This is a genomic window from Niabella sp. ZPM-14 (assembly GCF_055693045.2).
Map to the genome: position 1 here is coordinate 859,850 of NZ_CM181148.1, position 115,343 is coordinate 975,192.

110 protein-coding genes and 1 riboswitch (2 of these 111 running past the window's edge) are annotated in these 115,343 nt (G+C 46.5%); of the genes, 45 read left to right on the top strand and 65 right to left on the bottom strand.

The window, feature by feature from the left end; all coding sequences use genetic code 11:
• From ACU37H_RS03540 to ACU37H_RS03555, 4 genes are all read right to left on the bottom strand, one after another.
• Positions 1-1,343 carry the 5' portion of a sulfatase family protein gene (locus tag ACU37H_RS03540; RefSeq protein WP_472702985.1) on the bottom strand. The gene continues 70 nt to the left of window position 1, outside the view, so 1,343 of the gene's 1,413 nt are visible here — the first part of the coding sequence; it begins with the start codon at positions 1,341-1,343; its stop codon lies beyond the left edge, outside the window.
• A gap of 23 nt (positions 1,344-1,366) precedes the next feature.
• Positions 1,367-2,512, bottom strand: coding sequence for a family 43 glycosylhydrolase (locus ACU37H_RS03545; RefSeq protein WP_472702986.1), 1,146 nt, complete (start codon positions 2,510-2,512; stop codon positions 1,367-1,369).
• A 98-nt stretch (positions 2,513-2,610) separates the two neighbouring features.
• Complete coding sequence (locus ACU37H_RS03550; RefSeq protein WP_472702987.1) at positions 2,611-4,491, bottom strand: sulfatase family protein; 1,881 nt, start codon at positions 4,489-4,491, stop codon at positions 2,611-2,613.
• Positions 4,492-4,854: 363 nt separating this feature from the next.
• Positions 4,855-7,716, bottom strand: a complete 2,862-nt coding sequence (locus tag ACU37H_RS03555; RefSeq protein ID WP_472702988.1) for a DEAD/DEAH box helicase — start codon at positions 7,714-7,716, stop codon at positions 4,855-4,857.
• A gap of 337 nt (positions 7,717-8,053) precedes the next feature.
• Here ACU37H_RS03555 and ACU37H_RS03560 point away from each other — a divergent pair, with 337 nt between their 5' ends.
• Complete coding sequence (locus ACU37H_RS03560; protein WP_472702989.1) at positions 8,054-8,857, top strand: META domain-containing protein; 804 nt, start codon at positions 8,054-8,056, stop codon at positions 8,855-8,857.
• Positions 8,858-9,180: 323 nt separating this feature from the next.
• The gene (locus tag ACU37H_RS03565) at positions 9,181-10,794 is read left to right on the top strand and encodes a glycoside hydrolase family 28 protein (protein WP_472702990.1); all 1,614 of its coding nucleotides are present in this window, start codon (positions 9,181-9,183) and stop codon (positions 10,792-10,794) included.
• Positions 10,795-10,958: 164 nt separating this feature from the next.
• Here ACU37H_RS03565 and ACU37H_RS03570 read toward each other — a convergent pair whose 3' ends face one another.
• Positions 10,959-11,429: a universal stress protein gene (locus tag ACU37H_RS03570; protein ID WP_472702991.1), complete on the bottom strand. Its 471-nt coding sequence runs from the start codon at positions 11,427-11,429 to the stop codon at positions 10,959-10,961.
• Positions 11,430-11,499: 70 nt separating this feature from the next.
• Here ACU37H_RS03570 and ACU37H_RS03575 point away from each other — a divergent pair, with 70 nt between their 5' ends.
• Positions 11,500-12,012: a DinB family protein gene (locus ACU37H_RS03575; protein ID WP_472702992.1), complete on the top strand. Its 513-nt coding sequence runs from the start codon at positions 11,500-11,502 to the stop codon at positions 12,010-12,012.
• Between the two features lie 10 nt (positions 12,013-12,022).
• Here the strand turns inward: ACU37H_RS03575 and ACU37H_RS03580 are convergent, their stop codons facing one another.
• From ACU37H_RS03580 to ACU37H_RS03590, 3 genes are all read right to left on the bottom strand, one after another.
• Positions 12,023-12,784: a TIGR03915 family putative DNA repair protein gene (locus tag ACU37H_RS03580; protein ID WP_472702993.1), complete on the bottom strand. Its 762-nt coding sequence runs from the start codon at positions 12,782-12,784 to the stop codon at positions 12,023-12,025.
• Between the two features lie 9 nt (positions 12,785-12,793).
• Positions 12,794-14,047 carry a putative DNA modification/repair radical SAM protein gene (locus ACU37H_RS03585; protein ID WP_472702994.1) on the bottom strand — a complete coding sequence of 418 codons (1,254 nt, stop codon included), beginning with the start codon at positions 14,045-14,047 and terminating at the stop codon, positions 12,794-12,796.
• Between the two features lie 63 nt (positions 14,048-14,110).
• Entirely contained in the window at positions 14,111-14,620 is a 510-nt protein-coding gene (locus ACU37H_RS03590) for a pyridoxamine 5'-phosphate oxidase family protein (protein ID WP_472702995.1), read from the bottom strand.
• A gap of 640 nt (positions 14,621-15,260) precedes the next feature.
• Here ACU37H_RS03590 and ACU37H_RS03595 point away from each other — a divergent pair.
• Both ACU37H_RS03595 and nfi read left to right on the top strand, forming a co-directional pair.
• Positions 15,261-15,800, top strand: a complete 540-nt coding sequence (locus tag ACU37H_RS03595; protein ID WP_472702996.1) for a lipocalin family protein — start codon at positions 15,261-15,263, stop codon at positions 15,798-15,800.
• An 8-nt stretch (positions 15,801-15,808) separates the two neighbouring features.
• Entirely contained in the window at positions 15,809-16,516 is a 708-nt protein-coding gene (gene nfi / locus ACU37H_RS03600) for a deoxyribonuclease V (protein ID WP_472702997.1), read from the top strand.
• 95 nt (positions 16,517-16,611) lie between these two features.
• Here the strand turns inward: nfi and ACU37H_RS03605 are convergent, their stop codons facing one another.
• The 24 genes from ACU37H_RS03605 to rpsJ all read right to left on the bottom strand — a co-directional run bounded on the left by ACU37H_RS03605 (position 16,612) and on the right by rpsJ (position 31,055).
• Complete coding sequence (locus ACU37H_RS03605) at positions 16,612-17,769, bottom strand: BaiN/RdsA family NAD(P)/FAD-dependent oxidoreductase (RefSeq protein WP_494407584.1); 1,158 nt, start codon at positions 17,767-17,769, stop codon at positions 16,612-16,614.
• A gap of 134 nt (positions 17,770-17,903) precedes the next feature.
• Complete coding sequence (gene map, locus ACU37H_RS03610; RefSeq protein ID WP_472702998.1) at positions 17,904-18,704, bottom strand: type I methionyl aminopeptidase; 801 nt, start codon at positions 18,702-18,704, stop codon at positions 17,904-17,906.
• A gap of 67 nt (positions 18,705-18,771) precedes the next feature.
• A complete protein-coding gene (gene secY / locus ACU37H_RS03615) occupies positions 18,772-20,112 on the bottom strand; it encodes a preprotein translocase subunit SecY (protein ID WP_472702999.1) in 1,341 nt (446 codons plus the stop codon).
• A 200-nt stretch (positions 20,113-20,312) separates the two neighbouring features.
• Positions 20,313-20,762 (bottom strand): 50S ribosomal protein L15, encoded by a 450-nt coding sequence (gene rplO, locus ACU37H_RS03620; protein ID WP_472703000.1) that lies wholly within the window; start codon positions 20,760-20,762, stop codon positions 20,313-20,315.
• Positions 20,763-20,887: 125 nt separating this feature from the next.
• Complete coding sequence (gene rpmD / locus ACU37H_RS03625; RefSeq protein WP_472703001.1) at positions 20,888-21,067, bottom strand: 50S ribosomal protein L30; 180 nt, start codon at positions 21,065-21,067, stop codon at positions 20,888-20,890.
• 84 nt (positions 21,068-21,151) lie between these two features.
• Positions 21,152-21,670: a 30S ribosomal protein S5 gene (gene rpsE / locus ACU37H_RS03630; RefSeq protein ID WP_472703002.1), complete on the bottom strand. Its 519-nt coding sequence runs from the start codon at positions 21,668-21,670 to the stop codon at positions 21,152-21,154.
• Between the two features lie 27 nt (positions 21,671-21,697).
• On the bottom strand, positions 21,698-22,054 hold the full coding sequence (gene rplR / locus ACU37H_RS03635; RefSeq protein WP_472703003.1) for a 50S ribosomal protein L18: 357 nt from the start codon (positions 22,052-22,054) through the stop codon (positions 21,698-21,700).
• Between the two features lie 79 nt (positions 22,055-22,133).
• Positions 22,134-22,688: a 50S ribosomal protein L6 gene (gene rplF, locus ACU37H_RS03640; RefSeq protein ID WP_472703004.1), complete on the bottom strand. Its 555-nt coding sequence runs from the start codon at positions 22,686-22,688 to the stop codon at positions 22,134-22,136.
• Positions 22,689-22,787: 99 nt separating this feature from the next.
• The gene (gene rpsH, locus ACU37H_RS03645) at positions 22,788-23,186 is read right to left on the bottom strand and encodes a 30S ribosomal protein S8 (RefSeq protein WP_472703005.1); all 399 of its coding nucleotides are present in this window, start codon (positions 23,184-23,186) and stop codon (positions 22,788-22,790) included.
• Between the two features lie 116 nt (positions 23,187-23,302).
• Positions 23,303-23,572 carry a 30S ribosomal protein S14 gene (rpsN, locus tag ACU37H_RS03650; protein ID WP_346238789.1) on the bottom strand — a complete coding sequence of 90 codons (270 nt, stop codon included), beginning with the start codon at positions 23,570-23,572 and terminating at the stop codon, positions 23,303-23,305.
• 23 nt (positions 23,573-23,595) lie between these two features.
• Complete coding sequence (rplE, locus tag ACU37H_RS03655; RefSeq protein WP_472703006.1) at positions 23,596-24,171, bottom strand: 50S ribosomal protein L5; 576 nt, start codon at positions 24,169-24,171, stop codon at positions 23,596-23,598.
• Positions 24,172-24,201: 30 nt separating this feature from the next.
• Entirely contained in the window at positions 24,202-24,537 is a 336-nt protein-coding gene (gene rplX, locus ACU37H_RS03660; protein WP_472703007.1) for a 50S ribosomal protein L24, read from the bottom strand.
• 84 nt (positions 24,538-24,621) lie between these two features.
• A complete protein-coding gene (gene rplN / locus ACU37H_RS03665; protein WP_346238786.1) occupies positions 24,622-24,990 on the bottom strand; it encodes a 50S ribosomal protein L14 in 369 nt (122 codons plus the stop codon).
• Between the two features lie 146 nt (positions 24,991-25,136).
• Positions 25,137-25,394, bottom strand: coding sequence for a 30S ribosomal protein S17 (rpsQ, locus tag ACU37H_RS03670; protein ID WP_114790699.1), 258 nt, complete (start codon positions 25,392-25,394; stop codon positions 25,137-25,139).
• Between the two features lie 55 nt (positions 25,395-25,449).
• On the bottom strand, positions 25,450-25,665 hold the full coding sequence (gene rpmC / locus ACU37H_RS03675) for a 50S ribosomal protein L29 (RefSeq protein ID WP_472703008.1): 216 nt from the start codon (positions 25,663-25,665) through the stop codon (positions 25,450-25,452).
• Between the two features lie 24 nt (positions 25,666-25,689).
• On the bottom strand, positions 25,690-26,112 hold the full coding sequence (rplP, locus tag ACU37H_RS03680) for a 50S ribosomal protein L16 (RefSeq protein WP_114790697.1): 423 nt from the start codon (positions 26,110-26,112) through the stop codon (positions 25,690-25,692).
• 88 nt (positions 26,113-26,200) lie between these two features.
• Positions 26,201-26,956 (bottom strand): 30S ribosomal protein S3, encoded by a 756-nt coding sequence (gene rpsC, locus ACU37H_RS03685; RefSeq protein WP_472703009.1) that lies wholly within the window; start codon positions 26,954-26,956, stop codon positions 26,201-26,203.
• Positions 26,957-26,965: 9 nt separating this feature from the next.
• A complete protein-coding gene (rplV, locus tag ACU37H_RS03690) occupies positions 26,966-27,382 on the bottom strand; it encodes a 50S ribosomal protein L22 (RefSeq protein WP_472703010.1) in 417 nt (138 codons plus the stop codon).
• 85 nt (positions 27,383-27,467) lie between these two features.
• Entirely contained in the window at positions 27,468-27,734 is a 267-nt protein-coding gene (gene rpsS / locus ACU37H_RS03695; protein ID WP_346238781.1) for a 30S ribosomal protein S19, read from the bottom strand.
• Between the two features lie 94 nt (positions 27,735-27,828).
• Positions 27,829-28,668: a 50S ribosomal protein L2 gene (gene rplB, locus ACU37H_RS03700; RefSeq protein WP_472703011.1), complete on the bottom strand. Its 840-nt coding sequence runs from the start codon at positions 28,666-28,668 to the stop codon at positions 27,829-27,831.
• A 109-nt stretch (positions 28,669-28,777) separates the two neighbouring features.
• On the bottom strand, positions 28,778-29,077 hold the full coding sequence (gene rplW, locus ACU37H_RS03705; RefSeq protein WP_472703012.1) for a 50S ribosomal protein L23: 300 nt from the start codon (positions 29,075-29,077) through the stop codon (positions 28,778-28,780).
• Positions 29,078-29,153: 76 nt separating this feature from the next.
• The gene (rplD, locus tag ACU37H_RS03710; protein ID WP_472703013.1) at positions 29,154-29,795 is read right to left on the bottom strand and encodes a 50S ribosomal protein L4; all 642 of its coding nucleotides are present in this window, start codon (positions 29,793-29,795) and stop codon (positions 29,154-29,156) included.
• A gap of 35 nt (positions 29,796-29,830) precedes the next feature.
• Positions 29,831-30,448, bottom strand: a complete 618-nt coding sequence (gene rplC / locus ACU37H_RS03715; RefSeq protein WP_472703014.1) for a 50S ribosomal protein L3 — start codon at positions 30,446-30,448, stop codon at positions 29,831-29,833.
• Between the two features lie 301 nt (positions 30,449-30,749).
• On the bottom strand, positions 30,750-31,055 hold the full coding sequence (gene rpsJ / locus ACU37H_RS03720) for a 30S ribosomal protein S10 (protein ID WP_008584585.1): 306 nt from the start codon (positions 31,053-31,055) through the stop codon (positions 30,750-30,752).
• A gap of 401 nt (positions 31,056-31,456) precedes the next feature.
• On the opposite strand from rpsJ, the gene ACU37H_RS03725 reads away from it, so the two are divergent.
• From ACU37H_RS03725 to ACU37H_RS03735, 3 genes are all read left to right on the top strand, one after another.
• On the top strand, positions 31,457-31,840 hold the full coding sequence (locus tag ACU37H_RS03725) for a hypothetical protein (protein ID WP_472703015.1): 384 nt from the start codon (positions 31,457-31,459) through the stop codon (positions 31,838-31,840).
• Between the two features lie 272 nt (positions 31,841-32,112).
• Positions 32,113-33,741 (top strand): alkaline phosphatase PafA, encoded by a 1,629-nt coding sequence (pafA, locus tag ACU37H_RS03730; RefSeq protein ID WP_472703016.1) that lies wholly within the window; start codon positions 32,113-32,115, stop codon positions 33,739-33,741.
• A gap of 120 nt (positions 33,742-33,861) precedes the next feature.
• A complete protein-coding gene (locus ACU37H_RS03735) occupies positions 33,862-34,125 on the top strand; it encodes an acyl-CoA-binding protein (RefSeq protein WP_472703017.1) in 264 nt (87 codons plus the stop codon).
• 12 nt (positions 34,126-34,137) lie between these two features.
• On the opposite strand, the gene ACU37H_RS03740 is transcribed toward ACU37H_RS03735, so the two are convergent.
• From ACU37H_RS03740 to ACU37H_RS03755, 4 genes are all read right to left on the bottom strand, one after another.
• Positions 34,138-34,665 carry a TlpA family protein disulfide reductase gene (locus ACU37H_RS03740; RefSeq protein WP_472703018.1) on the bottom strand — a complete coding sequence of 176 codons (528 nt, stop codon included), beginning with the start codon at positions 34,663-34,665 and terminating at the stop codon, positions 34,138-34,140.
• Between the two features lie 176 nt (positions 34,666-34,841).
• Positions 34,842-35,309: a 30S ribosomal protein S7 gene (rpsG, locus tag ACU37H_RS03745; RefSeq protein ID WP_472703019.1), complete on the bottom strand. Its 468-nt coding sequence runs from the start codon at positions 35,307-35,309 to the stop codon at positions 34,842-34,844.
• Between the two features lie 69 nt (positions 35,310-35,378).
• Positions 35,379-35,753, bottom strand: a complete 375-nt coding sequence (gene rpsL, locus ACU37H_RS03750; protein ID WP_114790683.1) for a 30S ribosomal protein S12 — start codon at positions 35,751-35,753, stop codon at positions 35,379-35,381.
• A gap of 165 nt (positions 35,754-35,918) precedes the next feature.
• Complete coding sequence (locus ACU37H_RS03755) at positions 35,919-36,983, bottom strand: branched-chain amino acid aminotransferase (RefSeq protein WP_472703020.1); 1,065 nt, start codon at positions 36,981-36,983, stop codon at positions 35,919-35,921.
• 67 nt (positions 36,984-37,050) lie between these two features.
• On the opposite strand from ACU37H_RS03755, the gene ACU37H_RS03760 reads away from it, so the two are divergent.
• The 9 genes from ACU37H_RS03760 to ACU37H_RS03800 all read left to right on the top strand — a co-directional run bounded on the left by ACU37H_RS03760 (position 37,051) and on the right by ACU37H_RS03800 (position 49,269).
• Entirely contained in the window at positions 37,051-37,575 is a 525-nt protein-coding gene (locus ACU37H_RS03760) for a hypothetical protein (RefSeq protein WP_472703021.1), read from the top strand.
• Entirely contained in the window at positions 37,572-38,159 is a 588-nt protein-coding gene (gene rdgB, locus ACU37H_RS03765; RefSeq protein WP_472703022.1) for an RdgB/HAM1 family non-canonical purine NTP pyrophosphatase, read from the top strand. Before ACU37H_RS03760 ends, rdgB begins: the two co-directional genes overlap by 4 nt.
• A gap of 142 nt (positions 38,160-38,301) precedes the next feature.
• Positions 38,302-38,865, top strand: a complete 564-nt coding sequence (locus ACU37H_RS03770; protein ID WP_472703023.1) for an RNA polymerase sigma factor — start codon at positions 38,302-38,304, stop codon at positions 38,863-38,865.
• A gap of 7 nt (positions 38,866-38,872) precedes the next feature.
• Positions 38,873-39,847 (top strand): hypothetical protein, encoded by a 975-nt coding sequence (locus ACU37H_RS03775; RefSeq protein WP_472703024.1) that lies wholly within the window; start codon positions 38,873-38,875, stop codon positions 39,845-39,847.
• A 229-nt stretch (positions 39,848-40,076) separates the two neighbouring features.
• Entirely contained in the window at positions 40,077-40,790 is a 714-nt protein-coding gene (locus ACU37H_RS03780; RefSeq protein WP_472703025.1) for a DUF2490 domain-containing protein, read from the top strand.
• A 242-nt stretch (positions 40,791-41,032) separates the two neighbouring features.
• Positions 41,033-44,173, top strand: a complete 3,141-nt coding sequence (locus ACU37H_RS03785) for a SusC/RagA family TonB-linked outer membrane protein (RefSeq protein ID WP_472703026.1) — start codon at positions 41,033-41,035, stop codon at positions 44,171-44,173.
• A gap of 12 nt (positions 44,174-44,185) precedes the next feature.
• Entirely contained in the window at positions 44,186-46,144 is a 1,959-nt protein-coding gene (locus tag ACU37H_RS03790) for a RagB/SusD family nutrient uptake outer membrane protein (protein ID WP_472703027.1), read from the top strand.
• A gap of 180 nt (positions 46,145-46,324) precedes the next feature.
• Entirely contained in the window at positions 46,325-47,590 is a 1,266-nt protein-coding gene (locus ACU37H_RS03795; protein ID WP_472703028.1) for a DUF4959 domain-containing protein, read from the top strand.
• 23 nt (positions 47,591-47,613) lie between these two features.
• A complete protein-coding gene (locus ACU37H_RS03800; protein WP_472703029.1) occupies positions 47,614-49,269 on the top strand; it encodes a DUF4998 domain-containing protein in 1,656 nt (551 codons plus the stop codon).
• Positions 49,270-49,331: 62 nt separating this feature from the next.
• Here ACU37H_RS03800 and ACU37H_RS03805 read toward each other — a convergent pair whose 3' ends face one another.
• Positions 49,332-49,622, bottom strand: a complete 291-nt coding sequence (locus ACU37H_RS03805) for a hypothetical protein (protein WP_494407585.1) — start codon at positions 49,620-49,622, stop codon at positions 49,332-49,334.
• Between the two features lie 103 nt (positions 49,623-49,725).
• Positions 49,726-50,379: a YggS family pyridoxal phosphate-dependent enzyme gene (locus ACU37H_RS03810; RefSeq protein WP_472703031.1), complete on the bottom strand. Its 654-nt coding sequence runs from the start codon at positions 50,377-50,379 to the stop codon at positions 49,726-49,728.
• 91 nt (positions 50,380-50,470) lie between these two features.
• Between ACU37H_RS03810 and ACU37H_RS03815 the strand changes: the two genes are divergently transcribed.
• The gene (locus ACU37H_RS03815) at positions 50,471-52,213 is read left to right on the top strand and encodes a S41 family peptidase (RefSeq protein WP_472703032.1); all 1,743 of its coding nucleotides are present in this window, start codon (positions 50,471-50,473) and stop codon (positions 52,211-52,213) included.
• Between the two features lie 47 nt (positions 52,214-52,260).
• On the opposite strand, the gene ACU37H_RS03820 is transcribed toward ACU37H_RS03815, so the two are convergent.
• From ACU37H_RS03820 to ACU37H_RS03850, 7 genes are all read right to left on the bottom strand, one after another.
• A complete protein-coding gene (locus ACU37H_RS03820; RefSeq protein WP_472703033.1) occupies positions 52,261-53,850 on the bottom strand; it encodes a M60 family metallopeptidase in 1,590 nt (529 codons plus the stop codon).
• Between the two features lie 341 nt (positions 53,851-54,191).
• A complete protein-coding gene (locus ACU37H_RS03825) occupies positions 54,192-54,827 on the bottom strand; it encodes an HAD family hydrolase (RefSeq protein ID WP_472703034.1) in 636 nt (211 codons plus the stop codon).
• Between the two features lie 39 nt (positions 54,828-54,866).
• The gene (locus ACU37H_RS03830; protein ID WP_472703035.1) at positions 54,867-56,528 is read right to left on the bottom strand and encodes a hypothetical protein; all 1,662 of its coding nucleotides are present in this window, start codon (positions 56,526-56,528) and stop codon (positions 54,867-54,869) included.
• 4 nt (positions 56,529-56,532) lie between these two features.
• Positions 56,533-57,306 (bottom strand): ABC transporter ATP-binding protein, encoded by a 774-nt coding sequence (locus ACU37H_RS03835; protein ID WP_472703036.1) that lies wholly within the window; start codon positions 57,304-57,306, stop codon positions 56,533-56,535.
• Positions 57,307-57,647: 341 nt separating this feature from the next.
• Positions 57,648-58,802 carry an acyl-CoA dehydrogenase family protein gene (locus ACU37H_RS03840; protein WP_472703037.1) on the bottom strand — a complete coding sequence of 385 codons (1,155 nt, stop codon included), beginning with the start codon at positions 58,800-58,802 and terminating at the stop codon, positions 57,648-57,650.
• 411 nt (positions 58,803-59,213) lie between these two features.
• Positions 59,214-60,854: a DEAD/DEAH box helicase gene (locus ACU37H_RS03845; protein ID WP_472703038.1), complete on the bottom strand. Its 1,641-nt coding sequence runs from the start codon at positions 60,852-60,854 to the stop codon at positions 59,214-59,216.
• Positions 60,855-60,890: 36 nt separating this feature from the next.
• Positions 60,891-61,184 carry a hypothetical protein gene (locus ACU37H_RS03850; RefSeq protein WP_494407586.1) on the bottom strand — a complete coding sequence of 98 codons (294 nt, stop codon included), beginning with the start codon at positions 61,182-61,184 and terminating at the stop codon, positions 60,891-60,893.
• Positions 61,185-61,307: 123 nt separating this feature from the next.
• Between ACU37H_RS03850 and ACU37H_RS03855 the strand changes: the two genes are divergently transcribed.
• From ACU37H_RS03855 to ACU37H_RS03880, 6 genes are all read left to right on the top strand, one after another.
• On the top strand, positions 61,308-63,674 hold the full coding sequence (locus tag ACU37H_RS03855) for a PSD1 and planctomycete cytochrome C domain-containing protein (RefSeq protein WP_472703040.1): 2,367 nt from the start codon (positions 61,308-61,310) through the stop codon (positions 63,672-63,674).
• Between the two features lie 80 nt (positions 63,675-63,754).
• Positions 63,755-65,203, top strand: a complete 1,449-nt coding sequence (locus ACU37H_RS03860; protein WP_472703041.1) for a DUF1501 domain-containing protein — start codon at positions 63,755-63,757, stop codon at positions 65,201-65,203.
• A gap of 244 nt (positions 65,204-65,447) precedes the next feature.
• Positions 65,448-66,473: a 6-bladed beta-propeller gene (locus tag ACU37H_RS03865; protein ID WP_472703042.1), complete on the top strand. Its 1,026-nt coding sequence runs from the start codon at positions 65,448-65,450 to the stop codon at positions 66,471-66,473.
• Between the two features lie 25 nt (positions 66,474-66,498).
• Positions 66,499-67,281 carry an FN3 associated domain-containing protein gene (locus ACU37H_RS03870; protein WP_472703043.1) on the top strand — a complete coding sequence of 261 codons (783 nt, stop codon included), beginning with the start codon at positions 66,499-66,501 and terminating at the stop codon, positions 67,279-67,281.
• A 4-nt stretch (positions 67,282-67,285) separates the two neighbouring features.
• A complete protein-coding gene (locus ACU37H_RS03875) occupies positions 67,286-69,445 on the top strand; it encodes a DUF2231 domain-containing protein (RefSeq protein WP_472703044.1) in 2,160 nt (719 codons plus the stop codon).
• Positions 69,446-69,631: 186 nt separating this feature from the next.
• Positions 69,632-71,365, top strand: a complete 1,734-nt coding sequence (locus ACU37H_RS03880) for an alpha-L-fucosidase (RefSeq protein WP_472703045.1) — start codon at positions 69,632-69,634, stop codon at positions 71,363-71,365.
• A gap of 78 nt (positions 71,366-71,443) precedes the next feature.
• On the opposite strand, the gene ACU37H_RS03885 is transcribed toward ACU37H_RS03880, so the two are convergent.
• Positions 71,444-71,656: a hypothetical protein gene (locus ACU37H_RS03885; RefSeq protein ID WP_472703046.1), complete on the bottom strand. Its 213-nt coding sequence runs from the start codon at positions 71,654-71,656 to the stop codon at positions 71,444-71,446.
• Positions 71,657-71,783: 127 nt separating this feature from the next.
• Between ACU37H_RS03885 and ACU37H_RS03890 the strand changes: the two genes are divergently transcribed.
• Both ACU37H_RS03890 and ACU37H_RS03895 read left to right on the top strand, forming a co-directional pair.
• On the top strand, positions 71,784-72,356 hold the full coding sequence (locus ACU37H_RS03890; RefSeq protein WP_472703047.1) for an RNA polymerase sigma factor: 573 nt from the start codon (positions 71,784-71,786) through the stop codon (positions 72,354-72,356).
• 6 nt (positions 72,357-72,362) lie between these two features.
• Positions 72,363-73,490: a S1C family serine protease gene (locus ACU37H_RS03895; RefSeq protein ID WP_472703048.1), complete on the top strand. Its 1,128-nt coding sequence runs from the start codon at positions 72,363-72,365 to the stop codon at positions 73,488-73,490.
• Between the two features lie 133 nt (positions 73,491-73,623).
• On the opposite strand, the gene ACU37H_RS03900 is transcribed toward ACU37H_RS03895, so the two are convergent.
• Positions 73,624-74,523 (bottom strand): sugar phosphate nucleotidyltransferase, encoded by a 900-nt coding sequence (locus ACU37H_RS03900; RefSeq protein ID WP_472703049.1) that lies wholly within the window; start codon positions 74,521-74,523, stop codon positions 73,624-73,626.
• Between the two features lie 103 nt (positions 74,524-74,626).
• Here ACU37H_RS03900 and ACU37H_RS03905 point away from each other — a divergent pair, with 103 nt between their 5' ends.
• Positions 74,627-75,505, top strand: a complete 879-nt coding sequence (locus ACU37H_RS03905; protein ID WP_472703050.1) for a 1-aminocyclopropane-1-carboxylate deaminase/D-cysteine desulfhydrase — start codon at positions 74,627-74,629, stop codon at positions 75,503-75,505.
• Between the two features lie 52 nt (positions 75,506-75,557).
• Positions 75,558-76,232 (top strand): hypothetical protein, encoded by a 675-nt coding sequence (locus tag ACU37H_RS03910; RefSeq protein ID WP_472703051.1) that lies wholly within the window; start codon positions 75,558-75,560, stop codon positions 76,230-76,232.
• Positions 76,233-76,321: 89 nt separating this feature from the next.
• On the opposite strand, the gene lipB is transcribed toward ACU37H_RS03910, so the two are convergent.
• On the bottom strand, positions 76,322-77,044 hold the full coding sequence (lipB, locus tag ACU37H_RS03915; protein ID WP_472703052.1) for a lipoyl(octanoyl) transferase LipB: 723 nt from the start codon (positions 77,042-77,044) through the stop codon (positions 76,322-76,324).
• Between the two features lie 133 nt (positions 77,045-77,177).
• Between lipB and ACU37H_RS03920 the strand changes: the two genes are divergently transcribed.
• Together ACU37H_RS03920 and ACU37H_RS03925 are read left to right on the top strand one after the other, a co-directional pair.
• A complete protein-coding gene (locus ACU37H_RS03920) occupies positions 77,178-78,233 on the top strand; it encodes an RluA family pseudouridine synthase (RefSeq protein WP_472703053.1) in 1,056 nt (351 codons plus the stop codon).
• Positions 78,234-78,345: 112 nt separating this feature from the next.
• Complete coding sequence (locus ACU37H_RS03925; protein WP_472703054.1) at positions 78,346-79,563, top strand: NAD(P)-dependent oxidoreductase; 1,218 nt, start codon at positions 78,346-78,348, stop codon at positions 79,561-79,563.
• Positions 79,564-79,616: 53 nt separating this feature from the next.
• On the opposite strand, the gene ACU37H_RS03930 is transcribed toward ACU37H_RS03925, so the two are convergent.
• Positions 79,617-81,806 (bottom strand): glutamine synthetase III family protein, encoded by a 2,190-nt coding sequence (locus ACU37H_RS03930; protein ID WP_472703055.1) that lies wholly within the window; start codon positions 81,804-81,806, stop codon positions 79,617-79,619.
• A 304-nt stretch (positions 81,807-82,110) separates the two neighbouring features.
• Between ACU37H_RS03930 and ACU37H_RS03935 the strand changes: the two genes are divergently transcribed.
• On the top strand, positions 82,111-84,066 hold the full coding sequence (locus ACU37H_RS03935; RefSeq protein ID WP_472703056.1) for a sulfatase family protein: 1,956 nt from the start codon (positions 82,111-82,113) through the stop codon (positions 84,064-84,066).
• Between the two features lie 395 nt (positions 84,067-84,461).
• Here ACU37H_RS03935 and ACU37H_RS03940 read toward each other — a convergent pair whose 3' ends face one another.
• Together ACU37H_RS03940 and serC are read right to left on the bottom strand one after the other, a co-directional pair.
• Positions 84,462-85,616, bottom strand: a complete 1,155-nt coding sequence (locus ACU37H_RS03940; RefSeq protein WP_472703057.1) for a phosphoglycerate dehydrogenase — start codon at positions 85,614-85,616, stop codon at positions 84,462-84,464.
• A 77-nt stretch (positions 85,617-85,693) separates the two neighbouring features.
• Positions 85,694-86,776: a 3-phosphoserine/phosphohydroxythreonine transaminase gene (gene serC / locus ACU37H_RS03945; protein WP_472703058.1), complete on the bottom strand. Its 1,083-nt coding sequence runs from the start codon at positions 86,774-86,776 to the stop codon at positions 85,694-85,696.
• 331 nt (positions 86,777-87,107) lie between these two features.
• On the opposite strand from serC, the gene ACU37H_RS03950 reads away from it, so the two are divergent.
• From ACU37H_RS03950 to ACU37H_RS03960, 3 genes are all read left to right on the top strand, one after another.
• Positions 87,108-87,479 (top strand): co-chaperone GroES, encoded by a 372-nt coding sequence (locus ACU37H_RS03950; protein WP_472703059.1) that lies wholly within the window; start codon positions 87,108-87,110, stop codon positions 87,477-87,479.
• A 151-nt stretch (positions 87,480-87,630) separates the two neighbouring features.
• Positions 87,631-88,026: a cupin domain-containing protein gene (locus ACU37H_RS03955; RefSeq protein WP_472703060.1), complete on the top strand. Its 396-nt coding sequence runs from the start codon at positions 87,631-87,633 to the stop codon at positions 88,024-88,026.
• A 182-nt stretch (positions 88,027-88,208) separates the two neighbouring features.
• On the top strand, positions 88,209-88,718 hold the full coding sequence (locus ACU37H_RS03960) for a M15 family metallopeptidase (protein WP_494407623.1): 510 nt from the start codon (positions 88,209-88,211) through the stop codon (positions 88,716-88,718).
• Between the two features lie 20 nt (positions 88,719-88,738).
• Here the strand turns inward: ACU37H_RS03960 and ACU37H_RS03965 are convergent, their stop codons facing one another.
• From ACU37H_RS03965 to ACU37H_RS03990, 6 genes are all read right to left on the bottom strand, one after another.
• A complete protein-coding gene (locus tag ACU37H_RS03965) occupies positions 88,739-90,439 on the bottom strand; it encodes a sodium:solute symporter family protein (RefSeq protein ID WP_472703061.1) in 1,701 nt (566 codons plus the stop codon).
• Positions 90,436-90,564: a hypothetical protein gene (locus ACU37H_RS03970; RefSeq protein ID WP_472703062.1), complete on the bottom strand. Its 129-nt coding sequence runs from the start codon at positions 90,562-90,564 to the stop codon at positions 90,436-90,438. Before ACU37H_RS03970 ends, ACU37H_RS03965 begins: the two co-directional genes overlap by 4 nt.
• On the bottom strand, positions 90,561-90,743 hold the full coding sequence (locus tag ACU37H_RS03975) for a hypothetical protein (RefSeq protein WP_472703063.1): 183 nt from the start codon (positions 90,741-90,743) through the stop codon (positions 90,561-90,563). Before ACU37H_RS03975 ends, ACU37H_RS03970 begins: the two co-directional genes overlap by 4 nt.
• A gap of 71 nt (positions 90,744-90,814) precedes the next feature.
• Positions 90,815-93,298, bottom strand: a complete 2,484-nt coding sequence (locus tag ACU37H_RS03980) for a PIG-L family deacetylase (RefSeq protein WP_472703064.1) — start codon at positions 93,296-93,298, stop codon at positions 90,815-90,817.
• 96 nt (positions 93,299-93,394) lie between these two features.
• Positions 93,395-95,716 (bottom strand): 5-methyltetrahydropteroyltriglutamate--homocysteine S-methyltransferase, encoded by a 2,322-nt coding sequence (gene metE, locus ACU37H_RS03985; RefSeq protein ID WP_472703065.1) that lies wholly within the window; start codon positions 95,714-95,716, stop codon positions 93,395-93,397.
• A gap of 168 nt (positions 95,717-95,884) precedes the next feature.
• Positions 95,885-96,075: riboswitch (cobalamin riboswitch) on the bottom strand.
• A 144-nt stretch (positions 96,076-96,219) separates the two neighbouring features.
• The gene (locus ACU37H_RS03990) at positions 96,220-96,777 is read right to left on the bottom strand and encodes an LOG family protein (RefSeq protein ID WP_472703066.1); all 558 of its coding nucleotides are present in this window, start codon (positions 96,775-96,777) and stop codon (positions 96,220-96,222) included.
• A gap of 89 nt (positions 96,778-96,866) precedes the next feature.
• Between ACU37H_RS03990 and ACU37H_RS03995 the strand changes: the two genes are divergently transcribed.
• The 7 genes from ACU37H_RS03995 to ACU37H_RS04025 all read left to right on the top strand — a co-directional run bounded on the left by ACU37H_RS03995 (position 96,867) and on the right by ACU37H_RS04025 (position 103,111).
• The gene (locus ACU37H_RS03995; protein WP_472703067.1) at positions 96,867-98,342 is read left to right on the top strand and encodes a sodium:solute symporter; all 1,476 of its coding nucleotides are present in this window, start codon (positions 96,867-96,869) and stop codon (positions 98,340-98,342) included.
• A 110-nt stretch (positions 98,343-98,452) separates the two neighbouring features.
• On the top strand, positions 98,453-99,085 hold the full coding sequence (locus tag ACU37H_RS04000) for an O-methyltransferase (RefSeq protein WP_472703068.1): 633 nt from the start codon (positions 98,453-98,455) through the stop codon (positions 99,083-99,085).
• A gap of 65 nt (positions 99,086-99,150) precedes the next feature.
• On the top strand, positions 99,151-100,125 hold the full coding sequence (locus tag ACU37H_RS04005; RefSeq protein WP_472703069.1) for a glucosaminidase domain-containing protein: 975 nt from the start codon (positions 99,151-99,153) through the stop codon (positions 100,123-100,125).
• 16 nt (positions 100,126-100,141) lie between these two features.
• Positions 100,142-100,678, top strand: a complete 537-nt coding sequence (gene hpt, locus ACU37H_RS04010; RefSeq protein ID WP_472703070.1) for a hypoxanthine phosphoribosyltransferase — start codon at positions 100,142-100,144, stop codon at positions 100,676-100,678.
• An 89-nt stretch (positions 100,679-100,767) separates the two neighbouring features.
• A complete protein-coding gene (locus tag ACU37H_RS04015) occupies positions 100,768-102,027 on the top strand; it encodes a cation:proton antiporter (protein ID WP_472703071.1) in 1,260 nt (419 codons plus the stop codon).
• 101 nt (positions 102,028-102,128) lie between these two features.
• Positions 102,129-102,632 (top strand): hypothetical protein, encoded by a 504-nt coding sequence (locus ACU37H_RS04020; protein ID WP_472703072.1) that lies wholly within the window; start codon positions 102,129-102,131, stop codon positions 102,630-102,632.
• A 14-nt stretch (positions 102,633-102,646) separates the two neighbouring features.
• Positions 102,647-103,111, top strand: a complete 465-nt coding sequence (locus ACU37H_RS04025) for a cytochrome d ubiquinol oxidase subunit II (RefSeq protein WP_472703073.1) — start codon at positions 102,647-102,649, stop codon at positions 103,109-103,111.
• A gap of 72 nt (positions 103,112-103,183) precedes the next feature.
• Here ACU37H_RS04025 and ACU37H_RS04030 read toward each other — a convergent pair whose 3' ends face one another.
• Together ACU37H_RS04030 and ACU37H_RS04035 are read right to left on the bottom strand one after the other, a co-directional pair.
• Complete coding sequence (locus ACU37H_RS04030; protein WP_472703074.1) at positions 103,184-105,325, bottom strand: M56 family metallopeptidase; 2,142 nt, start codon at positions 105,323-105,325, stop codon at positions 103,184-103,186.
• A 93-nt stretch (positions 105,326-105,418) separates the two neighbouring features.
• A complete protein-coding gene (locus ACU37H_RS04035) occupies positions 105,419-105,781 on the bottom strand; it encodes a BlaI/MecI/CopY family transcriptional regulator (RefSeq protein WP_472703075.1) in 363 nt (120 codons plus the stop codon).
• A 327-nt stretch (positions 105,782-106,108) separates the two neighbouring features.
• On the opposite strand from ACU37H_RS04035, the gene ACU37H_RS04040 reads away from it, so the two are divergent.
• Positions 106,109-106,600, top strand: a complete 492-nt coding sequence (locus ACU37H_RS04040; protein WP_472703076.1) for a TlpA family protein disulfide reductase — start codon at positions 106,109-106,111, stop codon at positions 106,598-106,600.
• A gap of 17 nt (positions 106,601-106,617) precedes the next feature.
• Here ACU37H_RS04040 and ACU37H_RS04045 read toward each other — a convergent pair whose 3' ends face one another.
• The 6 genes from ACU37H_RS04045 to dnaK form a co-directional block, all read right to left on the bottom strand.
• Positions 106,618-107,457: a transglutaminase-like domain-containing protein gene (locus ACU37H_RS04045; RefSeq protein ID WP_472703077.1), complete on the bottom strand. Its 840-nt coding sequence runs from the start codon at positions 107,455-107,457 to the stop codon at positions 106,618-106,620.
• A gap of 85 nt (positions 107,458-107,542) precedes the next feature.
• Complete coding sequence (locus tag ACU37H_RS04050; RefSeq protein WP_472703078.1) at positions 107,543-108,256, bottom strand: proteasome-type protease; 714 nt, start codon at positions 108,254-108,256, stop codon at positions 107,543-107,545.
• A 143-nt stretch (positions 108,257-108,399) separates the two neighbouring features.
• Entirely contained in the window at positions 108,400-109,824 is a 1,425-nt protein-coding gene (locus tag ACU37H_RS04055; RefSeq protein ID WP_472703079.1) for an MATE family efflux transporter, read from the bottom strand.
• Positions 109,825-110,015: 191 nt separating this feature from the next.
• Positions 110,016-110,177: a type II toxin-antitoxin system RelE/ParE family toxin gene (locus tag ACU37H_RS04060; protein WP_494407587.1), complete on the bottom strand. Its 162-nt coding sequence runs from the start codon at positions 110,175-110,177 to the stop codon at positions 110,016-110,018.
• Between the two features lie 149 nt (positions 110,178-110,326).
• Positions 110,327-110,533, bottom strand: coding sequence for a hypothetical protein (locus ACU37H_RS04065; protein ID WP_472703080.1), 207 nt, complete (start codon positions 110,531-110,533; stop codon positions 110,327-110,329).
• A 151-nt stretch (positions 110,534-110,684) separates the two neighbouring features.
• On the bottom strand, positions 110,685-112,607 hold the full coding sequence (gene dnaK / locus ACU37H_RS04070; protein ID WP_472703081.1) for a molecular chaperone DnaK: 1,923 nt from the start codon (positions 112,605-112,607) through the stop codon (positions 110,685-110,687).
• Between the two features lie 210 nt (positions 112,608-112,817).
• Here dnaK and ACU37H_RS04075 point away from each other — a divergent pair, with 210 nt between their 5' ends.
• From ACU37H_RS04075 to ACU37H_RS04085, 3 genes are all read left to right on the top strand, one after another.
• Positions 112,818-113,540 carry a DUF4397 domain-containing protein gene (locus tag ACU37H_RS04075; protein ID WP_472703082.1) on the top strand — a complete coding sequence of 241 codons (723 nt, stop codon included), beginning with the start codon at positions 112,818-112,820 and terminating at the stop codon, positions 113,538-113,540.
• 251 nt (positions 113,541-113,791) lie between these two features.
• Positions 113,792-114,358, top strand: coding sequence for an RNA polymerase sigma factor (locus ACU37H_RS04080; protein ID WP_472703083.1), 567 nt, complete (start codon positions 113,792-113,794; stop codon positions 114,356-114,358).
• A protein-coding gene (locus ACU37H_RS04085; RefSeq protein ID WP_472703084.1) for a hypothetical protein crosses the window boundary here: on the top strand, positions 114,355-115,343 show its 5' portion. Its footprint extends 418 nt past the window's final position; the window shows 989 of its 1,407 coding nt (coding positions 1-989); the start codon lies at positions 114,355-114,357; the stop codon falls past the right edge of the window. Before ACU37H_RS04080 ends, ACU37H_RS04085 begins: the two co-directional genes overlap by 4 nt.

Consider the following 115,343-nt stretch of genomic DNA (forward strand, 5'->3'; position numbering starts at 1 on the left):
TGTTGCTTCATAAACGCCGCAAGCTTCGCTGACAAATCCTGTTTCACCTGCTGATACGCCGCCTGAGCAGCCAGGTTGTTGAGCTGCCAGGGGTCCTTCACCACGTCATACAGCTCTTCTTCAGGCCTTGTGACATACAACTTAGCCCTAGAAGCATTTGCCTTTGTCCATTGCTTAAATAAGGCTGAGGAAGTCACCACATTCGAGAATGCGTTTTCGAAATTCAGGTTATGGATGTACAGATATTGACCATTCCTGATGGAGCGGTTGGCATAGGCTTCACTGCCATTGATAATACCTCGGGTGGTGTTGACGCCAAACACGTATTGACGCATGTCCTTTCTTTTGCCCGTCAGCACTTCCCTGAAGCTTGCTCCGTCAAAGCCCGTGCGCCCCAAACCATCTGTAGAGCCGGTGTTGACCGAGGCAGGTTGTCCACCGGCAATATCGATCAGCGTTGGTAGTATATCGGTGTATTGCACCATTGCCTTGTTTCTCGTATCCGGCTGTACCTTTCCCGGCCAGCGTACGATGAATCCTGAGCGCAACCCCTGGTCATACAAGGTCCATTTGGAAAAAGGAAATGAGTTGCCCTGTTCAGAGGCAAACATAATAATAGTATTTTCTTTCTTACCGGACCGCTCGATGATGTCCAGGCAATATCCCACGAGACTATCGAGATAAGTGATCTCTGCAAAATAATCGGCCATATCTTCCCGGGTCATCTTCGTATCGATCATGTTAGGTGCTAGTTTGATCTTTGCCGGATCATAGAGGCTGCGGTTGCCGCGGTTCCAGGGAGCATGTGGCTGGTTGCTGGTAAACATCAGGAAGAAGGGTTGATCCCCGGATGCGCGTATGTAGTCTTCTGCTTTGCTGAGATCGACGTCTTGTCCTTTACCGTTATCATGATCGCGGCCTCCCAAAAATTCGAAGGGATAAGCAGGCAACGGACCAAAATGTTTTTTCCCGATCAGAGCCGTGCGGTAGCCAAGATCCTGCAGATAAACCGGCAAGGTCTTAATGCCATCGTAGATGATACTGTGGTTCGGATAGGCGCCGTTACGCACCGGGCCGAGACCTGTTAACAATGTCTGCCGCGTGGGTGCGCAAATAGGCACCACGTTGAACATGTTGTCAAAGCACATTCCTTCCTTGGCCAGTCGCGCCAGGTTAGGCGTGCGCACCTGGGTGCTTCCATAAGGCTCCAGGTCGCGCATCGTAAGATCGTCGCCCATAATGAATACAATATTGGGCTGCTTTTGATCTGCCTGCGCGGATGCCGGTTGATTCATGATCAGAGCAAACGTAGCAACAATAACTATTTTCAGACACCTTTTCATAACAGCGATTACTTTTAATCCATTTAAAATTGTTGTATCTCATCCGGCCCGGGCCTGGCATAATCTTCGTCCAGTGCCTTTATCTCCACATCGCCGTCCTGGCTGATGTTGACGCTCAACGGCACTAATGTGACGCCTTGCTTATTGATGGTGTAGGCATTATCGCTTAAGTCTTTTGAGCGAATGCCATCCGTTTTCAATGGAGGCACATTCGCATTGTAAAAGGCCGTGCACCACCAGCGACCTTCTTTGTCCCGGAAAGGCGTGCCGTGTCCTAAGAATCTGCCAACAAACTTCCTGGGTCCATAAGGGCCTTTGACCTGATCGGCCACAGCGTAGTATAAATTGTAACTGCCTTTTCTTCCTTTGTTGGTTGACCATCCCGTTCCGAACAATACGTATTTGTTACCGACTTTCAGGATCGTGCATCCTTCGTGACCGATACCTTCTTTCATATTTCCACCGGGCATTTTGCGCAAGGTAGAAGGATGAATGGCCTGAGGTGCTCCTGCAAAGCCCGACATGTCCGGCTTCAGTTCAGCAATCATCGTGTTGGACCAGATCAGGTACAGTTTACCATCCGTATCTCTGAACAGGGAAGGATCGTGTAATCCTTTGGAAAGATCTTTCAGCGGAAAATCAAAGGGACCTTTAAACGATGCCGTCCTGCTCACTGCAAGATTCGATCCTTCTTTCACCGGGGATGGCGTCGTATGGAGCATCACCCATCTGTTATTGATGAAATGCAGTTCGGGCGCCCATAGATGCCACCTGGTTTTGGGCGTATTCTTAAAAGCCGCTGCATTTTCTTGGGCCCAATATCCGTCTTCCAGGCTAAAAGGTTCACCGCCGTATGTCCAGTTGACCAGGTCCTTACTCTTCCAGATCCTCACCTGCCAACCTACCCGGCTCGAGTCGCCCAGACCCACATTATACTTCGCCTCGTTGTTGAGTTCTTTAGAGGGGATCTGTGTTGTACCAGTAAGATAGTACCAACCGTCCGGGCCTAACGTAATGTATGGATCCCGGATCCAGATATTGTCCTTGATCAACACAGCCTTACTGTGCGCTTTAAGATCCGCCAACAGTTGCTGCCGGCCTACCTGTGCTTGCAGGAACAAGCCAATGGAACAGGCCATGATCAACAGCGTGAAAGATTTTTGTTTCATCCTTTTGTACTTAAAATTTCTATGAAGAAAAACATGCAGCAATGGCTAGAACTTTGATAGCATCTGCCTGCAAAGGTTTAACCAGCCATTTGAATTAATTATGGCTTCCTGGAAAGCTCATTCATCGTAAATCGGAGATCATAGATCTTTCCCTGATAACGCTGAAGCGGACCGGATAACTCGCGGCCTTGCAGGCGGCCGCAGGTCACATAGCCTCCTTTAATTTTAGTAAGATCTTTGGATAGTTGTTGCGAGAGTATCTTTTGATGATTGAACTCAATGGACAGCGCGCCGTTTGCGGCCACTCGCATGAGCAGTTGCCCCTCCGTGGCAGGAAGCACATCGCTCTTTATGATTTTGTCGCCGGACAGCTCCAAACCGATCTGTCCCTCGTAAGCGAAGAGTTTAAAATTGTTGAAATAGTCGCAGACCAGTCCGCCTTTATTGATGTCCGTCAGGTAAGCCGTCACATACAAGACATCGGGATTCCAAAGCTTTTTATTAAAAGACAGATCGGCTGCACTTTTGTTTTGGTCAATGATATAGCTCTGATCGAAAAACCTTGGTAGGTTGCCATCAAGGATCATCGCATCTGTTTCGCCCTGCCTGTTCAATTCCTTTTTCAACATCGAACGCATTCTATCTAACTGGTCCTGGTATGTTGCCTGGTCGACCAGGTTTTTAAATTCAGAAGTATCTGTGTTCAGGTCAAATAATTCTTCCGGCGGCCGGTAGCTGTAACGATCCAGCAGAAACTTTGTGCGTAGGTTGCTTGCTGCATGTTGTACCCATGAATCGAAATAGAATTCATTGCGTTCCACCTGATCGATATGGGTAATAAAGCGCGAACCGGGATGATAGTTTTTGATATAGTGCATGCCCTTGTCTGTGATGATCGATCGGGCTGGCGTGTAATTGTACCAAAAATGAGGTTCGACAGAAGTCTCTGCAAAGACGAATTCATGATGAGTCGCTTTCTTCTGTAACATTACACTTTTGATAGACTGGCCGTCGAGCCCGGTGATTGGCTGACCACCGGAAAGATCTACCAGGGTGGGCGTCAGATCTGCCAGCGACACTAATGCATCAGAAACCGCACCCGCCTTGACTTTTCCGGGCCAGCGAATGATCAACGGCACCCGCAAACCCCGGTCATACACCGTCCATTTTGCGGAGGGAAACTGCGCTCCCTGGTCGGAAGTAAACATCATCACTGTTTCATTTTTCTTCCCGGCTTTGTCCAGCGCCTGCATTACTTCCCCTACCATTTTATCTGCCTCCCCGATGCTCTGGTAATAAGCAGCTAACGCTTGTCGCGTCTCTTTGGTATCTGCTAAATAATCCGGCAGCGTCAGCTTTTCAGGATCGAAATCCCGATTGGGAAACCAGGGCACATGAGGCACCCAGGGCGCGACGATCAGACAAATAGGTTGCTGAGGTCGTGTTTTAAAATGTTCGTCAATCATGCGGACCGTTTCTTTTTTGCGATCCAGCCGGTTTTCTATCGGCGCATACTGACCAAACTCCTGGCCTATTCTTTCGAACGGGAAATTGTCTAACGGACTCACATCGATCTTTCCGGAGATAATAACCCTGTAGCCTTGTTCTTGCAGGAACCGGGGCAGGTTGGCCGTTCCGGCACGCACGGTGAAATGGTTCATCTGTGAACCGTTTCTGAAAGGATAGAGTCCGGTGAAGATCACGCTACGGGAAGGCGAGCACATGGAAGACGCTGCATAGGCTTTGTTGAAACGCATCCCTTCACGCGCCAGTTGATCCAGGTACGGCGTTCGCACGTCCACGTTGCCATAACACCCCACGTCCTGCTGGTTGAGATCATCCGCTATGAACAATACTATATTCGGGCGGCTTTGCGCACTGACACCAATGCTGCACCAACAGATCGCTATAATGATTTTTATAAAAATGGCGAGCGGTACCCACCTGGTCTCCGGGAATTTAATCAATCTTTTACTCATACGGGTTTGATATTAGATGAGGGCCTGGATGCATCGGTTGAGTTGATGGCTTTATGACCTGCACCGGCATCAATCAAAGCTAAGACTTCAAATGGCGAAGCCAAATTACTACAATCTCCGGTATGAACCTGTTCAAAACTTAGCCGGTTTGTCTCATAAGATAATTACCAGATAAATTAATATTTGAAAAACACATGAAGACCACACTTGCTTTTTACCACAGAGACCTCAAAGACAATACACGTGTATTATCATCTGTTCATAACAGTAACAATCATTTTATCGCAACCTATTTGATGACGAGGCTTGAAAAGCGAGAAGAGAAAGAAGAAAGATGTTAAATACCTTTCACCGAAAAGGTTTTTATTCCAGCAGGAATTCGATGTCTTCGATGGTCAGCCCTTTCATGATATTTTCTTCTGCGGTTATGAGATCGTCTGCCAGTTTTTTCTTGCGTCCGGCCAGCCTGATGATCTTCTCTTCAATACTGTCGCGACAGATCATGCGGTAGGCAAACACGTGCTGCTGTTGCCCGATCCGATGGGTACGATCTATGGCCTGGCTTTCCACTGCTGTATTCCACCAGGGGTCGAATAAAAATACATAATCGGCTTTGGTGAGTGTCAGTCCTGTGTTTCCGGCCTTCAGGCTGATCAGGAATACCGAAACATCTGAATCGTCTGACTGGAACTCAGTTACCAGTTCCTGCCTCTTTTTCACATCAGTCTGCCCGTCTAGTCGCAAACTGCGGATACCTGCTTTGTTCAGATCTCTTTCGAGCAAATCAAGCATTGACGTGAACTGACTGAACACCAGCGCACGATGTTGAGGGATAATGCATTTGAGCTCATTGATCAATATCTTGGTCTTCACGCTGTCATAAGTAAAGATATCTTCATCTTTGACCAGCTCGCCGCTATTACAGACCTGCCTTAGCTTGGTGAGCCCCGCGAGCACACTGAGCTTGCCTTTATTCAACCCGCTGCTTTTGATCTCGGTGAAGATATTAGCCCGTACTTCTTCTTTGATACTTTCATAGGCTGCGCGCTGGTCCATATCCATCTCACACCAAAGTATAGATTCCGTGCGCTCCGGCAGATCTTTTGCCACCTGCTCTTTCGTACGTCTTAATATAAACGGCCTGATGAGCCTTTGTAATGCAGCCGCCTTTTCTTCGTTCCCCTGCTGCTCGATCGGAAGGGCATATTCTTTTTTGAAAAACTCTGGCGTGCCTAACAAACCCGGCATTAGGAAATGAACCTGGCTGTGCAGATCGCTGGTATTGTTCATGACCGGCGTGCCGCTGATCGCGATCTTCGTGCGCCCCGTCAATTCCCAGACGGCCCTGGTGGTTTGTGCCGCCGGATTTTTGATATGATGGCTTTCATCGAGAACAATCGTTTCCCAGGCCACATCCATCAACACATGCAGATCCTGTCGCATCGTCCCATAACTGGTAATGTAAACGTCTGCATCTCCATCTTTTATGAGGCTGGTATCTCTTCCGGATCCGTGAAGTACTACAGCCTTTACATCCGGTGCAAACTTCTCCAATTCTTTGAGCCAGTTGTACAAAAGGCTGGCTGGTGCAATGACCAGGTGCTTACTTTGAGGATAGGCTTCCATTTTATACAACAAAAAACTCACCGTTTGCAGGGTCTTTCCCAGCCCCATATCATCGGCGAGGCAGCCACTGGCGCCAATTTCACCCAATAAGCGTAACCATTCGTATCCGCGGCGCTGGTAGGGACGCAACTCTTTGACGCGCAGTCCGCGGGGCAAAGGATATAACACATTGGTTTGTTCTTCCCATTGTCGCCAACGGGAAAGCCACTCCTTGCCAATGCCGGTTTTAAGCATGGGTGTCTCTCCATCAGCGATCTCCGTCATTTCGCCCAGCATCAACCATTTAGCTACCAGAACGGTGGAATCTTTGATGCGCCCATGACGTAGCAGCAGGCCATATTTGCTGGTCCACTCATCCCCCAGCACACCGAGGCTGCCATCTTTAAGCATGACGGCCTTTTGATTGTTGAGCAATGCCTTTTGCAGCGTATGTAGGGAAAGCGCCTCCTTGCCAAACTTTACGGACAGTTGAATGCGGGCAAAGTCCCCTTCATCCTCCTGCTGTTGAAATGTTGTAACCGCTTTATGAGGTGAATACCGAAAATGTCTTAACAAATCGATACCCAGCAGATCGATATCTTTTTCAAGTAATGTATGATAGGCCTTAAGGAACCATCCTTTTTTCTGCGCTTCTGCAAAGGTGAGATAGAAGAAACCATTGTGTTGTTTACTAAACTTCTCATGCATCGACTGCAATAATCCCATGAGTTCCTTTTCCTTCTCTTCATTCCTGCTGATCTGAAGCACTTTGCCGCCCGCCTCAACGCTGGTAACGGTTTCATAGGGCCCTTCAACCACGATGCCATCATACACAAACTGTGGTTCGAGCTTGAGAAAGGTATTGCTCAATTCACTTAACAATACCTGCACCTGCGGGATGACAGCTACGGTTTCCACATCGTAAAACTCACTCCGATCCACCTTTACCTGGCAATCGCTCAGCTTTTGTACGACGAGCTCAAGCTCGTCAGCCTTATCCGCCGGCCATTCCAGCGTTGGATGATCGAGTCCTTCCAGCGCGTCTACGCTCTTGGGCGACAGCTGGTAATAACAATGATCTCTTTCCAGCAAGAACCCATAACGTTTGAATGCCCGGAGGGGCACCTGCTCCTTCCCTATTTCAACGGTTTGTTCCAGCACAAAGCCCGGCTCCTGCCGCTTCACCGAAAAGTTCAGTTCCACCGGGTAGTGATAAAAATGGCATTTCATATTTTGCACCCGCTTGTCCTCTGTTTTAACCGAATGATACCAGCAGTCTAACGGCTGCCTTCTTAACGAGCTTACCAGGCTGTGAAGGTGCCGGTTATAGGCTTTTTTTACAGCGGCCAATTGTTCCGTTTTTCCGGAGATATAGGAAGTTTGCTGATGCAATGCGGCACTCACTTTTTGCAGCTCAGCCGGGGCAAAAGACAGCAACATCTTTAAGGACTCCTCACTGATGCCTTTTAAATGCACCCGCAGCTGAGGCCGCGTCAGGGGTTGTTCGCCGGTGGTCATTCCCTCGGGTGTTTTGATCAGCTGCCGCAACGAGATAGCGGGCTTTCCGGAAAATAGCTGTGCTGGTTGAAAAAGAAGAAAGGTTTTAGTATTCGCTGCCATAAATCACTTATCTGGCGCGCAAATATAATCAGCTGCGCGGTCTTTGCGGGCGGTGGAGGGATCTTTTTCGGAAGGAACGCTAAGTGATTCCTGTGAATCAATCTATCCCATATAGTCGTACATTTGATAGAGAGCTAAAGGATTATAAAATAAAATCCCCCTGAACCGATGAAATTTTTACGTAAAAATGCTGCGAATACAAAGTGCGCAACGTTTATTACAGCAACCTTGTGTCTTTGTTTTGTTTGTGATGATTACCGGAAACAATGCGGGGACAAGCTTTAAGGAAACTTTTAACAAACCACACCTATCAATTAAAAACCTAAAAAATATACGGATGAAACAGCCCTTCTACCTATCTGCACTGGCCGCTATCGCGCTGTTATTACAGGCATGTACCCCAGCTAAAAACACATCATCAGACACTCCACCCAATATGGAATTATCAGCACTGACCGCTAACAAGTGGAAACTGATCGAAATCGGCGGGCAACCCGTTGCAGACAAGATCAATGATAAAGAGCCATTTATTTCCTTCAGCAACGACGCTGAAAAACGGTACACCGCATCGGGCGGATGTAATGGCCTTGGCGGCACCTACACCCTGTCCGCTCATGGAAAAATACAATTTAAACAAGGCATGTCCACGATGATGGCCTGCGAAGATATGAGCATTGAAAACCAGTTAAAGACAGTGTTCGGCACGGTGGATCATTATATGATCAAAGATAATATCCTGGTCCTGAGCAAGGCCCGGATGACGCCATTAGCAAGGTTCCAGGCGATCACAACCGGCAGCGAATCCACCGCACTTAACGGAACCTGGGAACTGGATTATATTTCCGGTCCCCGTATCGCGTTCGATGGATTATATCCCAACAAAAAACCGACCATCACTTTCAATCTTCCCGATACGGTAGCCTCTGGCAACAGCAGCTGTAACAACTTCCGGATCTCCTTCAAGAGCGATGGATCTACCATCCGGTTTGCCGGACCGATGAGTACGAAAATGGCGTGCCCGGGCGCAGGCGAAAGCACTTTCTTTAAAACCCTGCAAACGATCAATACCTTCAGTGTAACCGGTAATACGCTCAACCTGATCATGGGAGATATCGCCGTGATGAGATTTCAAAAGAAATAATCTTCCGACATATCGCTTATACAAAGGCTGCTCTGATCGGGCAGCCTTTTCTTTTGCAGGCAAGAACTGATATGTTCATCGCTAAGACAGGATTGTACAGGACGTTTCGCCGGGTCTGAACTATTACATTTGTTCAACATCGCAAGATAGGTTCATATGAAATAGCCATCACACGGTTTCCGCTCTTGCTTAACCGCGTTAAGCCGGGCGGAAAAAGAAGGGTGACTGGCTTGCTATTTCCTGCCCCGTTCATACCGTTGGGTGGGACGGACATCTGACCATTAAAACGAAGAAGAAAAAAATAAAATCACGACGATTATCATATGATCTATTCTTTTGTTCATCTGCTGGCTCCTTTATTTATGGCATGCTGGAGCAACATAGCTATTACTGATATTCGGTCCATGCACCCGGTGACCGACAGTATCCCGGTGGCGGAACAGGTGGGCGTGGCTGCTATCACAAAAGATATCGCTCCGATCCGCGCACCGTTTAATATGCCGCAGCTACAAAGGCCCGTGTTCCCTGATTTAACGGTAAACATTGAATCGATGGGCGCCCGGGAGGGCCAAAAAGTGACCCGTCAAATACAACAGGCGATTGACCAGGTTCATCAAAAAGGTGGCGGGAAAGTAATTATTCCCAAAGGACAATGGCATTCAGGAAGGATCAGCCTTAAAAGCAATGTCAACCTGGAGATTGCCGAAGGCGCTGCACTTTTTTTCAGCGGCGAAGTGGAAGACTATCGCCCCGCTGTTTTTACCAGAAATGAAGGCATTGAGATCATGTCCCTGGGCGCATGCATTTATGCCAACGGACAACGCAATATAGCCGTTACCGGCAAAGGGAAACTGATCGGTCCGGCTACAGGCGGCTCGGTGCGTAAACAGATCATGACCAAAGAGGTAATTGAAAATGTAGTATCTCACACAACACCTGTAGCTGAGCGGATTTATGAAGGACATAACGGCGATTTCATTTTTCCGCCTATGTTCATTTCTCCGATCAACTGCAGTAACGTGCTGATCGAAGGTGTGTCATTGGAAAACACTGCCTTCTGGAACGTCGTGCCGGTTTACTGCGACAGTGTCATCATAAGAGGCGTGACCGTTCACTCCGTGGGCATTCCGCGCGGAGATGGAATTGATATTGAATCCTCCCGAAATGTGTTGATTGAGTATTGCACGCTGAGCTGCGGCGACGATTGTTTTACGATCAAAGCCGGGAGGGGTTATGACGGCCTGCGCGTGAACCGCCCGACCGAAAACGTGGTAGTCCGCTACAACCTCGCCCTTGAGGGTCATGGTGGTATAACGTGTGGAAGTGAAACGGCATCGATGATCCGCAACCTGTATGTGCATGACTGTGTTTTTAATAATACCCGCTCAGCGATACGGTTTAAAACCCGGCGGCCACGTGGCGGTGGCGGCGAACAACTGTACTACGAAAACATCAGGATCAAAGGCGCTAAATATGCCTTTGAATGGGACATGCTCGGCAGTGCGCAACATGTAGGCGACATGGCTTCGCGTTACCCGCCCCGCGAAAAAAACGAACTGACACCAGCATTCAGAAATATCCATGCCAGTAATTTCATCATCGAAAGCGCTAATCAGTTGATTAAAGCCACGGCTATTCCGGAAAGTCCTTTGGAGCATGTAATATTGGAGAATATACAGGGCACTACTGAAAACCTGATCGCCGCCACGGATGTCATTGATTTTCACATTAATCAAACAAAGCTCTTTGTGGCAAACCCTGAAATTACGTTGCTGGACGTACGAAATATGAGCTTCCGGAAAGTACAGTTGATTTCAAACAGGAAGCTTGTCACTGATGTATCCGGCCCGTTATCTGAAAACATTCGATTTATTAAAACCCTACCGAAAACACCGCAGGGTTGGAAAAGCAGTTCATGGAAGAGAAAACGGCGATGATCATGCCCCTGTCATTTCGATCATTCGTTGGCCTTGTCATTGCCGGATTGTGAACACTATTGTTGCGATGGACAATGAACGACAGGCAATACCAATATGCGACTGGCAACAATGCATTCGTTCTCATCTTGTTAATAGCCCATGGCCATCGTTTATGGACCTATTCAATCTTTATTTTCCGGCGTGGGAATAACCAGGATTGGAATTTGAGCTTCATGCAAAATCCGTACAGAAGTCTCGCCGCTGAACAAACGCGCTAAACCACTACGTTGGTGAGATCCGACAACGATCATACCGGCGCCGGTTTCCCGCGCATAATTGATCACCTCCTCCTCTACCGACCCGAGCAGGATCCTGGATATTACCCGTCCTTCAGGAAATCCGGAAGTAATCTTATTGATCTGTTCCTGCGCAATATTTTTATGAGATTCAATCAGCTCTAATTCATTGGGCAATACGGCAGATTCAATACCCGAGATAGGATCTACGATGTTGGTCGCGATATAAGAACCTACAGGCGCTACAACGTGCACCAGATGCAGCGTTGCGCCAAATTTATCTGCCATTTCCTTTGCCTTGCCTGCCACGAGTTCCGTGTGATCCTGCAAGTCCAAAGCTGCTATAATCGTTTCCATGGTATTAATGTTTTTTTTAAAAGAGCAAATGTTTATTTTACATAAGATTATTGATCATAAAGCTACTATTTTGAAACAAGAAAAAGAAGTTTGGTTGCGCGGAAAAAACATAGAGGGTGTTCCACCGCTTTTGCAACCTGTTGCTCATGCCCTTTTACAAGCCGGAGAAGAATTGACAGACTTAATGCAGGACTTTAACGACCAAATGCTTTGGGCGCAACCCGCCGGCTGTGCTGCGCCGGGCTTTCACCTGCTACATATGCGCGGTGTGTTGGACCGGCTGCTGACCTATGCCGAAGGGCGGGCCCTGGATGATGCCCAATTAAAATACCTGGGAGCGGAAACGCAGATCCAAGCTGATTCTTCCCGGACGCTTGTAGCAGGTTGCAAGGAACAAATCGAAACCACACTTGAACGGCTCCGGCAATTCGAGAACGATGAACTGTTGCGCGTGAGAACGGTCGGCCGCGCGCAGCTGCCCTCGACGGTGATCGGCCTCTGCACGCATGCCGCGGAACATACCATGCGGCATATTGGTCAATTACTGGTAACAGTAAAAGTACTTCAACAATCACAAGCCTGACAGACCCGCATCAGACCTGCTTTTCGGTCAGGTATTTCCAATATCTTTTCGGAACATGGCGGATATGAAGCCGGGTATTTTTCCGCGCTGCGATATTCGTGCTTTTGAAATAATCTTTCCACAGTTCGCTGAATTGCGCTTCCGTTGCGTCTAAAGTTATGAATTGGGTTACCGCTGATGACTGTTCGGCTGCGATGCTCAATTCTACCTCACTTACGGCGTGCTGATCGTAAAACAGGCCGTATCCTCTTTTTTTATCGTAGATCAGCCATTGCTGATCCGCATATCGGTCCCTGAAAAATCCGGAGATCAGCGGGAGTACATTGAAGTCCGGTTCGATGGTGGCGTTGTAAATTCCGTCGCTGGTTTTTTGAAAGCGGATAAAAGCTTTCATCCGGTGCTTTTCGCGGTCCACTTTCTTAGCCAGTTGGCTGATAAATAAAATATCCGGATCTCCATAATTTTTCAGGATGCTTCCGCCTTCCCGGAATATACGAACCAATACCCTGAACAGCTTTTCATACAATTCATCTGATTCAGATAAAAAGGATACATACAGCATCCTGGCTTCACTGGCTGACAACCGGGACAATAAACCTTTCCACACCCGGGCTGCGGCAGCCTCGTCTGTATACACCTGGTGAATGATTCCGAAAATGGTGTTCTGATGTACGGACTTTTCAAACAACCGTGCCTGGAAATCCTTTCTTTCAAAACAATCGAAAACAGCCGTGAGCAATCCCTTAAATGTTCCGTCGAATATATAATCCATACAGCTCCATTAAAAGATCGTTAATTGATTCCCGTGTAAGGCCTTGTATTTACTATGACCAGCGTGAAGTATTGCCGACCGGATATCAGCTTGTTGCAAGGAACCTAACCCGCGTGGTGTATCGGCACAAACAATAAAATGTTGCGCACGATTGAAAGCAACACCGATTTTCTTTAATTGATGAACATGCAGCTTACCAAACTTCCGCGCCTCGACGATTTTCCTGGCACTTTGGCGACCAATGCCCGGCACCCGGATGATCATAAAATAATCTGCGGTGTTGACATCTACCGGAAATAAGTGCAGGTTGCGTAAAGCCCAGCTGAGCTTCGGGTCGATATCTGTATCAAGGTTGGGGTGCTGATGATTTACCAGCTCATCCACTTTGAAGCCATAAAACCGGAGCAGCCAGTCACTTTGATATAAGCGGTTTTCGCGCAGCAAAGGTGGTGCTGTACCAAAAGCAGGTAACAGGGAGGCCGCATTTGGTATCGGAATGAAACCGCTGTAATAAACTCTTTTTAGTGAAAAGTTTTTATAGTAAGCAGCCGCCGTATGCATGATCTGCAAATCTGTTTCGGGCGTGGCGCCTACCACCATCTGGGTACTTTGGCCGGCCGGTACAAATGAAGGCACTTTCCTGATCAGGCGTTTGTCTTCCTTGTATTGACTGATCTGGGTATTGATGAAATGAAGTGGCTTTTTAACATCTTCATGGCTCTTATCAGGAGCTACCAACTGAAGTCCTTCTTCTGTGGGCATTTCCAGGTTGATGCTCATGCGGTCGACGTAAAGACCGGCTTCTTTGATCAGATCATCACTTGCTTTAGGAATGGTTTTGAGGTGGATGTAACCATGGTATTTTTCTTCTAAGCGCAACTTCTTTACAATGCGCAGCAAACGCTCCATCGTATAATCTGCATTCTTAAAGATCCCGGAACTAAGGAACAGCCCTTCAATATAATTTCGGCGATAGAAGTTCATTGTGAGCTGCACGACTTCGTCTACCGTAAACGCAGCCCTTTTTATATCATTACTTTTCCGGGAAACACAGAAGGCGCAATCATAAATACAATGATTGGTTAGCAATATTTTTAATAAGGAAACACAACGGCCGTCTTCGGTGTAGGTATGGCAAATGCCATTGGAGGCATTACCAATACCTTGTTCATTTTTTCGTTTGCTACCACTGCTGCTACAGCTAACATCATATTTAGCGGCGTCTGCAAGGATGTTTAACTTTTCACGTAATCGATTATTCATGCTTCAATCAAGTTTAGAATATAAACCGGCTCAGCAAACAGATGACGTGAAAAGAAAACTTATCTATACATCCAATTTCCCTTCCACGCCATCGCTGTTGTCTGTCGTCTTGCCGGTAATGGCCGACCATGCAAAGGTGGCGAGCGATACGATCTTTCCGGCCTTTGTATCCCAGTAGTAAGTATCACCCGGAGCAACTCTGATGATGGTTACTTTAGGATCATACTTCCCTTCTTCGAACCAGGCTTTGGCCATGGGAGACCATTTGTCTTCGATCGTTTCCTGGTCGGTATAGATGTAGGCATCGCCAAATACGGAAAGATACTCATGGTCGCTGTTGTTCATAAAAAAGAGCTGCACTCTTTTGTCTTCGCCGATTTCAAAGTTTTTGTTACTGTCGGCACTGCTGATAAACCAAAGATTTCCTTCTTCGTCGCATTCCTGCAAGCTCATCGGACGTGCTGCCAGCGGCAGTTCATCCACCTGAGTACAGAACATACATATGCGGGCTTTCTCAGATAATTCTTTTAATTTTTTTGCGGCTTCCTGTTGGGTTAGATTTTCTGTTGACATACCTTTTTATTTTTCTTCCTCACGTAAATGCATAAAGCGCGCCAAATATCCTGGCTCAACAAAATCCTTACGATAAAACCTTTCGCAATTTACAATATAATACTAATTTTTTTAGTAAAATATTTGGAAACCTTTTTCAGAACTGAATATCAATTCACTAAACATATCCTATCGTTATGCTAAGACCATACGATTAGTTTAACGGCGTTATTAGCTTGTATCCATCGACCCTCCTCGATAGATAATACTCTTTGCATCGGTGGCGTCACAAGTTTCACGTCCACCGCGGCACTTGTTAAAGACTAAAAACTTTTCTTTATCTTTAAAGAACCGGACCATTTTTTAACCTATAAAATGTTTGCATGATTTCGCTACCATTCCATGCCGGAGGTCACCAGGAGCACCGAACGTTATTGAAGAAAAAACATCGGTGGCTCGTCAGGAAGATCAATAGTAATTCAAGCCTGGATGCCCGGCAGAAAGCCGCGGCTAGATATGAAGCGCTCCGATCATTAATAGTCGAAACGCGAAACAGTTACTACAACTGTTATTAATACCTCATTATAGTGTGTAAGCGCATTGCCCAACAAATAACTTCGGCTCAAATCTTGCATTAGTTTTTACGTATAATCACAGACCCATGAAGAAGAAATATTTACTCATCGGCGCCGGCGTAGTAGCTGCAACGGCCATCGCGCTCTACGCGAATGCGAAAAGAACTATTCCTAAAGGCGTAACGGCTATCAATAATTTTCAAAAGGAACGATACCTGGGAAGATGGTATGAGATCGGACGTTTCGATTTCAGATTTGAAAAAAACCTCAGTCGTGTCACGGCGGAATATTCATTGAATGAAGATGGTACCATCAAGGTCACCAACAGGGGATATGATTACAAAAAGTATAAACAAAAGCAGTCGGTAGGCAAAGCAAAATTTGTAGGACCCGAAAATATCGCCATGCTTAAGGTGTCCTTCTTTGGACCGTTTTATGCAGGCTACAATGTGATCGCGATTGATGACAACTATCAATATGCTTTAGTATGCGGTAAGAACAGAGATTACCTTTGGCTGTTGTCGCGCGATAAATCCATGCCGGAATCGGTTAAGAATAACTATTTAAGAATCGCAAAGAAAGCAGGATTCAACGTATCAGAATTGGTGTGGACTGAACAAAATTAATCGTTACAATGGATGCGAAAATAGCGCCTGATGCATATGATCAATTGAGCCCTTCTGAAGCTGTTTTATTGCAAAAAGAACTCAGGCAGCAGATCAACCTCACCCCGTTTGATCAGCCGGTCCGGTTGGTGGGTGGCGCTGATATCTCGTTTAATAAATTTGAAGAAACAGTGTATGCGGGCATTATCATTTTGAAATACCCGGAAATGGTTCCTGTGGAAACCGTTTCGGTAATTGCTCAGACCCGCTTCCCTTATATATCCGGACTGTTAGCCTTCCGCGAGATTCCGGCTTTGTTACAAGCGTGGAAAAAAATTCAAACCCGGCCGGACGTGATGATCCTGGATGGTCAGGGCATTGCTCATAAAAGGCGATTAGGCATTGCGGCGCACTTTGGCTTGCTCACAGATATGCCATCGATAGGATGTGCTAAATCGAGGCTGACCGGCACTTTCACCGATCCGCCCAATGACCCTTATTCAGAAAGCCCGTTGATGGACAAAGATGAACAACTTGGTGTCGTATTCCGATCGAAACGCAATTGTAAGCCGTTGTTTATCTCGCCCGGGCACAGGGTCAGTATTCCTCAAAGCGTTGAGATCATTAAAAATTGTCTGCGTACCTATCGTATGCCTGAGCCTACGCGGATGGCCCACAACCTGGTGAATGAAACGCGGATTGCAGCAAAGACCGGCGGCAATCGAAAACTATTGTAGTTGGTTCAATCTTTCTCCAAGGTACTGTGAAGAAGACTATAGATGGTGTCTTCCAAAGATTTTAATTAAGATAAAACCCGGTGTGATAAGGTGTTTTAACTGGAAGCACTGATAGATCGGGCAGCGATCCACCCCGTGGTCCAGGCATTTTGAAAATTATAACCGCCCGTTATACCATCCACATCCATGATCTCACCGGCGAAGAATAGTCCGGGTACTTTTTTACTCATCATGGTATTTACATCAATCTCATTCAGGGTTATTCCGCCTGCCGTAACGAACTCTTCTTTAAACGTGGTCTTTCCTTTTACAGAGAACGGATATGCGGTTAATTTCTTTACCAATTCGTTTTGAGGCTTTGCCTGCAGATCTGCGCGGCGGCAGGTTTCGGGCACTTCACATTCTTTGAGAAAAAACTCCCACAGCCGTTGAGGAAGGCCAAAGGGGTTTTTGTGATAGAGCAGTTGACCTCCGCTCTCGTTGCGCAAGTGCAGGAATTGCTCTTTCAGGCGCTGCTCGTTATAGTCCGGCAGCCAATTGACCAATATATCAAACTGCCAGTTCTTGTCGGCTAATTCCCGCGCAGCATATGCACTTAACTTTAATGTAGCCGGACCGCTCAGTCCCCAATGCGTAATCAGCACCGGCCCTTGTTGCTGCAGTTTGGTACCTGTAATTTTTATAAGTGCATCAGATACACTTACACCCATCAACTGGGTAATAGAATGTTTGGGCAGGTTGAAGGTGAACAGGGAGGGCACCGGTGTCGCGATGGTATGTCCGGTATCCCGCAGCCAATCGAACATAGAGGCTTTGGGAAAGCCTCCCGTGGCTACACATACATAATCTGCTTTCAGTGTTTCACCGGTTGTGAGATGTATCAGGAAGCCGTCACCTGCCTTTTCCAGACCTTTGACGGTGCGCTGCATTCTGATCTGCACATTATGTTTGTCAGCTTCCCGCAGCAGGCAGTCAATAATCGTTTGTGAGCTGTTGGTTTCCGGGAACATGCGGCCGTCAGCCTCGGTCTTCAAGGCGACGCCTCTTTCTCTGAACCATTCGATGGTATCGCTGGTAAAGAACTGATGAAATGCTTTCTTGACAAAATTGCTTCCGCGTGGGTACCTTTTACTCATCTCCACAATATCGAAACACGCGTGCGTGACATTGCAGCGCCCCCCGCCACTTACTTTCACTTTTGAAAGCAGCTTATCGGAGCGCTCGACCACAGTGACCTTTAACGAGGGGGTCATCCTCGCTGCGTTGATAGCGCAAAAAAAGCCAGCTGCACCGCCGCCAACTATTATGAGAGATTTTTGAGTGATGTTGAGAAGTTTAATGACAAAATTGAGAAGCTCAGGCTTTGATTGAAACTGAAAATTTCCCGCTATCGGCAAACAAAAAGGTTCGCATTTTCCTCTTCTGCCTGCTCGATGGCTGAATAGTTCGATAATATATCGGCCTTTCCTCTTCTCACGCAGACATCATGTTCAAAATGAACGGATGGCTTGCCGTCTTTGGTGCGAACGGTCCAGCCGTCAGATTCGGTAAACACCTCTTTTTTGCCCATGTTGATCATCGGCTCGATAGCTAACACCATCCGCTCTTTGAGCATCGTCCCTGTGCCTCGACGGCCGTAATTAGGCACCTGCGGGTCTTCGTGCAGGCTCTGTCCGAGCCCATGTCCCACCAATTCTCGTACGACTCCGTAACCATGCCTCTTTTCGGTGTGCTCCTGGATGGCAAAGGCCAGGTCGCCCATCCTGTTACCGCTGACTGCCTTTTCTATGCCTTTATACAGCGACTCTTTGGTCACCCGGATCAACTGCTGCACATCGGATGGAATTTCACCGATAGCAAATGTGTAGGCGTGGTCTCCATGCCATTTATTAAGGATCAGGCCTACGTCAATTGATACGATGTCTCCTTCCTTTAATTCTTTCTTGTTGGGAAAACCGTGCACTACGACATCATTGACAGAAATGCACGAATTGAAAGGATAGCCGTGATAGTTCAGGAACGACGGTACGGCGTTGCGGTCCCGGATATAAGACCCGATAAATTCATCAAGGAATAGGGTTGTGATACCTGGTTTAAGGATTTTAGCTACTTCGCTTAGTGTCTCACTTACCAGCAAGGCACTTTTACGCATCAGCTCTACCTGCTCTTCAGTCTTAATTATGATCATAACCTGCAAATTTCACAAAAAAACCCGGTATTTGCTACCGGGTTTTCGATGTCAATAATAATATATTCTAGATCTGTACCGCAGAGGCCGTCTGTCTGCCCTGGATACGACCGCTTTTCATGAGACCATCGTACTGGCGCATCATCAATTGCGTTTCGATCTGTTGTAAAGTGTCGAGAATTACACCTACCATGATCAGCAGTGAAGTACCTCCGAAGAACATAGCGAAGCTTTGTGTCATGCCGAAGATCAATTGGATGATACCAGGCAGGATACCTACGAAGGCCAACATAACGGCTCCGGGGAAAGTGATCCTGTCCATGATCGTACCGATATAATCAGTTGTAGGCTGACCAGGTTTTACACCGGGAATAAAGCCATTGTTCTGTTTCAGATTGTCTGAGATCTGCTTGGGATTAAAGATCAGGGCGGTATATAAGAAGGTAAATCCTATCACCACCACCGAATAGATCAGCATGTACCAACCGCTGGTATGATCTGTAAAAATGCGACTTAGGTTTCCGCCATTGCTACCTAAGGTGAACAAGGTGGGTACAAACAGGATCGCCTGTGCAAAGATGATTGGCATTACACCGGCACTGTTTACTTTTAAAGGTAAAAACTGTCTTGCACCGCCAAACTGCCGGTTGCCGACAATTTGTTTTGCATAGTTTACCGGTACTTTCCTTACGGCCTGGATCAACAGGATACAACCCATATTGATAGCGATATATAAGGCAATCTCGATAATGAAGATCAAAATAGTACCGCTACGCTCTGAACGGAAAGCCAGCTCTTGCGCAACGGACTGAGGCAAACGAGCAAGGATACCGATCATGATCAACAACGATACACCATTACCCAGACCTTTATCGGTGATCTTTTCACCCAGCCACATTACAAACATGGTTCCGGCTGTTAACACGATCACAGTCGTTAATGTAAAGTAGGTAGCTCCGTAGCCCGGAACGATTGCCGGACCGGAAGTCTGGCGCAGGTAGGCAACATAAGCAAAAGCCTGAACGAAGGTTACTACGATCGTGATGTAACGGGTGATCTGGTTGATCTTTTTACGGCCGCTTTCTCCTTCTTTCTGCATCTTCTGGAAAGAAGGCACCAACACAGTCATCAGCTGTACAAAGATCGAAGCAGTAATGTAGGGCATGATCCCTAACGCGAAAATAGAAGCCATGTTAAACGCTCCGCCGGCAAACGTGTTGATCAGATCAAGGATACCGTTTTGCGTTTGGGATTTGCTTAACTGTTCTAAAGCAATAGGATTGATACCTGGAAGGGTGATATGAGCACCGATCCGGTATACGGCTACAAGCATTAAAGTAAAAAGGATCTTGCTCCTCAACTCTTCAATGCTCCAGATATTCTTTAATGTTTTAATAAATTTTTTCACCTGATTTTCTCTTGAATTTTTAGTGATATTGGTCAAGAGCCCGCGGCTGATTTCCCTTCAGAACTATTCATCCGGGTCGACCCGCCAGAACGTCTTCGTCGGCTGGCATTCGGACCGGGAACTTAGAGACGTCTCCTCTTAATCAAACAATCGTCAAAGCTAAATGACGCACCCGTAGTGCGTCAAATAACTTATACTAATTAATTTAAAATTTCAACAGTTCCGCCAGCCCCTTCTATAAGAGATTTTGCTTTCTCGCTTATAGCGTGAACTTTGAAGTTGAATTTACCTTTCAACTCTCCGTTTCCCAGGATCTTAACCTTGTCAGTTTTGGCTACAGCTCCGATCTCATAAAGGCTGTCGAAAGTAAATTCAGTCAGACCATATACTTCTGCATAGTGATCGAACTGGCCCACGTTGAATACTTTATAAGTAATCTTACCCGGGTTTTTGAAGCCTCTTTTGGGAACACGGCGCTGGATAGGCATCTGGCCACCTTCGTGTGCCATCTTACTTTTGTAACCTGCACGGCTTTGACCACCTTTGTTACCTTTGGTAGACGTTCCACCGTATCCGCTACCTTCACCACGACCAATTCTTTTTTCTTTGTGTGTAGAACCTTTTGCAGGTTTCAGTTCATGTAATTTCATCTTGTTGCTTTTGTTTTACTTACGCCTCAAAGCGGAGGCTCGCTTTTATAAAAAAATAAATGTAGAACTAAAGTTTGCAAATGTATAACACTTACACCTCAAATTCTACATTCGTAATCAAAAAATTAAATTTCTTCTACTTTCAACATGTGCTCTACCTTGCGGATCATACCGAGCACCTGTGGAGTAGCTTCAACTTCTTTGCTGCTGTTGGTTTTGTTTAAGCCTAAAGCCTGCAAAGTCAGTTTTTGTCTCTGCGGACGATCGATCGGGCTTTTTACCAATGTTATCTTTACTTTTTTCATGTCGAATTTGTTTAAGGTTTAAAGTTTAGTGTTTAAAGTTGTGCCTATGCATTGATTTTAAACATCAAACTTGAAACAGCCTTTTTATCCCTGAAATACTTTCTTTAAACCTAAGTTGCGTGTTTTAGCAATGGTTACCGGCTCGCGCAACATAGCTAACGCTTTAAATGTTGCTTTTACCACGTTGTGAGGATTAGCAGAACCCATAGACTTTGCTAATACATCGTGTACACCAGCTGCCTCTAAAACCGCACGCATAGAACCTCCCGCGATAACACCGGTACCGGGCGTTGCAGGCAGTATCATCACTTTAGCAGCGCCTTCTTTGCACCACTGATCGTGAGGGATAGTACCTTTTAAGATAGGAACTTTGATCAGGTTCTTCTTTGCATCTTCGATACCTTTTGTAATAGCTTCCTGAACCTCTTTTGCTTTGCCTAATCCATGGCCTACAACACCATTACCATCGCCTACTACTACTAAAGCTGAAAAACTAAAAGCACGGCCACCTTTTGTGGTTTTTACCACACGGTTTATAGCTACCACCTTGTCTTTTAACTCAAGATCGTTTGCTTTTACTTTGTTGTACGTAACTGTTGACATTATTTCTATTTAGAATTATAGTATTTATTAAAATTGGAGACCGCCTTCTCTTGCACCGTCTGCAACGGCTTTAACACGTCCATGATACAGGTAACCACCGCGATCGAATACCACTTCTTTAACATTAAGTTCACCTGCTTTGCGTGCGATAGCTGCGCCTACCAATTTGCTTTTATCGCTTTTTGTACCGCTTTGAGCCTGAATATCTTTATCTTTTGAAGACGCCGCAGCAATAGTTACTCCTTTGCTGTCATCGATCAACTGCGCATAAATATCAGTGTTGCTGCGAAATATCGCCAACCTTGGCTTCTGCGTAGTACCGCTGATCTTTCTGCGGATTGTGTGGCGGATCTTGAGTCTTCTTAATGATTTTACGTTTGACATCTTGTATATAGTTGATATGTTGATACGTTGACAGGCTTTGCAGACCTTGTTAACTTTTCAACTTGTTAACTTAAAACTTTTATTTACCTGCCGACTTACCAGCTTTTTTCCTTACGATTTCACCTACAAAACGTACACCTTTTCCTTTGTAAGGCTCTGGTTTGCGGAGGCTGCGAATTTTCGCACATACAGCACCTACCAATTGCTTGTCGCTACCGGAAATAGTGATGATGGGGTTTTGTCCTTTAAGTTGCTCAGTCGCCACAGTCAGTTCTTTGGGAACTTCAACAATGATATTGTGAGAATATCCTAAAGACAGATCCAGCAGATTGCCCTGGTTAGTAGCTTTGTAACCTACCCCTACCAGCTCCATTTTCTTTTCGAATCCGTCAGTTACGCCTTGAACCAGGTTGGCCAGCAATGCACGGTATAAACCGTGTTGTGCCCGGTGGTGAATCTGATCCGTTGGACGGCTCAATGTCACCTGACCATCTTTAACTTCTACTTTGATTTCAGGATTGATGGCTTGTTTCAGTTCGCCTTTCTTTCCTTTTACGGTAACAACGTTGTCGTTTGCTACCTGAACTGTTACTCCATCGGGAACAGTAATGATTTTTTTACCTATACGAGACATTTGATTGTCGTTTAAAGATTTTCGATTTATTATTACCTTCTGCCAACCGATCAGCCTACATAGGCCCGGCTTAATGTATTGGCAGCTGCTTTATACTTCTTAGTAGATATAACACAGCACTTCACCACCCACATTCTGAGCTTTGGCTTCTTTGTCTGTCAATACACCTTTTGAGGTGGACAGGATCGCAACACCCAGACCGTTTTTCACCCTGCGGATATCAGCAGGTTTTGCGTATTGGCGAAGACCGGGACGGCTTACTCTTTCCAGGCTCTGGATAGCAGGCTGCTTAGTATCAGCATTGTATTTCAAAGCTATTTTAATAACGCCTTGTTTGTTGTCATCCTCGAATTTATACTTCAGTATGTAACCTTGCTTGTACAAGATCTCAGTCATACGCTTTTTCAGGTTGGATGCAGGAATGTCAACTACACGGTGACCCGCCATTTGTGCGTTACGTATTCTTGTTAAGAAATCTGCTATAGGATCTGTTACCATAATCTTATTTAAGATTGAATATTGTTAATTTAATATTGGATACCTGATGCCTGTGTCTGATGCCCGATTTTGAAAATTTAATAAATCCGGGATCACGCATCCAGCATCTCACTTAATTACCAGCTGGCTTTTTTAAGTCCCGGAATTTTACCGTTCAACGCCATGTCTCTCAATGCTACCCTGGAGATACCAAAGTAACGAACATAGCCTTTAGGACGACCTGTAAGCTGGCAACGGTTTTTTAAGCGAACTTTAGATGAGTTCTTAGGAAGCTTATCTAAAGCGGCATAATCACCGGCTTTTTTCAACTCTTCTCTTTTAGCCGCATATTGCTCAACTAATTTTTCTCTTTTTAGCTGACGGGCTTTTATTGAAGTTTTTGCCATTTTATTTTATTCAGTTTTATTAATTACTCAGCGGTTCTTTTAATATTTTTGAAAGGCATACCCAGCTCTTTCAACAATTCGTAAGCTTCCTCATCTGTTTGAGCAGTGGTTACGAAAGTGATGTCCATACCGGTGATCTTGTTTACCTTGTCGATATCGATCTCAGGGAAAATGATCTGCTCGGTTACACCCATGGTATAGTTACCACGACCGTCGAAAGATTTTTCGTTGATACCTTTGAAATCACGTACACGGGGTAAAGCAACAGAGATCAGCCTGTCTAAAAACTCGTACATTTTTTCGCCGCGCAAAGTTACCCTTGCACCGATAGGCATATGTTTACGAAGTTTAAAGTTGGAGATGTCCTTTTTGGATTGTGTTATCACCGCTTTCTGACCTGTAATGGTTGTCAGCTCGTCTACAGCCACATCCACCAGCTTTTTATCGGTAACAGCACCGTTCACACCGCGGTTTACGCAAATTTTTTCCAGCTTAGGAGCTTGCATTACGCTTTTGTAAGCAAACTTTTTAACCAAAGCAGGCGCTACTTCGCTTTTATATTTTTCTGCCAACCTTGGAGTATATGATTTTGTGCTCATGATCTTTGTTGTTTTTAATCGCTAAAAAGATTAAATTTTTTCGCCCGATTTTTTAAATACGCGGACAGTCTTGCCTTCTTCGCGCTCACGCTTTACTTTGGAAGGCGCTTTGGCTTTGGCATCCCACAACATCACGTTGCTGATGTTGATAGGCGCTTCGCTTTTTACGATGCCACCTTTAGTGTTTTGCGCAGAAGGCTTTGTGTGGCGGGTTTTGACGTTAACGCCTTCCACCAATACTTTACCTTCTTCCACCAATACTTCTTTTACAAGGCGTGGTTTGGTTTTATCTTTATCCGCACCGGTTATCACAACCACCTGGTCGCCTTTTTTAATGTTGTACTTGGGTTTAAATCTGTTGCTCATACCCTAGATCCCTAAAGGGACGATTTTATTTTATTAAATAATTATATTTCGGTTCCGCCTTGATCCCGTTCAGGGATCCGGGGATTATAGAACTTCAGGTGCCAATGATACGATCTTCATGTATCCTTTATCACGGAGTTCCCTGGCTACAGGGCCGAAGATACGCGTACCTCTTGGTTCGTCGGCGGCATTCAGAATCACTACTGCATTGTCATCAAACCTGATATAAGAACCATCTTTACGGCGCAGTTTGTTAGTAGTGCGTACAATTACGGCTTTAGCCACTGTACCTTTTTTAATACCGCCTGCAGGCATTGCATCTTTAACGGTAACTACAATTTTATCGCCGATTCTGGCATAACGCTGGCCGCTGTTACCTAACACACGAATACAAAGAACTTCTTTCGCGCCGCTGTTATCTGCTACATTTAACCTGCTTTCTTGCTGTATCATTTTTTAGATTTTAGATGTCAGATTTTAGATGATAGATTAAGACCTCTTTTTCCAAAATCATTTTCTTTACAATATTTTACTAAAGTTTAGTATCGTATTTTAAGATAAGAGTCTAAATACTAATATCTAAATACTAAATTCTAATCTTACTTAACTTTTTCTACAACTTCAACCAACCTCCAACGCTTCAACTTGCTCAGCGGGCGGGTTTCCATGATTTTAACGGTATCACCAATGCTGCACTCGTTCTTTTCGTCGTGTGCATGAAACTTGGTCGTTTTTTTCAAAAACTTACCGTAGATAGGGTGTTTCACTTTTCTTTCGATAGCAACAGTTATGGTTTTCTCCATCTTATTGCTGGTAACAACCCCTATTCTTGTTTTTCTTAAATTTCTTTCAGACATTTTAAATAATTTGCCGTTTTGACTTATAGTTTTGATGCTTTCACATCAAAATATCTTATGCTTGTTCAACCGTGTTTTTCTGGCTGATCAATGTTTGAATGCGTGCAATGTCCTGGCGCAGGCTGCGGATTGACATCGGATTTTCAAGCGGAGTGATCGCGTGAGCAAACTCCAGCTTTTTCAGCCTTTGTTTGGCTTGCTCCAACTGCACTTTCAAATCTTCAACACTTAATCCTTTTACGCTATCTAAAAATTCTTTCTTTTTTGACATGACTTTATATTTGAGAGTGGCGAATTAATTAGTGACTAAATCTCTGCGCATAGTGAATTTGGTCTTGATCGGTAATTTACCGGAAGCCAATTGTAATGCCCTGCGCGCAACTTCTTCACTCACACCATCTACTTCGAATATGATACGGCCTGGTTGTACCACAGCTGCCCAATATTCCAGGTTACCTTTACCTTTACCCATACGCACCTCTGCAGGCTTGTTGGTGATAGGCTTGTCAGGGAAAATACGGATCCAAACGTTACCCTCCCTTTTCATGCTACGGGTAAGTGCCTGACGGGCTGCTTCGATCTGACGATCAGTAATCCAATGAGAGTCTAACGCTTTTAAAGCATAGGAACCAAAAGATATGGTAGTACCTCTTTTTGCGTCGCCTTTCATGCGACCTTTCTGCATTTTCCTGTGCTTTGTTCTCTTCGGTTGTAACATATAATTTAGATTTTAGTACTCAGTATTAGATTACAGATCTTGATTAATTGCCCGCTCTCAATACTTAATACTTAATACTCAATACTTTTTAATTTTTTCTCTCTCTTTGACCGCGGCGCTCTCCTCTCCTGTCATCACGACGATCTCTGCGCTCTCCGCCACCGCTGGTATTTTTATCGTTACCTGCGATGAAGTTAGGGTTCAGGTCTCTCTTCGCTAATACTTCACCTTTACAGATCCATACTTTGATACCGATTTTACCATATACCGTTTGTGCGAATACATTGGCATAATCAATATCCATACGGAACGTATGCAAAGGAACACGACCTTGTTTGAATTCTTCGCTACGTGCGATCTCAGCACCATTTAAACGGCCGCTCAGTTTTACCTTGATTCCTTCAGCACCCATGCGAAGTGCAGAAGCAATAGCCATTTTTGTAGCACGTTTGAAATTGATACGGTTTTCGATCTGACGGGCGATAGTATCGCCTACGATCATCGCATCAGTTTCAGGGCGACGGATCTCAAGAATGTTGATCTGTACATCGTCATTACCAGTCAGCTTCTTCAACTCTTCCTTGATCCTGTCAACCTCTCCACCACCTTTACCAATGATGATACCTGGTTTGGATGTATGAATCGTGATGATTAACTTTCCTAAAGTTCTTTCAATAACAATTTTAGAAATACCTCCCTTATTGATACGGGCGTTCAGGTAAGTCCTGATTTTGTTATCTTCTATCAACTTAGAAGCGAAATCTCTTTTGCTTCCATACCAATTAGATTCCCATCCGCGGATGATACCTAACCTGTTACCAATTGGATTTGCTTTTTGACCCATGTTTATTGGTTATGCGTTTTTAGTTTCTTTTGTCTTTTTTGGAGCGGCAGTTTTTTTAGTTGCAGCTTTAGCTTTTTTAGGAGCTTCTTCGCCTTTCACGTCAACGATCAAAGTAACGTGATTGCTACGCTTGCGTACGCGGTATCCGCGGCCCTGTGGTGCAGGACGCATGCGCTTTAAAGTTCTGCCACCATCAACATATATAGTTTTTACCACCAATCCGGTTTCGTCACCACCTTCATTCGCTTGTTTCCAGTTGCTGATAGCGCTTAACACCAGCTTGCGAAGAGGCACGGCAGGATGTTTGGGATTGTGCTCTAATTCAGCCAATACCAAGTCAACCCTCTGACCGCGGATGAGATCTGCTAACAGCCTCATTTTACGGGGTGAAGTCGGATAATTTCTAAGTTTTGCTACTGCTTCCATTTTAGAAGTTTAAAGTTTAAAGTTTAAAGTTTTGAGTCCTCGCTGCTTTAAACCTACCTTGTTATAATTTCTTTACTTATTCTTATTATTTACCACCAGCGTGACCTTTGAACTGGCGTGTTGGCGCAAACTCACCTAACTTGTGGCCTACCATAAACTCAGTTACATAAACCGGGATGAATTTGTTACCGTTGTGTACGGCGAAAGTGTGGCCTACGAAATCGGGTGTAATAGTAGAGCGACGGCTCCAGGTTTTAATCACCGATTTTTTATTTTTTCCTTCGTTGATCGCTAACACTTTTTTCTCTAAGTGAGTCGCTACATAAGGACCTTTTTTAATTGAACGAGCCATATTTTAATTTCTGATTTCTGATTTGAGATTTCTGATTTCTGTTGAGCCTGGCTTCATTTTGATCAGTCAACTGTCATCTGTTATCTGTCAATTTTTATTTTGCCAGTTTGCTACCGTTTTTACGCTGGATGATCAACTTATCGCTAGCCTTACCTTTTGTCCTTGTTTTCTCACCTTTAGCGTATTTACCGGTGCGGCTACGTGGGTGTCCACCAGAAGCGCGGCCTTCACCACCACCCATCGGGTGATCTACAGGGTTCATCGCAACACCACGGTTTCTTGGTTTGATACCTCTCCACCTGTTTCTACCGGCTTTACCCATGCTTTGCAGGCTATGATCGCTGTTGCTTACTACACCAACGGTAGCATAACAGTTAATCAATACTTTTCTCAACTCACCGGAAGGCATTTTTAATACCGCATATTTTTCTTCTTTGTTCGTTAACTGAGCAGAAGAACCAGCACTGCGGGATAATTTACCACCCTGGTTAGGGTTCAGTTCAATGTTGTGAACGTTGGTACCCAAAGGCATGTTTTTCAACTTCAGTGCGTTGCCCACTTCAGGAGCTACGGCATCACCGCTGATGATCTTTGTGCCTACAGTCAACCCTTGTGGGGCAATGATGTAGCGCTTTTCGCCGTCGGTATATTCAACCAGTGCAATAAACGCGGTACGGTTCGGATCATACTCGATCGATACTACAGTCGCCTCGATATCGCGCTTATCTCTTTTAAAATCTACAATACGATACTTCTTCTTGTGTCCACCACCTCTGTATCTCATTGTCAGGTGACCAGAAGAGTTACGACCGCCAGTGCTTTTTTTAGTTTCCAACAGGCTTTTTTCAGGCTCGTTGGTAGTGATTTCAGCAAAAGCATTCCCGATTCTCCAACGGGTTCCGGCTGTCATCGGTTTGAATTTCTTTACTGCCATTTTAATTTCGTCTATTCAGTTTTTTATTGCAACACTTCGCGGCGGTTGTTTGCCTTTCTTTTAGTTGATGGTTCAGATAATACATCCGGAGGAACCATTAACCATGAACTTACAGGTTTGCGTACAGATCAATTTCTTCACCTTCTGCTACGGTTACATAAGCCTTCTTGTAAGAAGGTTTGCGACCCTGGATAAAACCGGCTTTAGTGTAGCGGGTTTTGTTTTTAGCAGGAGCTACTACAGTGTTCACACTGGTTACAGTTACACCGTAAAAAGTCTCTATCGCTTTTTTGATCTCCAACTTGTTAGATCTTTTATCAACCTTGAACGCATAGCGGCGCAGTTTTTCCTGCTGTGCATTTGCCTTTTCGGTTAAAATCGGTTTTATTAAAACTTGAGAAGGATTCATCTTTATTTAATTTGAGATTCGAGATTTAAGACTTGAGATTTCCAAAACCTCTCCTCTTTCATTCCAAATAATATTATTACGCTTCGGCTACCACTTCTTCCTCTTCAGAGAAAACTTTTGCAGCGCTTTCTGTCAGTACAATTACTTCTGAATTAACGATGTCGTAAGTGTTCAGATCGCTCAGCGATACACCTAAAACAGAAGGTACATTGCGTAAAGACAGTTCTACATTATCGTTCAGCACATCAGAAACAAACATCAGTTTTTTGTCGCCAACATTCAGTGCTTTTAATACACCGGTCAATGTTTTTGTTTTAGGCGCATCGATGTTTAAATCTTCTACCACTACGATCGCGCTTTCTTTTGCTTTGTAAGAAAGTGCAGAGATCTTAGCCAGGTCTTTTACTTTCTTGTTCAGCTTAAAGCTGTAATCGCGGGGCTTAGGGCCGAAGATCGTACCACCACCTTTGTATAAAGGGTTACGGATGTTACCTTTACGGCTACCACCGGTTCCTTTTTGCTTGTGTAACTTTTTGCTGGAGCCTTTTACCTCAGCACGGGTTTTTACTTTGTTGGTACCCTGACGCTGTGCAGCTAAATATTGCTTAACCGCGAGGTATATTACGTGGTCGTTTGGTTCGATACCAAAAATATCATCGGGCAATTCTACTGAACGACCAGTACCCTTACCTTGTATATTTAAAACTTCAACTTGCATTTTCTTTAATTTATATGTTCAGGTTTGGGGTTAAATTAATTTTGAACTAAAACGATAGAACCGATGTGTCCGGGAACAGATCCGCTTACCAGGATGTAGTTCTTTTCAGGGAATATTTTTACCACTTTCAAACCTTTCATTTTCACCCTGTCGCCACCCATGCGGCCTGCCATGCGCATACCTTTCATTACGCGGCTGGCATCTGATGAGTTACCCAGAGAACCCGGAGCTCTCTGACGATCGTGCTGACCGTGAGACTGCTCACCTACCCCGTGGAAACCATGACGTTTTACAACACCCTGGAAACCTTTACCTTTAGACGTGCCAACAACGCTAACTTTTTCCCCTTCAGAGAAAATGTCAACGTTAATAGTTTCGCCTAAGGCTTTTTCTATTGAGAAATCACGAAATTCTGTTGAAAACTTTTTAGCTGTAGTGTTAGCTTTTGCGAAGTGGTTTTTTTCGGCCTGGTTAGTGCGGCTTTCTTTTTTGTCACCGAATGATACCTGTAATGCATCGTACCCGTCAGTGTCTTTCGTTTTAACCTGTGTTACAACACAAGGACCTGCTTCAATGATCGTGCAGGCGGTTTGTTTGCCCGAAGGATCGTAGATGCTGGTCATCCCTAGTTTTTTCCCAATAATACCTTTCATCTTTTTAATTTTTATGCCTTGCAGGATTATTGGGACTTGAAGCACAGATGCGTGCTTTAATCGATCCCCGTTTGCTGTCAACCTTTTCCCTTTTCAGGAAGTACTGACAGTAAACAAACCCTGAACGGCTTGTTTTATGTGTAACCTTCTGCCCGCCGATTTGCGAACCTGAAGGAATTTATTTGTGTTAGTGCTCTTTTCCCTTCCGCCGGATGGTGGAGGTTGAGAGATAACGAATTATTTTGATAAGAACTTGTGGTGCATCGCCTCTCCTGTTGAGGAGCTTCCGGCGTGCGGGGCCTTAGGCCTTGATCTCAACTTCAACACCGCTGGGAAGGTCTAATTTAGACAAAGCATCCACAGTACGGGAAGAAGACGTATAAATATCCAACAATCTCTTGTGAGTAGCTAATTGAAACTGCTCACGGCTCTTTTTGTTTACGTGTGGAGAGCGAAGAACGGTGAATATTTTACGGTGTGTAGGCAGAGGGATGGGGCCTGTTACTACAGCGCCGGTGCTACGTACAGTTTTCACGATTTTCTCAGCTGATTTGTCAACCAGGTTGTGATCGTAAGACTGTAATTTTATTCTGATTCTTTGCGACATTGTTAGATACCCTTTTTGAAATGGGAGTGCAAATGTACAGTGAAGAAATGAAATAATCTAATTTTTAAAGAATTAATTTTACCAAATAGTTGAATTTCCTGAAAAAAGACGGTTCCAACACGATTGGGCAGCCCGGAAACAGTTGCCCGGCCAAAGCCAACGGATTGTTTCTTCGTTAAAGATACTCATTTAGGTCCTCACCGGACAATGGTAAGACCGCAATGGACCAGTAACCATAAATACTTCCTCCTTTAGATATCAAGATGGACAGTACGTTTGTCAATTGGGCAGGCTGCCTTTTAAAAAACATACAGATTATTAGCTCATCTTAAAAAAAGTTAATTCTTGCTGTATGATATATACTACATTTGTCATATATTAGCGCCACAAAACTAATGTATATGAATTGTAAATGGCTAACCGCTCTGCTCCTCCTCGTGAGCTTAACTACCATCACTTCCTGCACCAAGGAGAAAATCGACGAAAACATCTATGATATTCAATACCGCCTGGAGGGCTCAGACGATATTACAATCACTTCGATAAGGTACAACACAAATGATGACGGCGCTTCCGAGGTAATTACCGTTCCGGAAGAAGCAGAAGCTAATGAGTATGAGAGTGAGACCTACCAACTAAAACAAAGAAATGCATACATCGTAGTGTATGCCAAGGGCGCATCTGCGACCTCCACACTAAAGGCTCAAATCTTAAAAAATGGCGTGGTCGCGAAAGAGTATTCAAGGACAGGTACCAGCCTTGGCCTGGAACTGGGTTTGCCCTGATAGGTATTAGCTATCATAACAGCTACTGACCTGCACGGACTGAAGGTGGCTTATAGGAAGTCGACATCACCGGAACTGGGAAGCATATTACTTCCATAAGTACCCCAGTGCGATGTAAGATTGTATAAAATCAGTAATATTATTTGTGCATGAGTAAATGATTTCATGCATCCTTTGAGCAGCAGGCGCTCCTGCCCTGCTTAACATTATCATCATAAATTTATTGGGCGTTTCCATGATGCAATTCCTATTTTTGGAAAAAAGTATTATTAATGAAACGTTTATTGCTCCCATTTCTCCTCTTAAGTATCAGTTTTTGCTCTTTTTCCCAGCCCCTTAAACGCCCTAAACTTGTTGTAGGTATTGTAGTTGACCAGATGCGCTGGGACTATTTGTATCGCTATTATGATCGTTATGATAACAACGGCGGTTTCAAACGCATGCTAAATGAAGGCTTTAGCTGTGAAAATGCATTTATCAATTATATTCCCTCTTATACCGCTGTGGGGCACACGACGGTGTTTACCGGCTCTGTGCCTGCTATTCATGGTATTGCCGGCAACGGTTGGGTGGACCAGGCCACCGGGAAGAGCGTCTATTGCACTGATGACTCTACTGTTACCGCAGTAGGAAGCAGCTCGAAAGCCGGGAAGATGTCGCCCAGGAATTTATTGGCTACCACCATTACGGACGAGCTTCGCCTGGCTACTAACTTTCAATCAAAAGTGATTGGCGTCTCTCTGAAAGACAGGGCATCGATCCTGCCGGCGGGCCACAATCCCACAGGCGCCTTCTGGTTTGACGATGCGAAAGGAGATTTCATCACCAGTACCTGGTATATGAATGAGCTTCCCCAATGGGTGAAGGATTTCAACGCTAAAGACGAGCCTACCAGGCTAACTTCCAAACCCTGGACAACCTTGTATCCCATTAATACTTACAAACAAAGCACAGCGGATGATGTAAAATGGGAAGGCCGTTTCAAAGGTGAAAAAACTTCTTCTTTTCCTCACGACCTGAGTGACCTGTACAAAACAGATAGAGATGTGATCCGCACTTCTCCTTACGGCAACACCTTAACGCTCGACTTTGCAAAAGCCGCAGTGGATGGGAACAATCTCGGGAACGGCGCGGCTACCGACTTCCTGACTATCAACTGCGCATCGACCGACTATGTAGGCCACAAATTCGGGCCTAATTCCATCGAAGTAGAAGATGTGTATTTGCGATTGGATAAAGAGTTGGGCGCCTTCTTTAAATACCTCGATCAAAAAGTGGGTAAAGGCAACTACCTCGTGTTTCTCACCGCCGACCATGGGGCCGCCCATTCGATCAATTTTCTGAAAGAGAATAAAATGCCGGCCGACTTCCTGCAAAGCAATAAGATCATTGCCGGATTGAACGAAGCCCTGAAAAAAGAATTTAAAGAAGACAAAATTGTCTTATCTGATAACAACTACCAGATCAACTTCAACAACGTGAAGATCCGCGAGAACAAACTGGATTATAAAGCTATTAAAGCGGCTACAATCGAATACTTAAAACAGCAGCCGGAGCTGCAGTTTGTCATCGATGTGGAGAATATCGGCGCGGAACCCGTCCCTGAGGCCATTAAAGAGCGGGCTATCAACGGGTATAATGCAAAAAGGTCCGGTCCTGTACAGATCATCCCTTTTCCCGGCTGGTTTGAAAGTGCTTACAACGGCACCGGAACCACACATGGCACCTGGAACCCGTTTGACACGCACATCCCTCTGGTATGGATGGGATGGGGTGTAAAGCCCGGTAAAACGAACCGCGAAGTGAATATGACCGATATAGCGCCCACGCTCGCCGGGTTACTGCGCATCCAAATGCCCAGCGGCTGCGTCGGAAAAGCTATTACTGAAATTACTCAATAACGCTTTTTGTTTGTTTGTAAAATGCCACCCTACCGGTGGCATTTTTTTGTTGACGGCGAACAAGATTTTTGTCCGTGCGCTTTCTTGTCCCGGGCTTCTATTATCTTGAACAAAAAAACGATGGACCTTATACAACAATTTGAAAAGGCAGTAACTGAAAGTAAGCAGTTAGCAGAAAAACCTTCCAACGCTACTTTACTTAAATTGTATGCACTGTACAAACAGGCCACAGTGGGCGATATCAACACTGACCCTCCTTCCAATCCCTTCGACATTGTGAATAAAGCCAAGCACGACGCCTGGAGTGACATGAAAGGCACTACAAAGGACGCGGCCATGCAGGATTACATTTCACTGATAGCACAGTTGAAAGCGGGACAATAGACTTGCGTTTTTTTATAATAGCTCCATGATCTTCGGACGAAGCACGTTGAGAATATATTCCGTTGCCTGCTCCTTCTTGCGATGGCCACCGACCTGGATGTATCGTATCACGCCTTGCTTGTCCAGGATAATATTCGTGGGATAGCCGGCACCAAAACTCAATCGCCGGCACTCCTGTGCGCTTATAGAATACATGGGAAAATTCACTTTGCGCTTTTTCTTTACCCACTTAATGGTGGGGTTATCTTCGAAAGTAAGCGCCAGAAATTCAAAATCCTTGCTATCCTTTAAGGACTGGTATAAAGAGTCAAGCCCCGGCATTTCCGCGCGGCACGGCGGACAACTATCAAACCAAAAATTGATAAAAACCACTTTGCCTTTAAGATCATTGAGCGTTACTTGTTCCTTTTCCTTTTTTACCTGGAAATCGGGATAGCGTTTTCCAATGGCATACTCCTTTAGCTGCTCGGCCCGGGATTGAGCATGGGCGGATATGAATATCGAGACACAAAATAATATCGTAAGTAAGCAGTACTTCATTCCTCTGTTTTTATAGGTTCAACCGTGTATGGCTCACCATCCGTATCCGGCATGCATCCGGAAAGGCGAAACAAAATTAAAAGAAACAGGTGTTCAGCAAACGTTAAAAGCCCACCGACAAAAGTCGACGGGCTTTTAAAGCTATTTCCGATTTCTCTATGGAGAGAAATAAACTTTTAAACTCTGAAGTGAGCGAACGCCTTGTTGGCTTCAGCCATACGATGCGTATCTTCTTTCTTTTTGAAAGCGGCACCTTCACCTTTGCTCGCTGCAACGATCTCGTTGGCCAGCTTGTCAGCCATGCTGCGACCATTGCGCTCGCGGCTATAACGGATCAGCCATTTGATGCTTAAAGAAGTTTTTCTGTCGGCACGTACTTCTGAAGGAATCTGGAAAGTAGCACCACCAATACGGCGGCTGCGAACCTCTACAGCAGGAGTAACGTTTGCCAATGCCTTTTTCCAAACCTCGTAGCCATCTTCATTAGTTTGTTTGGCTACTTTATCCAACGCATCATAAAAAATAGTGAATGCACCACTTTTTTTACCTTCCCACATCAGGTTGTTTACAAAGCGTGTAACCAGTTTATCATTAAACTTAGGGTCTGGCGCTAAAGGGAGTTTCTTGGCTTGTGCTTTACGCATTATCTTTAATTATTTAAATCTGATATTTTTTCAATAACGTCATCGGCCACCCGGCAGATAACTGTCAACTTATTTTTTTGCCTTCTTAGTACCGTATTTGGAACGGCTTTGTTTACGGTCTTTTACACCTGCAGTATCCAGGCTACCACGAACGATGTGATAACGTACACCTGGAAGATCTTTTACCCTTCCTCCGCGGATCAACACGATAGAGTGCTCCTGCAGATTGTGGCCTTCTCCCGGAATGTAGGCAATGACCTCAATTTTATTAGTTAAACGCACTTTCGCTACCTTACGAAGCGCTGAGTTAGGTTTTTTTGGTGTAGTAGTATATACACGTGTACAAACGCCACGGCGCTGAGGGCACTGATCTAAAGCCCTTGATTTGCTCTTCGCTTTAATGATTTGTCTTCCTTTACGTACTAACTGGTTAATTGTAGGCATTCCTTGTCCTTTAATTTTTGGACGGCAAAGGTAGGGTAAGAATTTGAATCAACAAAATAATTTGTATCTATTTTCGAGATCTAATGTAAGCAGACCTTTTTTAATAAAATAGCCTGCGATTTCAGCCGCAGGCTATCAAAAACTTTTAGATCTTTTAAGGAGCGACTACACTTTCTCCAGCCAACCGTACTTATCTCCCAGCTTATGCTCCTTGTAATCCAGCAACTGGGTCTTCATCGCTGCCGAAATAGTCATCGTCTCTACATCAAACTCCATTACGAAGTCTTTGTATTTCAGCTCTTTTACATGGCTGATCGTGGCCGCCGTTCCTGATCCGAACACTTCTTTCAACTGGCCACTTTTATAAGCCTCAATGATCTCATCAATAGATACCCGTCTTTCTTCTACTTCATAACCCGCATCTTTAAACATTTCGATCAGGCTCAGGCGCGTAATGCCCCCGAGAATCGTTCCGTCTGTAAGATCCGGCGTAACGATCTTATCACCTATAATAAAGAATATGTTCATAGCGCCTACCTCCTGCACGTATTTGTGCTCGATAGCATCCATCCAAAGTACCTGGTCGTAGCCCAGTTTTCTCGCCTCGGCGGATGACAGCAAAGAAGCGGCATAGTTACCACCTGTCTTAGCGGCCCCGGTTCCTCCCGGCGCAGCGCGGGTATATTTTTCTTCTACATAAATACGCGCGGGCGCGGAGAAATATGACCCTACCGGACCGGTAATGATCACGAATTTGTAAGAATTAGAAGCTTTTACGCCCAGCGTTTCTTCCGAAGCGAACAAGAACGGGCGGATATACAACGATTCATCATAGCCCGAAGGGATAAAATCCTTATCCAGCTCGATCAGTTGTTTCATCCCGTCAATAAAGATCTCTTCCGGAATCTGCGGCATTGCCATACGCTCTGCCGAGCGGTTCATCCGCTTCCAGTTTTCATGAGGTCTGAAAATATGAATATTACCATTCTCGTCTTTATGAGCTTTCTGCCCTTCAAATATGGTTTGAGAATAATGTAAGACCGATAGAGCAGGAAGAAACCCTAGCTCCTGGTAAGGCCTGATCCTGACGCTGGTCCATTCGCCGTTGACATAATCTGCTTCCAGCATGTGATCAGAAAAATACTTACCAAAACCAAGATTCGCAAAATCTACCTGAGCTAATTTACTTTCTTTGATGCGCTGTACAGGTATTTGAACTGCCTCTACCATAAAATGTTATTTTTGACTATTATTGTTATTGCGAAGATACGAACACGCGTTAAAATTACCGCACTGTATGAGCTTGAACGAAATCACTTTATCACCCTATCTGCTAACGCAACTCTATCCGTCCAGTCTTATTGAGTCGAAAAAAAAGAGCGATTCGCTGCTTCCCCATCCGGAAAAAGAAGAAAATACCCCGCTTCCTAAAGAATGGAAAGTTTTAGGGCACAATCAAAAGAAGGTACTGGTGGCGGTGGTCTACGACGGTATCCCCAACCTCCCCGATCCGCAGCTGGAGTTCCTGACACAATTATTGAAAGCCTGCCATCTCGGACTCAATGACGTGGCGCTGATCAATATGAAGAATTACGAACAGGCAGACAGCAACCAGATCCTGGATCACTTTCAATCAGAAGTGGTGTTGTTATTCGGTATTACCTCCCAGGAATTCGGACTGCCCTTTAATATACCACCCTACCAGGTGCAGCATTTTGCCAACTACACCGTGATCCAGGCAGCGCCGCTGGAAGAGCTGCAAAACGATAAACCGGCGAAAGGCCTGTTGTGGACCGGTTTAAAAAAAATATTTAATTTATGACCCTGATTTTTGCTACAAATAATATCAATAAGGTAAAGGAAATAAGAAACGCGCTGACCGATGAATTTGACATCATCAGCCTGAAGGAAGCGGGCATCGAAAAGGATATTCCCGAGCCTCATGACACGCTGGAGGCCAACGCCACGGAGAAGTCCAGCGTGATCTTTCATCTCACGGGGAAAAACTGTTTCAGTGAAGATACCGGTCTCGAGGTGGAAGCACTGAACGGCGCACCGGGCGTTAAAAGTGCACGATATTCCGACGGGGAACCCTGGTATGCAGACAATATCGACAAGCTGCTCCAGGAAATGCAGGGCGTCGGCAACCGCCGTGCGAGATTCCGGACCGTCATCTCGCTGATCATGGAAGGCAAAGAATATTATTTCGAAGGGGTCTGTGAGGGACAGATCACCGAAGAACGCCGGGGCAACCAGGGCTTCGGATACGACCCTGTTTTCATACCCAACGGAAGCAACCTGAGTTTCGGAGAGATGAGCATCGAAGACAAGAAGGAGTACAGTCACCGGGCCAAGGCTTTGGCTCAGCTGGTGGCATGGCTGAAAAGCGAGAATCAGCGTCCATAAAAGGTCGCGTCAGCGGTGGGTTTCAGCTTATAGATCAACCCCTCAAGAATATCATAAAAATGTGGAAACCATCTTCCGCTGCCGTCATTGATGAGAAATTTTATGTACGTTTGAAAAAAAACTTTTTAAATTTTTAAGAAATTTGGAACCGATACGCAACCATACGATTGAAGAAAGCGACTTAATTACAGGGTGCATCGAAGGAGATCGTAGAATGCAAGAGGAGCTATACAAGCGTTTCTCTCCTAAAATGTATGCAGTTTGCCTACGTTACGCCTCCAATGCGGAAGAAGCACAGGATATTTTACAGGATGGGTTTATCAAGGTTTTCAAAAAACTGGACAGTTTCAGAGGCGATGGTTCTTTTGAAGGATGGGTTCGCCGGGTGTTTGTAAATACTTCTATCGAATATTTCAGAAGAAAAAAGTACCTGCAGCCAGTTACCGAAAAAGAAGAGAATACGATCGAGGGAAAATATGTATCCGCGCTGGACGAATTAGCCGAAAAGGATATTTTAGAATTGATCACGCGTCTTTCTCCAGGTTATCGCACCGTTTTTAACATGTATGTTGTAGAGGGCTACTCCCACAAAGAGATCGGGGATATGCTGGGCATCAGTGAGGGCACCAGTAAATCTCAGCTTTCAAGGGCAAAAGCACTTTTACAGGATTTAGTAAGAAAACATATTGAAGACAGATCGAAGTAAATTTACCATGAACAGCCTTAAGAAATTATATGAATCAGAAGTAGTGCCACCGGCTGACGCATGGACCAACATCTCCGCGGAACTGGATGAGTTGGATCGGAACAAGGCGCTCGCTGCTGCTGCTTCCTCTCTTGAGGTAACACCTCCGGCGGGCTTGTGGAACCGCATCGCCGCTTCCCTTGACGAAGAAGACCAGGAACAAAAGATCGCCTCATCATTATACAATATCGAAGTAACACCGCCTCCGGCTGCCTGGAACCAGATTGCCGGGACGTTGGACGATCAGGCAGATGACCACCTGCTGGCGAAAAAACTGGCCCGTCTGGAGATGCCCCCTCCTGCAGCCGCCTGGGATAACATTACCAAAGAACTCGACGATCAGAAAGCATTAGAGACGATAGAACGCAAACTGGCGCACCTGCAGGTTAATCCTCCTGGTACTGTTTGGATGGACATCCGAAAAGAGCTGGATGGCGAAAAACCTTCGCTGGTGGTTCCCATGCATCATGGCTGGTTGAAATATGCCGCAGCAGCTTGCTTTATCGCTATCATCAGCGTAACAGCGTTTTTCATTCTGCGTGATGAAACGCCCACGTACACCGCCGGTAACGGATCGCAGGTTCCTGCTGTCAGCACGGAGGGTGTTGCCACAGCAACGCCAAAAGTATCTAATTCACCTCAACAGGTGTTGCAAGGTATTAAAACAAATCTCGGAAACGCATATAGTGTCTCTATCGAGCGCAACAAGGAACTACAGAACCGTTATATCATTCTTATGACGCAGGATGGCAACGTTGTGCGCATGTCCCGCAAAGTGAGTAATATGGCCGATTGTATCGCAGGAGCCGATCACAGCTGCGACGATCAGATCTCCAAATGGCAGAAAGAAATGGCCAGCAGCAATACCCCCTCCTCCCCTGACAACTTCCTCGATATCCTGGATATCGCCAGCGAAGAGGGCAGCGCAGATACAAAGCTGTAAGACCTGACGATACCACATCCAGATAGACAATATCATTATCAACAAAAATACAATGCACCTGAGCGGTGCATTTTTTAATATCACCCATCTTTCATTTTAAAAGTTGCTTTAAAACACTTGTCCTCTTGGTGCGTTACTATTTTAGATGCGTGAGCCAATTCCTACGGGCGCCTCGTCTCAGCGATTTGTATTACCTTCGCCCTTCCGTTTTAAACCATTCATTAAAGAAATGACTAAACAATTTGCAGCCGCTATCATCCTGATCTTATTTGTTAATCATGTTTCAAAAGCACAGACCAATCATGAGCAAACCGGTTGGTTTTTCTTTATGAACAGCACTAAGTTTAATGAGAAATGGGGACTGCATTTTGACCTCCAGGTCCGCAGCCACGACGATTGGGATGGCGTCCGTAACGTACTGGTAAGGCCCGGTCTGACTTACTATATCAAATCCAACCAGAATGTCACCTTAGGCTATCTGTATACACCGACATTCACGAAGACAGACGGCAGCGCCCGCAACACACTTACCGAGCACCGTATCTGGGAACAATATATTATATCGCATCCAGTCTTTACCGGCAACCTGAGCCATCGTTTCCGGCTGGAACAACGTTTTATTGAAAAAGCGAATGCAAACAACAGGGTATTTGCGCAACGATTCCGTTATTTCCTGCGGCACGTGCAGCCGCTGATCGCTGCGGAAAACGGCTTTAAACAAGGACCTTTCGCCGCATTGCAGAACGAGGTCTTTGCCAATATTCACAACCAGCAAAATACCAATAACCACTTCCTTGATCAAAACAGGGCCTATATTGCTGCGGGCTACAGGATCTCTCCCAAGATCGATGTAGAAGCCGGCTACATGAACGTTTTTGTGAAAGGGTCCGGGGCTAACACAGTGAACAACGTAGCGCAACTGCAGGTGACCACCCGGTTCTAAGCCACATTTCATCAAAACATAACATTTAAGCAGTTTTGCTAAATCCTTTTAGCAGCAGCGCTTCCTTTTACAAAAAAAGTTACACTTTTTTTTGGAAGGTATTATTTTTTACCACATCTTTAACATAACGACGGTTCGGAATAACGATAGCCCATAAACAAAAAACCAAAAGTTCCTCCGAAACGCTTGCTTGATCTGCTTATATAATTAAGCCCTTAACAAATCAAAATAACCAATCAAAAATGAGAATCAGTTTTCTAGGAATTCTGCTGTCCGGAATTTTGCATGTGGCTTGTTTTGCCCAGGATGCAAAATCGATTTCGGGGGTTGTCAAAAACGGTGACAACAATGCCCCGCTCCCAGGAGTAAGTGTCAGTGTGTCCAGCACGATGCTCCAAACCCAAACCGACAACAACGGTGAATTTTCCATCACCGCATCTGTCGGCGACACGCTTACCTTCTCCTTTGTGGGGAAGAGATCACACAAGGAGGTGGTCGGCGACAAAAACATTGTGGAAGTACTGCTTTACGACGAGGCCAGTGAAATTGACGAAGTCACGGTAGTAGCCTTCGGTAAGCAGAAAAAAGCCAGTGTGGTGGGCGCCATCACCACGGTCAATGCCAAGGACCTCCGCATTCCCTCTTCCAACCTTACGAGCTCCTTCGCGGGGCGCATACCGGGGGTCATTTCCTACCAGCTCTCCGGAGAACCGGGCGCGGATAATGCGCAGTTCTTCGTGAGAGGCGTAACCACATTTGGTTACCAGGCTTCACCGCTGATCCTGATCGACGGTTTCGAGTCGACTACGGACAACCTGGCCCGCCTGCAACCGGATGACATCGAATCTTTCTCGATCATGAAAGATGCCGTAGCAACGGTACTCTATGGGGCACGCGGAGCCAATGGTATCATCATCGTTAACACCAAGTCCGGTAAAGACGGGCCTCTGGGAGTGAGCGCCCGGATCGATGTGAACGCTACGGCTCCGGTGCGCACCATCAAAATGCTCGACGGTGTGCAATACATGAAGCTGTACAATGAGGCCCGTTTAACCAGAGACCCCATATTAGGTCCCTATTACTCCGAACAAAAAATACAATCCACTGCATCGGGAGAGAACCCGATGATCTATCCCAATGTTGATTGGCACAAGCAGCTGTTCAATCCTTACACCACCAATATGAAAGCCAACGTGAACCTGTCCGGTGGCGGTAAAGTGGCTACTTACTACGTGTCAGCAGGGGTAGACAGAGAGTCGGGATTATTAAAGGTGGACAATCGCAGCAACTTTAATAATAACATTAAAATCGCCCGCTCCTTTATCCGCTCGAACGTGATCTTCAAACTTACGCCATCGACCAAGCTGGATACGAGGATCAGCGGACGTTTTGAAAATTACAACGGTCCTTACAGGTCGGCTTCTGACATCTTCCGCATGGTGATGCAAAGCAACCCTGTAGATTTCCCCGCAGTATATGAACCCGACAGCGCGAACCAGTTTACAGAGCACATCCTTTTCGGAAGCTCGTTTGTAAACGGAGCTATCAAGATCAACCCTTATGCGGAGATGATCAGGGGATATGAAAAAAGAAATGAAAGCACGATCATTGCCCAGGCCACGTTGATGCAGGACCTGGATTTTATACTTAAGGGCTTGAAGGTGCAGGGAAAAGCTTCGATCCAGACCTGGGGCAGATACTCCGGCCTGAGGTATTACTCTCCTTCCTTTTACGATCTTGAATCTTATGACCAGGTTACCAGGCAACACACCCTGTTTCCGCTCACACCCACGAATACACAGCTCTTCCTGGGCGACGTGATCCCCGGACGCGATGCGAATGGTTTGACCTATTTCGAAGCACGTTTCAACTGGGATAAGATCATTGACCGTCACAATATTTCGTTGATGACTGTAGGTATGATGCAGGAAGAATTGCTTACCGGCGGTAACAATACTTCTATTTACGAAACGCTGCCTCAAAGAAATATGGGTAACTCCGGTCGGGCCACTTACTCATACGACAGACGATATGCAGTAGAGTTTGCTTACGCTTATAACGGTTCAGAAAAATTCACCGGTGACAAGCAATACGGCTTCTTCCCCTCTGTGGGTGGTAGCTGGACGGTTTCCAACGAGCGTTTCTGGGAACCTTTGCAAAATGTGATCAGCACTTTAAAGCTGAGAGGTTCCTGGGGTATCGTGGGTAACGATGCGATTGCAGGCCGTGCCGGTCGTTTCTTCTACCTGTCTGACATACGTTTATCAACAGGTACCAGCACGATTCCTACCGGCTACCGCTGGGGTGCAGACTTCATGAATGCTTATCCAGGTTACACTGTAAACAGGTACGCCAACCCGAATATTACCTGGGAAGAATCTCAAAAAATAAACATGGGATTAGAGATGAACCTGTTCAACGAATCCCTGAAAACCACATTCGATATTTACTCTGATACCAGGAGCAAGATCTACATGGTAAGACAAAACTTTCCTTCCACTGCAGGTCTCGAAGCAGCCATCAGCGGTAACGTGGGCGAAGTAAAATCCAGAGGTTTTGAAGCATCGATCGATTACCAGAAAAATATCACACCTGATATATGGGCTTCAGTGAGAGGTAACTTCACGTATGCCACGAACAAACTGGTAAAAATCGATGAGAAAGATTTCCCCGATGAATACCTGAAAAGACTGGGCAGCAATATCAACCAGCAATGGGGCCTGGTAGCTGAAAGGCTTTTTGTTGATGAATACGAAATACAGAACTCACCTTACCAGGACTTTGGTCCTTATATGGCTGGTGATATCAAATACAAGGACATCAATAATGACGGGGTGATCAACGACAACGACCGGGTTGCGATGGGCTATCCCACTGTACCTGAGATCCAGTACGGTTTTGGTGCATCGATCCTTTACAAAGTGGTAGACCTTTCTTTCTTCTTTAACGGAAGCGCCCGCACTTCTTTCTTTATCAATGCAACGGACGAAGTGAACCCCGGCGCAGGCCGCTACGGTATTGCACCATTCGCTAACCGCCGCAATGCTTTAGCGATCATCGCTGATGACTACTGGAGCGAAACCGACCCTAACGTTCATGCGTTCTGGCCAAGGTTATCTACCGAACCCATCAATAACAATACGCAGCAATCTTCCTGGTGGTTAAGAGACGGATCTTTTACCAGATTGAAATCTGTGGAGCTGGGCTACAGCCCCAAGATCCTGCAACGCTGGGGCATCAAACAGGGAAGCCGGATCTACTTCACCGGCGAGAACCTGCTTGTTTTTTCCAAGTTCAAATTGTGGGATCCCGAGGTTAGAGAAAACGGCCTCGCCTACCCTCCTAATAAAAGATACAACATAGGCTTTCAATTGATATTCTAAAAAACATTTACAATGAACCGTACGATTTTAATTATAGCGTTAGTTGTTTCGATGTTTGCCATATCCTGTAAGAAATACCTGGATATCGTGCCCGACAACACGCTGAAACTCGAAAACATCTTTAATATCAGGGAAAATGCCTGGGACGCTTTGGCTAAAGTGTATAGCTATATGCCGCAGGATGATAAAGTGCATCTCACTACCTGGACACTGGGTGACGAATGGGTAGGCCGGCTTGACCTGAACAATAACACCGGCGACCTCAGGGCGATGCGTATCATGCGTGGCCTGCAAACCGCGTCAGACCCTCAATTGGGACTTTGGTCCGGTACGCAGGGCGGTAAGAAGCTCTATGAAGCCATCAGACAAGCCGATGTCTTTTTAGCCAATATCGACCAGGTGAGAGATATGACCGATACCGAACTGAAAGACTGGAAAGCCCAGGTGAAAGTGCTCAAAGCCTATTACATGTTCCTGCTGATCCAGCGGTATGGCCCTATCGTGATCCCTACGGTAGCCGCCTCACCCGAGTCAGAGAAGGAGGAGCTTTTCATCCCGCGTTCTAAAGTGGAAGACTGTTTCAGTTATGTGATCAACTTAATGAACGAATCCATTCCAGACCTGAAAGAAAAAGCGGATATCACAGAGCTGGGACAAATAGACCGCGTGGTAGCTACTGCTATTAAAGCAAGGGTATTATTCTTCAGAGCCAGCCCCTTCTTCAATGGCAACCAGGAATATTTTGGCGACTTTATGGATCATGATGGTCAGCCATTTTTCCCTATTCAATACGACAAACAAAAATGGAAAGCCGCTATCGACGCCATCAACGAAGCGATCAGCGCCGCCGAAGCCAATGGTCATGGCCTGTATACTTACGAAAGAGAACCTTACATCTACGACAGGGAGGCTTTTGAAAAGAACCCTGAACATATGAAAAAGCTGTATGACCTGCGCATGCTTATCTGCGATCCCTGGAACAAAGAAGTGGTGTGGGGTTATTCCAACCTGGATTATTACAACCAGGGAGAATTAGCACATGGCTCAAACATCAGGCTCCCACCAGGTTATGGCGATGGCGTCGTGAACACACCGGCTTATTCCTGGCAATGGATGGCCGCGACATACCAGATGGCCGAACGGTACTACACCAAGAACGGGCTTCCGATTACAGAAGATCTGACCTTTGATGTGAACAGAAAAAGCGAACTGGTAACCACTCCGGGACAAAATGATCCTGCTTACACACCGTTGTTTGGCATCATGCAGCCGGGCGTGCAAACCGTTAAGTTATACCTGGACAGGGAACCCCGCTTCTACGCCAACCTCGGCATCACAGGCGGATACTGGCGTGCGCACACGGTAAGGATCAACACGATCATGTTTGCGAACCGGGATGGCGGTTTCAACTCTTCCCAGCACACCACCGACTTCCTGGCAACAGGGATTGGCGTACAAAAGCTGGTGCATCCTGAATCTCAATCGAACGCATGGCAAAGGGTGATCAAGTATCCTTATCCCCTCATTCGCATGGCCGATTTATACCTGATGAAAGCAGAGGCAATGAACGAATATTCAGGTCCTTCCGGCGAAGTGTACGAAACCATTAACAGAGTGCGCAGACGTGCCGGCATTCCCGACCTGCAAGTAGTGTGGAGCGATCCTTCGCTGGCTAAAACGCCTAACAAGCATCTTACAAAAGAAGGATTAAGAGACATCATTTTGCAGGAAAGGTCAGTAGAGTTTGCATTTGAAGGACAGCATTTCTGGGATATGTTACGCCATAAAAGAGCGGTAACAGAATTCTCGTCACCTATCTGGGGATGGAACCATGCGGGTACCACTGCAGCCGACTTCTTCGTTTTATCGATCAAGCAACAACGCAAATTCACGATCACAGATTGCTTAACGCCGATCGACCTGAATGAAATGAATACGAATGGCAACCTGATCCAGAACCCGGGTTGGTAAGATGACAAGCAAGCGTCATGTAACCCTCCCGAAATGAACACGTCCGGAACGGTCGTTTCGAATAAAAATAAACATACAACCGGGTGATTATATTCTATGAACGATCAACAATATAGCATGCAATCATCCGGGTACTTTCCGGCAGATACCGGATCGAACAGAATCAATAAAAAATTTATAATGAAAAGTAACATATTCATACTGCCGCTATGCTTGCTGTTCTTACATGCATGCAAAAAGACAGAACGGTTTGAGTCGGAAAAAGGCGATAGCACGCCACCCGGCAAGATCACGTTAAGAGAATACAAACCCTTGTATGGTGGAGCAAGATTTTTTTACACCATTCCCGCGGACAAAGACCTGCTGGGCGTCAAAGCCGTGTACACCAACAGTAACAGTAAATCGTTTGAGTTCCTGGCCTCTTACTTTATCGACTCCCTCGACGTATATGGTTTTGCCAGCACAGACGAGTACACTGTTCAGCTGTTTGCGGTAGACCGCGCCGGTAATGAATCTGAGCCCCTTGACGTAAAAGTAACGCCACTGGAGCCTGCGTACAAACGCGTGGCCGAAACCATCACAGCAAAGGCAGGATTCAGTTCTTTCTTTTTAGACTGGGCAAACGAACTTGAGCAGAACGTGAATGTTTATGTAGATTATCAGTTCAACCAAAATGGTGAAAACCGCAATCTCACTACGGTTTTTTCCTCTAACCGCCCCTCTGACCGGAGATTCGTCAGCAACCTCAGGCTCGGAACCAACGGGAAAGTAAATGTAAAAGTGCGCGTAGAAGATAAGTATGGCAATATTACTGAGAGCATTGACAAAGGCGAGCTCACTTTGCTTGAAGACATTGAGATACCCAAGCAAGGCTGGGTACTGCCTAACCCTAACGATTCGATCGGTGGCGTACCAATGGTATTTGGCAATGGATTGGAAGGAAGAAATGCAAAAGTGATCGATGGTGTTATCGACCGCGGTGACAACCTGAATTTCATGCACACAGCCAGTCGCGGCCGTACAGGTCTCGCTGCTAATGGAAACATGCCCTGGAATTTCATTATTGATCTGGGCGACTATTACGAGATCAGCCGTATCATTACTACACAACGTCACTCGGGCGGTTTAGCCAACGTGCAACGCGGTCAATACTATCGCAATGAAAACGTAGGCCTATACAATGTTTATATCTGGGATGATGCGACTGCCGCATGGGAATTGGTAACACAACACCAGATACCCGTCCCTACCGGGCTTACCGAGCTGGAATTTGTCAAACTGGGAGAGGCGGGCGATCTGGCCTACATGTACCCCGACAACCCGGCTTATACCAAACGCACACGCTGGTTCAGATATGAGGCGCTGAAAAGCTTCAACGGAAACTACACGTTAGACGATGCCAACTGTCTTTCTGAAATCACTTTATTCGGTCGCAAGGCTCAATAATAAAACATTATAAACTCGTTATTATGTACAAAAGAAAATTCTTACTGCTATTTGCATTGGTAGGGTTTATTTTATCCTGCAGTAAAATGTATGACAACATTGAGCAGTATACAGGAGAAATCGTTTACCCCGGGCGATACGATACCATCATCGGCCGCATAGGTTATGAGCGTGTAGAGCTCGATCTGATGAAAGCCGGTCGCCTCCCCTCAAAAGATATCAGACTGGGTAAAGCCGTCAAGACAGTGATAGAATATGATAACAAAGAATTGATAATAGATTCGCTGGTATCCTGGATCAATATCACCGACTTGAAGCTATCCAAGCTGTATCGTTTCAAAGTGTCTACTATTGATGATCAGGGCAACAAGTCAGTGCCCCAGGAAATAGCATTGATACCTTACACAGAAAGCGACTTTTCTACGTTAGTCATACAGCAGCCGCAAATACTCACTTCTCCTGCTTCTGCGGTCCTGAGCTGGCCAAACGGGTTGTCTTCTATCCTGCTCGATTATTATGGATTGGAATTCGCCTATACCGATAAGAACGGTGTACGCCGGGAAGGAGAAAGAGCAGCCAACCCCAGGATCTTCGCCAACCCTCTGCAGTCTGGTAGCCGCCTGGATATGGCTATCGAATACAAGATCATTCCTAAAATAAATGGCGTCCCCATCATTGACACCTTGAGACTTTCGCAAACGGTCAATATCAATGTGCCTACCGGCTCAACCGCCTTTACTCCCGCCGAGCTGACCGCATTGCAAGCCAATAATATCACACAATTTACCGCGGATGCCGTGTCGCAGGTAGAGAAGCTGACATTCCCGGTTCACACCAGGACCTTACAGGACCTTTTCTATTTTTCGAATCTTAAAGAGATAGACCTGACCGGCGGCACTATGTTTGAAATGACTACCAACACGTACACCGCCAATGTGACTGACGTTATCGGCGGAGGAGCCATCGTACCTTTCGCCAGAAGAGTAGGCGATATGTCAACAGCTAACGCGCAATACCTCATCGATCTGCTGGAGGCGGGTACGTTGCAAAAAGTAAAATACCTATCCAATTCTATGGGCATCGACAACCTGTTAGCGCCTTATGTTGAAAAAGGTTTGGTGGAAATAGTAGGCAAGCCCGCTGAAGCGATGGTTGATTTCAGGTTTTTACTGGACGGCCGGGTGCAAACCAGAGATTGGGAGATGGATTTACAAGCCCCTGCCACCACCTACCCTGCAGGCACCGACTTACAAAATGTTATCAAGGCAACCTTGAAAACAAAGAACAGTTCGTTTGTATTGAGCCTGCCGAAGGAGTATGAATTTGATGTAGCCAACTATAAATTCCTGAAGTTTAAAATATACGGCCCGCCTAAAGCTGCCGTTAGCGGAACTTACGCCGTTTATCAGAAACTTTGGCCTCGCATCATGAACTTTATGTGGTCCTATACCGGTGAAAGCACTTTCGGCCAGCAGTATTGGGATTGGGGAAAAGACCGGTTCACTCTGACAGATGATAATCTGCAAACCTGGGTGGATATGAGTATTGATCTCTCCCAGGCCGTAGGTAAGCACAACCGTGTTGTGGTGATGAATATTGGTGGTGAGCCTTCAGGGACTTTCAGTCCGCCCCAGGAGATCACCTATTACTTTGCCAACTTCCGGTTTACTAAAAATTAAAAAATAAACAACTGAATCCATCACCCGGTCTTTATAACAAAGGCCGGGTGATTTTTTTTGCCCTATTTCGACTGACCAGCGCTACTTTTCTTAAAAACATAAAATGAGTCACCCGTAATGCGATTCTCTCCGTAGCTATAGGTAGTAACCAGCTCCCAGCCCAGGCCGGCCATATAGTTCAGGGCCGCTACTTTTGTTTTAAATCTTTTATCCTTGCCGTCTGCGTCTTTGACAACGGAACAACCTTCATCGTTTTCAAGAACAATGACACATCCCTTTCGGAATACAGAACTCACTATTTCTATTTCGCAGTACTTTGTAGTGGTGTCCGCTTGCTGGCTGAAACCAGCCATAGACAAACACATAAAACAGGACAAGAAAAGATACCTCATATGACATTAGATTTACAACATGAGGTATCTGGTTACCGAAGGGTGTCTTAAAGCAACGTTAAAGTCAGATCCGTGCGCCAAACAACAAGCTGCCGATGCGCACCATATTGCTGCCTTCCTCTATTGCCATCTTATAATCACCGCTCATGCCCATGGAGAGGATTTCTGATGTAGGATTTTGGATTTTAGATGTATCGTAAAGTTGTTTCAACCTCGCAAACTCGCTGCGCACCTGCGTTTCATCATCACTAAAGCTGGCCATTCCCATTAGACCTTTTATCCGTACATGTTTTAAATCTTGTATCTTAGGAAGGATATCGAACAGCTCCTGTTCATCGAACCCGAATTTGGTAGCTTCCTGCGCAATATGCACCTGCAGTAAACAATCGATGATCCGGTTGCTTTTTATAGCCTGCTTGTTGATCTCCTTCAACAAATTAAAGCTGTCTACGCCATGAATCAGGTGGACAAAAGGCGCGATGTATTTGACCTTATTACTTTGCAAGTGCCCGATAAAATGCCAGCGGATATCATCCGGAAGTTGCGCTTGTTTTTCTACAAGCTCCTGCACATAGTTTTCACCGAAGTCGCGCTGTCCGAGGTCATACAATGCTTTGATATCGGAAGCGGGCTTTATCTTGGATACGGCAACGAGGGTGACATGTTGCGACGCCAATTCCGAAATGATCGCTTTATAGTTATTCATCTGTACACTCATAATCAAAATATAAGCTTCAAAAATAATTAACATTTTAAATACAGCAGACTTTATAACTTAATGCCACTTTTGAATTACAACTAACCAGGTTATGAAAAATTATTTGTTGATCCTATTGATCTCCGCTCCATTGCTAGCCTGCTCCCAATCCGGCAAACCGAAGCCTGCCGCTACAGCAGACACTACTGCCTTTGCCGGCGGATCCGGTATTGATATCCCATCGTTGTCGTCGGGGCGAATTGATGACCTTGCGCTTTTGGGAAAAGTGTGGGGGTTTCTGAAATATTATCATCCCGCCGTAGCCGGCGGCCAATTCAACTGGGACTATGAATTGTTCAGGATCCTTCCTGCTTATTTGAAAAGCCAGGATACGGAGCAAAGGAATCAGTTGCTGTTGGGCCTTCTCGACAAAATAGGTAAGCCACCGGTCTGTCGCAACTGTTCGGACAAAGAGCTGAAAGCCGCGCTGTATCAGCCGGATCTTCGTTGGATAGAGAACACACAGTCACTGGGAGATGCGCTGTCGCGCGAACTGATCTATATAAAGGACAACCGCCACCAGGGTGAAGGATATTATATGGCCCAGGTTCCTGGTGTAGGCAACCCGGTTATTAAAAATGAGCACAGCTATCCACAGTTCACCTATCCCGATGCGGGGTACCGGCTACTTTCGCTCTTTCGCTATTGGAACATTATCGAGTATTGGTTTCCTGATAAACACCTAATCGGTGAAGATTGGAATAAAGTGTTGACAGCGTTCATCCCGGCAATGATCAATTGTAAAAACGCGACCGATTATACCGTTACCTGCAGGAGGATGATTGCAAGGATACATGACACTCATGCTAATATCTGGGGTAAAAATCCGATCAGAGATTCCCTGACCGGTAAATATATTCCGCCGGTCACCTGTACCTTTGTGGGCAACCGGGCCATTGTCAATAAAGTATGGAATCAGGAATTAGCAAAACGAAGTAACATTCAAGTCGGGGATATCATCGAGTCGATAGAAGGTAAAACGGTTGCTCAAATCATCGAAGAAAAAAAGCCGGATCTGCCGGCATCTAATTACCCAACGCAATTAAGAGATCTATCAAGAATGCTGCTACGCGGTCAGGAGGAAGTGTCTGCTGTTTCGTTGATGCGCGACGGAAAAAAACTGGAGACCCAACTTTTCAGAGTTGATCAGCCAAAAGACATTATGCATCTGTTCATCCCTGAGTTTTCTCATCAAAAAGACAGCTCCTTCTTTTTTGTTCAGGAAGGTATTGGATATATCAATCTTGGTAAAATAAAGAAGTCCCAGCTCGACAGCGTTTTCAACCAGCTGGAACAGGCTAAAGGGCTGATCATTGATAACCGTCAGTATCCCGGCGAATTCATCATTTACCCGTTAGCTGCAAAACTTTTACCACGGCGAACACCTTTTGCCAAATTTCCCATTGGCAGTCTCAACTATCCCGGCGTGTTTACCAGCAGCTCATCCATATATGCCGGAAAAAGGAATCCGACCTATTTTAAAGGCAAGGTGGTGATCCTTATCAATGAGCAAACACAGAGCTCTGGCGAGTTTCACACGATGGCCTTCAGAAAGGCGCCCAACGCTACCGTTATTGGCAGTACAACTGCAGGAGCCGATGGGAATGTATCTAACTTCTATCTACCGGGAAATATCCGCACCGCGTTTAGCGGTATCGGCGTGCATTATCCGGACGGAACGGAAACACAACGCGTCGGTATCATCCCGGATATTGAAGTAAAGCGAACGATCGATGGCATTAAAAACGGCAAAGACGAGCTATTGGAACAGGCAATCGCTATCATCAAAAAATAAGCCTGGCATCATTATACCAGGCTTACATAAATATTTTGTGCTGACATTTAATCTTCCAGCGTCGTTAAATCTACTTTCGGCTTTGGCAGGTTCATCGCTTTTATTTCAGCTTTACATTGATCCGCCATTTCCTGCGTCAGTTCATACTTGTAATTTCCGTAGTCATTATAATCAAATTGTCCGACCCAGAAGAAGCCATACTTCTCGAAGAATTCGGTAAGGTCTGTCTTGCTTACCTCGCATGCGGTCTTAGCAAAATTCAATTGATAGACCGCGGGATTATTACCTCGGTCACCCCAGCCGCCGCCCCTGCGTCCGCGCTGGTTAGCGCTTTGCGCATTTCCCTGTTTTCTAAACGCCTCAAACAGATCAGGATAAAAATCAGGATTATTGCCGGGACCGATGAAGTATAATTGCAATTGCCAGAAGGGAATCAATCGGTTGAAGACGTCTTTATCCCGCAGGTAACAGATCTTCCTTGCAATGATGCTATCGCGGGCTTTCTGATAGTTGCCCTGTTCACTGATACGACTTTTATTTCCAAAGGATGTGGTACCATACAGAGAAAATATGTTATTACTTACCTCTCCCAAACCGCCCCAGTTCAGGTAGGGTCGCAACTGATGCACGTGTCCTACTTCATGGCTGAAACCCCAGCAGGGATCGCCCTTGATCACGCGAGCCGGATCCACCACCAATGGCATTGCATTACCGGGATTGGTTCCCATGTAAGCCACGCCATCACCGTCTCTGAACATGTAGTAATTATAGTTCACCCGCGCCAGGATGTGATTCTGCGGAACTTTATCATACTTGATCAATCCGAGGATCCGGTGTTGACGATACACCAATGAATCGTAATTAGCAATCAGTTCCACGCCTTTCCCATACGCATATTTTTTGCAGGCTTCTGCCGGGTAGGCGATCTGGATATGTCTCCCTTTCGCATCAATGACCGGGTAAACAGCATGGTCAATAAGTTGATTCCAGTCTTCATTATTATTTTTAGCGACATCGAAATAACCATTCACCCGGGCGTTTACAAAATGCACCTGGACTGGTTTTTCTTTTTCGGGTTCGTCCGAATAAAAATCAACATAGGCCAGTCCATCTGCTTTTTGAACGTTGATAATATTAACGCCGTTTCTCAACGCAAATCTTTGCTTATGGATGCCCCAGCCCGCCGGGTCTTCGGTAGGTTTGATCCCTTCCGGTGCTCGCCTGTTCCAATTGGGCACCAGCAAGCCCACTTCGCTTCCCTCTGCGATCCCATCGACTAAAACAATATGTTTGCCCACGGGCAGATAAATACCCGTAATGCCTTCATACTTACTATAGCCGTCACCGATCATTAACTGCTGCCCCAACGTTGTAGGCTCCAGCCAGGCCTTATAATCGGCAAGCCGGTATTTTGTGTCGTAACTTTTGTTCAGCAATGCCAAAGCCGTATTTCGCAACTGATCATTCTGAATCTTGCTGATATCGGACTTTTTAATGTTTTTCTTCAACGACACTGCCATGGGCGTTTCAAAGACCGACAGGTCCTGGTAAACATCTCTTAATTCAGACGCCGATTGCGCGCGGGATAACAGGGAGGCAAGGACTGCCAGCGACAGAAAGATCCATTTTCTTTTCATCTGTATGTTTTATTTTTTTGATTAGATCAGATGCCCGCCGTTTCGGCTCGGACTGGGAACATCATCTATAACCTTCCCCTGTTTAAAAAATAACAGGGGCGTTTCATTCCGGTTGTATATTTTATCTTGGTTGAAAGAGGTGAGCATTCGCTCATTCAGGTTTGAAGATAAGGCTTCTGCCGACCTAAAAGCTGTGCAATCGTTTGACCAAAATTAATGAGCACGGCTACCAGCCTCGTGCGTAGGCTGGTGAGGATTAGGGGTTGGACTGATTTGAATTGCGGTACACTATCGGATAAAGCGGCTTCTATACATCAGAACAGTGAAAGTGTCATCTGTTTTTACAACGAGAAATTGATATAATTTTTCTGAAAAGAAATGATGTTAGGCTGATGAAATTCTTCGCAGGTGTGCATGGTTGTCAATACTGCGCAGTCCATCCCGGCTGCCAGCGCCGCGTCTACGCCTTTGGGTGCATCTTCAAACACCAGGCATGCTGAGGCCGGCACCCCGAGCCCTTCCGCGCATTTCAGGAATGTTTCAGGATCTGGTTTACTATGCGCTACATCATCGGCGCTTACTACGGCGTCAAAGTAAGGGCGGATGTTCAGTCCATCTAAAACAAAGTCAATATTGAACATGATCGCAGCAGAGCCGATAGCCATTTTTACGCCCTGTTGGTGATAGACATCCAACATCTCCGGTAACCCATCGATCAAACGAAGATGCGGCGCAAATTCTTGCTGGTATTGCTTTTCCTTCTCTACACTCATTTCATTTTTCTCCTCGGCAGAAAATCTGCCCGGGAATACACGCTCCAGTAATTCATGGTTTTTACCATAACACTCTTCTTTGGTGCGCTCAAGAGAGATGCCTGCACCGAGGTCGTTCAATATACGGTACCAGGCTTTGATATGATAATTCATATCATCGATCATCGTACCGTTCAGGTCAAACAGGAAAGCTTTATAACGCATGTCGCAAATGTAAACGAGGCAATTAAAACAATGAACTGACTAAAGTACAATCTTTCTCCACGGAATATTTTTCACCCGCGTCGCGGCCCACCAGCTTCCCGCGCAGGCGACCGGTATTAAAGCCCAGACTACCCAGGTCGCTCTCAGGGCCAGCCAATGCAATCCGACCAACATCCCGATAAGCAGCATTCTCACGATCACGGCGAGAAATCGCCCGCCTTGCTCCTTAGTGTTGGGTTGTTGCGAAAAAGGGAGATAGTGAGTCGATAACAAAGCACTGATGTAAAACAATAACACGCTGTTGCAGCCGGCCAGGATAATATCATCGAGGGTGTCGACGCCCCACACTCCAAGGGTGACAGCACTCATCACTGCATAGACCGGCGCAAAGAATTTAAACAACAATGCCTTGATCGCCCCATGGATCAAAGCGCCCGGCTGCTCAATCGGAGCGCTTTGGTACACCCACGACGCTGTGTATTGTTCATAATAGCTCACCAGCGTCAGGCTCAACGTCACGGAGAACATGGCCAGGTATAAGAGCCAAAGGAACATATTGCCGTCAGGCAGATTGCTCAACGTTTCGCGGATGTTTTCAAAATTCCTGAAGAAGATAACGAAGATAAAAACGGGAATGTAAGCCAGGCCGGGATAGAATTGTATCTTGAAATTTTTGTCCCTGCCCGTGATCTTCCAGACCTGCGCAAAGGAAGCCTGCTCCAGGTTCGAACGGCAGACCCGGCCTGAAAGCCTTTCACCGAAAGAACTACTGACCGGCTTATTAGCGGTGGCTTTGCTCAGGGAACCCCCTTCTGCAGGAGCCGACATAAATCTTGAAAAATACGGAGCCAGGTACCTGACTATCAGAAACCCGGAAAGCAGCGGCACCAATACGGCGCAGGCAATCAGCCCGATATGAGCAGCGTCGAAAGTCCCTGTCTGCAAGGCCTCCAGCAATCCGGCCATCCAAACCGGGGGCAGCAGATAGGAATACCAGCTCAAATCAAAACTCTGGTCCAGTTCGTTCAGATTGATCAACCGGGGAATGATCTGGTAGCCCACAGCAAAGAAGATCGTCATGAATATCTGGAAATACCCGATGATATCTTTTATCTTTTGCTCGCTCGTATAGCGCAACACCAATCCGTACAAAATATAGGTCAGGAATATACCGATCGCGGCGGTAAGCAGTGTAGTGAGCAGGATACCCACTCCTACGGTTGCTCCATAGGTGATAAAGGTAAAAATGATCGGAAAGATCATAATGGATACTATCAACTGTCCGAGATACACCCCGATATGGAGGGTGCGCGCCACCAGCAAAGTACGGCTGGTCACGGGTTTCGGAAGGATGATCTGGGAGTCGGAGCTATCGAGCAGTACATTGCTGAAATCAGTGATCAGCGTCATGATCAGCATGAACAAAAGATACCCATGGGTAATGATCATCGCGAGTGTGATAGATGGCAGGCCCATTACCATCAAGCCGACAAACAAGCCCATCAGCGCATAAAAGAACATGGCCATCAACATGCCATTGCTGGTCTCTTTCTGTTGCGATCGTTTCCAGGTAGCAGGCGTCCGCCTCCGGTCCATTAATATTTTGGTCGAGGCGATCCTGTAGACCTGGTCGAGATTCACACCGGGCAACGGGAAAAGCCTGATGAGACCAAAAAACACTCTGAGAAAAAAAGAATCCATAAAGTCAGCTATTTAATACTTCGATGATTTCCCTGGCGGTGTTCGTCGTTTCGCTATCAAGGGCGGTGAGTGATTTAAAAATATTTTCCAAAGATCCCTGCTGCGCCCGCGTTCTTAACGACTCTATCGTTCCGTCTGCGATGATCTGGCCTTTGTCGATCAGGATGATGCGGTCGCTGATCTTTTCAACTACATCCATAATGTGAGAGGAATAGAATATCGTCTTGCCGGATTGTTTTAGCTGTTGCAATATTTCTTTCACCAGGATCACCGCATTCGCGTCTAACCCGCTCAAAGGCTCATCCAGGAACACGATGTCTGGGTTGTGTATCAGGCCGCTGATCAGTAATATTTTCTGGCGCATGCCTTTACTGTAAGTGTTCATGCGCATTTCGGCTTTATCGGCGAGATCAAAAAGTTTGAGCAGCTCCCACCCTTTGTTAGCGATAACTTCATCCGTCAGGCCATATAATTTTCCGACAAACTTCAGGTATTCAACAGGCGTCAGTGCGTCATACAGTGCAGCCTGCTCGGGTATGTAACCGATACGTCTTTTAACCTCCACCGGTTCCTTTCTTACGTCCATGCCCATCACTGTCACTTCGCCATCGAACTCATCGATAATACCGGTGATAATTTTTATGGTGGTACTTTTTCCTGCGCCGTTGGGTCCGATATAGCCGAGGATCATGCCTGCATCCACCTGCAGATCGATGCCTTTCAAAACATAATTGCCACCGTATTGTTTTTTAAGCAGTGTCGTTTCGATCACACTCATATTCGTTGTTTTTAATGATTCCCCCTTCTTTATGAAGGAAAAAATTTACGCAAAGAACGCAAATATTTTTTCAACATCAGGTCACTGCCTGACAATATCCTTTGAAGAACGCAAAAAAGATCTCGTCGGGATTTGAGCCATTTCCCAATAACGGATCATCCACTTGTTTCCAAAAAATCAAACGTAAATATAAAGCATCTTAATTGCGCACCCGAACTGTATTCATCCGTTGCGGCTGTGTACGCATTCGACAAAGGCACAATAAATCCTATATGCATCCGGTCCGATGCAGCCCATCATAATATTATCGCCTCCCGGCGACCTCGTTTAAAAGCAGCCGGTTACTTCAGTATGCCTCTGCTGATCACGATGCGCTGTACTTCGCTCGTGCCTTCGTAGATCTGGGTTATTTTAGCATCGCGCATCAGACGCTCTACATGATATTCTTTTACATAGCCATAGCCGCCATGAACCTGAACGGCTTCAATCGCAGTCCACATAGCTGTTTCAGAAGAAAACAACTTGGCCACAGACGAACTGATCGTATAGTCTTTGTGCTGATCTTTCTCCCACGCGGCTTTCAGACATAATAACCTTGCCGCTTCTATCTTCATGTGCATATCCGCCAGCTTGAAAGCAATGGCCTGGTGATTCATAATTTCTGTACCAAAAGCTTTACGTGTTTTAGCATAGGCCTTAGCCAGCTCATAGGCGCCGGCGGCAATGCCCAAAGCCTGGGATGCAATGCCGATGCGCCCTCCGGCCAAAGTCTTCATGGCAAATGTAAACCCGAAGCCATCATCGCCGATGCGGTTTTCCTTTGGCACTTTGACGTCGTTGAACATGACGGTATGCGTGTCGCTGCCGCGTATGCCTAATTTATTTTCTTTGGCAGCTACGGTAACGCCCGGCCAGTCTTTTTCCACGATCAGGGTGTTGATCCCTTTTGCGCCTTTTGCCGGGTCTGTTTGTGCCATCACCAGATATACCGACGCTGTGCCTCCGTTTGTGATCCAGTTCTTGGTACCATTTAACAGGTAATGATCTCCTTTGTCTTCTGCTGTGGTTCGCTGCGAAGTGGCGTCGCTACCAGCTTCCGGCTCACTAAGCATAAAAGCGCCGATGTACAACTCCCCCTCCTTCTTACCCCTGGCCAATGGCACAAGATATTGTTGTTTTTGTTCCTCCGTTCCAAACGCTTCTAATCCGTAACACACGAGGCTGTTATTGACACTCATGCATACGCTTACACTCGCATCGACTTTCGAAATTTCTTCCATTGCCAATACATAGCTGATCGTATCCATGCCCGCGCCACCGTATTTTTCCGGAACCATCATGCCCAAAAAGCCCAGGTCAGCCAGTTGAGCTATTTGATCCTTTGGGAATTGTTGCTGCTCATCGCGCTCGATGACGCCAGGCAGGCATTGACGCTGAGCAAAGTCGCGGGCGGCCTGCCGGATCATCAGTTGTTCTTCGGTTAATTCAAAGTTCATACAGCCAGAAATTTGTATAAATATAATATATAAAACAGCTTGGCCTCTCACAGCAGCGAAAAGTTGATGCGGTGCAAGTTCAAAGAAAGTGGATGTTAGCCTGGGCGAAGCGGAGTACAATTCTTTGTCAGACGGAGGCCGTCAGATAAAGAATTGTGATGGTCTGACCGTCCTGGTCTGACCAGGAAACAAAACAGTTAAACAGTTTCGCATTTCGTCAGAGCGAACAGTCGACACCATGCAAGTTCAAGATAAAATAAATGTTTAATCTGAACAGCTAAACAACGTTAGTTTTTGTCAGACGGAGACCGTCAGGCAAAAGGGTTTTTATGGTCTGACCGTCCCGGTCTGACCATAAAAAAAGCCGGAACAAAATTGCTCCGGCTTTCAAATATCATCCGATAGGCCTGATTACCTGCGACGGCCACCGCCGGTAGCGGCGTCGTTCATCCTGATCTTTCTGCCCCTGTAGTTTTTACCATCGAGGGCACGGATCATTTTTTTACCTGCTGCAGGATCGATCTCTACCCAGCTATTCATTTCCTTCATGTCAATGTTGCCGAGCACTTCTTTATTCAGACCACTCATATCGAGAATGAACTGGAGGAAACTGGCTTTATAAAAACCGTCTTTCGTTCCTAAGTTCACGAACAGGCGCTGGTAGTTGCCGCTTCTTGCAAAATTCTTACCGCCCTGTCTTTCACGTGTACCTTTGGGCTCCCTGTCGTTACGCTGATTCAGATCAGCCGCATTTTCATAATACTTCAGGAACCTGTCAAATTCCAGGGCTGCCACACGCTGCAGGATCTCTTCTTTTTCAACGCCCTCAAATTTCTCTTTCAACACAGGCAGGTAGGTCTCATATTCTCCGTGGCTGATATCGGCTTTCAGCATCTTGTCAATAAAATGGAAAAACTGTTTGCGGCAAACATCTTTTCCGCTGGGGATGTCCATTTTATGGAACTTATTATTAACCAGCTTTTCGATCTGCCTGAGCCGGTATACTTCTCTTGGAGTAATGATAGAAATGGATACCCCGCTTCTACCCGCCCGACCGGTACGGCCACTGCGGTGGGTGTACACTTCCGTATCATCCGGCAGCTCATAATTGATTACGTGTGTGATGCCCTGCACGTCAATACCACGGGCGGCTACATCCGTAGCAATGAGCAGTTCCAACGACTTCTCGCGAAAACGCCCCATCACCTTGTCGCGTTGTGCCTGGGTAAGATCTCCGTGCAAAGCGTCAATATCGTATCCTTCGCGTATCAGCTGTTCCGTGATATTCTGCGCGTCCGCCTTGGTTCTGGTAAATATGATCCCGTAAATGCCGGGATTAAAATCAATGATCCTTTTAAGTGTTTCATAACGGTTCACATGTTGCGTCAGGAAATACTGGTGATCAATATTGACGTTGGTTGAATTCACTTTTCCGACAGAGATCTCTGCGGGTGCATTCATAAAACGCTTGCTCACCTGGCGGATTTCCGGCGGCATGGTCGCGCTAAACAACCACATGCTGTGACGGTTTACCGTTTCTTTAAGGATAAATTCGATATCATCCTTAAAGCCCATGTTGAGCATTTCGTCGGCTTCATCCAGCACGACATAATTAATATCTTCGAGATTGATGGCTTTCCGCTCAATCAGATCGATCAGCCTGCCCGGCGTAGCTACCACTACATGCGTCCCTCTTTTGAGGTCACGCACCTGCTGCGAGATAGACGTACCGCCATAAACAGCGGTGACGCTTACTTTGCTTTTACCGCTAAACTTCTCGAGGTCGGTGGTGATCTGGAGACAAAGTTCTCTGGTCGGGCATATGATCAGGGCCTTAGGCCTGCGCTCGGTCTTATCGATCAACTGCAACAAGGGTAAGCCAAATGCCGCGGTTTTTCCCGTACCCGTTTGAGCCAGTCCCACAAAATCTTTTGTACCTTCTAATAAAACCGGAATGGCTTTTTCCTGGATAGGAGTTGGAGTAACGAAACCTATAGTTTCAAGAGATTGAAGTAAGCCTTCTTCTATCCCTAACGATTCAAATGTTGTCATAAAAAGAGGGCAAAGGTAACATAAACATTGAATACATTAAATTTTATTATCCGCAACCCGCGCGGTACAGGCACTCCCAGTGCTGAATACCCCGCCCCGGAGGCAGCGTAACGAAACAGCCTGAGGACGGTTGTTCTGTAAAACAAAATCAATCAACCGGTTAAGATGAAATGAGATTTGTCCGAAAAAATAATTATCTTGTTGCAGTGCCATTGGAGCGCCTGTATCTCGGCCTGAGAAGTTGGCTTTACGCCCGTTTTTTTTAAATTCTTTTATCAAAAAGCCATATGCTATCGTAGTATAATCCATAAGGAAAAAAGTATAATCCATATAAAAAAAGAAATAAATATAATATCTTTACCATTTATTGCTGTGCTATTGTGTAGATAGATGTGCTCTGCTTTTTGCCTATTGAACTGAGTAGCTCTCGGCGTTCAAATCTGCAACTATAAAATGAAATTGATTTCCAAAATGTATCGTCCTTTTTGCAAGATGAGATTATTTCTCGTGGTGGCTGCTATTGTGCTAGTCGCTGCGGTGTCTCTTTTTACTATTTCTGCCTGTAAGAACAACAATAATGCGAAGGCTTCCAAAGCGGATTTGGTGAGCTACAATTATGAGGTGCGACCTATCCTGTCTGACAAATGCTTTGCCTGCCATGGTCCCGACGAAAAAAAGCAGGAAGCAGGTCTGAGGCTTGATATCGAGCAATTTGCCAAAGCGCCTTTGAAGGAGACGAAAGGCGGCTTCGCGATCGTTCCGGGAAAGCCTGAAGCATCCGAACTGATCAAAAGAATTACTTCTACCGATCCTGCGTACCAGATGCCCACACCGGAATCGCATCTTGGCCTGCTGAGCGAGCAGGAAATTGCGGTGCTGACCAAGTGGATCGAGCAAGGTGCCAAATATGAAAAACACTGGGCCTTTATTACGCCCGAAAAAGCACCCCTGCCTGAGATTGACAATAAAGATTGGGCAAAAAACGAGATCGACTATTTCATAGCCGACAAAATGCAGGTGAAGGATTTTGAACCGAGCGAAGAGGCGGACAAGGCTACACTGCTAAAAAGGATATCGCTGGACCTGACGGGGCTTTTGCCAAGCGTAGCATTGCAACAACAATTTGAAGCCGATAAAAGCGAAGCCGCCTACGAAAAGATGGTGGATCAATTGCTGGCAACGCCCCAATATGGTGAAAAAATGGCTATTCACTGGCTTGATGTATCGAGGTATGCTGATAGCTACGGTTACCAGGATGATGATCGCAGAACACAATGGCCGTATCGGGACTGGGTGATCCACGCATTCAATAAAAACATGCACTACGACCAGTTTATTACCTGGCAGCTTGCCGGAGATATGTTACCAGATTCTTCGAAAGAAAAGATATTAGCGACCGCCTTTCTTCGCAACCATAAATATACAGAGGAGGGCGGCGTTATCCCTGAAGAATACCGGGTAGAATACAACCTGGATAAAGTAAAGACCTACACCAAAGGGGTATTGGGCCTGACGGTCGAATGTGCCCAATGCCACGATCATAAATACGACCCGATCTCTCAAAAAGATTATTATAAAATGTTCGCGTTTTTTAATAACAGTAAGGAGAAAGGACTGGAAGGGTTGGTAGGCAGCGAGCCTGCGAAGACGCCCATCTTATACTTGTCGGACAACGACACGAAGAACCTGTTAACCTTCATCAATCGCAAAGACACCGGCACGATACAGGTTTCGGTAATGGGCGAGCTGGAAGACACGACGCGCACCACTTATATTCTTGAAAGAGGCGTTTATGATCAGCATGGAGAAGTGGTGACTGCAGGCGCCTTGCCTGCCGTGATGGAGTATGACACCACCCAATACCCGAAAAACAGACTGGGCCTGGCCAAATGGACCGTTGATAAAAAGAATCCGCTCACGGCACGGGTATTTGTAAACCAGATATGGGAACTCATTTTTGGCAAAGGCATCGTAAAATCGGTCGGCGATTTCGGTATGCAGGGCAATCTGCCCACACATCCTGAATTGCTGGACTGGCTGGCAGTGGATTTCATGGAGCATGACTGGGACATCAAACGCCTGATGAAAAAAATCGTCATGTCTGCTACCTACCGGCAGTCTTCTGAGGTGAAACAAGAACACCTGGAAAGAGATCCGGATAACCTGTATTATGCACGGGCTTCCCGCATCAGGCTGCCGGCGGAGAACATCAGGGATGTGGTGCTCGCAAGCAGTGGATTGCTGGTTAAAGAGATCGGCGGCCCCAGCGTAAAACCCTACCAGCCTAAAGGTCTGTGGGAAGGGGCCACTTCCGGACGCGGAACGCTCACCGTTTACCGCCCGGACAATGGTGACGATTTGTATCGGAGGGGCATTTACACCTTCATCAAGCTCACCGTTCCTCCGCCTTCCATGATCATTTTTGATGCCAGCAACCGGGACCAATGTGAGGTGCAACGAACCAACACCAGCACGCCGCTGCAGGCATTGGTAATGATGAATGATCCTACGGTGCTTGAAGCATCGAGAGTTTTTTCGGAACAACTGTTAGAAAAACACAAGGACGCTGACCAGGCCATCACGACGGCTTTCAAAAGCATCATCTGCCGCGCGCCGGAAAGCAAAGAACTTGAGGTTTTGACAAAGTATTATAAAGATCAATTGTCACTGTTCAGGAAACAAAAAGATGCCGCTCAAAAAGTGATTGATGTGGGCGAATATCCGCACAAGGGTAACCCGGCTGACATCGCTGGCACGGCCGCGCTCATGAGAGTGATCAGTATGATATACAATATGGAAGAAGCGATTGTAAAAGTGTAGTGAAGTATACCGTGACGTGAGTAGTGAATGATGAATGATAAGTGAAGAAAGATCAATAATGACGAGTTAAAAAAAGAATTATGGAAAAAGAAGCATATGAATACGGCCTTAATGTCAACCGCCGAAGGTTCCTGACCAAGTTGGGAATGGGCATTGGAGGTGCGGCGCTGGGCAGCCTGTTGATCCCCGATTTCTTTTCATCAAAAGATACGGAAGAAGCGATCATATCGGGCCTCCCGCATTTTGCACCCAAAGCTAAACGTATTATTTATCTGTTTCAAAACGGGGGACCGTCTCAGCTGGAAACTTTTGATCCGAAACCGAAGCTGCGCGAGATGCAGGGGCAGGATCTGCCCGAGTCCGTGCGGCAGGGGCAACGTTTAACGGGAATGACTGCAGGACAAGCCAGGTTTCCGTTGGCCGGCAGCATTTTCGATTTTGCCCAGTATGGCCAGAACGGCGTATGGGTAAGCGATCTCCTGCCCTACACTTCAAGGATCGTAGACGATCTGTGTATTATCAGGAGTCTGCACACGGATGCCATCAATCATGATCCGGCGCTGACATTCTTCCAGACAGGAGCTCAGGTGGGCAACCGCCCCAGCATGGGCGCCTGGCTGAGTTATGGACTGGGTAGCGAAAATCAAAATCTTCCGGCCTTCTGCGTGTTGCTGTCCAAAGGAAAAGGTAACGGGCAGGGTGTGTATTCGAAGCTTTGGAGCAACGGCTTTTTAGATTCGATCCACCAGGGTGTGCAGTTCAGCAATGGTGAGAACCCGGTGCTTTACCTGAACGATCCTGACGGAATGGAAAAAGCAGAAAGAAGAAAAATGCTGGATCACCTTGCGGCGTTGAACAATGAAGGATTTGATGCTTCGGGAGATCCGGAGATCAAAGCTAAAATACAGCAGTATGAAATGGCTTACCGCATGCAGACTGCAGTGCCGGAAGTAACGGATCTGAGCAAGGAACCGGAATCGATCATCAAATTGTATGGTCCCGAATGCCTGGTACCCGGCACTTATGCTGCCAATTGCCTGCTGGCACGTAAACTATCCGAAAGCGGCGTGCGCTTTGTTCAGGTGTATCACCAGGGTTGGGATTCGCATGGCAACCTGCCAACGGAGCTTGCAGGGCAATGTAAGGATACGGATCAGGCGTCTGCCGCGTTGGTTACGGATCTTAAGCAACGAGGGATGCTCGACGAAACGCTCGTGATCTGGGGCGGCGAATTTGGGCGCACGAATTATTGCCAGGGCACACTGACTAAAGACAATTACGGTCGTGACCACCACCCCCGCTGCTTTACCATGTGGATGGCGGGCGGAGGCGTGAAACCTGGCGTATACGGAGAAACTGATGAATTTGGTTACAACATTGTGTCGAACCCCGTTCACGTGCACGATTTCCACGCGACAGCGCTGCATCTGATGGGCTTGGATCATGAAAAATTAGTGTATAAACACCTCGGACGCCGCTACCGCTTAACGGACGTGGCGGGAAAGGTAGTGAAGGATTTGATCGCGTAAGGAGGACGGAAGTCCGGAGACCGACGACGAAAAGTCCGGGGTCGGAAAGTCCAAAGACGGAGGATGGAAAGTCGGCATTTCATAAATTTCAGGCTGGATGTTTGACGGATCGTATCGCCTTTTCTTCCGACATCGAAATTCTGACATCAGACATCAGACATCAGACATCAGACATCAGACATCGGTCCCCGGACCTAACTTCCGACCTCCGGCTACTGACTTCTGACTTTTTTAAAACAAAACAATGAACAGAAAAAAATTTCTGCAACATACAACACTTAGCACGGTGGGTGCTTTATGCCTGCCCGAATGGCTGATCCGAAATGAGGTAGTCTTGGGACATGGCAACCATCGCTATAAACTCAACACCCGCTGGAGCCGCGCCGACGTGGCCCGACACCCGGTGAACGATTGCCATGAAATGGTGCAGGATCAAAAAGGTCGCATTTTATTGCTTACAAACGAGACCCGGAACAATGTGATCATGTACGATAAAAACGGCAAATACCTGGGTTCCTGGGGCACCGAATATCCCGGCGCACATGGACTTACACTGTTTAACGAGAATGGCACGGATGTGCTTTTCATTTGCGACAATAAGCGCCACCAGGTCATCAAAACAACTATCGACGGCCGCGTGCTTCTGACGCTTGATTATCCGAAGGAAACTGGTCAATACACAAAAGCGGAAGAATATGTACCCACAGAAACCACGATAGCCCCAAATGGAGACATCTACGTGGTCGACGGCTATGGCAAAGATTTCGTAATCCAGTACGATAACAAGGGACGCTATATCCGGCATTTCGGCGGAAAAGGCGATCAGCCCCACCATCTGTTGAATGCCCACGGGATCTGTGTTGACCAGCGAAGCGGACAACCCGTCCTCATTGTCACTTCCAGGAGGCAAAATGCTTTTAAGAGATTTACGCTGGACGGCCAGTACCTGGACACCATTGATATGCCCGGCGCCTGGGTGTGCCGCCCCGTGATCCATGGAGATCATCTATACGCAGCAGTTTTACAAAGTAATAGCCGCCAATCGCAGAAATCGGGGTTCGTGACCATCCTGGATCAAACCAATCAGGTGATCTCCAACCTGGCCGGCAGCACGCCGACTTACGAAGAAGGCAAACTGCAGGAAATGTATCAGACGGTTCGCGCTTTTGATTATCCACACGACGTCTGCATCGATGACGAAGAAAATTTGTATGTAGCACAGTGGAATTCCGGCAAAGTATATCCCTATAAACTGGAACGGGTCCTATAAAAAATTTTCCGGAAATTTATTCCTGATGAAGATTAATTGCTTATTTGTTTGCCTACTCCTCGCTGCCGGGCTATGCGCCCAGGACCAGCTTCAGCTGGCATCGCCATTCATCAAAAACCGATCTGTTTTTTTTGATGATTCTATGTCGGTCCCTGTCGTGTTTGCCCACCCTGGTGCTGAAATCAGGTATACAACAAATGGTCAAACGCCCGATCATAAAAGTCCGCTCTACAAGAATCCTGTAGTGATCACAAAAGACAGGACCACGCTCAAGGCGCGCACATGGGCTGCGGGTTTTCTCCCGTCCGTTGTTACGCAAGTCACTTTTATAAAGAGTGGTTTACCGGCTGCAGTGACCTTTCCCGCTGCTTCGTCCAACTACCCCGGCAACGGCCCCCACACATTAGCGGACAACCAGGGCGGCATACTGGACCCGGGCAGCGCTGGCTGGCTGGGATATCAGTCAGACTCAGTGTCGTTCACAATACGGCTAAATCTGGCTCAGCGCGTTCAAAGAGTGCTTTTTCACGTCTTGCAAAACCAGGGCGCCTGGATCTTCCTGCCCGTCAAAGCGCTGGTTTATCGCTTCGACGCTGCCAGCGGCCGGTATGAAGACAAGCCCTGCGGCAACCTGACCCTTTCTTCGCTTAAAGATGCCCCCGTTACGGGTGAAGCGCTGGTGGTCGGGCTGGATCAGACAGTAACGGATCAGGTAAAACTGGTTCTGTATAATACAAAACTTCCCTCCTGGCATCCAGGAGCGGGAAACAATGCGTGGTTGTTCATTGATGAGATAAAAATATATTAGTAACATGAAGCAAGAGCGGTGGAAAAATATCATTTTCAATTTGTGTATCGTACTCAATTGCCTGTTGGTATTTCTGTTGATTTTTGGCGGCCGGTTTATCGTACCTCAATTTTTGCAGGCATTCGGCAGAGCCCATCCGTTGGTATTGCATTTTCCTATCGTGTTACTGCTGCTCGCGTTTCTTTTCGAAATGCTGATCATATCACCTAAACAAGCCTTGTTGAAAAACTTGGCAGACTGGTTGCTGTTATCGGCAGTGCTCTCCACGGTCCTGGCAGCCTTAATGGGCCTGTTTCTTTCAAAAGAAGAAGGTTATGAAGGCAATGAGATCAATATTCATAAATGGACCGGCGTGGCCTGCGCTTTCATCAGCTTTATCTGGTACGGATGGAAAGAGGTGATCCGGAAACGGAAGATCGCTACCGCCGCCGTAGGGGCATGCGCCACCATCGTATTGCTCATCGCCGGACATAAAGGGGCTAATATCACGCACGGTGAAGACTTCCTGTTATCTCCATTACTTGCTTCCAATGAGCCACCCGACATCCCATTGGAAGAAGCTGTGATTTATACGCATCTCGTGCAACCGATCATCGAGAAAAAATGTATCAGTTGTCATAACACGGGCAAGGCCAAGGGTGAGCTGATCATGGAGACGCGAGAGCTCTTACTGAAAGGCGGGAAAAACGGGAAATTATGGGACACAACTGCTGCCGACCTGGGGCTGATGATGCAGCGCATTCATTTGCCGCTCGATAACGAGGAACACATGCCGCCCAAGGGCAAACCGCAGCTGACCGAAGAGGAAGCACGCGTGTTGCAGCTATGGATCAAGGACGGCGCAAGCTTTACCAAAAAAGTGATCGAACTTCCGGCTAACGACACCTTGAGAGTGCTCGCGGCTACCTTTTTTAAATCTTCTGACGTGGAGGTATACGATTTCCCGGCAGTGGATGAGAATACTATTGCCCAACTGAATACAGAATACCGGGTGATCACACCGCTCTCCACCGAGTCCCCTGCCCTTTCGGTCAACTTTTATGGCATTGCTCAGTTTAAGAGCGAGCAGCTTAAGGAACTGGAGCCCATTAAAGATAATATTGTCACTCTTCACCTGGCCAAGATGCCGGTTAAAGATGAGGACCTTAAAGTCATCGGCACTTTCAGCAATCTAAGGGACCTCAACGTTGCATTTACCTCGATTAAAGGCGAAGGCCTGAAGGATCTGTCCGGACTTCAACACCTGAGGCAGCTTTCGTTATCAGGCACGGGCATCACGGCCAGCCAGTTAAAACCGCTGGCAGATCTGAAAAAATTAAAGTCCATCAAAGTTTGGAACACCCCGGTCTCCAGCCAGGATATCGCGTCACTAAAAGCCGGTTTTCCCCGCACGAAATTTGACTTTGGTTACACAGGTGACACGGTGGTCGCGAAGCTACCTACGCCTTTCATCACCGCGGATAAGGATAAAAAAGTATTCACTAATAGTTCTTTGGTAACGATTAAAACTCCTATTGGCGGGGCTGTTGTCAGGTATACCCTGGACGGTTCGCAACCAGACAGCCTGAACTCGCCCATCTACAAAAAGCCTTTTGCCATCAACCAGTCGACCATTGTCAATGCGCGGGCGTTCCTGAAGGGATGGATCAGCAGTGACAACGCTTCTGCGGGCTTTTACAAAAGTGGCATTCAACCAGACAGTATTTCTTTAGCTACCGTTCCTAATCCGAGGTATGTGGCCAAAGCCAAAAAAGGAGAGGCGTTTTTTGATCAGGCATTAGGAAGCACCAGTTTCAACACTGCCGACTGGGTGGGTTACAAGGAAAATATCTTCGAGCTTCATTTATTTTTCAAAAAGCCGGTCAGCATCAGCTCGGTCAACCTGAACGGTCTTGTCGATGCGGGAAGCTACATCATGCCCCCCGCGGCCATCCAGGTTTGGGGCGGCGATCAGATCAGCAGCCTGACATTACTGGGAAAATCTGCACCGGCTCAACCGGATGCCAGTGCTCCGGCTCACATTGAAAGTTATAGTGTTGCCTTTGAGGGCCGTAAAGTTCAGGCAATCAAAATCGTGGTCAACCAGGTAAAAAGTCTTCCGGCCTGGCATCCCGGAAAAGGCCAGAAAGCCTGGGTCTTTTTTGATGAGATCTTTCTGAATTAAACGAAAAAGCAATGGTTCCTGACGCATAGATAAAACAGGCTATGGCGATACCCAGGCAGATTGATACACATGACTGTTGGTGCTGCAAAGGCTATGTGGCGTCTATCTTGCCGAGTTATTTTCCCGCCGTTTTTTCAAGGTCGATTTTTCATAAATTCTAATACCAATCCTATTTAAACAAACAAAATGATGATGCGGTCTTTTCACTGGAGAATAAGCATATGTTTACTTCTGATCTTTTGTCACCTGCAAAACTTTGCTCAATGGTCGGTCATTGAAGGCGATCCGAGAATTGAAAAAAACAAAGAACAAAGTTATCTGTATCAGGTTTTAACTCAGAAAGAATGGAGTGCCAGCAACTTTGCCCAACCCGAAGACCTGAAATGGTTTAACGATGCAAGGTATGGCATGTTCATACACTTTGGCCTGAATGCTTATGTAAAAAAAGATATGAGTTGGCCGATTGTCTACAACCGCAAGGCGCCCGACAAAGGACATGGAACATACCCTGATAGCGCCTGGCAAAAAACATGGCCTTCCCTGTTTAAGCTGGAGAAATTCAACGCCGAAAAATGGGTACAAATCTCAAAAGATGCGGGAATGAAATACATCACCGTTATAAGCAAGCACCATGACGGTTTTCATATGTGGGACACTAAATACTCCGACTTTAAAATCACTAACACACCCTTTAAACGCGATTACCTGAAAGAAATTATCGACGCCTGTCATGCAGCCGACATGCCTGTAGGCATTTATTACTCTCAGCGCGATTGGTATCATCCGGATTATGACCCGACAAACCCTGACGGTGACAAACATAAAAGATATATCGAGTACCAGTTCAACGTCGTAAAAGAGCTGCTGACAAACTATGGAAAAATTGATATTTTCTGGTTTGATGCGGTATGGTGGGGAGGCATGTTTACGGCCAATATGTGGGACGCTGAGCATCTTACCCGAATGATAAGGAGGTTACAGCCGGGTATACTCATTAACAACCGCGCGAGCCTTCCCGGTGATTTTGACACACCGGAACAGCGTATCGGAATGTATCAGGAGCGACCATGGGAAAGCGCTATGACGCTTAACGGAAGTTGGGCCTATGACCCTGAACACCAAAATTATTCTGTAAAAAAATTATTGCGGCAAATATTGATGACCGCTTCGGGCAACGGCAACATGTTGTTGAGCTGGGGCGCACATTTTGATGGTGAATGGGACGCCGCTCAGAAAGACACCCTTTACCGGATAGGAAGCTGGCTAAAAAAATATGGCAAAGCCTATTACGGTACCCGGGGCGGCCCCTGGATGCCCACCCGAGAGTATGGTTCCGTCTACAAAAATGAAAAAATTTATATCTATGTTTTTGACTGGGAAACCGAAGGCCTCTCGCTTCCGGCTTTACACGGAAATGAAGTCAAAGCCGCTTCATTTCTGAATAGCACAGAAAAACTACACTGGGAACAAACAAGCACCGGCCTTCGGTTCAAAAGGCCGGACAAGCCGCATGACATCGTAACAGTCATCGAACTAACGCTCCTCAAACCGGTTGCAGGTGTTTTGACTGCCGATACCCGGTCATTATTTGACGACCCCGAATATGGCAAAAAGCTACTCGAAAAAAATATCACGGCATCACAATGGAAGCAAAACGAAATCGTGATAGATCTATCTGCCATAAAAACGGTGACGGGGGTGGGACTTTATCAGAGTAATAACCCGGTAACAGTACAGGTGTCGACAGACAAAAAGGTATGGGAAACGGTGCTTACGACAGAAGCAGCTATGCAAATTAAAGAAATGCCGCTTACAACCTTTATCACCGGCGCAAATGTTCCTGGCAAGCAGATTCGGTTTGTTCGTCTAAAAAGCGCTGGTCATAATAACAGGGTTCGATTGGTCCTTTATGGCCGGTAAAAGCGGCTTATATTATAAAAAAGCCATCCCGTTACCGGAATGGCCCTCTATATTGCTTGCCGAATAAAAATCTGTTTCTTACTGTACAGACGAATCAGCAGGAGCAGCAGTTGTATCCAGGTTCACCATAGTATCAGTTGGATTTACCGGAGGATTACCCAAAGTAGGGTCAACTGCAGAACTGTCGGTAGTGATCATTGTAGAATCTTCTGTACCGTCTCCGTCTGCTGCATTGTTACAAGCTACGAAACCTAAAGAGCTGATTGCGAATAAAATAAATAATTTTTTCATGATGTGTGAGGATTAGGGTTAAAATAGTTAATACCCGTTTTGCAAGAAAGTAACCCGGAAAATAAATATTTTTTTCTGACTGAAAAAGGGTTACTATTTTTAAAAAAACGTATTAAATAATCACAGGTTGAAAGATTCTACACTGGAACAGGAAATTAGTTTACTGAAAGGATTAGCCCGTAACGATAAGAAATCGGTTGAAGTGATCTATAGCCAGAATTATAACCTGGTGCAGGCGCTGGTAGTAAACAATAACGGCACCATCGATGATGCCAAAGATATATTTCAGGAAGCAATGATGGTATTATTCGACAAGGCTCGTTCCGGAACCTTTGAGTTGAATTGCCAGATACGGACCTATCTCTACTCTGTCGCTCGCAGGTTATGGCTAAAAAAACTAAATCAGGGTAACAGGCATACCGCTGATTTTGATGATACACAAGAATCCCAGGTAACCGTTGAAGATGATGTAGCCGACCATCAGCAAAAAGATGCGGAATTCGATATGATGCATACGGCTATTAATACATTGGGCGAACCGTGCAAAAGCCTGCTGGAGTCCTTTTATTTTAAGAACCACAGTATGCAGGACATTGCAGACAGTTTTGGCTATACAAACGCTGAAAATGCAAAGACACAGAAGTACAAATGCCTGATGCGCTTAAAAAAAATATTCTTTTCTCAATATAAAAAAACCTGATAAGTGATGAATGACCAGTATAACAATATTACATTATTAGATGCCGTCGAACGGTATATAATGGGTGATATGAATCCTGATGAGCGGCTGCATTTTGAAAACTTACGCAAGTCCGACAGCGATGTGGATCAGACGGTGGTTGAACATACGCTTTTCGTTCAGAAAATGAACCGCTTTAACCAGTGGCAGAAATTCCAGACCTCCCTTAATGAAATTCACCATAGCCTGTCTGCACAGGGCAAGATCAACGCCGCCAAGCCTAAAGGCGGACGCGTACTGTACCTGTTCAACCGATTTAAGAAAACAGCAGCGATTGCCGCATCCATCGCGGGCATTACTGCGCTGATCGTAAGTGGTATCGTAGGATCGGTGACGCCGAAGGCGCCTGCAGACCAGTTTGAAATACTGAAAAAAGATATCAATACCCTGGCTCAGAAATCAAGGATCCAGGACCGGGAAATCAAAAACCTGAAACAAAATGGTGTAACATCCGTAACGCCTGAAATCCCCTACACCAACAGCGGTACCGGCTTCCTGATCGATGGCAAAGGTTACCTGGTTACCAACAATCACGTAGTGGAAAGCGCTCAAAACGTAGCTGTGCAAAACAGCGAAGGAAAAGAGTTTATCGCCAAAGTGGTTTACAGCAACCCTAAAACAGATATTGCTATTGTAAAAATAGACGACCCCGACTTCAAACCTTTACCCGGCACCCCTTATAGCTTTACTAAAAAATCGACCGATCTGGCCGAACCGATTTTCACTTTGGGATATCCTCGTGAAGAAATTGTATATGGGCAGGGGTATTTAAGCTCCAAAACAGGTTATAACGGAGATACCATGAGTTGCCAGATCGATATCCGCGCTGACAGAGGCAACAGCGGAAGTCCGGTGCTGAATGGCAGCGGAGAAGTGATCGGCATCCTGAATGCGAGGCAAAAAGATGCGGAAGGCGTGGCTTTCGCTGTGCAAAGCCGCAGCATTTTCAACGCGCTCAATGATCTGAAGGCAAAAGGCAGTGATTCTTCGTTAAAAGATATTAAATTGAACACCAAAAGTTCGCTGGCTGGTCTGAAGAGACCACAGCAAACCAAAAAAATAGAAGACTATATCTATATGGTGAAAGTGAACTGAGGCGAACTATAAAGCCAAAACCGGATAAGCGCTACCTTTTGTGTAGCGCTTTTTTTATGCTCATAAAAAAGGCTGTATCAACAAGTCATCTGCTTTTGATACAGCCCCGATATTGTTAAGATCCTGGTCCTACTTAAGCGCCCCAAAGATTGGTGCTATACTCCCCTTTCTCGATCAGGCCATTTAATTGTTTTTGTACAGCCGGCGCATCTTCTTTATAAGTTACACCAAACCATTGCGCAGAGGTAGTGATCACTTTCACGACACCGCCATCTTTGATGAAATTATCTACTACCGCAGGGATCAGGAATTCTGATTTAGGAACTGCGATACTTTCCTTAATGAACGCTTTGAAATCCTTTTCGTAGAGCTCGTATACAGAAGGATGGAAACACCAGAAGTTCATCGACACCACCGTGTCTTTAGAAAGCTCGTCCGGCTGCAGGCCGTCGTCTACTTTTACCTTATCGTCTGCAACGCCAATACCTATGCGCTCTACGACGCTCGCCAGGTTGCCTTTTTCATCCAGACCGCAAACACCGCGGTTCACGGTACCGTGATCAGAAAGCGTATTCATCAAAGGATAGCTGATCACCGCATAGGTTTTCTCATCGCAATCCGTTGTCAAAAACTCCACGGCCTTTTTAAAAGCGTCAAATCCATAAAAATCATCCGCATTGATTACGGCAAAAGGCGTTTTAACTACATTCTTTGTACACAATACTGCATGACCGGTGCCCCAGGGTTTCGTGCGCTCTGCAGGGATTTCAGCCCCGTCGAGGTACATATCCAGCTCCTGGAAAGCAAACTCATAATCCACTTTACCGTCGAGTTTGGAAGCAAACAAGCTGCGGAAATTTCCTTCAAATTGCTGACGTATCAGAAAAACGACTTTTCCGAATCCGGCTTTCACCGCATCTGCAATCGAATAGTCCATAATGGTCTCACCGCTTGGGCCGAAAGACTCAACCTGTTTCATGCTACCGTAGCGCGACGCCATGCCCGCAGCCAAAATCACCAGTGTAGGTTTCATAATCAATAAAGAATTTAAGATTTGGATAGTTTAAGATCCTAAATGTATTTTTAAAATAGATGGTCTCAAAAATAAGGTAATTTAGCCAACACGTATAATTGTAATGCATATAATTGATGAAGGTTCCATAACGACAGAACCAGTCCCTTTCCTTTCGCAAAATAGCGTGAACGTGGATGTGCTGCGACTGGATCAGCTGCATCCTGTGATCAGCGGCAACAAATGGTTTAAGCTCAAGGTGCATCTGGCAAAAGCCCGCGCCGCCGGTGCTAAAGCCGTTGTCACGTATGGAGGCGCTTTCTCCAATCACATCGTTGCTGCTGCAGCGGCCTGCGCCGGCGGCGATATCAAAAGCATCGGGATCATACGGGGCGAAGAGCCTCGCAGCTACAGCCATACCTTACAGGCCGCCGCTCAGTACGGCATGCAGTTCCTCTTCCTGAGCCGCGAGGCATACCGCAACAAACTGCTGCCACCGCCCTTTGACAGCCCGGATTATTATATCATTCCCGAAGGCGGCTATAGCCCCGAGGGCGCAGCAGGAGCCGCTACTATTCCTTACGATCGCGATCGATATGACATCATCGCCTGTGCGGTGGGCACAGGGACAATGATGGCCGGCCTGCTTAACAGCAAGACGCCGCAGGCGCAGGTAATGGGTTTTAGCACGCTCAGGAATCATCAGGGTCTGGAGGATGAGGTGGGACAACTGTTGACCCACCCGCAACAACCCATTGATATCAAGCACCAGTTTCATTTTGGCGGTTATGCCAGGCATTCACCAGAACTGATCCGCTTCATGAATGAGCTTTTCGAAGCAACCGGTATCCCCACTGACTTCGTGTATACCGCGAAATTGTTTTATGGCGTCCACAGCCTGATCAGAGAAAGCTATTTTCCTGAAGGCAGTTCCATTTTGCTGATCCATTCCGGTGGTTTACAGGGAAACGGCTCATTAAGAAAAGGAACGTTAATATTCTAAACCATTCTACGCAGTCTCCTATCTTTGTAGGCTAAGTAGCAATGGCTTAATTATGAAGAGGATATTATTATTTTTATTGACAGGAATCGGCTTTATCAATGTTCAGGCGCAGGAGATGTTACCCGATTTTTCCGTGTACAAGGTAGGTGGCGGTCGCGTGGTGGTGGCATGGACGCATAACTACCAGGGGGTTAAGCAGATCAGCATCCAGCGGTCCACCGATAGCTTAAACTTCTTTAAGACCATTGGAACCCTTCCCGATCCCAGTCTCCAGCAAAATGGTTTTGCAGATGCCAATGCGCCGTCCGACAATATGTTTTACAGAGTCTTTGTGATGTTCGAAGGCGGCAAATACATTTCCACCAAATCCAAGCGTCCCGGCGTCGATTCTACAGGCATGGCAGACGCTTATAACAGTGGCAACCAGTCCAATGTAGAAGTAAATCTCAGCCCGAATTTCTTACCGGCCGGATTCCAGCAGTCTACTTATATTTTTACCTCGCCCGATCGATATGTAAGAGTAGAGCTTCCTTTTGACAAGAGAAAATACGATATCAAGTTCTTTGGCGAAACCGGGCAACCTTTGTTTGAACTCACCGACATCAAGGAACGACGCTTCAAGCTGGACCGCTCCTACTTTGCAACTGCCGGTTATATCAACTTCGAATTATACGCTGATGGCAAGCTGATCGAGAGACACAAGCTGTTCCTGCCCAAAGATTTCTAGCGGCGGCGATTGTTTTCTTTCATTAATTTTAAGGAGACACGAAAGATGTAATACTTGTTCGTTCGCGCGTCCTGTTCAGTGTTGCGCTCTTAAATGATCTCCAGCTCAAACACTTCTTCGAAGTGCATTTTAACCCGCCGTTTCACTTCCTCCATATCAACGGCACGCCCCAGCTCCTTCTGCAGGGAAGTCACCTGTTTGCCCTGGATCCCACAAGGCACGATCATATTGAAATAGTTCAGATCCGTATTGACATTTAAAGCAAAGCCGTGCATGGTAATCCAGCGGCTGGTGCGCACACCAATCGCACAGATCTTGCGCTCACGTCCCCTTTGCTCCGGATCGAGCCACACGCCGGTTTCACCGGCAGAGCGGTCGCCTTTCAGGCCGTAATCGGCCAGCGTGCGTATCACCACTTCTTCGAGGTTGCGCAGGTATTTCCCGATATCCGTATAGAACCGTTCCAGGTCAAATATGGGATAGCCCACCAATTGTTCCGGGCCATGGAAGGTGATATCGCCTCCCCGGTTGATACGGAAAAAATCAATGCCCAGCTTGCTTAGGTGCTCCTCGGTCATGAGCACATTATTCATGTCTCCGCTTTTACCCAGCGTAAACACCGGCGGATGTTCTACAAAAAGAAGATGATGAGCCGTTTCGGGTTTCGGAGCGCCATCCGAAAGTCCGGCATCTTCCATTTCCCGCAGTTTTGTTTTGATGGCTACGTTTTGTTGCAATAGCTGTTCCTGGTAGTCCCATGCGTCTTTGTAGCGCATGTTCCCTAAGTCTTTGAATTGTACCTGTTGCTTCATTCGTGTATAGTCAATAGGTTGAAAGGTTGATGAGCCTTTCGATATCAACTGCTCACCTTTCAACTTAATAATATGACTCAACAAAAATAAACACAATCTGTTCAAAACAACATTCGTTTACCTTTGCACACAAATGATGGAAGAAGAAATATTTCAGGAGCAACCGGATACCAGCGATGAGCTGTATCAGAAGTTTGTGTTTAAAACCGATGCAGGCCAGGAACCCTACCGCATTGACAAGTTTTTAATGAATCGCATTGAAGGAGCGACCCGCAACAAGATCCAGCAGGCGATCCACAATAAAATGGTCCTGGTCGACGGCAACGAGGTGAAGCCCAACTTTAAAATAAAGGCCCACCAGGAGATCGTCGTGTATACCGACACGGCGCCCGATGAGAATGATATTGTGCCTGAACAACTTCCGTTGAATATTTTTTACGAAGACGACCACATCATCATCGTCAATAAAGCCGCGGGCATGGTGGTACATCCGGGCAGCGGCAACTATTCCGGCACGTTGCTGAATGGCATTGCCTGGTATTTGCAACAACAAAATGCCGCGATCGACCTGGACACCCTGCCCCGCTTTGGACTGGTGCACCGGATCGACAAGAACACGAGCGGCTTGCTCGTCCTCGCCAAAACAGAACTGGCGATGCGCCACCTGGCTAAGCAGTTCTTTGATCACACGGTGGACCGCAAATACCTGGCCCTGGTCTGGGGAGATGTGGAGCAGGACGAAGGCACCATCGTGGCCCATGTGGGGCGCAATCTTCGCTTCCGGAAACTTTTTGAAGCCTACCCTGAAGGCGATCACGGCAAGGAAGCCATCACCCATTATAAGGTGCTGGAACGTTTTGGCTATGTAACGCTGGTGCAATGCATCCTCGAAACCGGCAGAACGCACCAGATCCGTGTCCATATGAAACATATCGGTCACCCGCTTTTTAATGACGACTTCTATGGTGGTGACAGGATCGTGAAAGGCACCGTGTATGCAAAATACAAACAGTTTGTCGACAATTGCTTTGCCACCTGTCCCAGGCAGGCGTTGCACGCGAAAACGCTGGGATTTGTACATCCGGCCACCGGCGAGCGGGTATTTTTTGAATCAGAACTGGCGACCGACATATCGGCGGTGATTGAAAAATGGCGGAAATATACGACGGCTTATAAAGGCGCAGAGTAAAAGCCAGCGCTGGTTTTACCGGGAAAAATTTCACAGGTTTTAACAACTTGTGAGGCTGCGTGGTTGCATCAGAATATACCGTGTGCGATTTTTCTGTATATTACAGGTAACGATGGCCTCGGCAAACAAGATACACCTCGGGATCATTAAAGAAGAAAAGATCCCTACTGACAATCGCGTGGCACTGACACCTCAACAGTGTAAATGGTTGTTACGCACACACAACAGCCTTGCTATCTCCGTTCAATCTGCTCCCAACCGCTGTTACAAAGATGCTGAGTATGAACGCGCGGGCATCAGGCTGGCAGATGATATCTCTGACTGCGACATACTGCTCGGCATTAAAGAAGTGCCGGTTGACAGCCTGATCGCCGGTAAGACCTATTTATTTTTCTCGCATACCAAGAAGCAGCAACCGCAAAATAAGAAGCTGCTGCAAACCGTCCTGGAAAAGCAGATCACCCTCATCGATTATGAGTGCCTCGAACATGAAGACGGGCAGCGGATGATCGGCTTCGGATTTTTCGCAGGGATCGTGGGTGCTCACAATGGCATGATGGCTTATGGAAACCGCAGCGGCCTCTATCACCTGGAAAGAGTGTACGAGCAAAAAAATTTCAAAGAACTGATCCATACTTATTTCGGACTGAAATTACCGAACGTTAAAGTGGCCATCACCGGCAGCGGCCGCGTAGCACACGGGCTGATCGAGATCATGAACCTGATGGGCCTGCACGAAGTGGAGCCGGATGAATACCTGGTAAGAAGGTTTGCTTACCCTGTTTACACACAACTAAAAGGCCGCGACCTCTACGCCCATAAAAGCAATAGCAGCTATAACCGGGAAGACTTTCACCAGAATCCGCAGGACTATCAGTGTCAATTCGGGGCTTATGCTTCGCAGACGGACATCCTGTTGAACGGTATTTACTGGGAAGCAGCCATTCCGCGATTATTTGAAACAACCGACATCAGCCGCGACGATTTTATCATTCAGACCATCGCAGATGTATCCGACGATAAACTCGGTTCGATACCCATCAATATTGCCAACGGCTCTATCGATCAACCGGTATACGGCGTCGATAAAGAGACCCTCGGTCTGACGGCACCTTACCGGGAGGGATCGATCGACGTCATGGCAGTGGGTAACCTGCCTAACGAGCTGCCGCGCGATGCCAGCCGGTATTTCGGAGAACAGCTGATCAAATATGTGTTGGACGACTTGCTGAGAAAAGAAGCTAGCCCGGTATTGCAGCGAGCTACCCTGGCACACAACGGTCAGTTAGGAAATGATTTTCAATACCTGCAGGACTATGTGTCTGCCTGAAATAAAAAAGGCCGCGCCAGGGGCGCGACCTTGAATATGGACAATAAGCTGTATTAGCGTAAGAATAACAGCTCACGATATTTTGGCAAATACCATTCTTTGTCATCCACCAGCAACTCTAATTTATCAGCGTGGTAGCGGATTTGTTCAAAGAATTTCGCTTTTACATCAGCTTCGTAAGCGATAGCCTTCTCGCGGGTATCTTCGATCGCGTTGGCTTTCTTGCGCGCTTCGATCATTTGCTCTACGAGGTCGCTGGCTTTATTGATGTGCTCGGATATTTTATCCAGGATCTGTTTTTGATTAGCATAAGCTTCTTCAGTCAGACCCGCTTCTTTCAAGCCTTTGATGTTTTTAGCTAACAGGTTCTGGTAGCGGATCGCAGGAGGAAGAATCATACTGGTAGCCATTTCGCCCATGATACGACCTTCGATCTGTACTTTCTTGATGTATTTTTCCAGTTCGATCTCGTGTCTTGCATGCAGCTCAGAGTGGCTGTAGATGCCATTCTTCACGAACAGGTCTGTATTTTTTTCGTTCACCATTGCGTCAAGCGCCAAAGGAGTTGTTTTCAGATTAGGCAGACCTCTTTTCTCTGCTTCTTTCTCCCAGGCTTCGCTGTAGCCGTCGCCTTCGAACAGGATCTTTTCGCTGCTCACAATATAATCGTTGATCACCTGCATGATAGCGATCTCTTTTTTCTCACCTTTTTCGATCAGTCCGTCTACGTCTGATTTAAAGTTCTTCAGTGTCTGCGCCATGATCGTGTTCAATACCGTCATCGGGCTCGCACAGTTGGCAGTAGAACCTACCGCTCTGAACTCAAACTTGTTACCGGTGAAGGCAAAAGGAGAAGTACGGTTACGATCGGTGTTGTCCAGTAACAGATCAGGAATATTCCTGTGGATGTCCAGTTTCAGCATGCTTTCATCCTGCTCATCCATATCATCGTTCACTCTTTGTTTAATATCGTTCAACACCTTGGTCAGGAATTCACCGATGAACACAGAGATGATCGCAGGAGGCGCTTCATTGGCACCCAGCCTGTGGTCGTTCGGAGCTGAAGCGATAGACGCTCTCAGTACGTCTGCATAGTCATGAACCGCTTTGATGGTGTTTACAAAGAATGTAAGGAACATCAGGTTGGTTTTTGGCGTTTTGCCAGGCGCTAACAGGTTTACCCCTGTGTCTGTAGCGATACTCCAGTTGTTGTGCTTACCGCTACCGTTGATGCCTGCAAATGGCTTCTCATGAAGCAATACGCGCAGACCATGTCTTAAAGCGATACGGGTCATTACATCCATCAACAGGGTGTTATGATCCACCGCCAGGTTGGCTTCTTCGAAGATAGGTGCACACTCGAACTGTGCGGGAGCTACCTCGTTGTGACGCGTTCTCAGAGGAATACCTAATTTGTAGCATTCGTTTTCGAAATCGCGCATGAACGCATATACTCTTTCAGGAATAGAACCGAAATAGTGGTCTTCCAGCTGCTGGTTTTTAGCCGAGTTGTGACCATACAAGGTGCGACCGCACATGATCAGGTCAGGTCTTGCTTTAAATAAACCATCATCTACCACAAAGTATTCCTGCTCCCATCCTAAAGTAGGGGTAACGCGGGTTACATTTCTGTCAAAATAGTTACATACATCTACCGCAGCTTTGTTTAAAGCATCGATCGATTTTAACAACGGCGCTTTATAGTCTAAAGACTCACCGGTATAAGAAATAAATATGGTAGGGATGCACAGCGTACGGCCATGTCCGATCTCGATAATAAAGGGAGGTGAAGATGGATCCCAACCGGTATAACCTCTCGCCTCGAAAGTAGCACGAAGACCACCGTTAGGGAAAGAAGAGGCATCAGGCTCTTGTTGGATCAAAGCCGCACCGTCAAATTCTTCGATCGGCGTACCATCACTTTTCAATGTAAAGAAAGAATCATGCTTTTCAGCAGTAGTACCTGTTAATGGCTGAAACCAGTGTGTAAAGTGGGTAACACCTTTGCTTTCTGCCCAGGCGCGCATACCGTTGGCGATATTCGCTGCCACGTTTCTGTCGATTTTCTGCCCGGATTTGATTGAAGCTACGATGCTTTTGTAGGCATCATCACTCAAATACTCTCTTGCAGTTTTAAGGTTAAATACATGTGAGCCAAACACCGTGGTGATCTTTGGCGTAATTTTTCCCAACTCATCTGTAGTAGCCGGAATGTTTGAAAGTGCAGAAATTCTTAAAGACATCGTGATAAGTTTGTTTTAATTGTGCGCAAATATACGATTTAGTGATTTTTTTCATTAAAAATATTTGTGTTTAGCCGAAAAAATAATAATTATTGAAGAAAATAGCTAAAAAAATTCATATCATACAAATAATTAATTCGTAAATCCGCTTGCAGAGCGTAGATAAGTACTGCCATCGGGCGGGCCATTTTGAGCCCGGGTTTACATCCAGCCCTGCTTGTCCCGGGAAAAAGCTATCTTTCAAAAACCGCCTAATAAACTTTCACCGGCAACAAGGGTCAAAGTCCCAAAATCATTTGCAACGATGCACAGCCTTCTAAAAAAGTTCAACCGTATTTTCCTGTTTTTCGCCATCGGCTTGTTATCCGGCGGCGCCTCTTTGGCCCAGGTAAAACCTAATATCCTCTGGATTACAATCGAAGACACTTCCCCCGAATTTATTGGCTGTTACGGCAATAAAAACGCGAAAACACCTACGATTGACAGCCTAGCGGCAGCGGGCATCCGGTTCACTAACGCGTTCTCCACCAATACGGTTTGCTCGCCCAGCCGGACGACGCTGATTACGGGAGTGAGGACCTATGCCGCAGGGACGGGGCATCATCGCAGTAAATATCCCATTCCGGATTTTATGCATGGCTTTCCTTATTATATGCAGCAAGCCGGGTATTACACTTCCAACAACGTCAAAACCGACTATAACATTGAGGACAACAAAAATTTTATCGCGAAGGCCTGGAACGAAAGCAGCGCTAAAGCCACCTGGAAAAACAGGAAGCCGGGGCAGCCGTTTTTCGCCGTCTTTAATTTTACCGAAAGTCACCAGTCCAAAACCATGACAGACCCTTATGAGGCTTATCGGAAAAACGTGTGGGACAAATTAACGCCGGCAGAACGGACCTATGATGACGCGTTCCCCATGCCACCGTTTTACAATAATTCACCGGCTATGCGCCAGCAAATGGCTCGGGTATACAACGCCATTACGCTCACAGACAAGAGAGTCGCTGAAGTGTTGGACCGGCTGAAGGAAGACCACCTCACCGACAGCACCATCATATTCTTTTTCAGCGATCATGGTGAAGGCATTCCGCGCGGAAAGACCAACGGTATTGACCTCGGCTACCGCGTTCCCTTTGTGATCTGGGTACCGCCTATGTACCGCCAGCTTTCACCGGGCGACACCAAAGGCATCAACGATGAGCTGATCGACTTTGAAGACCTGGCCCCTACCCTGATCCGCCTCGCGGGCGGCACAATACCCTCACACATGAAAGGCCGCATCATCATGGGCCCGGATAAAAAACCATCACCTCCCTTCCTGGAACTATCAACCGATCGGTGCGACAACGGTATTGACATGGTAAGAAGCGTTACAGACGGGCGTTACATCTATTCGCGCAATTACCTGCCCTTTATACCGGAGCTGCGCTATATCAATTACATGGAAATCGGGGCGATCAAAAAGCAAATGCGCCAGGACCTTAAAAATGGAAAGCTGAACGCACTACAGCAACAATATTTTGCGCCCCGGCCAGCGGAATTTTTATTCGATACCGAAACGGATACCTGGGAAGTAAAGAACCTTACGGGTGACCCGGCTCATGACAAAGTGCTGCAACAAATGCGTGCCCGGCTGGATGCATCAATGAAGGCATCGCGCGACGTCATGTTGCTGCCCGAATATGAAATCGCCGAGCTGGCGGCTCAGCAGAAAGATGCCTATAGCTACCGGCTGAGTGAGGATTATGCCTTTGATGCGATCTACGAAGCCGCGTCAATAAGTGGTTTTACAGGAAAACAAATGGCCGATCGACAGGCAGCATTGCTGTCACATCCGAATAAAGTCGTGCGCTACTGGGCCGCACTGGGTTTACGATCGCAACCCGAAACGTTGTTAGCCGGGTACAAAACGGCGCTCCTAAAGGCCGTTCAGGATCCTTATCCGCCGGTAGCCGTGACAGCGGCAGCCACGGCCTACCATATTTTCGCTGACTCGGTTGCTGCAAAAGCATTACGGTCCTTCACAGGCTCAACAAATGATCATATCGCGCTGATGGCCATCAACTACCTGCTCTACACCAACCATCCACAACCCTTTATTGACGCGGTCTCCGGGGCAAGACATACGGCGTTGGACAAAGAAGGGTATGTCAAATGGGCGGCCCAGGATTTCTTGTCCAGGCAGGGAATCATGGAAAACAAAAGAGGTAAGGACAATCCCGGTGAAAAAAGAAGACGGAAGAATAAAAAGCAGTAAGTGGGTTATTTTAAGCGTGATTGATAGGCGAGTCCTGTGAATGACAAGGTATTCAATTTCTGAAACCAGTCTGACAACGAATGTTGTTGCACGGAATTTTTCCAAAGGAAAATGAGCACCGCACGTGCCCGGAACGGGACGCGGAGAAATCTCTTACATAACACAGAGATTGCTCAACTCCGCTTCGCTTCGTTCGCAATGACAGTGGTATGAATAAAGTCACTGCTTCATTGATTTGGCAGCAACATTATTTCACCCGGCGAATGATCAGGGGGACCTTCGGGACGCTCATACATCGGGATATACACCTCAATTCCCCGGCCCTTTTTAAAAACTCCATAACAAAAAGTGCCGGCGAAAGCGCCGGCACTTACAACTTTAAAATATAACATCTGTTAAATCACACGTACTCTCAGTACGCCTTCAATTGATTTTATTTTAGCAATGCTTTCATCGTTGCCGGCCGTTTCCAGGTCCATGATTGTGTAAGCATAATCGCCGCGGCTTTTATTGATCATATCCTTGATGTTGATCTTTGCATCGGCGAGAGCCGTCGAGATCTGTCCCACCATGTTCGGTATGTTTTTATGCATCACAGTGATCCGTTGCGCACCGGATATCGGCATTTCGCAATTCGGGAAATTGACAGAGTTCTTGATATTGCCGGTTTCCAAAAAGGCTTTCGTTTGTCTTGCCGCCATTTCCGCACAGTTATCTTCCGACTCAGGAGTAGAAGCTCCCAGGTGCGGGATTGCGATCACGCCGGGGCGGTTGATCATCTTTTCATTGGGGAAGTCAGTTACATAAGCGCCTACCGTCCCTTTTTCGATCGCGGCCAGGATATCATCGTCGTTCACCAGCTCTCCGCGGGACAGGTTGATGATGCGAACGCCTGGTTTCATCTGTTCAAAAGTAGCTGCATTCAAAGTGCCCTTGGTCTGTGCATTGTAAGGCATGTGCAGCGTGATATAATCAGCGTTCTCAAAGATGGTCTTCAGGTCATTGGCCTTTCTTACCGCGCGCGATAAGCCCCAGGCCGCGTCTACGGAAATATAGGGATCATAGCCCAGCACTTCCATACCGAGATTGGTCGCTGCATTGGCAATCAATACGCCAATAGCACCCAGCCCGATCACACCTAAAACCTTACCTTCAATTTCAGGACCTACAAACTGCGCTTTTCCTTTTTCCACTTCCTTCGCCACATCCTGTGTCAAACCGTTGGCCCAGTTGATCCCTTCTACGATCTTCCTGGACGAGATCAGCATAGAAGTGATCGCCAGTTCTTTTACGGCGTTGGCATTGGCGCCAGGCGTATTGAATACCACGATCCCCTTTTCCGCACACTTATCGATGGGAATATTGTTCACACCGGCGCCTGCACGCGCGATGCTTAACAAAGACTCCGGAAATTCCATTTCGTGCATAGAAGCACTTCTCAATAAGATACCATCGGGATTCGCTGCATTGTCGTCCATGGTATAACCTTCGCCAAACTTGCTCAGCCCGATCTTAGCGATCTTGTTTAATGTTTTTATAGTATAGTTCATTATTCGATTTTAGTTAATTCATGATTTAGATGCGGACAGTAGTTCATTGACCCTAGTCCATCGTCTATCAACACAGCCTACTTATTACCTGCTTCAAAAGCCTTCATAAACTCCACCAGCTTCTGCACACCTTCCAGAGAGATCGCGTTGTAGATACTGGCGCGCATGCCGCCTACAGAGCGGTGTCCTTTCAACTGCACGAAACCCGCTGCAGTCGCCTCTTTGATGAACTTCGCATCCAGCTCTTCATTGCCGGTCACAAAAGGAACGTTCATCACCGAGCGATCTTTGCCGGCTACGGTGCTGTTGAATAAAGAAGATTCATCCAGGAAACCATACAGGGTCTTTGCCTTTTCGATGTTCATTTGTTCCATCGCATCCACACCGCCCTGCTCTTTCACCCAGTTCAGCACGAGGCCCATCAGGTAAATGCCATACGTCGGCGGCGTGTTGTACATGCTTCCATTTTCGATATGCTCTTTGTAGTTGAACATGGTCGGAGTAAAGTCCATCGCGTTGCCCGCCAGGTCTTCCCTGATGATCACCACAGTCACGCCTGCAGGTCCCAGGTTTTTCTGAGCGCCAGCGTAGATCAATCCGAATTTAGATACGTCGTAGTTTTTAGAAAGGATGTCGGAAGACATATCTGCTACCAGCGGAACCGCTCCGGTATCCGGCAGGTCTGCGTAACGTGTACCATAGATCGTGTTATTGGTCGTGATATGGAAATAGTCAGCCTCTTGATCAAATTTAGCGGCATCCAGTTCAGGAATATAGCTGAATGTTTTATCTTCAGAAGAAGCGACCACATTAACGGTGCCGTAGCGCTTGGCTTCCTTGATCGCTTTTTTAGACCAGGCCCCCGTGTTCACATAGTCTGCTTTTTTATTCTTGTTCATCAGGTTCAGCGGCACCATTGCAAACTGGGAAGAAGCGCCACCCTGCAGAAACAGTATTTTGTAGTTTTGAGGCACGTGCATCAGTTCGCGCAAGGTACTTTCTGCCGAATCAAGAATGGACATGAAATCTTTCGAGCGGTGGCTCATTTCCATAACGCTCATTCCACTTGTTCCATAGCACACAATTTCACTTTGTGCTTTCTTTAAAACCGCTTCCGGAAGTGCAGAAGGGCCGGCCGAAAAATTGTAAACTCTTTGCATTGCCAATTGATTATTGTTTAAAATATTGAGGCGCGAATTTAAACTTATCTAACGTAATTACAATCCTGTGCTGTCGTTTTTTAACAGTTATACACATTTAGTGAACAAACTTACATTTCACTGACAGTAATCCGGTGGCTCATCGTCCCCCGAATACACCTCGCAGCCCGTCAGTTTTCACCGGCAGCTATAACAAGATGGAAAACTTGCTGAAGGCAGCCGGAACAACAAACAAACCGGCCGTATTTACTGTTTAAGATCTGTTATCACCGACAGTAGCCTTGCATCAGGGTTGGGATAATTTTTTATTTTTACCATTCAAACAGGATATATGCGTATTACGTCTGAAAACAGGTTCAAGAAGCTGATCGTCATTGGGGACCGCATTTTAATCAAACCTACTAAACCGGATGAGCGCACTGCCAGCGGCCTGTATCTGCCGCCGGGCGTGCAGGAAAAAGAGAAAGTGCAACAGGGTTACGTCATCAAAACCGGGCCGGGCTATGCCATTCCCGTCGCTGTTGACGATGAACCCTGGAAGAGCGAGGAAGACCAGGTGAAATATGTGCCTCTTCAGGCGCGCGAGGGCGATCTGGCTATCTTTCTCATCAATAGTGCTACGGAAGTGATGTACGAGGGAGATAAATACTTCATCGTGCCTCAAAGCGCCATTCTCATGCTGGAACGGGAGGAAGATCTGTGATCTTTCTTTTTAAACAATGTTGCTTCCGTTGATGATCATTAAAGAGTGAGGAAGCATTCAAACTCAGCTTGCATCACCAGGGCAATAACAGTCGGTGACGGCTTTGGTGGCTCATGACCGCGACTAAACCATTAAAACTAAAACATAAAAGATGAAAGGTTTTCATTCGAATATCGAAACACTTACGGTAGACAACCAGGCTTTTAGAAAAGTGCTGTACACATCAAAGCATATGCAACTGGTATTGATGAGCCTCCTGCCGGGCGAAGCCATCGGGGAAGAGGTCCACGAGGAAAACGACCAGTTCTTCCGCTTTGAATCGGGCACCGGAACCTGCACGATCGATGGCCATGAATATGCTGTTGCCGACGGATCGGCGATCATTATTCCGGCGGGGTCCAAACATAATGTGGTGAACACAGGAACCACGGAACTGAAGATGTACACGATCTATGCGCCGCCCCATCACAAAGATGGAATTGTACGCGACACAAAAAAGGACGCCATCGAAAAGGAAGAAGATTTTGACGGACAAACTACCGAATAGATCCATGTTTCGCTGCATCAACCTTTTATTATTGACCATCTTTTGCTGCCGCTCCGTCGTGGCACAGCAGCCTGCGTTTCATATTGAACGCTCGGTAAAGCATTACCGTCAAGAAGCAGCGAGACAACCCGAAACCAGAATGGGTTGAACTGAAGAGCCGGATACCGGGACTGGTCTACGATCTGCGATATGCAAGTGACAGCAACTTCATGCACCGGCGCATGTACCCGCGGGATACGCGCACTGCTTTTTTAAGAAAACCCGCTGCTGATGCCTTGTTCCGGGTGCAGGAGTCGCTGCGCAAAAAGGGTTTGGGATTAAAGATCTTCGACGCTTACCGGCCTTACTCCGTCACTGAAAAATTCTGGGAGCTGGTGCGGGATGAACGATATGTCGCGCATCCTGCCAAAGGCAGCTATCACAACCGGGGCACGGCAGTGGACCTGACGCTGGTGGACCTGGAGACCGGTCGCGAACTGGACATGGGAACGGGATTTGACAGTTTTACGGATACTGCACACCAGGACTTTCAGCAGCTCCCGCCGCAAGTGCTGGACAACCGCTCTTTACTGCGATCCGCGATGGAACTGCAAGGATTCCAGCCACTTCGTACAGAATGGTGGCATTATACATATCGAAGCGAAATCAGTTTCAGCGTGATGGATATCAGCTTTAAACAGCTTAGCCGGTAAGCTGCCAACCTCTGAGATTTTTACAACCTCACAGGTTGCGATTTGTTAAGGAACAGCTGGCTGATCATAGCCAGCACATACACCATAACAGCGCCGATCAGATTCAACCAGAGGAAGCCCAGGCTGATGACCTGGTATTCATTGAGCATAAACAACACGATCGTAATGATCTCCGTGATCACTGCGGCCCCAAACACTGCCGTGCCGCCGACACGCTTCGCATAAAACGCTACCAGGAACACGCCGAGAATAGTGCCATAGAAGAGGGAGCCTAATATATTCACCACCTCGATCAGGCTGCTGCTCCAGTTGGCAACAAACATGGCAACACCGATACAGAACAGGCTCCAGGCGATGGTGTATATTTTGGAATAGGCGTAATCATCGCGCTTTGCACGCGTAAAATATTTTTTATGGATATCAATGACGGTACTGGATGCAAGCGAGTTAATGGCCGCGGCGATGCTGCCCCAGCTAGCCAGGAATATAACAGCAATGATCAATCCGACCAGCCCGGCGGGAAGATAGTCCATCACAAATTTCAGGAAGATATAATTGGTGTCGTTATCGCTGCCCCCGTTTTCATTGATCAAACCTTTGATCTCATTTCGGATAGACATAACGCTGTCCTGTAAGCCGCGCAGCCCCTGCAGCTTACTATCTGCATTACCGGCAGCATAGTTTTCCAACAGCACGGCTTTCTGCTGATTCACGTCTTCCAGCTTCGTCTTTAATACATCCAGTTGTTGCCGGTGCTCAGAGTTTTCCAGGCGGGTCAATTCATAGTCATTGAAGAAAGCGGGCGCTTTATGGAACTGGTAAAACGCGAAAACCAAAACCCCGAGCAAGAGGATACAGAACTGCATCGGCACTTTAACGATGCCGTTCATCAACAATCCCATCCGGCTTTGCTTCAGGTTTTTTGCCGTCAGATAGCGTCCCACCTGCGATTGATCAGTTCCGAAATAAGACAGGGCCAGGAAGAATCCGCCGATAATGCCACTGAAAATATTGTACTTGTCTCCCCAATCGAAGGACCCGCTTTCGGTTCCGGTGGTGATAACATTGAACTTGCCCAGCTTTCCTCCTATCGATAAGGCGTCTGTAAAACCAATACCTTCCGGCAAACCCTTGACCATATAATAGCCGGCTAAAAACAAAGCGAGCATGATGATAAAAAACTGCAGCTGCTGCGTGTAAGCCACTGCACGGGCGCCACCGCTGACCGTGTAAATGATCAGCAAGCCGCCGATCAGCAGGTTGGTCAGGTAGATATTCCAGCCGAATATGGCTGATAAGATCAGGGAAGGCGCAAAGATGCTGATGCCGGTCGAAAGCCCGCGCTGGATAAGAAACAGCAGCGAGGTTAAGGTTCTCGTTTTGGAATCGAAGCGGTTTTCAAGGTATTCATAAGCCGTGTATACTTTGAGCCTGCTGAAAACGGGAACGAAAGAAATACAGATAACAATGGCTGCAAGCGGTAATCCGAAATAATACTGCACGAAACGCATCCCGTCGGTATAAGCCTGTCCCGGGGCTGCCAGGAAGGTCACCGCGCTGGCCTGTGTGCCGATGATGCTCAGCAACACCACGTACCAGGGCATGCTGCGGTTAGATAAGAAATACCCATCGAGATCTTTACTGCCACGGCTTTTATATACACCGTATAATATGATCAGCACGAGCGTACTGCAAAGCACTATCCAATCTAATCCGGTCATGAAAACTTTTTAGTGAGATAGTAAAAGAACAGGATCAGCAATACCAGCACCAGCAATACCAGCAGGTACCAGGATCGCCAGGATCTGAAGAGTGGAGGCCTGTTATCGTCATCCTGAAGATTCATCGTTTGGATCGGAGACTATTTAGAAAAACGATGCCCAGCCCGATCACCAATCCCAGCATCAGTCCCAATCGCACTCTCTTGATGAGCGTACCCACGACCAGTCCTATCACAATGGCTACCAGGAACGCCATTTCTCCCCGCCTGATTCCCATGATCGTTTTTTTATTATTGTTGTTCATTTTTAAAAATCCTTTTGCAAGCTATGCAGCGTAAAACTGATGTATTAAAGTTCCGCTTATGGCTTGCCGCGCTATTGCTCTTTTTGATTCAATGCAATCAGGTTGGCCAACAAGCGCATCGCGCCGGGCACTGCTGCCGGCAGCTCCCTGAAAAATACCAGGCCGGTATAAGTGAAATTCCCTTTGCCATAAGTCGCCGTAATCAGGCTGCCTTCGTCCGCGCGCTCGCCGGGATCGGCCATAGATAACAGAGGTGTAAAATGCTGGTCCCAGCCACCCGCATGATAAATGCTGCGCTCCTGAACCCAGCGTTCAAAGTCTTCGTCGGTGATCTTGTTGGGAAAGTTAAACACTTTATGTGAAGGCGCCATTATCGTTACTTTGGCCCGCTCGTCCGTGATCCGGTTGCGTGTAATGCTAAAATCGTAAGGCCCGATCTTGGATTTCACTGAACCCAGGTAATTGCTGGTGTTATATTGAACGATCAGGTTACCTCCCTGCTCTACATAATTCATCAGCTTATCATAATATTCATCCATCCACTCATTGGTGTTGTAAGCCCTGACGCCCGTAATGATAGCGTCAAAGCGCTTCAGGTCATACACGGGTAAGGTCGTGCGATCCAGGATCGTAACATCGTAGCCCATCCGCTCCAATACAACCGCCACCTTGTCTCCGGCGCCGGGAATATAGCCTACTTTTTTTCCTGCGGTTTTCAAATCAATATTCAAAGTGGTGATGAAGTCAGGATAGAAATAGCGAATGGACGGAATATGATCATAGTCGATACTTCTCAATGCCAGATGATAACCTACGGTATCCTTATCGGTCTTTTTGTTGGCATAAGCGGTCAATGTGTATACTTCTTCCGGAGCATGTTTTTCTGTCACATCAAAATTAAACACGGCCGTCTTGCCGCCGCCCAGCTGAAGCGAGCGCTGCTGAACGCCGGAATAATCAATACCGGTGAGGCCTGCAGTAATATTTCCTCCAATGTTAGTAAATGCATGAAGCTGAGTCTGCACACTTTGTGTTCGATGATCCGTTCTGTTGAACACCAATAAATTAGGCGACGCTGTAATTGTCGCGGGTGGCACCACGATCAACGGCTGATAGATCTCTCCCTTAACCGGATCGGTGTGTTTATACCTTACCGGCTTTTCAAACAAGAATCGCTGGCCAAGAATTTCAATGGAAAACTGCGCGGTATAGGCAGGCTGTACGTCGGCCTCTCCAATCAGTTTCTGATCTCCTACAAAAAACAGCCCTTCTTCTTTCCGTTCGTTCAACCAATACGGCTGCGTAACTTCCTTGGTCAGAGGCACCCGGATCTTTTCGTTCCAGGTGAGATTTATATTTTTTTCCAGTGTTTTATTGACATCGGTATTGGCTCCCGCAAGCGACAACTGTTTTAGAGCAGCCGGAACGCCCAGCCGGTTGTTGACAACGATATTGACCGGCACGTCACCCGTCTGAACCGCAAAAGGCTGATCCGTATACGCATCAATATATAAGCCGCTGCACTGCGCCACCAGGTCCTGCACTTCTTTTTTCTTTTTGCTGATCCATGAAGCATCGCCGCTTTGATCCAGCTTCTGATACAAAGCAACCAATGCCTTCACAGAGGCTTGCGGCGCCGCCGGATCAAACTGCTGCTCAATATCTTTGACCAGGTTTAAAATTGCCGGTCCGTTCTTGCCTATCCGGCTCCAGGTAATATCAACGCCGTCCAGTAACTGGCTTCGGGGAGCATCGCCGCCCGTTGTTTTGAAATATTCATAACTATCGCCACGCGTGGCTGCGGACCCAAAGCCCTGGGACTTATGCTGGCTGCGGCTTTCAGCCGCTATCTCGCCGTAGCTCTTGCCCAATAAGGTATTAAATCCGCCGACGTTGACATGAAACTGGGATGGGTCGGTGGTATTGTTTCCTCCGAAATTGAAGGTGTTCCAAAGAATTCTTTTGGCCTGCCAGGGTTGCACGTATTGCAGTTGTTCTTTGAACCGGCCGGGATCAGCCGCGGCTTTGAAAGCTTCGTTAGCAAGGATCGCGCTGGCCGTATGATGTCCGTGGCCACCTTCGCCGGTTACCGGAAAACGGGTGATAATAACGTCGGGTTGGAAATTCCGGATCACCCAAACCACATCTGCCAGCACTTTTTCTCTATCCCATTTGGTAAAAGTCTCTTCCGGATTCTTTGAAAAACCAAAGTCATAAGCCCGGGTAAAAAACTGTTCGCCGCCGTCGATCCGGCGTGCGGCCAGTAATTCCTGCGTTCTGATCAGCCCCAGCTCAATGCCTTGTTCGTCCCCGATCAGGTTCTGCCCCCCGTCTCCGCGGGTCAGGGACAGATAGCCGGTTTTGTACAGCTTATCATTGGCCAGATAAGCAATCAATCTTGTATTTTCATCATCCGGGTGGGCTGCAATATATAATACAGACCCTAACACTTTAAGCTTTTGGATATTTTGCAAGATCTGGGAAGCGCTTGTAGGTTGTGCAGATAACGCTGCATGAAAAAGCAGAAAAATAAAAGTCAAAAATCGCATCTTCATCTTACGAAAATAACAGAAAAGCGAAGAAGTTTCGCACAACGGAACAAAGAAAAGGTCCTTGCATCATGACTGGTTCTCGTTGTGCGAAACAGATCTTTAAGACTGATATACCAGCTGCCTTAGTTCTTTTGCAGCACCTACCATTTCAATCAGCGCTTTTTTCGTCTCTTCCCAATGCCTCGTTTTCAACCCGCAGTCCGGATTCACCCAAAGCTGCTCCGCCGGTATTACCGCCTTTGCTTTTTCCATCAATGCTACCATTTCAGCCTTAGACGGCGTTCTGGGAGAATGAATATCATACACACCAGGTCCTATCTCATTTGGATATTTAAAATCGGCAAAAGCGTCCAGCAATTCCATTTGGGAGCGGCTGCATTCAATAGTGATAACATCGGCATCCATGTCCGCAATATGTTGAATGATATCATTGAATTCTGAATAACACATATGCGTGTGGATCTGCGTATCATCTTTCACGCCGCTTGCAGAAATCCGAAAAGCTTTCACGGCCCATTGTAAGTATTCCTGCCAGTTTTCTTTACGCAGCGGCAAACCTTCCCGGATAGCGGGTTCGTCAATTTGGATGATCTTAATTCCCGCTTCTTCCAGATCCACTGCCTCATCTCTTATCGCTAAAGCGATTTGCGTGCAGGTTTGGCTACGTGGCTGATCATTGCGGACAAAGCTCCATTGCAAAATCGTCACCGGCCCGGTAAGCATTCCTTTCACCTTTTTTGGGGTAAGCGATTGAGCAAACGCTGTCCAGCGCAATGTCATCGGTGCGGGGCGGCTTATATCGCCATAGATGATAGGCGGCTTTACGCAGCGGCTGCCGTAACTTTGCACCCATCCGTTTTTTGAAAACACAAAGCCATTCAACTGTTCACCAAAATATTCCACCATATCATTGCGTTCAAACTCTCCATGCACCAGTACGTCAATCCCCGTTTCTTCCTGCCAGCGTATGGCTTCTGTGGTCTCCCTGGCAATTAAATGATCGTATTGTTGCTGGGTTATGATGCCCTTTTTTAATTTGGCTCTCCAGCTTCTCACTTCAGCTGTCTGAGGAAAAGAACCAATAGTGGTGGTAGGAAATAAAGGCAACCCTAATGCTGACCGCTGTTTCTCTTTTCGTACTGAAAACTTGCTCCTGCGCTGATCGTCTTTTTCAGTAATAGCGGCTACGCGATCCGCAACCTGCTTGTTATGAATTAACGCAGACGTTTTCCGGCTTTCGTTCGCGCTGGTATTCTCCGCCAGTTTTACATTTGCTGTAGCTTCATTTTCATGGTTCGCTAATTGTTTCAGGGTTACTACTTCTGCTACCTTTTGCTTAGCAAATGCAAGCCAGTTCTTGATTTCGGGAGTAAGTGTTGTGTCGTCTGTCTCCAAATCGAGATCACAGGGCACATGTAACAAAGAGCAGGACGGCGCTATCCAGATTCTGTGTGAGCCTATTTTTTCTACTGCTTTATTGATCAGCGAGAGGGATTGCTGGAAATCATTTTTCCAAATATTCCTGCCATCCACAACACCTAATGAAAGATGAGTTCTGGCGTTTATCAAACCGGTAGTCAAAACATCATCTAACTGTTCAGGGCAGCGAACCAGGTCGAGATGAATGGTTTGAACCGGAAGGTTTACAACAGTTTGAAGGTTTTCTCCATAACATCCAAAATAACTTGCCAGAATAATATGCAAATGGGGAAAACGGCTCTTAATGTCCCGGTAAGTTTTTTCAAAAACTTTTCGCTCGGACTCGCTTAGGTTTAATGAAAGACAAGGTTCGTCAAATTGAATATAGTGGGCATCGACATCATCCAGCTTACTGATAAGCTCCAGGTAAACGGGCAATAACTTCCGGATCAATTCGAGCCGGTGAAACCCCTCTTCTTTTTCTTTGCCTAACATCAAATAAGATACAGGCCCCAGCAGAACAGGCTTTGCGTTGATGCCACTTTTCTTTGCTTCCAAAAACTCATGTACCACTTTTGTGTTGTACAAACTGAATGACTGGTTGGCGGTAAATTCAGGAACCAGGTAATGATAATTGGTATCAAACCATTTGGTCATTTCCATTGCGGTTACATCGTGCCCATCCTGCTGATATCCTCTTGCCATTGCAAAAAGCAGGTCAATGTCGGGCAATTGTTTTGCTTTCATTAGCTCATGATACCTTTCAGGAATAGCGCCTACCATAAGGGAGGTATCCAGCACCTGGTCATAAAAAGAAAAATCATTGCAGGGAATCAGATCGACACCGGCTTCCTGTTGCAACTGCCAGTTTTGATGGCGGATCATCTTTCCTGCTTCCAATAGTTGTTGCACGGGGATTGTGCCTGCCCAGTATTGTTCGCAGGCTTTCTTGAGTTCACGCCGGCTACCAATCCGCGGATAGCCTAAGTTGTGTGTACGCATTTTTTGCTTTTAAGATGATAAAATCAGTTAAAAGCTCTTTGGCTCAACTTCAGCAAATACTTGAATGGATAAAGAGAATGTAAGGTATGTACATAGCTATTCCGGCAGGGCACACTACTCCCCGAAATAAAAATGCATCACTGACGGTCTGCTTCATTCCACGAAAGCATTGTCAATACAGTAAAGGCAGGTCTCCTGGCTTATAACATTTTCACCGTCCTTCCCACCCCGAAGGCATTGGGGCAGTGGACAACAACGGGTGAAAACTATTCGTTATTTACAGTTGCGGGACAGCTTGTGATTTACACACAATTCCCTATTAATCTACGTTAAGTAAAACCTTTTCCGTCTGATAAAGAAATAAAGTAAAGAACTTGGGGCGCAAAGGTAATGATAAAAAGGGCAGTAAGCTTTTAATCCTTTATCACGGCTGCATGCCATTTTTAGAGGGTGACGCTTTTTTACGGCAATGTATACAGGGAACTCAATATGAAAGAAAAGCCTTATGTATTCTTTATAACAAATTCAGGCAGCTGCACAAGCGCTTCAACGTTGGATACGACGGTTAATTTATGTAATGGATTTTCATACAAAAAGCCGTTGTGCAACATGGTTTCGATATGGGCCAGCAAGTGATCGTAAAACCCGTTGAGGTTAATAATATATATGGGTTTGTCGTGTATGGACAGGTTGTTCCAGGTGATCATTTCGAACAGTTCGTCCAGCGTACCGTAGCCGCCCGGTAAAATAACGGCCGCATCGCACAGCTCATACATTTTCCGTTTGCGGATATGCATATCGCCGACCACCAATAGTTCGGTGATCGTTTTGTGAGATCGCTCGCGGGCATCCAGTATCTCAGGGATCACGCCGGTAACACTACCACCGTTGTGCATCACCGCATTGGCCACGTCGCCCATCAGTCCTACATTTCCACCGCCATACACCAGCCGGATCCCTTTAGATGCCATCCACGCGCCTAAAGCCGTGGCCTGACGGGAAAAGACCTCATCACGCCCCTCTTTCGAACCACAAAACACTGCCAGCGATTTTATTACCATGACTGTAAATTTTCTTTACAAAAGAGCAGCATTTTTCCCTATCTTCAAAAATTAGTTTACCGAAACCAGTTCATTCATAAAAATTTAATATGTCCGCAGGGTTCCTATTTTCTATTGTCATTGCTTATTTTGTTTTATTGCTTGTAGTTGCGTGGAAAACCAGTAAGAATAGTAATAATGAATCATTTTTCATCGGCAACCGGAGCAGTAACTGGATGTTGGTGGCTTTCGGGATGATCGGCACCTCGTTGAGCGGCGTTACGTTTGTGAGTGTGCCGGGCGCTGTGGGCGCCGATGCTTTTGGCTATATGCAGATCACCCTGGGTTATATGATCGGATACCTGATCATAGCCTTTGTCTTGCTCCCCCTCTATTACCGGCTTCAGCTGACGTCCATCTATGGCTACCTGAAGACGAGAATGGGCATGCTTTCTTATAAAACCGGCGCCTGGTTCTTTATCATCAGCCGGCTGTTGGGCGCTACTGCCCGGCTGTACCTGGTGGTAAATATCCTGCAGGCCACGATCCTTGATAGCTTTGGCATTCCGTTCTGGATATCGACCCTGATCATACTGGTCATGATCATACTATACACATTTGAGGGCGGTGTAAAAACCATCGTCTGGACCGATACTTTGCAAACATCGGGTATGCTGCTCGGCCTGATCATCTGTACCATTTACCTGTTGCAACACATGGATATGAATATCACGGAAAGCCTGGATGCCATGCGCAGCGCCGGCCTGTCGCGGATATTTGGTACGGATGTTAATTCCAAATCGTATTTCGTCAAACAAATACTTGCAGGCGCTTTCATCTCATTGAGCATGACGGGGATCGACCAGGAAATGATGCAGAAAAGCATTTCAGTAAGCCGCCTCAAGGACTCGCAAAAGAATATGGTGTCCCTGGCCTTTATTATGGTGGTCGTGACCGGGCTGTTTTTATACCTCGGCGGACTGCTGCATTTATTTGCAGCGCAGGAAAACATTGCTGCGAAAGGCGACGCATTGTTCCCCACCGTGGCCGTTCAGCATATGCCTCCTTTCATTGCGGTGACCTTTATCATCGCGCTGATTTCGGCGTTGTTCCCCAGCGCAGACGGCGCTATGACGGCGCTCACTTCTTCCTTTTGTATTGATATTGCCGGGATCAACCGGCGTAACGATATAACGGAGCAGCAAAAAAAACGCTTCCGTCAAAAGATACACCTGACAGTGGCTTTCCTCTTTTTATTACTGGTACTGATGTTTCATGTGATCAATAACAATAGTATGATCGGCATCATCCTGAAACTGGCCGGGTATACTTATGGTCCGCTGCTGGGTTTGTTTGCCTTTGGTATTTTTGTGAAAAGAAGGCCACAGGATAAGCTGGTGCCGCTGGTTTGCTTCATCGCTCCTATCCTGTGCTTTTTAATCGATGCCAGCCAGTCCTTCCTTTTCGGTGATTTCCAGATCGGACTGGAACTGATCATTGTCAACGCATTCCTGACATTTATCGGGCTCTTTATGATCTCTAAAAAGGTCGACGCAAGCCAGCTGGAACAAGATAGTGTACATTAAAGATGACGGTTGTTAGATGGCGGTTGACAGAGGTGGGTGGCCAACTGTCATCTGTCAACTATTAACTGCCATCTGTCATCTGTCAACTAACAACTGTCAACTCAAAGATTATGGACTACGAACTTCTGTCGCAATTTGCCGACCGCCATACCACAGCAGAAGATGCGTTGCTGGCGGAGATCAACACTTTCACGAATGAGCATCACGCAGAGCCGCATATGCTCAGCGGTCATGTGCAGGGTCAGTTGTTGAAAATGATCAGTTGCATGATCCGTCCCGAGCGGATCCTGGAAATCGGCACCTTCACCGGCTACAGCGCACTATGCCTGGCGCAGGGCCTGACACGAACAGGCCGGCTCCACACGATTGAATTCAGAACAGCGACAGCAGATATTGCCCGCGGCTTCTTTGACCGGTCCGAATTCCGCGATCAGATACAACTTCATACCGGCAATGCGCTGGAAATCATACCCCAATTACAGGAACCCTGGGACCTGGTTTTTATTGACGCAGATAAGCCGGGCTACATCCCTTATTTTGAGCTGGCTTTTCCTCATCTTAAGAAAAATGGTTTTATCTTAGCAGATAATATTTTTTTTCATGGCGAAGCCTTGCAGGAAAATCCTAAGGGTAAAAGCGCCAAAGCCATCAGGCAGTTCAATGAATTTATCAACGAAAGAACGGATATAGAAAAAGTAGCGTTAACCATCCGGGACGGGCTCTACCTCATCAGGAAAATATAGCCTCCCATAAATGACCGGTTAAACTGCGACCAGACAGGATTTAATAACATTTATCAGTACGCAACATGATTAAGAAGCTTATTGTAGTCTTTGCATGGGTGTTCGCATCAATTTCAGGACGGGCCCAAAACAATGAGATCATTAAAAATTATATCAAGACCTACTGCGGTATCGCTGTAGAGGAGATGCAGCGAACGGGTGTACCGGCGGCCATCAAACTGGCGCAGGGCATCCATGAAACCATGGCCGGGCAAAGTCCGCTGGTGCTGAAATCGAACAATCACTTCGGTATTAAGTGTAAAGCAGGTTATGCAGGTCCTTATGTGCTTCATGATGATGATCGCCCGCAGGAACGTTTTATGAAATACGAAAATGCCGATCAGTCCTACCGCGATCATTCTGATTTCCTGAAGAACCGCTCGCGCTATGCGGATCTGTTTCTCCTGGATCCCACCGATTACCGGGGATGGGCATATGGTCTGAAAAAGGCCGGTTATGCTACGAATCCAAGATACCCGCAACTGCTGATCAACTTCATTGAAAAATACGAATTAGGAGCATACACTTTGATGGGCCTGGGCCAACTGGCATTTAATGAAGACGTTAAAAATTATTTTTCCAAAAGAGATGGCCTCATGGCCGCGGCCGCTGAGGAAAAAGCGCCAGAAGTGATCTACCCTGAATCTGATTTCCTGATCAATAACACAAAAGTGATCTACGCCAAAGCAGGCACAGCGCTTAGTGGAATAGCTGAACAATATGGTATTCCGCTTGCCCGGTTATATGATATGAATGATTTTGGTATCACTGCTGATATTATCAACAAAGGCATGCTGGTGTTTCTTCAATTGAAGAGAACGGTTTCCGACAAAGCTTTTCATGAAGTACAAGCAGGAGAAAGCATTTATGATATTGCGCAGGCAGAAGGCATCCGGCTGGAATCTTTGTTGCAATACAATGGGCTGACCAGGTTTGATTCGCCGGCGATCGGCACCAAATTGAAATTGCGAGAAGGCAACCATTCCCTGGTGATCAATTAATATAACGCCGTTTTTTATGAACACCATTAAGGTCCACGATAAAGAATTTACTACCTACCTGAGCGAAGCACAGTTGCAGCAACGGATCAAAGAGCTGGCTTCTTATATCAACCGTGACTTTGCCGGCAAAAATGTGGTATTTATCGCTATCCTTAACGGATCATTTATGTTTGCCGCCGACATTTTCAAGCATCTTACCATCAACAGCGAAATCAGCTTTATCAAACTGGCCTCTTATAAAGGGCTCAATTCTACCGGAAGCGTAACCACCGCGATCGGGCTGGATACGGACCTGCATGGCAAACATGTGGTATTGCTCGAAGACATCATCGACACGGGGAAGACGCTGCATCATTTTCTGCCACAATTGGAACATCAGCAACCGGCATCCTTAAAGATCGTTACGTTGCTGCACAAGGCAGAGATGACGCAATATCCTGTCCCTATCGATTATACAGGTTTTGTGATCCCGAATAAATTTGTAATCGGTTATGGCCTTGACTATGATGGCCTCGGTCGCAATTACAAAGAGATCTACCAGCTGGCGGATTAACGGCCTTGTTGGGGACGGGTCCGGGATAATGTTGCAGCTCAGAAAAAATTCCAGCTGCTTATGCTAATTTGCAAGTTAAACTATAACCAATGACTGTTTACACGTACCTGATCATCCTGATTTGCCTTTCGGCGATCTTTGCTTATATCAATCAACGATGGATCAAACTGCCGTTTGTGATCGGCCTGTTTTTATTATCGACCGTGTTATCGATCGGTGTTCTGACCTCACAATTCTGGCTGAAGTTGCCCAGCGACCGGTTTCACGACCTGATCGAACAAGCACATATTGAAAACATCATTATCGATGTATTGCTGGGTTTCCTGCTGTTTGCAGGCGCGTTGCATACGGACTGGAACAAGCTGAAGAAGCAGATCCGGCCCATCTCGGTCTTTGCCTTATTTGGCGTTCTCGCCTCGACCGTTATCATTGCCGTACTCTTTTTCTACACCGCACAATTGCTGGGCATTTCAATCAACTTTATGTATTGTCTTCTTTTTGGGGCCTTGATTTCTCCGACGGACCCCATTGCGGTACTGGGTATCCTGGCGAAGGCGAATGTTCCTAAAAAAACAGAGATCACTATTGTCGGCGAAAGCCTGTTCAATGATGGTGTCGGCGTGGTCCTTTTTATCGCATTGTTACAACTCGTCAGGTCCGGCAGTACCACGTTTGACTTCCCGTCCTTTGGACTGCTGTTTCTGCAGGAAGCAGTCGGCGGCATCCTGGTCGGACTGGTATTCGGATATATCCTGCATGCTTTGTTGAAGACGATCGATCATTATGAAACAGAAGTGCTGCTAACGCTGGCGTTCGTTATGGCGGGATATTCCTTATTTAATTATGTACACATCTCCGGCGCCCTGGCCATGGTGGTAATGGGCCTGATGGTTGGTAACTTCAGGCAACAAATCGCCATGAGCGACACCACGCAGGAATATGTTCATAAATTCTGGGAGCTGGTAGATGTGGTTCTCAATGCGGTATTATTTATCCTGATCGCTTTTGTTATTCTGCTGGTGGAGTTTAAAAAAGAATACCTGATACTGGGAGCAATTACCATTGTGATTGTACTATTGAGCCGGCTGATCGTTGTATATCTTCCACAGAAGCTGCTGGGAAAGTTTTTGAACATGGATAAAAAGGCAGCGAAGATCATCTGGTGGGGCGGCCTGCGCGGCGGGCTGTCTCTGGCGCTGGTGCTTTCTTTGCCTGCTTCCGAGACGAAAGACATGTTGCTCGTGGTAACGTACCTGGTGGTAGTCTTCAGTATCATGGTGCAAGGCCTAAGCATCGGCAAAGTGGCGAAAAGAGTGATGAAAGAATCGGCGGAACCATTATCAAAATAAAACAGTCCTACCTGGCAACAATATTTTTTTGCAGGTTCTCAGCGATTCCTTGTTGCGTTTGGTGAGAGCTAGCCGTTATAGCTAATAAACCTCGCAAAAGAATGAAACATTCATTTCCGCTGTTTGTAACCATCGCTCTCTGCGCGTATACACTAATTTCCTGCAGTAAAGATGCCGGCAACGGCGAACGCCGAACCCGTTACGGAACTTATTTAAAAAATGATTTGACAATACCCGTTTCAATACAACACGGGTACCGTGTCAAATTTGAAGACAGAGATACATTTTTTATGTCGCCTGCGCAGGTGCTAAATCCGGGCGCCATCATTTCCTACCATTCCCTTTCAAAAGACTATAAAGGCACTACAGTACCGCGGACGTCACAGGTAGCTCCCCCTAATGCGCTGTGGTTGTCTATTAATGGGAAAGTGAAGCGCGACTATGCCTGTGACTTCTCAAATGAAGAACGACAAAAGGCATGCGAAGCGGATAGTATCAGCTTTTTCAAAAACCGGTTGAACTGGACTAAAACAGAGCATCCGCAAAAAGATAGTGTAAGCTATATCTACACGATCAACGAGAGAGATTCGTTGCAAGCCCAATAATTGTAAATTGCGGTATGAAACGCAACTACCCTTTATTATTATTCATACTGATTTTTATTTCCATACTCTCGGGCAACCTGACAGCAGGCGTATCTTTTATCGGAAAGATCGGGATCAGCTTTTTCTACAAGCAGTTCTCATTCTTCAAAAGCTGGTGGCAATCTGCCCTGGTTTGCTTCGGATTAATGCTGCTGGTATTACTGATCCTTTATTTTGCAGACAAAGCGCTGAAGGGTTTGAAAAGAAAGGTGGCGCTGATCGGCTTCTTTATCATTTTTCTCGCCGGCCTGTATTTTACCTTCAAGGATTTCAGGACCGATCTGTCACATCGCTGGCTGGGAGAGCGTTTTCACGTAGGGGTTTACCTCTATTGGATCGGCTTCGCCATTATCAGCCTCTTTTTTGCATTGACGGAGAAAAAAACGACCGACCCACATCCTGTGATCCATCAGGAACGGGAACAGGAAATGAATCGATAATATGAAAAGACCTGTGAGGTTTTGTGAACCTCACAGGTCTTAGATACTGAAATTAAACCGGATCTTATATGTTTATTTGGTTGTAATAATGATGGCTCCCTCTTTCGCTTTTTCGCCGTAAAACTTTTTAGCCTGATCTCCCGACAACACATCAATAGATTCAATGCTTTCGCCTTTCAAAGCCTTTGCTTCTTTGTTGGTGACAGGTGTTCCGTCCAATACAAAATATGCATCAGCAGGTATCTCAGACAATGTGGTGCTTTTGGATGTAGCCGGGCGACCCGTCACTACCACTTCTTTTAAGGGCTCACTTTTGGCAGCGGGTTCTATACGAACACCAGCCACACGCCCCTGCAAACTTTTGGATGGAAGCACTTTGCCGGAGTTCACGTTTTCTGCAATCATCTTCTGGCCGCCATTGCTGAAAGTAATTTTGTCGGCTACAATTTCAGCATCGTTAGACTTACTTCTTGCCAGCACCTTGTCATCCTTTGCAGAAAAAGTAAATGTAGGAAGTCCATTTCTGCTAGCGATCAACAGCACGCCGTGTTCCGCGCGGGGTCCATAAACCGCCTGCGCTGAAGCGTCTTTCAGCACGGTGATACTTTCTATGTTTTTAGGATCGATCTGATCAAAATCCGCTTTCTCTATCGGCTTACCGTCCAGGACATACAGGGGCTCCTGAACAGCTTTGACTCCTTTCAATTGTAAAGCGGGCATCGTCTGGGCGCTTTGCTTGGTAGTCACCTTAATGACACCGTTGACAGCCTGTGCCCCATATACCTTTGTAGCAGCCGGCCCCTTTAAAACGTCAACCCTTTCTACGCTTTGGGAATTTATGGTTTGCATATCAAATGCTTCCGTTTGTACCTGGCCGTCTACGACAATTAAAGGCTTCTTGCCGGGAGCTGTTCCCACCACGACTTCTTTTAGCGTCACCGCAGGAACTGTGTCTTTCGACGCGGTCCTGCCGGCGTTCATTTTTTCAGACATCAGCGCCTCCCCCTCGCTGGTGGTAGCGATCAGCAATAAATTAGCTTTTACGCCAAAAGTTTTTTGCGCGCTTGGCAGAGGGGAAGCCCCTACCACCTTCGCGTTAAAGCGACTTACGGATCGGTTGGCCTCATCCATCGTCATCACGTCGCCATTGACCCACACTTTAAAATCAGCAGGCCCCATCAATTCCTCTTCACTGAAATAAGCCATAGAGAAACTGCCTGACACGACCACCGGTATGCCGTCTACCACCCAAATGGCTTTTGAAGAACTGCCGACAACGGCTTTAACTTTTGTCTGAAAATCTTCACCCACCGCAGTATTGCTGGCCGGCTTTTCATTATGGAAGTCGTGGACTTCTTTTCTGAAGGATAGCAGCAACACCGCTACCACGGGCAGCAGGAACATAAATTTCACCAGATGTATCCGGGCACTTTTAATTGTATTCATCATGACGATTCGTTTTTTAAGAGAAGAAAAATTAAAATGATTGGTGAAAGCAAACTGCCGGTTACCCATGACCTTTAGTAAGAGGTATTGATATTCTTTCCGGCCCAGCCCCTGCTGCAACACCTTGTTATCGGCGATAAATTCGAGGTTTTGTTTGATACTGCGCCGGAGCAGCCATACAAAGGGATTGAACCAGTTTAACATACAGATGAATTCGCACCACATAATATCCAGCGTGTGTTTTTGCTTCACGTGTACAAACTCATGCCTGATGATTTCCTCGAGATCATCGCTGCTATGCATTTCGGTGTTGATAAAAATCGAGTTACCAAAGGAAAACGGTGTTATCGGCTCGTTGATCTGGTAAATCTTCGTTTTATCAGCAGAGATCAACTCTGCCTTTGCCTTCAGTTTCATAAAAGAAAAAAAGCGAATAACAAACCGGGCAAACAAGATCACGAAGCCCAGGATAAGGAGGCCGATTGCCCAGTCCCAGTACGACAGAGTTTCGAAGAAGCTCTGCCGCTGCGGCGTTGCAAAGCCGATAGCCGGGATCCATTGTAACACAGCGGTGGTCGCCAGCTCGCGTTGTTGCAAAGACGGCATAATATCAATCAACGGGATTATAAAACTTAGAGCGGCATACCCCAGCAAGTACCAGCGGTTCCAGTTATAAAACGTCAGGCGGCGCAGGAACAGCTGGTAAAACAGGTATACGATTGCCAGGCAAATATTGAGTTTGAGCATGTAATCTACTATGACAGGCATATAATGGGAATTTCTGATTTGATAATTTCCGGTTTAGGATTTTCAGACGCGTCCGCGCGTCAGACGTCCGGAGTCCGGCAGTAAGACCTTGGGCTATTTCTTCTTTCCGCTTTCAATCATATTCACAATCTCTTTCAACTCTTTCGCTGAAAGCTTTTTCTGGTCTACGAAAAAATTTACCAGCTCTTTATAAGAATTACTGAAATAATCTTTAACAACGCTCCCCATGAATTTTTTCTTGTACTCCTCTTCTGATACAACGGGCTTATAAACGTACGTGTTGCCGAACAAACGCCCGGATATGTATCCTTTCTTTTCAATATTCTTAATAGTGGAAGCCACTGTAGTATAAGGACCTGGGTTAGGAATATGCTCCATATAAGCCTTCACATGGCCCTCGCCTACCTTCCAGATGGCGATCATCAACTGCTCCTCCTGCGGTGTCAACTTTATCATGTACTTACGATTTTAATGCTAACTTACGACAAGTTCGTAGAAACAAAAAATATTTTTCCCTTTGTAGCCGCTTTTCTTATTTATTAACCGGGCGCTACGCACAATAAACTGGAAACCAAACCATAGCTGACAGTTGTCCAAAAATAATGGGTCACCTTGCAGCGTTTGGTCTTGGAAATACATCATTTCCTTACCTTTATCGCGAGATTTATTTACATAAAAATCGATCGGATGAAACGCCGGTAATTATTTTTTCTCAAACCGGGAAATGTTTAGGGTGTTCCATCCGAAAAAATCGCAGCGAAGCTGCAAGCAAAAAAAACACGAATGAAATTTATTTTAAGCCTGGCTATTTCGCTGGTATGCAGCCTGACCGTTTTCGGACAGCAACAACCGCTTTATTTACAACAAAGAACGCCGCCACCTGCTGTCTTACTATTGACAGACAGTACAACGAAGTGGAACCTGAAAGCCAGGCTTCAAAAGGATCAACCCCTTTTACTGATGTTTTTTAGTCCCGAATGTGATCATTGCCAACATGAAACAGAAGAGCTGATCAAAAACATCAGCAAGTTTAAGGGCATCCAGATCGTTATGGCTACCACCATGCCTTTCGGAACGATGAAAGCCTTTGCTAATAAATATAAGTTGGCAAAATATGGTATAACAGTAGGGAGAGATATTGCTTATGTAATGCCGCCTTATTATGAAATGAAAAACCTCCCCTATCTGGCGTTTTACGACAAGAATAAAAAACTGATTTCCACCTATGAGGGAAGTTTAGGCATACCCAGTATCCTGAAAGCTTTCGGCAGGTAGAACTTACGTAATCTGTCTTAACTATAGCTGACCAGATCCAGCTTCGTTCGCTGTTGCTCAAAAGCCTTTTTGTTCAACGCCTGGCAGCTTACCTGGACCCCTACCGCTTCTGCATCGCCATAAATATTGGCAAAGGAAGTGTCTGCAGCGTCATAACCATGGGCGATCTTCACCAGCCCGTGCAGCGGCACCATTCCCGTCGCGTCAAAAATGATCCACTTCCCATCAATGTAGGCTTCGAAGCAAGCATGGAAATCCGGCGGATTTAACAAATACGCATAAGCAGCAAAGTAACGCGCAGGAATAGACAGGGCTCTGCACAACACAATTCCTAAGTGAGCAAAGTCACGGCACACCCCTTCCCGTTGGGTAATCGTTTCCAGCGATGAGGTATTTACGTTGCTGCTGCCACTCACATAATGCACCGTCTTCCTGATCCAATCGCAAATGGCCTTCACTTTTCCATAGGTGGATCGGATACCACCAAATTCCATATCGGCAAATTTATACATGCGGTCGGCCTGGCAATAACGGCTGGGATACAGGTAGGGAACGGCATCTGTGTGAATCTCGTTGACAGACAGATAGCTATCTTTTTTCAACCGGACCTTCTTCAACCGCAGGTCTACCGTCGCATCATATCTGATTTTGAAAGATCCCGGGCGCGTCACATGCACGCGCAGAAAGCGCGCTCCGCGGACGCCGGACTCAAAAGGTTCCACTTTGATTTCCGGGCTGGTCTGCAGTTGCTCTTCCACTATGGTCTGGTACCTGGTACGGGCCACCTGAATATTGAAAAAGAAAGTAGTGTCTGATTTTATATTATAAGATAGCTCACTTGAAACTGCAAACTTCATATTGATCAAAGGGCTTTTATGAACGATCGATAGACGGCCGCTGAGGACCGTCTTCAATCATTCGAGTATGATAAAACTGAAATCTCTACCTGAAAGCTTTGTCCATCCAGTCGTCAGGAACTTCCTCAAGTGCCTCGTGTAGCTTGGTAGCCCACGCGTCAGACACAGGTTTCAGCTCTTCGTATTCGTACCGGTTCTGAATAAGATGGAAGCCATCTTTTTCATAGATGACCACGTCAATCGGGAACTCCACGTCATTGGAGCTGACGCGTGTAGAATCGAAGGAAAGAAACCCGGCTTTCAGCGCTTGCTTGATCGTCGTATTCTCATTCAACACACGGTTTAAGATCGCCTTTCCCTGTCCGCTGTTGCCAATGATCGCATACTGCGACCCCATGGCCATTTCGATCCAGTTGCCTTCACTATAAAGTAAAAACAATTTATGCTCCTTATCTCCTTTTAGCTGTCCGCCAACGATCGCATTGAGATTGAACTTATAACCTGAAGCCGCCAATTCAGTCTCGTCTTCTTTAGCCACACGCTTGATCTGTTCGCCAAAAGCGTTGACCGCTTCGTACAACTTGCTGTAAGGAATACCATCTGCCACCAATTCCTGGAAATAGGTAATCGCCTTATCCCTGACCGACCTCAATCCACTGGTCATGATGAACAGGGAATTTTGTCCGTCTTCATGCACGGAAACCTTTTTGCGGGTGGTTACGTTCGTTCCGGCCGAGATGCGTGTGTCTGAAATACCCACTAATCCATCCTTTAATTTAATGCCCAGGCAATAAGTCATTGTATATTTTCTTGGTAAAAATTAAAAATACATTTTTATGAGCAATCTGTAACGCGCCCTGGTGAACAGATCTCTTGTAACGCCACAAAGATGGTACCGCTGAGCCTCGCCGGATGCAGAGTCAACTAAGTCAGGCAGGCTACTTACACCTTTTTGAGCTTCCAGCGGCCGCGCCTGAACAGCACGAAGGACACGACGGTAATGGCGGCTTCTGCCACCGGAATGGCAATAAATACACCGGTGGCACCAAGCTCAAACTGTTTGGCCAGCAAATAAGCTACTGGTATCTGGAATAACCAAAATCCAAAGAAGTTCACTTTTGTGGGCGTCCACGTGTCGCCGGATCCATTGAAGGCATTGATCATCACCATGCCGACGCCGTAAAAGATAAATCCTGCAGCCATGATGTACATCGCGGTACTGGCAACGTTTCTCACGTTTTCTACCTCGGTGAAAAAGCCTACCAACCAATCGCCCAACACAAAGAAGATGAGCGAAACAGTTACCATGAAGATGACGTTGTACTTGACCGTCTTCATAACGCTTTGCTCAGCGCGGGCCGGAGCGTTGGCACCCAGGTTCTGCCCCACTAAGGTCGATGCCGCGCCGCTCAATCCCCAGGCGGGCAGCATGAAAAACATCATCAGCCTCAAGGCAGTCTGGTAGCCGGCACTTCCCTCTTCGCCGCCGGTAACCGCTACCAGCCGGGCCAGGACGATCCAGCTGCAGGACGCGATCACAAATTGAAAAATACCCGGCGTGGCTATTTTGACCAGCGACTTCATGATACCGGCATCAACCTTGAAATGGCGGGCGGCGAGCCGCATCAGTCCCTTGCCCCAAAACAAATGATAACATTGGTACAGTACACCAATGCTTCTTCCAGTGGCCGTGGCGATAGCCGCGCCCGTAAGGCCCATGGCGGGAACAGGCCCTAAGCCATTGATAAAAATCGGGCATAATATTACATTGCAGATATTGGCGACCCACAGGCTTTTCATGGCGATGGCGGCGTTACCCGCGCCTCTGAAAATCCCGTTGATCAGGAATAACAGCATGATCGCAATGCTGCTTCCCATCATGATCTTGGTAAACATTTGACCATGTTCCGCGGCTGGCTCTGTCGCGCCCATGGCCATCAGGATCTCTTTCGCGTACACGATCCCGGTAACACTCAGAACCGTATTCACTAAGAAGGCGATAATCAACACCTGTGCAGCGCTATGAGCGGCTTCTTCCGTGTTTTTCTCGCCGATTCGCCTGGCTACGACTGCCGTTGCGGCCATACTCATGCCGATGGCGACTGAGTAGATCACGGTTAAAACAGATTCGGTAAGGCCTACCGTTTGAATAGCTACGCTGCTTTCTTTGAGATGTCCTACAAAGTACAGATCCACTAATGCGAAAACAGACTCCATCATCATTTCCAGCATCATGGGAATCGCCAGCATGATCACTGCTTTGCGGATACTTACAGTGGTATAATCAATTTCTTTGCCCTGCAGTGCTTCTTTTAATAGTTGAAAGGATTGCGCTACTTTTCCAGCACTTTTATGCGTTGTTGTCATGTGAATTGAGTGATTGAATGAAAGTAAAAGTCAGGTGCCGAAGGCTTCGGTACCAGTTGTTGTCTGAAGAAAAATCCGGCTGTACTAGCGAGTGCGTACGAGGATACCGGCAAAGAACACTTTCATTATTCGGGCATTTTAGTGGGGCAAAGATAGGGAGAATATTGATTTCTCACGTTTTTCCTACTGCGTTACAAGTTCTTGATCCAGTTGGCGAGGTCTTTATCATTAATATCAGATTGTTCCGATTTATCGTAGATTGAAAACAAAAAAAGTCTTGATTCTACAATTTGCAAGTGCGTTATCACCCTTGCTCCCCCTGCTTTCCCTTTGCCTTTAGAAGTAATTGCCAATCTTATTTTATAACAATTATTACCAAGAGCAGTGCCTTGCTGAGGATTTTCTTTTAGTGAATTTACAAGAGTAGAGAAGTCATCCTTTAAAGAAGGATATTTTGACTAAGCGTTTTAATTGCCTGGCAAAGTAAGCGGTAACCTCGATGCTATAACTCATCTAACAATTGTTCTGCTGTTTTCAATTTCACCTTGCCTTTTTTTGCCGATGCAACTTCATTAACCGAAGCTTTGAATTCCTTTGCAAAGTTGCTCTTCTTTTTGCCGACGGCCTCCACCTTAACAAAAGATAAGTTCTGCAAAAGTTCCATCACAAAATCGACCTTGTTATCTTTTATTTCTACCAATACCTTCATAGGTCGAACATTTTATTAGAAAATTTCAAAATGACGAGTACCTGATTTATTACAACGTAAACTTAAAAAAATATTTTACCAAATCCCACAATATTGAAAAGGCTCCGCAAGAATACATGCGGAGCCTTTTTTTAATATTCTAAAGCTAAGCTTACTTTACCTCTTCGTAAGGAACATCAGTCACATCTTCACCACCGGCGTTACCACCTGGTTGTGCGCCCGCCTGATCTGCTCCCGGCTGACCTTGCGCACCAGCTGCGTCGGGGCCTGCCTGGCCTGATTTGTAAATATCTTCGCTGGCTGCGGTCCACGCATTGTTCAGCTCGGTCATAGCGGCATCGATCGCTGCGATGTCCTGCTGTTTGTGCGCTTCCTTCAGTTTTTCTGCTGCACTTTCAATTGTAGCTTTCTTATCTGCAGGCACTTTATCTCCGTATTCCTTCAACTGCTTTTCGGTCTGGAAGATCAGACTGTCGGCCTGGTTCAGTTTTTCGATCTTTTCTTTTTCGGCTTTGTCAGTGGCTTCGTTGGCCTTTGCTTCAGCCTTCATCTTTTCTACCTCTTCTTTGCTCAAACCGCTACCTGCTTCGATATGGATCTTCTGCTCTTTTCCTGTGCCTTTGTCTTTCGCGGTAACGTGCATGATACCATTTGCATCGATATCAAACATCACTTCAATCTGGGGAACACCGCGTGGTGCTGGCGGAATACCATCGAGGTTGAACATACCCAGGCTCTTATTATCTTTCGCCATGGAACGCTCACCTTGCACTACGTGGATCTGCACGCCCGGCTGGTTATCGCTTGCAGTAGAGAATACCTCCGATTTTTTGGTCGGGATGGTAGTATTGGCAGGGATCAACGTAGTCATTACGCCTCCCATTGTTTCGATACCTAAAGAAAGCGGGGTAACATCGAGCAATAATACATCTTTCACTTCACCGGTCAACACAGCACCCTGGATCGCAGCACCAATGGCTACTACCTCATCCGGGTTCACACCTTTATTAGGTTTCTTACCAAAGAACTTTTCTACGATTTCCTGTACTTTAGGAATACGGGTCGAACCACCTACAAGAATCACTTCCTCAATTTCACTGGCGCTCATTCCTGCATCTTTCAATGCGGCCTCACAAGGCTTCAGGCAACGTGCGAACAGGTCGTCTGCTAATTGCTCAAATTTAGCACGGCTTAATTTTTTTACCAGGTGTTTAGGTACGCCGTCAACTGCGGTAATATAAGGCAGGTTGATCTCTGTTTCTGAAGAGCTGGACAATTCTATCTTGGCTTTTTCTGCTGCTTCTTTCAGACGCTGTAATGCCATTGGATCTTTGCGCAGATCGATGGCCTCGTCAGATTTGAACTCATCAGCCAGCCAGTCCATGATCACTTTATCAAAATCGTCACCACCCAGGTGGGTATCACCATTAGTAGACTTTACTTCAAACACACCGTCGCCCAATTCTAACACGGAGATATCGAAAGTACCACCACCCAGGTCAAATACCGCGATCTTGTGGTCCTTTCCGCCTTTGTCCAAACCGTATGCTAAAGCTGCGGCAGTAGGCTCGTTCACGATACGGCGCACGTTCAGACCGGCAATCTCGCCCGCCTCTTTGGTAGCCTGCCTTTGCGCGTCATTAAAGTAAGCCGGAACGGTGATCACCGCTTCGTTCACTTCCTGACCCAGATAATCTTCAGCAGTTTTCTTCATTTTCTGCAATACCATCGCCGAAATCTCCTGTGGCGTGTATAATCTGCCATCTATATCAATCCGAACTGTATTATTGTCGCCTTTTGCCACTTTGTAGCTCCAATGGCTGATTTCTTCTGAAACTTCGTCAAAACGACGGCCCATAAAACGTTTTACGGACATAATGGTGTTTTGAGGATTGGTGATCGCCTGTCTTTTTGCAGGATCACCCACTTTGCGCTCTCCATTTTTCAGGAATGCAACCACCGACGGCGTCGTACGGCGGCCTTCGTCATTTGCTATTACCACCGGCTCGTTACCTTCCATCACCGCTACGCAGCTATTGGTGGTTCCCAAGTCAATACCGATAATTTTACCCATAATATTTATATTTCTTGTTTTTAGGATATACCGCTTTTGCGGTAATTGTTGTTTTCCAATGATTGTGCCGAAGCAAAAAATATGCAAAAATGTCAGTACAAAAATTTTGGCGGTTTTTTAAGACACCTGTTGCGCAAAGAGGTTTTAACACGTATAAATATTCAGATCAGCTGATTTGTTTTTAATCCTCCTTCTTAAACAATATTTACAATGAACGCAATCACATTTTTAAAATCAGGCACTTCCAAAGCCCTGTTCGCTCTAAGCTTTCTGACCCTTGGTCTCCTAAGCTGCTCCAAATCAGACGATGATTATTATAATCTGCCGGATGCAGCAGCCGTAGGTGTGGTTCATGCTTCCGCAGGATTATCAGCGCTTGACATCGCGCTCGACGATAACCGGCTGGGTGTCAACTATTTTAATTACACAGACCGTATTGAGTATTTTCGGGCGTATACCGGTAACCGTACATTGAAGGTATATAATGCCGGAGCGGCTTCTTCTTCTCCGATGTTCACCAAAGGGCTGAACTTTGAGGTGAGTAAATACTACACTGTGTTCATCGTTGACACGGCATCAAAAATGGATGCAGTTGCATTGCACGACAGCACCCGGGCAGCCGGTACGGATTCCGTTCGTATCCGTTTTGCAAATATGAGCCCCGACGCTCCGGCGCTTGACCTATATGTCAAAGACAACCCGACGCCTGTGGCTACTAATATCACCTACAAAAAGGCAGGCAACTTTTTTAGCTATAAAGCAACCCCGAATATTGTCTTTCAGTTAAAACCTACCGGGCAAAACACGTTATTGGCAACCCTGGAGCCATTCAACCTGTTGCGCGGAAACATTTACACGATCTGGAGTGGCGGGTACAGGGCCGGCAGCGATGCCGCCGGAACACGGATAAAACTGGACGTGTTCGCTCATTAAAAGATTCACCCGTACCTTTATAGACTGGAATCAGCCAGGCCGGCAACAGCAGGCTGGCTGATTTTTTAGGATAAACGTTTTGGCGGACGATAAGCGGTACCGGGCGACACTATAAACTTGAAGTTGAAATCGATACTGACAGGATCACACAAGACAAACCGGTAATGCTCACTTTCGACGACGTATATCCAGCAATATCAAAAGAAGATACTGTAAACGAGACTCATAATAAGCTGGTTAAAAAACACACATTGGCGTTAAGCGGAGATGAACTGGAGTATACTTTAAAAGGATGCCGGGAGAATAAAGAGCATCATAAAGGGACGCTTTACAGGGGCTTTTACGGCTACCTGAAGGGCGTGGTGATCCGCTATGTCAACGACCACCACTTCGCAGAGGAACTGGTCAATGACAGCTTTATCAAGATCTTCAACAACATTTCTTCTTTCAATGCATTAGGGCAAAGCGGAGATCTGACTGCGTCTTTCAAGGCATGGACCGCCAAAATTGCCTCCCGCACCGCCATTGATTTCCTGAGGAAAAAGAAAATAGATTTTGGGCGGGAAGATATAGCAGATACGCAGGTGTCATTCGCTTCGCCAATACAGGTGCAGACGACGGAAGCCAAAGACATATTGAAATTACTGAATCAACTACCCCAGACTCAAAAGGCGATTTTTAATTTATACGAAATAGAGGGCTTTTCGCACCAGGAGATCTCCGGACTTCTGGCGATACCGGAAAATGTAAGCCGCTCCTATCTATCCAGGGCCAAAAACAAGCTAAAGGCCTTGTATAGTGAAAATTTCAAAATATGACAGATCCGAACGACGATATTATTCAACATGTAAAGGGTGCCTTGCAACACCACGAGGAGCCGTACGACGAAGGGGCGTGGGAACGGTTTGTGGCGCAGCAAGATGCCGGTCCCCGAAAGCGGCCCCTAACCCGGATGGTATGGATCAGCGCGGCAGCGGCTGCCGTGATCGGCATCATTTTGCTGGCACAGCTCTTTACTCCTGTTCGGATAACCGACGAGCCGGTCTCCGCTCCGGGAAGCATCGCCGGGCGGCAGGAAAAGAAAGATCCTCCTGCAACCCGCGATCAAGATGTGCTCCCCGATTTATTACAGGATCATTCTACAACCGGCACAGCGCTCCGGGAACATGAACCTGCCGATACTGATATTGATGGTCACATTCACCCCGGTGTGCCAGCGTTAATAACAGGCCAACAAGTAAGCAGGATAGCGGGTGTCGCTCCCACTGGTTCTTTGAGCCCTTCAGTGCCGGCAGTAGTCGCGTTTCAACCGCTTGTCGCGGCGCGCCCGCCCGTATCCACGACGCCCGCACAAAAATCATCTGAGCAGAAGGTAGACTTCTGGAAAAATACTGTAGTCGAAAATAACAAACCGGCGGATCAGAAGCCGCTCGCCCGGGAACAGCCTCCATTGCTGGCGACTCAAGCTCCGGCTCGGTCAGAGAACAAGACATCTTCTGATAAAAATAGTCGCTGGCAGCCCAGCTTATACGTTTCGCCTTTATTTGGAGAGCAAGGGATTAATATGGGCTATGGCGTTTCGCTGGGCTACGCGATCAGCGATAAAGTCCAGATTAGTTCGGGCATCGCCCATGCGAAAATATCCGCTTCCCGGTCGTTCGATCCCATGTCCCCTGTAGCATCAGCGGATCTCGGTCCGGCCGGCCCTCCCGGAGAGGGAGCATTGGGCGCTGTCGGCAAGTCGGACAACGGACTACTCGCTTACAACTCAGCCGCCAGTGCATCTCAGGCACGAACCCTCCA

Coding starts and splice junctions, on each gene's coding strand:
- ACU37H_RS04055 (WP_472703079.1), bottom strand. CDS start 109,824: ATGACAACAACGCATAAAAGTGCTGGAAAAGTAGCGCAATCCTTTCAA.
- ACU37H_RS03995 (WP_472703067.1), top strand. CDS start 96,867: ATGTCCGCAGGGTTCCTATTTTCTATTGTCATTGCTTATTTTGTTTTA.
- rpsE (WP_472703002.1), bottom strand. CDS start 21,670: ATGTCAACAGTTACGTACAACAAAGTAAAAGCAAACGATCTTGAGTTA.
- ACU37H_RS03850 (WP_494407586.1), bottom strand. CDS start 61,184: ATGGATTATACTTTTTTCCTTATGGATTATACTACGATAGCATATGGC.
- ACU37H_RS03760 (WP_472703021.1), top strand. CDS start 37,051: ATGAGCTTGAACGAAATCACTTTATCACCCTATCTGCTAACGCAACTC.
- ACU37H_RS03855 (WP_472703040.1), top strand. CDS start 61,308: ATGAAATTGATTTCCAAAATGTATCGTCCTTTTTGCAAGATGAGATTA.
- ACU37H_RS03570 (WP_472702991.1), bottom strand. CDS start 11,429: ATGGAAACGATTATAGCAGCTTTGGACTTGCAGGATCACACGGAACTC.
- ACU37H_RS03590 (WP_472702995.1), bottom strand. CDS start 14,620: ATGTCAACAGAAAATCTAACCCAACAGGAAGCCGCAAAAAAATTAAAA.
- rplE (WP_472703006.1), bottom strand. CDS start 24,171: ATGAGCACAAAATCATATACTCCAAGGTTGGCAGAAAAATATAAAAGC.
- ACU37H_RS03595 (WP_472702996.1), top strand. CDS start 15,261: ATGAAGAAGAAATATTTACTCATCGGCGCCGGCGTAGTAGCTGCAACG.
- ACU37H_RS03840 (WP_472703037.1), bottom strand. CDS start 58,802: ATGAACTTTGAATTAACCGAAGAACAACTGATGATCCGGCAGGCCGCC.
- ACU37H_RS03980 (WP_472703064.1), bottom strand. CDS start 93,298: ATGAAGATGCGATTTTTGACTTTTATTTTTCTGCTTTTTCATGCAGCG.
- serC (WP_472703058.1), bottom strand. CDS start 86,776: ATGCAAAGAGTTTACAATTTTTCGGCCGGCCCTTCTGCACTTCCGGAA.
- ACU37H_RS03870 (WP_472703043.1), top strand. CDS start 66,499: ATGAAGATTAATTGCTTATTTGTTTGCCTACTCCTCGCTGCCGGGCTA.
- ACU37H_RS04005 (WP_472703069.1), top strand. CDS start 99,151: ATGATTAAGAAGCTTATTGTAGTCTTTGCATGGGTGTTCGCATCAATT.
- ACU37H_RS03875 (WP_472703044.1), top strand. CDS start 67,286: ATGAAGCAAGAGCGGTGGAAAAATATCATTTTCAATTTGTGTATCGTA.
- ACU37H_RS03775 (WP_472703024.1), top strand. CDS start 38,873: ATGAACAGCCTTAAGAAATTATATGAATCAGAAGTAGTGCCACCGGCT.
- ACU37H_RS04045 (WP_472703077.1), bottom strand. CDS start 107,457: ATGAAGTTTGCAGTTTCAAGTGAGCTATCTTATAATATAAAATCAGAC.
- map (WP_472702998.1), bottom strand. CDS start 18,704: ATGATCATAATTAAGACTGAAGAGCAGGTAGAGCTGATGCGTAAAAGT.
- rdgB (WP_472703022.1), top strand. CDS start 37,572: ATGACCCTGATTTTTGCTACAAATAATATCAATAAGGTAAAGGAAATA.
- rplX (WP_472703007.1), bottom strand. CDS start 24,537: ATGAGCAACAGATTTAAACCCAAGTACAACATTAAAAAAGGCGACCAG.
- hpt (WP_472703070.1), top strand. CDS start 100,142: ATGAACACCATTAAGGTCCACGATAAAGAATTTACTACCTACCTGAGC.
- ACU37H_RS03950 (WP_472703059.1), top strand. CDS start 87,108: ATGCGTATTACGTCTGAAAACAGGTTCAAGAAGCTGATCGTCATTGGG.
- rplD (WP_472703013.1), bottom strand. CDS start 29,795: ATGCAAGTTGAAGTTTTAAATATACAAGGTAAGGGTACTGGTCGTTCA.
- rpsS (WP_346238781.1), bottom strand. CDS start 27,734: ATGGCTCGTTCAATTAAAAAAGGTCCTTATGTAGCGACTCACTTAGAG.
- rpsC (WP_472703009.1), bottom strand. CDS start 26,956: ATGGGTCAAAAAGCAAATCCAATTGGTAACAGGTTAGGTATCATCCGC.
- ACU37H_RS04065 (WP_472703080.1), bottom strand. CDS start 110,533: ATGAAGGTATTGGTAGAAATAAAAGATAACAAGGTCGATTTTGTGATG.
- ACU37H_RS03885 (WP_472703046.1), bottom strand. CDS start 71,656: ATGAAAAAATTATTTATTTTATTCGCAATCAGCTCTTTAGGTTTCGTA.
- ACU37H_RS03905 (WP_472703050.1), top strand. CDS start 74,627: ATGCATATAATTGATGAAGGTTCCATAACGACAGAACCAGTCCCTTTC.
- ACU37H_RS03755 (WP_472703020.1), bottom strand. CDS start 36,983: ATGGTAGAGGCAGTTCAAATACCTGTACAGCGCATCAAAGAAAGTAAA.
- ACU37H_RS04015 (WP_472703071.1), top strand. CDS start 100,768: ATGACTGTTTACACGTACCTGATCATCCTGATTTGCCTTTCGGCGATC.
- ACU37H_RS03565 (WP_472702990.1), top strand. CDS start 9,181: ATGATCTATTCTTTTGTTCATCTGCTGGCTCCTTTATTTATGGCATGC.
- ACU37H_RS03975 (WP_472703063.1), bottom strand. CDS start 90,743: ATGAACAACAATAATAAAAAAACGATCATGGGAATCAGGCGGGGAGAA.
- pafA (WP_472703016.1), top strand. CDS start 32,113: ATGAAACGTTTATTGCTCCCATTTCTCCTCTTAAGTATCAGTTTTTGC.
- ACU37H_RS03585 (WP_472702994.1), bottom strand. CDS start 14,047: ATGAATAATCGATTACGTGAAAAGTTAAACATCCTTGCAGACGCCGCT.
- rplB (WP_472703011.1), bottom strand. CDS start 28,668: ATGGCAGTAAAGAAATTCAAACCGATGACAGCCGGAACCCGTTGGAGA.
- ACU37H_RS03990 (WP_472703066.1), bottom strand. CDS start 96,777: ATGGTAATAAAATCGCTGGCAGTGTTTTGTGGTTCGAAAGAGGGGCGT.
- ACU37H_RS03800 (WP_472703029.1), top strand. CDS start 47,614: ATGTACAAAAGAAAATTCTTACTGCTATTTGCATTGGTAGGGTTTATT.
- ACU37H_RS03790 (WP_472703027.1), top strand. CDS start 44,186: ATGAACCGTACGATTTTAATTATAGCGTTAGTTGTTTCGATGTTTGCC.
- ACU37H_RS03865 (WP_472703042.1), top strand. CDS start 65,448: ATGAACAGAAAAAAATTTCTGCAACATACAACACTTAGCACGGTGGGT.
- rplN (WP_346238786.1), bottom strand. CDS start 24,990: ATGATACAGCAAGAAAGCAGGTTAAATGTAGCAGATAACAGCGGCGCG.
- rplR (WP_472703003.1), bottom strand. CDS start 22,054: ATGTCAAACGTAAAATCATTAAGAAGACTCAAGATCCGCCACACAATC.
- ACU37H_RS03560 (WP_472702989.1), top strand. CDS start 8,054: ATGAAACAGCCCTTCTACCTATCTGCACTGGCCGCTATCGCGCTGTTA.
- rpsH (WP_472703005.1), bottom strand. CDS start 23,186: ATGGTAACAGATCCTATAGCAGATTTCTTAACAAGAATACGTAACGCA.
- ACU37H_RS03920 (WP_472703053.1), top strand. CDS start 77,178: ATGATGGAAGAAGAAATATTTCAGGAGCAACCGGATACCAGCGATGAG.
- rpsQ (WP_114790699.1), bottom strand. CDS start 25,394: ATGTCTGAAAGAAATTTAAGAAAAACAAGAATAGGGGTTGTTACCAGC.
- ACU37H_RS04000 (WP_472703068.1), top strand. CDS start 98,453: ATGGACTACGAACTTCTGTCGCAATTTGCCGACCGCCATACCACAGCA.
- rplF (WP_472703004.1), bottom strand. CDS start 22,688: ATGTCTCGTATAGGTAAAAAAATCATTACTGTTCCCGATGGAGTAACA.
- ACU37H_RS04075 (WP_472703082.1), top strand. CDS start 112,818: ATGAACGCAATCACATTTTTAAAATCAGGCACTTCCAAAGCCCTGTTC.
- ACU37H_RS03970 (WP_472703062.1), bottom strand. CDS start 90,564: ATGAATCTTCAGGATGACGATAACAGGCCTCCACTCTTCAGATCCTGG.
- ACU37H_RS03880 (WP_472703045.1), top strand. CDS start 69,632: ATGATGATGCGGTCTTTTCACTGGAGAATAAGCATATGTTTACTTCTG.
- ACU37H_RS03830 (WP_472703035.1), bottom strand. CDS start 56,528: ATGGATTCTTTTTTTCTCAGAGTGTTTTTTGGTCTCATCAGGCTTTTC.
- ACU37H_RS03740 (WP_472703018.1), bottom strand. CDS start 34,665: ATGAAGTACTGCTTACTTACGATATTATTTTGTGTCTCGATATTCATA.
- ACU37H_RS03725 (WP_472703015.1), top strand. CDS start 31,457: ATGAATTGTAAATGGCTAACCGCTCTGCTCCTCCTCGTGAGCTTAACT.
- ACU37H_RS03860 (WP_472703041.1), top strand. CDS start 63,755: ATGGAAAAAGAAGCATATGAATACGGCCTTAATGTCAACCGCCGAAGG.
- dnaK (WP_472703081.1), bottom strand. CDS start 112,607: ATGGGTAAAATTATCGGTATTGACTTGGGAACCACCAATAGCTGCGTA.
- ACU37H_RS03735 (WP_472703017.1), top strand. CDS start 33,862: ATGGACCTTATACAACAATTTGAAAAGGCAGTAACTGAAAGTAAGCAG.
- ACU37H_RS03605 (WP_494407584.1), bottom strand. CDS start 17,769: ATGACCCCCTCGTTAAAGGTCACTGTGGTCGAGCGCTCCGATAAGCTG.
- ACU37H_RS03780 (WP_472703025.1), top strand. CDS start 40,077: ATGACTAAACAATTTGCAGCCGCTATCATCCTGATCTTATTTGTTAAT.
- rplP (WP_114790697.1), bottom strand. CDS start 26,112: ATGTTACAACCGAAGAGAACAAAGCACAGGAAAATGCAGAAAGGTCGC.
- rplC (WP_472703014.1), bottom strand. CDS start 30,448: ATGAAAGGTATTATTGGGAAAAAACTAGGGATGACCAGCATCTACGAT.
- ACU37H_RS04025 (WP_472703073.1), top strand. CDS start 102,647: ATGAAACGCAACTACCCTTTATTATTATTCATACTGATTTTTATTTCC.
- ACU37H_RS03810 (WP_472703031.1), bottom strand. CDS start 50,379: ATGAGTGTACAGATGAATAACTATAAAGCGATCATTTCGGAATTGGCG.
- ACU37H_RS03795 (WP_472703028.1), top strand. CDS start 46,325: ATGAAAAGTAACATATTCATACTGCCGCTATGCTTGCTGTTCTTACAT.
- ACU37H_RS03940 (WP_472703057.1), bottom strand. CDS start 85,616: ATGAACTATACTATAAAAACATTAAACAAGATCGCTAAGATCGGGCTG.
- rpsG (WP_472703019.1), bottom strand. CDS start 35,309: ATGCGTAAAGCACAAGCCAAGAAACTCCCTTTAGCGCCAGACCCTAAG.
- ACU37H_RS03550 (WP_472702987.1), bottom strand. CDS start 4,491: ATGAGTAAAAGATTGATTAAATTCCCGGAGACCAGGTGGGTACCGCTC.
- ACU37H_RS03825 (WP_472703034.1), bottom strand. CDS start 54,827: ATGCGTTATAAAGCTTTCCTGTTTGACCTGAACGGTACGATGATCGAT.
- ACU37H_RS03955 (WP_472703060.1), top strand. CDS start 87,631: ATGAAAGGTTTTCATTCGAATATCGAAACACTTACGGTAGACAACCAG.
- ACU37H_RS03545 (WP_472702986.1), bottom strand. CDS start 2,512: ATGAAACAAAAATCTTTCACGCTGTTGATCATGGCCTGTTCCATTGGC.
- rpsJ (WP_008584585.1), bottom strand. CDS start 31,055: ATGTCGCAAAGAATCAGAATAAAATTACAGTCTTACGATCACAACCTG.
- ACU37H_RS04050 (WP_472703078.1), bottom strand. CDS start 108,256: ATGACTTATTGCCTGGGCATTAAATTAAAGGATGGATTAGTGGGTATT.
- lipB (WP_472703052.1), bottom strand. CDS start 77,044: ATGAAGCAACAGGTACAATTCAAAGACTTAGGGAACATGCGCTACAAA.
- nfi (WP_472702997.1), top strand. CDS start 15,809: ATGGATGCGAAAATAGCGCCTGATGCATATGATCAATTGAGCCCTTCT.
- ACU37H_RS03845 (WP_472703038.1), bottom strand. CDS start 60,854: ATGACAACATTTGAATCGTTAGGGATAGAAGAAGGCTTACTTCAATCT.
- ACU37H_RS04030 (WP_472703074.1), bottom strand. CDS start 105,325: ATGCCTGTCATAGTAGATTACATGCTCAAACTCAATATTTGCCTGGCA.
- ACU37H_RS03815 (WP_472703032.1), top strand. CDS start 50,471: ATGAAAAATTATTTGTTGATCCTATTGATCTCCGCTCCATTGCTAGCC.
- ACU37H_RS04035 (WP_472703075.1), bottom strand. CDS start 105,781: ATGATAAAGTTGACACCGCAGGAGGAGCAGTTGATGATCGCCATCTGG.
- ACU37H_RS03900 (WP_472703049.1), bottom strand. CDS start 74,523: ATGAAACCTACACTGGTGATTTTGGCTGCGGGCATGGCGTCGCGCTAC.
- metE (WP_472703065.1), bottom strand. CDS start 95,716: ATGCGTACACACAACTTAGGCTATCCGCGGATTGGTAGCCGGCGTGAA.
- ACU37H_RS03910 (WP_472703051.1), top strand. CDS start 75,558: ATGAAGAGGATATTATTATTTTTATTGACAGGAATCGGCTTTATCAAT.
- rpsN (WP_346238789.1), bottom strand. CDS start 23,572: ATGGCAAAAACTTCAATAAAAGCCCGTCAGCTAAAAAGAGAAAAATTA.
- ACU37H_RS03785 (WP_472703026.1), top strand. CDS start 41,033: ATGAGAATCAGTTTTCTAGGAATTCTGCTGTCCGGAATTTTGCATGTG.
- ACU37H_RS03930 (WP_472703055.1), bottom strand. CDS start 81,806: ATGTCTTTAAGAATTTCTGCACTTTCAAACATTCCGGCTACTACAGAT.
- ACU37H_RS03925 (WP_472703054.1), top strand. CDS start 78,346: ATGGCCTCGGCAAACAAGATACACCTCGGGATCATTAAAGAAGAAAAG.
- rplO (WP_472703000.1), bottom strand. CDS start 20,762: ATGAAATTACATGAACTGAAACCTGCAAAAGGTTCTACACACAAAGAA.
- rplV (WP_472703010.1), bottom strand. CDS start 27,382: ATGGAAGCAGTAGCAAAACTTAGAAATTATCCGACTTCACCCCGTAAA.
- ACU37H_RS04020 (WP_472703072.1), top strand. CDS start 102,129: ATGAAACATTCATTTCCGCTGTTTGTAACCATCGCTCTCTGCGCGTAT.
- ACU37H_RS03935 (WP_472703056.1), top strand. CDS start 82,111: ATGCACAGCCTTCTAAAAAAGTTCAACCGTATTTTCCTGTTTTTCGCC.
- ACU37H_RS03555 (WP_472702988.1), bottom strand. CDS start 7,716: ATGGCAGCGAATACTAAAACCTTTCTTCTTTTTCAACCAGCACAGCTA.
- ACU37H_RS03835 (WP_472703036.1), bottom strand. CDS start 57,306: ATGAGTGTGATCGAAACGACACTGCTTAAAAAACAATACGGTGGCAAT.
- ACU37H_RS03820 (WP_472703033.1), bottom strand. CDS start 53,850: ATGAAAAGAAAATGGATCTTTCTGTCGCTGGCAGTCCTTGCCTCCCTG.
- ACU37H_RS03895 (WP_472703048.1), top strand. CDS start 72,363: ATGAATGACCAGTATAACAATATTACATTATTAGATGCCGTCGAACGG.
- rpmC (WP_472703008.1), bottom strand. CDS start 25,665: ATGTCAAAAAAGAAAGAATTTTTAGATAGCGTAAAAGGATTAAGTGTT.
- rplW (WP_472703012.1), bottom strand. CDS start 29,077: ATGAATCCTTCTCAAGTTTTAATAAAACCGATTTTAACCGAAAAGGCA.
- ACU37H_RS03805 (WP_494407585.1), bottom strand. CDS start 49,622: ATGGCTGGTTTCAGCCAGCAAGCGGACACCACTACAAAGTACTGCGAA.
- rpmD (WP_472703001.1), bottom strand. CDS start 21,067: ATGAAAAAAGTAAAGATAACATTGGTAAAAAGCCCGATCGATCGTCCG.
- rpsL (WP_114790683.1), bottom strand. CDS start 35,753: ATGCCTACAATTAACCAGTTAGTACGTAAAGGAAGACAAATCATTAAA.
- ACU37H_RS03965 (WP_472703061.1), bottom strand. CDS start 90,439: ATGACCGGATTAGATTGGATAGTGCTTTGCAGTACGCTCGTGCTGATC.
- ACU37H_RS04040 (WP_472703076.1), top strand. CDS start 106,109: ATGAAATTTATTTTAAGCCTGGCTATTTCGCTGGTATGCAGCCTGACC.
- ACU37H_RS03580 (WP_472702993.1), bottom strand. CDS start 12,784: ATGGATTATATATTCGACGGAACATTTAAGGGATTGCTCACGGCTGTT.